The organism is Pseudomonas persica (assembly GCF_900291015.1).
Taxonomy (GTDB): Bacteria; Pseudomonadota; Gammaproteobacteria; order Pseudomonadales; family Pseudomonadaceae; genus Aquipseudomonas.
The window spans coordinates 1-112331 of the sequence record NZ_OLKL01000008.1 but is presented as its reverse complement, the minus strand read 5'-3'; the positions used below and the strand labels follow the sequence as shown (position 1 = coordinate 112331).

Sequence of the window (112331 nt, the reverse complement as noted above, 5' to 3'; positions counted from 1 at the left end):
ATCCTGTTCCTACAGGTACTGCATCAGCCGCAAAGGCAGCGCAGAAACCTGTGGGAGCGGGTTTACCCGCGAAGAAGGCCACACGGTGCATGGCACCGGCTTCGCCGGTGTTCGCGGGCACGCCCGCTCCCACAAGTACCGTACAAGGCTCAAGGGATGTAAGACATTTCCGAACCTGAGACCAAATGCTTCAGGTTGGATCATCTAGCGAATTATCCTACGAGCCTGTCGGAAGTCGCTCCATTGTCGGGGAAACACCTCAGGGATACCGTCGCAGGGTCGCCATGTTTGGTGACCGGGCGTGAGAAACCCGAAGATGTGTGATTGCGGCATTCGTCATGGCAGCCGTGCACGGGCAGGCTTAGGTCTGGCCGAGCTCACACGTCCTCGGGTTTCTCACCCCGTGCACGGTCGCCACCTTATCCCGTGAGAAAGGACGTAGTGGTGACTTTTTTCTGAACCGACGTGTGAGTTGTGATCATGAAAAAGATTGTCCCCGATCCACCGAAAACACTGACTTCCCGCCCCTTCTACACCATCAACCAGGACATGCCCTCGGTAGACGCCGTGATCCATGCTCTCCAGCTGATGACTGGCATCGAAGACACCCTGGACGAATACATCTGCGCCAATGCTGGTGAGCCAGGTATCAACATGCTGGTCAACGCGGTGCATCACGTACAGATGACCAAGGCGCTGGCCGAGTTGCTGTTGCATCGCCAGACCGGGGATATCACCTGGCATTGAGTCGAGTCGTCCGGCCTCATCGCCGGCAAGCCAGCTCCCACAGGTATTGCACAAGGCCCAAGGGGAGCACAAATCCTGTGGGAGCGGGTTTACCCGCGAAGAAGGCCACGCGGTGCATGGCACCGGCTTCGCCGGTGTTCGCGGCTAAAGCCCCCCACAGGGACCGCGCCAGTTTCAGATTCCAAGCAGCCAGTTACTCCTGCAAAAAGCTGGCGAAGCATGATTCATCTGCTTATGCCATGTCTGTCTCACCCCCCCCATTCTGCGGCATACTCGGCAGACCTATTGCCCGGTTCTCGCCATGCGTCCACTGCTCCCCATCACCCTGGTCCTGCTGCTCGCCGCCTGCGGCGACGGTGAATCGCTGCTCCCGCCGGACGCGCGCCTGCCTGATGGTGGGCGGTACCGGGGGCAGGTGGTCGATGGCCTGCTGCAAGGCGAGGGCCGCATCGACTACCCCAACGGCAGCTGGTACGCCGGCAGCTTCAAGGACGGCCAATGGCACGGCCAAGGTGAGTGGCACGGGCGCAACGGCGAGGTGTACCGCGGTCAGTTCGCCGCTGGGCTGTTCCAGGGGCTGGGTGAGCTGACCACCCCGGGCAGCCACTATGCCGGCACCTTCAGCCACGGCCGCCGCGACGGCGAAGGCACCCTCAAGCAAGCCGACCAGACCTACCGCGGCCAGTTCAAGGACGACCTGTACGAAGGCGCCGGCGAGCTGGAGCTGGCCGACGGCAGCCGTTACCAGGGCCTGTTCGCCAAGGGCAAGCCCAACGGTGCCGGGGTGCGCAGCGATGCCAGCGGCAACCAGTTCAGCGGCCGCTTCATCAACGGCCAGCTGGAAGGCAGTGGCACCTACGACAGCGTCGACGGCGAGCAGTACATCGGCGAGTTCAAGGACAATCGCCTGGAGGGCCGTGGCCGCTACGAAAACACCGAGGGTGATGTGTGGATCGGCGAATTCAAGGACGGCTCGCTGGTCGGTGAAGGCGAACTGCTGGGCAGCGACGGCAGCCACTACAAGGGCACCTTCGCCGACTGGCGCCTGTCGGGCCAGGGCAGCCTGCAACTGGCCGACGGCAGCAAGTACATCGGCGGCTTCCTCAACGACGCCTACCACGGCCAGGGCCAGCTGATCCTGGCCAACGGCAAGGTCGAAAGCGGCACCTGGAGCAACGGCGTGCGCGTACGCGACCAGAACGGCAAGCTGTTGCCCGACCCGTTGGACCTGGCTTTGCTCAATCAGGGCCGGCTGCTGGACGAGGCGCTGGCCCGGGTACCGCGCTCGGCGCCACCGGTCCAGCTCTACAGCCTGGTGGTAGCCGGCGATGGCCAGCAGAGCGTGTTCCTGCGCGAGGCCGACTACGTCAGCAACATGCTCAAGGTGCGCTTTGGCGCCCGTGGCCAGGTGACCCTGGTCAACCACCGCGACCACATGACCACCCGCCCCATGGCCACACGTGAGAACCTCACCCGCGCCGCCCGCACCCTGGCCGAGCGCAGCGGCCCCGAAGACCTGGTGTTCATCTACCTCACCAGCCATGGCAGCCATGACCACCAACTGGTGCTCGACCAGCCGCGCCTGCAACTGGCCGACCTGTCCGCCGACGAACTGGCCAGCGCCCTGGCGCCGCTGAAGGAGCGCGACAAGGTCATCGTCATATCCGCCTGCTATTCAGGGGGCTATATCGCCCCGCTCAAGGATGAGCGCACGCTGATCATGACCGCCGCCCGGGCCGACCGTGTGTCCTTCGGTTGCTCGGAAGAAGCCGATTTCACCTACTTTGGCGACGCCCTGTTCGCCGAAGCACTGAACCAGACCGACGACCTGAAACAGGCGTTTGAACTGGCGCGCGCCAGCGTTGCCGAAAGAGAACAAAGGGAAGGTTTCGAGGCCTCCGAACCGCAGCTGTGGGCGCCGCCGAGGGTGCTTGAGCACTGGCAGCACCTGCGCCGGCAGCAGGCCGAAGAAGCATTGCGTAACGCCGCACAGGCCAACGTGGGGGAACAGGCGGAAACGCCCGGCAGCCACTAAGCTTGTGTGTAACAAGGGAGAGACATCATGTATTTGACGCCTCAGCATGTCCTGCTTGCCGGTGCCACGGGTCTTACAGGTGAACACCTGCTCGACCGCCTGCTCAATGAGCCAACCATCACCCGCGTACTGGCGCCTACCCGCCGGCCACTGGCCGAGCACCCGCACCTGGAAAACCCGGTGGGCGACCCGGCGGTGTTCCTCCCACAGCTGGCCGGGCGAGTCGATATCGCCTATTGCTGCCTGGGCACCACGCTGAAGCAGGCCGGCTCCGAATCGGCCTTCCGTGCGGTGGACCTGGATATGGTAGTGGCGTTCAGCAAGCGTGCCCGGGAGTTGGGCGCGCGGCATCTGCTGGTGGTCAGTGCGTTGGGCGCCGACCCGAAATCGTCGATTTTCTACAACCGGGTCAAGGGCGAGATGGAAGAGGCACTCAAGGCCCAGGATTGGCCGCAGCTGACCATCGTGCGGCCGTCGTTGCTGCTGGGCGAGCGGGTCGAGCCGCGGCTCGGCGAACAGTTGGCTTCGCCGTTTTCCAAGCTGATACCCGGGAAGTATCGGGGGATCGAGGCTTGTACCCTGGCCCGCGCGCTGTGGCGGCTGGCCCTGGAGGAAGAAGACGGGGTGCGGATTGTGGAGTCGGATGAGTTGCGCAAGTTGGGCAAGATCTAGGCTTCACCTGCCAGGGCCTCTTCGCGGGTAAACCCGCTCCCACAGGGAACCCAGTGCATTCATGCTGGTGGTTATCCTGTTATGGCCCTATCGCCGGCAAGCCAGCTCCCACAGGCACTTCATCAGACCTGAGCACGGTGCAATCCTTGTGGGAGCGGGTTCACCCGCGAAAGGGCCCTCACAGGCCACCGGTGGCCTGAAAACCGACACCGGCCGCTGTGAGCAGCGACAACGGCAACAACAGGGTATCGAGCAGCATGCTCCCCGGCAGGTCCAGCCCCGGGTACGCCGGTGCTTCAGCCCCATACCGATCCCGCGGGCAGCACCCGCCATTGATCACATACAAATCCAGCCGGGTACCGGCATACACCACCGGCGCCCCGGGCTTGTTGGCATCCAGCGTACGCACCGTGGCACAGCCACCGAGCAGCACCAGCGCCAGCACCCCCGCCAGCACCCCCGCCAGCACTCGCTTCAATCATCCACCCCGAAATGGTGCTCACCCCAACGCGGCAACATGTCCTGGGGAATGTTCAGCAGGTTGAGAATGCGTGCGACGACAAAGTCGACCAGGTCGTCGATGGTCTGCGGCTGGTGATAAAAGCCCGGCGCTGCCGGCAGGATCACCGCGCCCATCTGCGACAGCTTGAGCATGTTCTCCAGGTGGATGGTGGAGAACGGCGCTTCGCGCGGCACCAGGATCAACTGGCGACGCTCCTTGAGGGTAACGTCGGCAGCACGCTCGATCAGGTTGTTGCAGGCACCGGTGGCAATCGCCGACAAGGTGCCAGTGGAACAAGGCACCACCACCATCGCTGCCGGCGCGCCGGAGCCCGAGGCCACCGGCGACATCCAGTCTTCCTTGCCATACACGCGGATCTGCCCGTCGGCGGCGCCGGTGTATTCGGTGAGGAAGGCCTGCATCGCCTGCGGCTTGGCTGGCAACACCACGTCGGTCTCGGTGGCCATCACCAGTTGCGCGGCCTTGGAGATCAGGAAGTGCACCTCGCGGTCCTCACGCACCAGGCAATCGAGCAGGCGCAGGCCATACTGGGCGCCCGAGGCGCCCGTCATGGCCAGGGTGATGCGTTCCGGCCCGCTCACTGCAGTGCCTCGGCCAGCTTGCCGTGCAGGCCGCCGAAGCCGCCGTTGCTCATGATCACTACATGGGTACCTGGGCGGGCCTGGCCCTTGACCCGCTCGATGATCGCTTCGAGGCTGTCGGCCACCACGCTGGGCACTTTGCATTGTGCGGCGGTGGCAGCCAGGTCCCAGCCAAGGTTGGCCGGGGCGTACCAGATCACCTGGTCGGCGTCGTTGACGCTTTCCGGCAGGCCGTCACGGTGGGCACCGAGCTTCATCGAGTTGGAGCGCGGCTCGATCACGGCGATCACCGGGGCCTCGCCAACGCGCTTGCGCAGGCCGTCGAGGGTGGTGGCGATGGCGGTCGGGTGGTGGGCGAAGTCATCGTAGATGGTCACGCCCTGTACTTCAGCAACCTTCTCCATGCGCCGCTTGACGCTCTTGAAGGCGCTCAGGCCTTCGATGCCCATGGCTGGCACCACGCCTACATGGCGCGCGGCTGCCAGGGTGGCCAAGGCATTGGCGACGTTGTGCTGGCCAGTCAGCGCCCAATCCACCACGCCCTGCACTTCGCCATCGAACAGCACTTCGAAGCGCGAGCCGTCGGGGCTGAGCAGGCGGGCTTGCCACTGGCCACCTTCGCCGGTGGTCTGCACCGGGGTCCAGCAGCCCATGCCGATCACCCGCTCCAGCGCCTGTTCGGTGGTGGGGTGGATGACCAGGCCTTCGCCGGGAATGGTGCGCACCAGGTGGTGGAACTGCCGCTCGATCGAGGCCAGGTCAGGGAAGATGTCCGCATGGTCGAACTCAAGGTTGTTGAGGATCGCCGTGCGTGGGTGGTAATGCACGAACTTCGAGCGCTTGTCGAAGAATGCACTGTCGTACTCGTCGGCCTCGACCACGAAGAACGGCGTATCGCCCAAACGGGCCGACACCGAGAAGTTCTGCGGCACACCGCCGATCAGGAAACCCGGGCTCATGCCGGCGTGTTCCAGCACCCAGGCCAGCATGCTGCTGGTGGTGGTCTTGCCGTGGGTACCGGCAACGGCCAGCACCCAGCGGCCTTGCAGCACGTGGTCGGCCAGCCACTGCGGGCCGGAAACATAGGGCAGGCCCTTGTTCAGCACGTACTCCACCGCCGGGTTACCACGCGACATGGCGTTACCGATGACCACCAGGTCTGGCGCCGGGTCCAGCTGGGCCGGGTCATAGCCTTGGGTCAGCTCGATGCCCTGGGCTTCGAGTTGGGTGCTCATCGGGGGATAGACGTTGGCGTCCGAGCCAGTGACGCGGTGGCCAAGTTCCTTGGCCAGCACCGCCAGCGAGCCCATGAAAGTACCGCAAATACCGAGAATGTGAATATGCATGGTCGACCTCGCAAAACATCGAGGCAGGGTAGCCCAGGGCGCGACAAATCGCACCAGATGTTTCGCTCAGCCAGCTCTGGTGATGCCGTGTTTGCGCAGTTTTCGATACAAGGTATTGCGGCTGATGCCCAAGTGCTCGGCGACACGCGTGAGGTGCCAGTGTTTTGCCTCCAGGATGGCTAGCAAGGTATGGCGCTCGGCATCCTCCAACAGGGCCGACCCTATCGCCGGCAAGCCAGCTCCCACAGGGATAGCGCCTGGCTTGGGGTCGATGCGGTCGAGGTGGGAGCTGGCTTGCCGGCGATTGAGGGCGAAGCCCTCGCAGATCACTGCCGGCAAGTCTGAGAACAGGATGCAGCCCTCCTCGCACAGCGCTACTAGCGTGCGCAGCACATTGCGCATCTGCCGCACATTCCCGGGCCAGGCGAAGTCGAGCAGTGCCTGGCGCGCCCTTGGCTCGATATCGATCAGCTGCCCCTGCGCCTCCTGACGCAGCAGAAAGTCCAGCAACTGCGCCTTGTCACTGCGCTCGCGCACCGCCGGCAATGCCACCTCCAGGCCATTGAGCCGGTAATACAGGTCCTCGCGGAAACTGCCCTGCGCCACCCGTTCCAGCAGGTCACGGTGGGTAGCACTGACAATACGCACGTCAACCGCCTGCGGCTCGCCACCGATCGGCACCACCTGGCGTTCCTCCAGCACACGCAGCAGGCGGGTTTGCAGGGCCAGCGGCATGTCGCCAATCTCGTCCAGCAGCAAGGTGCCGCCGTCGGCCTGCAGCAGCTTGCCGCGCATGCCTTCCTTGCGCGCACCGGTAAAGCTGCCGCCGCGGTAACCGAACAGTTCGCTCTCGATCAGGCTCTCCGGGATCGACGCGCAGTTGATGGCGACGAACGGCTTGCCGCGCCGCTCGCTGGCCTGGTGCACGGCCTGGGCGAAGGCCTCCTTGCCGCAGCCGGTCTCGCCGCGCAGCAGCAACGGCACATCGCGCTCGAACACCCGCACGCTACGGCGGAAGTCGTTCTGCAAGGCCGGGTCGAGCAGGCAGACAAGCGGCTCCACCTCCCGCGCGGGTCGTGGCTGGGCGGCTGGCACCGACCATACCGGCGCGCGCGCCTGGCCACGCAGGCTGGCAAACACCTGGCGCCCGTCCAGGGTATGCAGCGGCCAGGCCGTGCTGCCAGCGGGCGTGGCGCGGCTGAACAGTTCATCGTGGCTGCAAGCGAAAAAGCGTTCCAGCGGTTTGCCCAGCACGCCACCACGCACCGTGCCCAGCAGGTTCAGTGCGCTCTGGTTGGCGGCGCAGATGCGCCCGTCACCGTCGAAGGCCAGCAGGCCTTCGCTGAACAGGCCGACCGACTCGGCCTGCAAGTGAAAACGCAGCAGCCATTGCTGTTCGAAATGGCGCAGGAAGTAGCAGCTTTCGATCATCTTCGCCGACAGGTTGACCAGGGCCATGGTGTGGAACTGGCTCTGCCGGGAAACGTCGGGCCGTGTCGAAGACACATCCAGCACCGCCAGCAACTCGCCATGCGGGTCGAACACCGGGCTGGCCGAGCAGGTCAGGCCGGTGTGGCGACCACGGAAGTGCTCGTTCTGGTGAATAGTCAGCGCCTGGCGCTCGACCAGGCAGGTGCCGATGCCGTTGGTGCCCTCGCGCGCCTCGCTCCAGTCAGCGCCCAGCCACAGCCCGGCGCGCTCGAAGCTGCGCCGCTCGGTCGGGGCGCTGACGCAGTTGAGGATCACCCCGCGGGCGTCGGTCAGCAGTACCGCATGGCCAGCCCCGGAAAGCTGCTGGTGCAAGCTGTTCATTTCATGGTCGGCAATCTGCAGCACTTGGCGTAGGCGCTCGCGGCTTTCCAGCAGGCGCCCATGTTCGAGCACCACCGGGGCCTCGATCACCGTGGGGTCGAGGTGATAGTCCTCCAGGCAGCGCAGCCAGGAGCGGGCAATGGACGGGTCACTGCCGCCCTCCCCGGGGCCGCCATGGGCAACGCTGTGGACTTGCCGGGCATGGCGACTTAAATGATTGCTCTGCATTGTTGTAGTTCTCCGCAGATAGAGAGTCCCGCCAGCATCCTCCACCCGCGAAGGCTTTGCAATGCACGCGCCGGTGACGTGTCGCAAATGGCACAAAGTGTCACCCCTGCACGTACCGCCAGTGGCACAGCGGTAGTTGCCCAAGCCAGCAGAACTGACCCAAGTCATTGATTTTTCTGGTACTGACAACGCTGGCCCAACCTTTGCTCTACGCTTTTCAACTCCCTAACAAACACAATAGCCAGGAGACACACCATGCGTTACGCACATCCCGGTACCGAAGGCGCAAAGGTTTCCTTCAAGAGCCGCTACGGCAACTACATCGGTGGTGAGTTCGTTCCTCCGGTAAAGGGTGAGTACTTCACCAACACTTCCCCGGTGAACGGCCAGCCGATCGCCGAATTCCCCCGCTCCACTGCCGAAGACATCGAAAAAGCCCTGGATGCCGCCCATGCCGCTGCCGACGCCTGGGGCCGCACCTCGGTACAGGACCGCTCCAATGTCCTGCTGAAGATCGCCGACCGTATCGAACAGAACCTCGAACTGCTGGCCATTACCGAAACCTGGGACAACGGCAAGCCGATCCGCGAAACCCTGAATGCCGACATTCCGCTGGCGGTTGACCACTTCCGCTACTTCGCTGGCTGCATCCGCGCCCAGGAAGGCGGCGCCGCGGAAATCAACGAAGGCACCGTGGCCTACCACATCCACGAGCCACTGGGCGTGGTCGGGCAGATCATCCCGTGGAACTTCCCGATCCTGATGGCCGCCTGGAAGCTCGCCCCGGCCCTGGCCGCCGGCAACTGCGTGGTGCTCAAGCCGGCCGAACAGACCCCGCTGGGCATCACCGTGCTACTGGAAGTGATCGGTGACCTGCTGCCAAAAGGCGTGCTCAACGTGGTGCAAGGCTATGGCCGCGAAGCCGGTGAAGCACTGGCCACCAGCAAGCGCATCGCCAAGATTGCCTTCACCGGCTCCACCCCGGTTGGCTCGCACATCATGAAATGCGCGGCCGAGAACATCATCCCGTCCACCGTAGAACTGGGAGGCAAGTCGCCGAACGTATACTTCGAAGACATCATGCAAGCCGAGCCAAGCTTCATCGAGAAGGCGGCCGAAGGCATGGTGCTGGCGTTCTTCAACCAGGGCGAAGTCTGCACCTGCCCGTCGCGGGCACTGGTACAGGAGTCGATCTACCCGCAGTTCATGGAAGTGGTGATGAAGAAGGTGCTGCAGATCAAGCGCGGCGACCCACTGGACACCGACACCATGGTCGGCGCCCAGGCCTCGCAACAGCAGTTCGAGAAGATCCTGTCGTACCTCGACATCGCCCAGAAGGAAGGCGCCGAACTGCTGACCGGCGGCAAGGTGGAAAAACTGGAAGGCTCGCTGGCCACCGGTTACTACATCCAGCCGACCCTGCTCAAAGGCAACAACAAGATGCGCGTGTTCCAGGAAGAAATCTTCGGCCCGGTGGTCAGCGTCACCACCTTCAAGGACGAAGCCGAAGCGCTGGCGATCGCCAACGACACCGAGTTCGGCCTGGGTGCCGGCGTGTGGACCCGCGACATCAACCGGGCCTACCGCATGGGCCGTGGGATCAAGGCTGGCCGTGTGTGGACCAACTGCTACCACCTGTACCCGGCGCATGCCGCGTTCGGTGGCTACAAGAAGTCCGGGGTCGGGCGTGAGACGCACAAGATGATGCTCGATCACTATCAGCAGACCAAGAACCTGCTGGTGAGCTACGACATTAATCCGTTGGGCTTCTTCTAAACCGCATCCCTTCTTCGCGGGTAAACCCGCTCCCACAGGTACTGCACTGGCTTCAAGTGCTGTACACCCCCTGTGGGAGCGGGTTCACCCGCGAAGAGGCCAGACCTGTGAATACAAAACCCAAAGCGGTAACCGTGCACCAACCGCTCTGGCTCGCTTCCTGCACGACCCATCACCAGCGGCCCGGAACCGGTCCGGCCACCAAGAAAAACAACAGGTGAATCTATGCCAAGCGATCATTCCGCCGGCTCGCCGGCAGGCTCTTCCGTCGACTTCGAAAAAGTCGGCTCGGACTACTTCCAGCAACGTGAACTGAAAAAAGGCGCCGCCGGCTGGGTCCTGCTGGTCGGCCTCGGCGTAGCCTATGTCATCTCCGGCGACTACGCCGGCTGGAACTTCGGCCTGGCCCAAGGCGGCTGGGGCGGCATGTTCCTCGCCACCCTGCTGATGGCCACCATGTACCTGTGCATGTGCTTCTCGCTAGCCGAGCTGTCGTCGATGATCCCCACCGCAGGCGGCGGCTACGGCTTTGCCCGTAGCGCCTTCGGCCCCTGGGGCGGCTTCCTCACCGGCACGGCGATCCTCATCGAGTACGCCATCGCCCCCGCCGCCATCGCAGTGTTCATCGGCGCCTACTGCCAGTCGCTGTTCGGCATCGGCGGCTGGATGATCTACCTGGCGTTCTACATCGTGTTCATCGGCATCCACATCTTTGGCGTGGGTGAGGCGTTGAAGCTGATGTTCATCATCACCGCCATCGCCGCCATCGCCCTGGCCGTGTTCCTGGTGAGCATGGTGCCCCATTTTGATGCAGCCAACCTGTTCGACATCGCCAAAACGGACGCCGTGGGCGCCAGCAGTTTCCTGCCGTTCGGCTATGTCGGCGTGTGGGCGGCCATCCCCTACGCCATCTGGTTCTTCCTCGCCGTAGAGGGCGTGCCGCTGGCCGCCGAAGAAACCAAGAACCCCAAGCGCGACCTGCCACGCGGCCTGATCGGCGCCATGCTGGTGCTGCTGGCCTTCGCCCTGCTGATCCTGGTAGTCGGCCCCGGCGGCGCAGGCTCCGAAGCGCTGAAAGCATCCGGCAACCCACTGGTCGAAGCACTGTCCAAGGCCTACGGTGGTAGCACCTGGATGGGCGGCTTCGTCAACCTGGTCGGCCTGGCCGGGCTGATCGCCAGCTTCTTCTCGATCATCTACGCCTACTCCCGGCAGATCTTCGCCCTGTCGCGTGCCGGCTACCTGCCGCGCAAACTGTCGGAAACCAACAAGAGCAAGGCCCCGGTACTGGCCCTGGTCATCCCCGGGATCATCGGCTTTGCCCTGTCGCTGACTGGCCAGGGTGACCTGCTGATCCTGGTGGCGGTGTTCGGCGCGACCCTGTCGTACGTGCTGATGATGGCCGCGCACATCACCCTGCGCATCCGCCGGCCGAAGATGGAGCGCCCATACCGCACCCCCGGTGGCATCTTCACCTCGGGCGTGGCCCTGGTGCTGGCCTGCATCGCCGTGGTCGCCGGTTTCCTGGTCGACCCGCGGGTGGTGATTGGCGCCGCAGTGATCTATGCGGTATTAATTGCCTACTTTGCTTTCTACAGCCGCCACCATCTGGTCGCGGGTACACCGGAAGAGGAATTCGCCGCGATCCAGAAGGCCGAAGAGGCCCTGCACTGATCGCCGCCACCCGCCGCGGGGCAACCCGCGGCTCTGGAGAGTCTGTATGGCAAGTTTCGTACACACGGTCGGCCACCTGGTCTACCGCTTCGACAGCCTCAAGGAAGTGATGGCCAAGGCCAGCCCCGCCCGCTCGGGGGACTACCTGGCGGGCGTTGCGGCCAGCAACGACGGCGAACGGGTCGCCGCGCAGATGGCCCTGGCCAATATCCCGCTGACGCATTTCCTCAACGAAGCGCTGATCCCTTACGAAGATGATGAAGTAACACGTCTGATCATCGACACTCACGATGCCCAGGCCTTCGCCCCGGTCAGCCACCTGACCGTGGGTGGCCTGCGCGACTGGCTGCTGAGCGAAGAGGCCAACGAGGACAGCCTGCGCAGCCTGGCGCCCGGGCTGACGCCGGAAATGGCCGCAGCGGTGTCGAAGATCATGCGTGTGCAGGACCTGGTGCTGGTGGCGCAGAAGATCCGCGTGGTCACCCGGTTCCGTGGCACCATGGGCCTGCGCGGGCGCCTGTCGACCCGGCTGCAGCCCAACCACCCGACCGATGAGCCGGCCGGCATCGCCGCCAGCATTCTCGACGGCCTGCTGTACGGCAACGGCGACGCCATGATCGGCATCAACCCGGCCACCGACAGCATCGCCTCGATCTGCGCCCTGCTGGAAATGCTCGATGCCATCATCCAGCGCTACGACATCCCCACCCAGGCCTGCGTGCTGACCCACGTCACCACCTCGATCGAGGCGATCAACCGTGGCGTGCCACTGGACCTGGTATTCCAGTCCATCGCCGGCACCGAGGCGGCCAACGCCGGGTTCGGCATCAACCTGAACGTGCTGCAGGAAGGCTACGAAGCGGGCCTGTCGCTGAAACGCGGCACCCTCGGGCAGAACCTGATGTACTTCGAAACCGGCCAGGGCAGCGCGCTGTCGGCCAACGCCCACCACGGCGTCGACCAGCAAACCTGTGAAACCCGCGCCTATGCCGTGGCCCGTCACTTCAAGCCGTTCCTGGTCAACACCGTGGTCGGTTTCATCGGCCCGGAGTACCTGTACAACGGCAAGCAGATCATCCGCGCCGGCCTTGAAGACCACTTCTGCGGCAAGCTGCTGGGGGTGCCGATGGGTTGCGACATCTGCTACACCAACCACGCCGAAGCCGACCAGGACGACATGGACACCCTGCTGACCCTGCTGGGCGTGGCCGGGATCAACTTCATCATGGGCATCCCCGGCTCCGACGACATCATGCTCAACTACCAGACCACCTCGTTCCACGACGCGCTGTACGCGCGCCAGACCCTGGGCCTGAAGCCAGGGCCGGAATTCGAGGCTTGGCTGGCCCGCACCGGCATCTTCACCCAGGCCGATGGCCGGGTGCGCTTCGGTGACAACCTGCCGCCGGCCTTCCGCCAGGCCTTGGCCCAGCTTGCATAGGGATGACCATGGACCACCGCACGCCTACCCCCGACAACCCCTGGCTGGCCCTGCGCAACCTGACCCCGGCGCGCATCGCCCTGGGCCGCGCCGGCACCAGCCTGCCCACCGGGGCGCAGCTGGACTTCCAGTTCGCCCACGCCCAGGCCCGCGACGCCGTGCACCTGGCCTTCGACCATGCCGGCCTGGCTGCCCAGCTGAGTGATCGCGGGCGCGAAAGCCTGGTGCTGCACAGCGCCGCCAGCGACCGCAACCAGTACCTGCAACGCCCGGATCTGGGGCGGCGCCTGAGCGAAGATTCGGTTGCCGCGCTGCGCCAGCACGCCCAAGCCAACCCCGGCGGGGTCGACCTGGCCATCGTCGTCGCTGACGGCCTGTCGGCCCTGGCCGTGCACCGCCACACCCTGCCGTTCCTGGCGCGCTTCGAGGAGCAGGCTGCCGCCGATGGCTGGACCAGCGCCCCGGTGGTGCTGGTGCAGCAGGGCCGCGTGGCAGTGGCCGACGAGGTCGGTGAACTGCTGGGCGCACGGATGACGGTGATGCTGATCGGCGAACGCCCGGGGCTCAGCTCGCCCGACAGCCTTGGCCTGTATTTCACCTATGCCCCGAAGGTCGGCCTGACCGATGCCTACCGCAACTGCATCTCCAACATCCGCCTGGAGGGGCTGAGCTATGGCATGGCGGCACACCGCCTGCTGTACTTGATGCGCGAAGCCTGCCGGCGCCAGCTTTCCGGGGTGAATCTGAAGGACGAAGCCGAGGTCCATAGCCTGGAGAGTGAACACGGCACCAGTCAGAAAGGTAACTTCCTGCTCGGCAAAGGGTAAAAAACCTGTCACGGAAGGCGGATTGCACTTGCGCCGCGCATTGGGCAGCATGCCCTTGAAAGCTGCTGGCAATCCGCTGTTTCCCCTAATGGACTCTGAGGGCCGCACATGCGCATCATCAAGGCAACCCTGGAACACCTCGACCTGCTCACGCCGATGTTCGTCAAATACCGCGAGTTCTATGGGCAGCTACCCTACCCCGACAGCTCGCGCAGCTTCCTGGAAAAGCGCCTGAAGCGGGATGAATCGGTGATCTACCTGGCATTGCCGGATGACGACGACAGCAAACTGCTGGGTTTCTGCCAGCTGTACCCAAGCTACTCATCGCTGTCGCTGAAACGGGTATGGATTCTCAACGATATCTACGTGGCCGAGGATTCGCGGCGCATGCTGGTGGCCGACCACCTGATGCGCGAGGCGAAGAAGATGGCCAAGGAAACCAACGCCGTGCGCATGCGGGTGTCGACCAGCGCGGACAATGAGGTAGCGCACAAGACTTACGAATCCATCGGGTTTCGTGAGGATAACGAGTTCAAGAGCTATATCCTGCCGATCAGCCAGGATTGACTGGGCTGGCCTCATCGCGGGTAAACCCGCTCCCACAGGCATAGCGGCGCATCTGAAGTCGGTGCTGTACCTGTGGGAGCGGGTTTACCCGCGAAGCGGCCGGTACAGGAATACCCCCTGCCGTAACCCCCCGCTACAAACTCCCCGGGCATGATCCTGACTTAGCCGTATAATGGCCCACCTGTCATGTGTGAAAACTTACCCATCGCCAGGTAACCGAGCCTACGCCCAAGAACACAGGTGCTGTACATGGATTTCAACCCGCTGGACCTTATCCTGCATCTCGATGCCTACCTCGATCTGCTGGTTACCAACTACGGTCCCTGGATCTACGCCATCCTCTTCACCGTGATCTTCTGTGAAACCGGGCTGGTGGTCATGCCCTTCCTGCCCGGCGATTCACTGCTGTTCATCGCCGGCGCCGTGGCCGCCGGTGGCGGCATGGACCCGGTACTGCTGGCCGGCCTGCTGATGGCCGCCGCGATCCTCGGCGACAGCACCAACTATGTAATCGGCCGCACGGCCGGCGAGCGGTTGTTCAACAACCCCAACTCGAAGATCTTCCGTCGCGACTACCTGCAGCGCACCCACGACTTCTATGAACGCCACGGCGGCAAGACCGTGACCATGGCGCGCTTCCTGCCCATCCTGCGCACCTTTGCACCGTTCGTCGCCGGCATCGCCCACATGCACTACCCACGCTTCCTCGGCTTCAGCGTCGCCGGTTCGCTGCTGTGGGTCGGCGGCCTGGTGACCCTGGGCTACTTCTTCGGCAACGTGCCATTCATCAAGCAGCACCTGTCGCTGATGGTGGTGGGCATCATCATCCTGTCGCTGGTGCCGATGATCCTCGGCCTGCTGCGTGGCCGCCTGGGCCGCACGGCCAAGGCGCACTGACACCTGCCGATGTGGTCGTTCAGCGCCTGGCGGCGCAAGCGCACCCTGGCGCGCTACCCCATCGCCCCCCAGCAATGGCAGGCCGTGCGCGAGCGCCTGCCGATGCTGGACGGCATCACTGACGAAGAAGACCGCTGGCTGCGTGAAGCCTGCATCCTGTTCCTGCTCGACAAGCACCTCACCTGCCTGCCCGGCGTCGAACCGGACGACGAGCAGCGCCTGCTGCTGGCCGCCCAGGCGCAGTTGCCGCTGCTGCACCTGGGTGAGCTGAACTGGTACCAGGGTTTCCACGAAATCATCCTCTACCCCGACGACTTCAAGAGCCCCCAGCGCCACCGCGATGCCAGTGGCGTGGAGCACGTATGGGACGGCGAGCACAGCGGCGAGGCCTGGCAACAGGGCCCGATCATCCTCGCCTGGAGCGGTGTGCTGGCCAGTGGTGGCTGGGAAGCCTACAACCTGGTCATCCATGAGCTGGCGCACAAGCTGGACATGCTCAATGGCGATGCCAACGGCCTGCCGCCACTGCACAGCGGCATGCCTGTGGATGAATGGGCAACCGCCATGCAACAGGCCTATGACGACCTCAACCGCCAGCTGGACGCCAACCCCGACGCCGAAACCGCCATCGACCCGTATGCCGCGGAGAACCCGGCGGAGTTCTTTGCCGTCGCCAGCGAGTACTTCTTTAGTGCCCCCGACCTGCTGCAACAGGCTTATCCACAGGTCTACCGCCAGTTGTCGCTGTTCTACCGCCAGGACCCGCTGGCGCGCCTGTGCCAGCTGCAGGCCGAACACCCGGAATACCGCGAAAGCCACGCCTGACGGGGCCGCACATCAGGCCAGGCGTGGCATGCCCATGCAGAATGTGCCTATAATCGCCGCCACTTTTTTGGTCAAACACGGGGGCACTGCCCAATGAGCTACAGCAAGATTCCGGCGGGCAAAGACCTGCCGAACGACATCTACGTCGCCATCGAGATCCCGGCCAACCACGCGCCGATCAAATACGAGATCGACAAGGACAGCGATACCCTGTTCGTCGACCGTTTCATGGCTACCCCGATGTTCTACCCAGCCAACTACGGCTACATCCCGAACACCCTGGCCGATGACGGTGATCCACTGGATGTGCTGGTCGTTACCCCTTACCCGGTAGCCCCAGGTTCGGTTATCCGCGCCCGTCCGGTCGGCGTACTGAACATGACCGACGACGGCGGCGGCGACGCCAAGGTCATCGCTGTTCCTCACGACAAGCTGTCGCAGCTGTATGTTGACGTGAAGGAATACACCGACCTGCCAGCCCTGCTGATCCAGCAGATCGAGCACTTCTTTGCCAACTACAAAGATCTCGAGAAGGGCAAGTGGGTCAAGATCGAAGGCTGGGAAGGTGCTGACGCCGCCCGTGCCGCGATCACCAAATCGGTTGCTGCCTACAAGGGCTGATACCGGTGGCATGAAGAACCCCGCCCTGGCGGGGTTTTTTTATTGCCTGATGGGTTGCTTGCAGCCCTGGCACTGGATGACCTGCCTTTGCGGCACTTCTAAAAGCTGGCGCGATCCCTGTGGGAGCGCGCATTTGCTCGGGAGGTAAAAAATCCTACGTAGTCCTACGCCAATGCCCTACAAACAGGTAGTTTTCACACAAATTCCATCAACATCCAGTTCATATCCTTGCTGGCACCCCGTCGCTACACTCGCCGCCATGAACACATCCGGCGACCGCCTCAAAGCCCTGCTCCACGAATGTGGCCTGACCGCTTCCGATTTCGCCGCCCAACGCAGCGTCACCCCCCAGCACGTCAACAACTGGTTCAACCGCGGCGTACCCCTGGCCCGGCTGGACGAACTGGCCGACCTGTTCTGTGTGCATCGTCGCTGGTTGCGCACGGGCGAAGGCCCCAAACACCACAACCCGATCCTGCGCAACTGCCCGCCCGGGCCGGCGCCCGCCAACCCGCCCACGCCGCTGGCGGTGCAAGGCGGCCGGGCACTGAAGGTGCCTTTTTACGAACTGCACAACGGCCTGCTGTCGCCCGTGCCCAGCAAGCACCTGTGCCTACCCGCGAAAGCCCTGAAAGTGTTGGGTGTGCATGCCGACAACGCCATCTGCCTGGCCATGCCTGCCAGCAACATGACCCCGCTGATTCCGCTGCAGGCCACCCTGGCCATCGACCTGGGCATGACTCAGGTATTCGAGGGCGAAACCTATGCGCTGCTGCACAACGGCGCGCTCAGGGTGAACAACCTCAGCCTCGGCCAGCACGGCACGCTGTACCTGCACAGCCATGATCGGCGCAACTATGCGGTTGAACGCTACACCGCCGCCCAGCGCCAGGCACAAGGGCTGGAAGTCCTTGGCTGGGTGTTCCACTGGTCGCATTTCCGCCAGCACCGGCCCGGCTGAAACAACCTGTGCCATTTTTTGCTGGGCATCCCGCGCGCGCCCTTGTATGCTACGCCGCACATTAAGCCCCAGACCGGCGCGAGCCGCGGTCCAGAGGGCTCGGCGATATCCCACACGGGCATCTGCCATCTCTTTCAGGCCCTTGATGGCCACACAGTTAAGGCGATTGCGGCTTACCAAAAATTAGTCGGAAGCGTCCCCGAGAAGCCGGCCACAAGCCGGCTTTTTAATGCCAGAATAAAACCCATTCTCATCCTCTGGAGCTTTCTGCAGGTTTCCTATGGCAGGGAAATCGCAGGCGCGAGTGCGAAAATAATCTCATTCGCCATTTATCTGACACTGCGCTGACGCTCATCCGAAAATAGTCGGATAAATGACGTTTTGCATGGAGCTTTCACCCTCCTGATCTAGGCTCAAGCCATATGGGAGGAGGTGCAGGCCATGCGCAAATTATTGATTGGCTCGTCGATACTGGCTTGTCTAGTGGTGTTGGGCGGCTGGTTGAGTCGACCGCAGCCGTTGCCGGTCAAGCTCCTGGAGGTTGAGCGAGGGCCGGTGGAAACGGTGGTGGCCAACACGCGCGCGGGTACGCTGAAGTCCTGTCGACGCTCGCACCTGTCCTTCAATGTCGGCGGCCAGGTTGCCGAGTTGCTGGTCAGTGAGGGCCAGCGGGTCCAGCCGGGCCAGGTACTCATGCGCCTGCGGCAGGACGAGCAACAGGCCAGGCTGCAGGAGGCCGAGGCGCGGCTGGAGGCCCAACGCAACACCCGCGAACAGCGCTGCCAGCAAGCGCTGCTGGACCGGCGCGACCTTGATCGCCTGGGCCAGCTGGCGGACCGCAAGTTGATTGCCGCCGATCGCCTCGATCAGGCCACAACCAAGGCTAACCTGGCGAAGCTGATGTGCACTGCCAGTGCCGTGCTGATCCGCGAGGCCGACGCCAGCCTGCAATTGCAGCGCTCACTGCTGGAACAGACCACCCTGCGTGCGCCATTCGCCGGCATCGTCGCAGAAATCAACGGCGAACTCGGCGAGTTCGTCACCCCTTCACCGCCAGGTATTCCCACGCCGCCGGCAGTTGACCTGATCGACGACAGCTGCCTGTATGTCGAGGCACCGATCGATGAGGTGGACGCTGCCCGGGTTCACCCCGGAACCGCCGTGCGGATCAGCCTGGATGCCTTCCGTGGCCAGCATTTCGTCGGCCGCGTCAGCCGCATCGCACCCTATGTGCGTGAACTGGAGAAGCAGGCGCGCACCGTCGATGTCGAGGTGCGCTTCGACCAGCCACCGGCGGATCTGGCCCTGCTCACCGGCTACAGTGCCGACGTCGAGATCCTCCTGGAGCAGCACGCAGGTGCTTTGCGCATCCCCACCGAGACCTTGCTGGAGGGGCAGCGCGTACTGCGATATGACCCGAGCGCCCGGGTGTTGCGCGAGGTGCAAGTGCAAACCGGGTTGAGCAACTGGCGCTGGACCGAGGTGCTCGCCGGGCTGGACGAGGATGCGCGTATAGTCGCCAGCCTCGAGCAGGAAGGGCTCAAGGATACCGTGGCAGTGATCCCGCTGGATGCCACGGAGACTGAAAAATGATCCGCCTGCGCGGCGGTAGCCGCAGCTTCCAGCTGGGCGAACAGCAGGTGATGGGGCTGGACGGCCTGGATCTGGACATCGCCGCCGGTGACTACATGGCGGTGATGGGCCCGTCGGGCTCGGGCAAGTCGACCCTGCTGAACATCCTCGGTCTGCTCGATGCGCCGAGCGCCGGCGAATACTGGCTGCAGGGCGAGGCCACGGCGGCACTGAGCGAGGCGCGCCGCGCCCAGTTGCGCAGCCGACTGATAGGTTTCGTGTTCCAGTCCTACCACCTGATCGCACGGCTGACGGTGCTGGAAAACATCGAGCTGCCGATGGTCCTCGCCGGCATCGGTGCGGCGCAACGGCGCAAGCGCAGCAGCCAATTGGTGGCACGCCTGGGGCTGGGCGAGCGCCTTGCCCACCGCCCGGCCGAGCTGTCCGGTGGCCAGCGCCAGCGCGTCGCGATCGCCCGGGCGATGGTCATGCAACCGGCACTGTTGTTGGCCGACGAGCCTACCGGCAATCTCGATAGCCAGGCCGGCGCCGAGGTCTTCAGCCTGCTGGAGGAGCTCAATGGCGAGGGCCTGACCCTGATAGTGGTGACCCACGATGCCAGCCTGGGTGCGCGCGCACAGCGCCAGTTGCGCATGCGTGACGGGCGTATCCACAGTATTGCGCCGCAGCGGGCGCTGGCCTGATGCGCGCAGCCGATGCCCTGGGCTTCTGGCTCGGCGCCTTGCGTGGGCATCGTTCGCGCAGCCTGATGCTACTGCTGGCCATCGCTATCGGGGTGGTTGCGGTCAACCTGCTCACCGGTCTCGGCGCAGGGGCGCGGGCCTTTGTCCTGAACGAGTTCTCGCTGCTCGGACGCGACATTCTGATCGTTTTCCCGGGCCGCAAGGAAACCACGGGGCGAATGCCGCCGCTCACCGGCCTGACGCCGCACGAGTTGACCTTGCAGGATGTCCAGGCCATCAGCCGGTTGCCGGGCATCCGCCGGGTTGCGCCGCAGCAGGCCGGGCAGATGGAGGTGATAGTCGGCAACCGCAATCGTGAGGTGCTGACTCTGGGCACCACCCCGGACTTCTTCGCCATTCGCCAACTGACGGTCGTCCGGGGCCAGCCCCTGCCGGCGCTGGACCCTGAGCAGGCCGAGGCCGTCTGCGTGATCGGCGGCAAACTCCGGCGCGAGCTGTTCGGTGCACGCCCGGCCCTGGGTGAATGGTTGCGCGCCGGCGACCGGCGCTTCCGGGTGGTCGGTATCCTTGGTGAGCGGGGCGAATCCCTGGGCATGGATTTCGCCGAGATGTTGATCATCCCGGTGGCCAGTGCCCAGGCCTTGTTCAATAGCGAAGGGTTGTCGCGGGTGTTTGTCGAGGTGCATGGTCCGAGTTTTCTCGACCGTAGCCAGCGGCTGATAATCGCCGCGCTCAAGGAGCGCCACGAGGGTGAGGAAGACGTCACCCTGGTCAGCCAGGACAGCCTGCTCAGCGCCTTCGACCAGATACTCGCAGTGCTGACCCTGGCGGTGGCCGGGATTGCCGCGATCAGCCTGCTGGTGGCAGGCATCCTGATCATGAACGTGACCTGGATTGCAGTGAGCCAGCGCAGCGCCGAGATCGGCCTGCTCAAAGCCATAGGCGGGACGGCGGCGCAGCTGCGCCTGCTGTTCCTCGGCGAGGCGGCGCTGCTGGCCCTGACGGGGGCGCTGGCGGGCCTGCTGCTGGCCGAAACCCTGCTCTGGCTGGGGCGCCTGGCGTTCGATCTGCCGCTCCATGCCCCTTGGTGGGCGCGGGCTGGTGCGGTGCTGCTGGCACTCGGCACGGCGCTGCTGTTCGCCTGGCTACCGGCCGCTCGGGCCGCGGCGCTGGAGCCGGTGGCGGCGTTACGCCCGCCGGGAGCGCACTGATGCGCTGGCAAGATGGTTTCCGGTTGACCAGCTCGGCGCTGACCTGTCGCCCCTTGCGCAGCCTGCTGACCCTGCTCGGGGTAGCGATCGGGATCGCCGCCGTGGCACTGCTCACGGCCATAGGCGAAGGCGTGCGCGGCCATGTGCTGGAGAACTTCTCGCAGTTCGGTACGCGGATCATTACCGTGCGCCCAGGCAAAACCCAGACCAGCGGCCTCGGCGGCCTGCTCGGCAGTGTACGGCCACTGACCATCAGTGACACCGACGCCCTGCGGCGCTTGCCGCATGTCGAGGCGGCGGTGCCGATCATTCAGGGCAGCGGGGATATCCAGTTCGGTCAACTGAACCGGCGCAGCGACATTCTCGGTGGCGGCCATCAACTGGCACAGGCCTGGCGCATGCAACTGAGCCTGGGCGAGTTCCTGCCCGCAGCCCGTGACGGCCGTTCGCCGCCCTATGTGGTGCTCGGTCATCAGCTGCGTGCCGAGCTGTTCGGCACGCGCAATCCGCTGGGCGAGCTGATCCGCGTCGGCGGCGTGCGTTTCCGGGTGATCGGCGTGATGGCGGAGAAAGGCCAGTTGCTCGGCTTCAACCTCGACGATATCGCCTACATCCCGGTGGACTGGGCCGAAAGCCTGTTCAACCGCACCGGGGTGGTCAAAGCCCATGTGGTGTTCGGCGCAGGCACCACGTCGCGGGTGTTGAGCCGGCAGATTCGCCAGGTGCTCGGCGAACGGCACGGGGCGGAGGACTTCAGCCTGACCACCCAGGACGACATGCTGCGCAGCTTCAACCGCGTTCTCGGCACCCTGAGCCTGGCCATCGGTGCCTTGGGGGGCATTTCCCTGTTGGTCGGCGCGGTCGGCATTCTCACCATCATGACCACCACTGTGGCCGAGCGCACGGCGGAAATCGGCCTGTTGCGGGCGATTGGTGCCAGCCCGCGGCAGGTGCTCGGGCTGTTTCTCGCCGAAGCGACGCTGCTGTCCCTGGCCGGTGGCTTGCTTGGCCTGCTGTTGATGGGCATCCTGCTCGGGCTACTGCACCTGGCCATGCCGAGCCTGCCCTTGGCGCTGCATCCGCTGTTTCTGCTACTGGCGCTGCTGCTGGCGGCGGTGCTGGGGGTTCTCGCCGGCCTGGCTCCGGCACTGCGGGCCGCCCGCCTGCATCCGGTGGCGGCGCTACGCAGTGAGTAGCGGCCAGGCCAATGAGCCGTACGCTGCAGGAAGATTTCTACAGGCTTTACTGGGGAGCCCTTCGCGGGCACGCCCGCTCCCACAGGACTGCACATAACTCATTGAATTAGCAGGGGCCTTGTGGGAGCGGGTTTACCCGCGAACACCGGCATAGCCGGTGCCATATATCGCGTCGCATTCTTCGCGGGTGAACCCGCTCCCACAGGGTGCGCGGCGCGCTTACTGAATTTGACCCACCGCAAGCTGACAGAAAAGTAATCTATAGCTCAGCCAGCTGACAGCGCAGGTCCGCTAGCGTGAAGGAAGATTGTGGGGGCTTCTCGCCCCACGGGCTGGGTCATTCACCCGCCTGAATACCAGCAACTTTTCGACTGACTGGACGCAACGGCATGCAAAGCAAAACTACCAGACGCTCCTTCGTCAAAGGCCTGGCCGCTACCGGACTACTGGGTGGGTTGGGCATGTGGCGCGCGCCGGTCTGGGCCGTGACCAGCCCCGGCCAACCGAATGTGCTGAGCGGCACCGACTTCGACCTCTACATCGGTGAGCTGCCGGTCAACATTACCGGCGCTGCGCGTACAGCGATGGCCATCAACGGCTCCATACCCGGGCCCATTCTGCGCTGGCGCGAAGGCGATACTGTCACGCTGCGTGTGCGCAACCGCCTGCAGCAGGACACCTCCATCCACTGGCACGGCATCATCCTGCCGGCAAACATGGACGGCGTACCGGGCCTGAGCTTCCATGGCATCGCCCCCGACGGCATGTATGAGTACAAGTTCAAGGTCCAGCAGAACGGCACCTACTGGTACCACAGCCACTCCGGCTTCCAGGAGCAGGTCGGGGTGTACGGCGCCCTGGTCATCGATGCGAAAGAACCTGAGCCATTCACTTATGACCGCGATTATGTGGTCATGCTCAGCGACTGGACGGATGAAGACCCTCACCGGGTGCTGGCCAAGCTCAAGAAGCAGTCTGACTACTACAACTACCACAAGCGCACGGTGGGTGATTTCGTCAACGACGTGAGCGAAATGGGCTGGTCCGCTGCGGTAGCCGACCGCAAGATGTGGGCCGAGATGAAGATGAGCCCCACCGATCTCGCTGACGTGAGCGGCTACACCTACACCTACCTGATGAACGGCCAGGCCCCGGACGGTAACTGGACGGGCGTGTTCAAGCCGGGCGAGAAAATCCGCCTGCGCTTCATCAACGGCTCGGCCATGACGTATTTCGATGTGCGAATTCCCGGCCTGAAGATGACGGTTGTCGCGGCGGATGGGCAGCATGTCAAACCCGTTTCGGTCGACGAGTTCCGCATCGCCGTTGCCGAAACCTACGATGTCATCGTCGAGCCCGAAAGCGAGCAGGCGTACACCATTTTCGCTCAATCCATGGACCGTACCGGGTATTCCAGGGGCACCCTGGCTGTTCGCGAAGGCTTGCAAGCCCCTGTTCCAGCTGTCGACCCACGGCCACTCATTGCCATGAGCGATATGGGTATGGACCATGGCGGCATGCCTGGCATGGACCATGGCGACGTGGCCGACATGGACCACGGCAGCATGCCTGGTATGGATCACGGCAACATGGCCGGCATGGACCATGGCAACATGGCTGACACCAGCGCGGCCATGCAGAGCCACCCGGACTCCGAGACCAACAACCCCCTGGTCGACATGCAGACGATGACCCCAACACCCAAACTGGGCGATCCGGGCATCGGGCTGCGTGACAACGGCCGCCGTGTGCTGACGTATGCGGACCTGCGCAGCACCTTCCTTGATCCGGACGGCCGCACGCCTGGCCGCACAATCGAGCTGCACCTCACCGGCCACATGGAGAAGTTCGCCTGGTCCTTTGACGGCATCAAGTTCTCCGATGCCGAGCCGCTGCGCCTCAAGTATGGCGAGCGCCTGCGCATCACCCTGGTCAACGACACCATGATGACTCACCCCATCCACCTGCATGGCATGTGGAGTGACCTGGAGGATGAGAACGGCAACTTCATGGTGCGCAAACACACAATCGACATGCCGCCTGGCTCAAAACGAAGCTACCGCGTCACTGCAGATGCGTTAGGACGTTGGGCCTATCACTGTCACCTGCTGTTCCACATGGAAATGGGCATGTTCCGCGAAGTCCGTGTGGACGAATGAACTGGAGATCCGAGATGAGCAAGCCAATGAAACGAAGCGCGTTTTTCCTCTCTGCTGCGATGGCCGGCCTGTTTGCCGTTTATGCCCCGTCATCATGGTCCGACGGCGACAATCAGCAGCCTGCCGATGCCACAAAAGCCAAGGGCGCCCAAGGCATGGACCATGGTGCGATGAAGGGCATGGATCACGGCGCCATGAAAGGGATGGATCACGGCTCGATGAAAGGTATGGACCATGACGCCATGAAGGGTATGGACCATGGTTCGATGCAAGGCATGGACCACGGCAAGATGATGGAGTCCCATGGCAGCGACAAAGCCAAGGCAGGGAAAGATGCTCAATAGCCTGGCACGACCATCGCTGCTGGCATTGACCGTTTCGTTCGGCGTGCTGGGTGCTGCACCCAGCTTCGCCGCGGAAGAAATGGACCATTCGACGATGGACCATTCGGCCATGGACCACGGCAAGATGGATCATGGCAGCATGCAGGGCATGGACCATGGCGCCATGGATCATTCGAAAATGAACCACGGCTCGGCGGATACGCCGACGACCAGCCGTACCCCGATCCCGGTGCTGACCGATGCAGACCGCCAGGCGGCTTTCCCGCCATTGGGCGGGCATCACGTGCATGACAGCGCCATCAACAGTTTCTTCCTGCTGGATCAGTTCGAGTACCAGGATGCGGATGAAGGCAGCACGCTGGCCTGGGATGCTTCTGGCTGGATCGGCGGCGATATCAACCGGCTGTGGATCCGCTCCGAAGGTGAGCGTACCAACGGTGTCACCGAGGATGCCGAATTGCAGCTGCTGTACGGCCGCTCGATCAGCCCATGGTGGGATGTGGTTGCCGGGGTACGCCAGGATTTCAAGCCTGAATCCCCTCAGACCTGGGCGGCCTTCGGTATCCAGGGCATGGCGCTTTACGACTTTGAAGCCGAAGCCACCGCGTTCATTGGCGAGAACGGCCAGACTGCCGCGCGCCTGGAAGGCGACTACGACATTCTGCTGACCAACCGCCTGATCCTGCAGCCAACCGCTGAAGCCAATTTCTATGGCAAGAACGACCCCGGGCGCGGCATAGGTTCCGGCCTGGCCAATACCGAAGTCGGGCTACGCCTGCGCTATGAAATTGTCCGTCAGTTTGCCCCCTACATCGGCATCACCTGGAACCGCTCCTATGGCAAGACCGCCGATTTCATCCGCGACGAGGGTGGTGATGTGGATGAAGCGCGTTTCGTGGCCGGTATCCGCATGTGGTTTTGAGAAGCAGACATGAAAAGAACAATAACAACGCTTGTGGCAGCAGGCGCAGTGGCCAGCGTGGCCGTGCTGGGCGCCGCGTACTCCGGTTTGGTCAATGTCGGAGCCGATGATCCCCATTTCCCCGCCGTGCATGCCTTTCTGGCCATGGCACGGGAACGCTCGATCGCAGTACGGGCCAGGGACATCGAGGTGCCAGATCTGAAAGATGAAGCGCTGATTCGTACCGGCGCCGGTAACTACAATGCCATGTGCATCGGTTGTCACCTTGCCCCTGGCGTGGAGAACACCGAGCTCAGCCAGGCGCTGTATCCATCGCCCCCCAACCTTGTCCGGAGCGGGATCGGTGGCGACCCTGCCGCTGCGTTCTGGATCATCAAGCACGGCATCAAGGCCTCCGGCATGCCGGCCTGGGGCAAGAGCATGGGCGATGAATACATCTGGGGCATTGTCGCCTTCCTGGATCAGCTACCCCAGTTGAACGCCCAACAGTACAAGACAATGGTCACGGCCAGTGGCGGCCACCAGCATGGTGGTGGCGAAAGTGAAATGCACAACCATGAAGGCCAGCACGGCGACAACGTGCCTGACCATCATGGTGAGCAGGCCTCGGGCGCAGGCCATCATGATGAGGGGCATTCAAAGGCCCATACTCATCGCGATGGCAAGCAGCACATGCATAAAGACTGAAGGCAGCTTCGCGGGCCAACAGGTGTATACCGACAGGTTTGCAGCGCCTATGAGACCTGAAGGCAAACACTCACTGCTTCATGCCCAACTCAGCATCATCCATCAGCGCCTTGGCCATCGCACTCAGGTAGTGCGCAGCCCAGATCATCATCGGTTTCTCATCCATCAAGCCGGTGATGGTCAGTTCGCGGACATAGCCCATCAACTCTGAGGACTGCTCGCGGGCATCGCGGCACGGGATGCCGGGCTCGATGCGGAACAGTGGGTGGGTGCCGTTTTCGCCCTGGTAGAAGGTGGTTTTGCCAACGGTGAACTGGGTGTCTTCTGTGGTCATTGTTGAATCCCCCTGAAATTTCTCGAGTGCCTGGGCGGGCCTCTTCGCGGGTGAACCCGCTCCCACAGGTGCTGTGCAAGTCTTGAAGCTTGTGATGAACCTGTGGGAGCGGGTTTACCCGCGAAGAGGCCCGCCCAGACAACACATCACTCAAGCCTCAGTGCAAAGTCCGAGTCTCAATGGCCTGATGCACAACGGTCGCAGCACACAGCGCATAGTCCGTGGCCTGGATCAGGGTGTCTTCAAGGGAATGAATAACGTGGGGTGGATCGGGAACAATCTTAAGCATGGTGACACTCTCTATTAGGTTGGCTAGAGCTGCCACTCATGACTTGCAGTGTGATGGGTGGCAGCCACGTACGGGTCTGCAAGACCGGCAGAGAGCAAAATCCGGCAGGTTCGAAAACCTCCCGTACGCAGCCACCATTAAGCGCGCGCAATGGCATGCCATTGGCATCGGTGATCGGCATTTTGCTCTGGACAGGCTTGCAGGCCCGGTCGCTGATTTGGCAACGACAGGGCCACACTAGGCCGCCAGGAACACCACCGCAATGGCTCAAGGGCGCTAGGAAGCTATTTCAGAAATGGCCTACGCGCAACGGGAAAAATCTGATTATTACCGGCGCGATTGAGGGGATGTCGCGGTAAACCTATCAGCCCTTCACACACACCACCTGCCGCAAGGTGTGCACCACCTCCACCAGCTCTTGCTGAGCGCGCATCACCGCATCGATGTCCTTGTAGGCCATGGGGATCTCGTCGATCACCTCCTTGTCCTTGCGGCATTCCACATGCGCCGTGGCCCGCCGCTGGTCTTCCACGCTGAAGCGGCTCTTGGCCTTGGTCCGGCTCATCAACCGGCCGGCACCATGGCTGCAGGAACAGAACGATTCCTCGTTGCCCAGCCCTCGCACAATGAAGCTCCTGGCCCCCATCGACCCAGGAATGATGCCCAACTGCCCCTTCTGCGCCGACACCGCGCCCTTGCGCGTCACCAGTACCTCCCGGCCAAAATGTTGCTCGCGCTGCACATAGTTGTGGTGGCAGTTGACCGCTTCCAGGCTGGCCTCGAACGGTTTGCCCAGCGCCTTGCGCGCCGCACCGACCACCGCCAGCATCATCAGCTCGCGGTTTTGCCTGGCGTAGTCCTGGGCCCACGCCACCGCTTCGACGTAGTCGGCGAAATGGCGGCTGCCTTCCTCGAAATACGCCAGGTCCTTGTCCGGCAGGTTGGCCAGGTGCTGGCGCATGTCAGCCTGGGCCAGTTCGATGAACAGGTTGCCAATGGCATTGCCCACGCCCCGGGAGCCGCTGTGCAGCATGAACCAGACGCGGTCGGCCTCGTCCAGGCACACCTCGATGAAGTGATTGCCACCACCCAGCGTCCCCAGGTGATGGCGGTTATTGCTCTTCTCCAGCCGCGGATACTTGTCGGTGATGGCCTTGAAGCGCCCGGCCAGCTGCGCCCAGGCCTTGTCCGCCTTGGCCGGCACATCGGCCCAGGCGCCCTGGTCATGTTTGCCAAAGGTCTTGCCATGCGGCACGGTGTGCTCGATGGCACTGCGCAGGCCATGCAGGTTGTCCGGCAGGTCGCGGGCATGCAGCGACGTGCGCGCGGCGATCATGCCGCAGCCAATGTCCACACCTACTGCCGCGGGGATGATCGCGCCAACGGTGGGAATCACACTGCCGATGGTCGAGCCCTTGCCCAGGTGCACGTCCGGCATCACCGCCAGGTGCTTGAAGATGAACGGCATCCTGGCCGTGTTGAGCAGTTGCTTGCGGGCGTCGTCTTCCACCGGTACGCCGTCGGTCCACAACTTGACCGGCTTGCCGCCGGCGACCTGGAGAATGTCCATGGGGCTGTTCCTCGAATGCATAGCCGAATGATACCGCCAAAGGTCGTAGAGCCGTGGGTTGCCAGGGGGGTGGCAATGTGCTGTATGCTTGCCGGGTCTTCAGGGCGGGGTGAAAGTCCCCACCGGCGGTAAATCGAAAGATGAGCCCGCGAGCGCCCCGGCCATGCCGGGGGTCAGCAGATCTGGTGAGACTCCAGAGCCGACGGTCATAGTCCGGATGAAAGAAGGCGTCAGGCAGGGGCCATCCGGGCGCCCCTGCGCGCGCATTTTGTTCGCCCCGAGACGTTCATCGATCATTCACGAGGAGCGTTTCATGTCCACCATGCACCACCCGCAATTCCCCAATGTTTCCGCCGCCATCGCCGCCTTCCAGGCCGGGCGCCCTGTGCTGCTGCTCGACGACGACGACCGCGAGGACGAAGCGGATATCATCGCCGCCGCCGAGAACATCTCGCTGCAGACCATGGCCATGATGATTCGCGATTGCAGCGGCATCGTCTGCCTGTGCCTGGACGAGGCCACCGTCGACGACCTGCAGCTGGCACCCATGGTGCAGAACAACCAGGCCCGCCATGGCACCGGCTTCACCGTCACCATCGAGGCGGCGGAAGGCATCACCACCGGAGTGTCCGCCCAGGACCGCATCACCACCATTGGCGCGGCACTGCGTTCTACCGCCCAGCAGCGCCATATCGTCAGCCCGGGGCATGTGTTCCCGCTGCGCGCGCGCAATGGCGGGGTGCTGGCCCGTCGTGGCCACACCGAAGGCTCGGTGGACCTGGCGCGCCTGGCCGGCCTGCGCCCGGCGGCAGTGCTGTGCGAACTAATGAACCCCGATGGCACCATGGCTCGCGGCGAGCAGGTGGCGGTGTATGCCCGGCAGTACAATTTGCCGGTGCTGACCATCGAGGAGCTGGCGCGGTACCGCGAGGCCATGGTCGAGCTGCAAGCCGAGCCAGCCTGATCCACCGCACGGGGCCGCTTTGCGGCCCATTCGCGGGTAAACCCGCTCCCACAGGGACCGCGCCGGCTCAGAACCGGTGTAGTACCCGCGAAGAGGCCGGCAAATCCAACCTCGGGTGGCCGGAAGTTTGCTCCCCCCGCCCCGCTCTGCTAGTGTCGCGCCGTTCTGAATGCCACCGAGACAGTCGCCATGGCCCGCAAAAAAGCCTCCCTCGATTTCGAGCAATCCCTCGCAGACCTGCAAGCACTGGTCGAGCGCCTGGAGAACGGCGAGTTGTCGCTGGAAGAGTCGCTGGCCGCCTTCGAGCAAGGCATCGCCCTGACCCGTGATTGCCAGGGCGCCCTGGCCCAGGCCGAACAGAAGGTGCAGATCCTGCTGGAACGCGATGGCGAACTGGCTGCCCAGCCCTTCGACGCGGAGCCGGAAGCATGATCGGCGCCTACCAGGCCAACTGCCAGGCGCGGGTCGACGCCGCCCTCGAACCGTTGTTCGTCGCCCCGACCAAGGAACTCGAACGCCTTTACGCCGCCATGCGCTACAGCGTGATGAACGGTGGCAAACGCGTTCGCCCGCTGCTGGCCTACGCGGCCTGCGAAGCCTTGGGCGCCCCGGCCGCACAGGCCAACGGCGCAGCCTGTGCGGTGGAACTGATCCACGCCTACTCGCTGGTGCATGACGACCTGCCGGCCATGGATGACGACGACCTGCGCCGCGGCCAGCCAACCACCCACAAAGCCTTCGATGAGGCTTGCGCGATCCTCGCCGGCGACGGTTTGCAGAGCCTGGCCTTCAGCGCCCTGCTCGACCCGCGCCTGAGCCCGCAGGCCGACAGCATTCGCCTGGCCATGGTCCAGGCCCTGGCCAAGGCGGCCGGCCCGGCAGGCATGGTCGGTGGCCAGGCCATCGACCTGGGCTCGGTTGGCCTGAAGCTGGACCAGCAGGCGCTGGAGTTCATGCACCGGCACAAGACCGGTGCGCTGATCGAAGCCAGCGTGCGCCTCGGCGCCCTGGCCAGTGCCCGCGCCGAGCAGGCACAACTGGATGCCCTGCAGACCTATGCGCAGGCCATCGGCCTGGCGTTCCAGGTGCAGGACGACATCCTCGACGTGGAAAGCGACACCGCCACTCTGGGCAAACGCCAGGGGGCGGATATCGCCCGTGACAAACCGACCTACCCGGCGCTGCTGGGCCTGGAAGCGGCCAAGGCCTATGCGATCGAATTGCGTGACCAGGCGCTGGTCGCACTGGCTGGCTTCGGCGACAAGGCCGAACCGCTGCGGGCGTTGGCGCGTTACATCGTCGAACGCCGCAACTAAGCAGCGCCCCAATCCCTGTGGGAGCGGGTTTACCCGCGAATGCGATGTTGAATTTACCGCCGCATTCGCGGGTGAACTCGCCCCCACAGGGGCCGCGTAAACCCGTGGTTGAATGGGCAGTATTTCCTACAATGGGGTAAACTGCCGCGTCTTCACACACCTATAACGACTCGCCTGATGCCCACGACGTTTCAAGAGATCCCCCGCGAACGCCCGGTCACGCCGTTGCTCGACCGCGCTGACACGCCTGCCGGCCTGCGCCGGCTGGCCGAAGCCGACCTGGAGACCCTGGCCGACGAACTGCGCCAGGAACTGCTGTACACCGTGGGGCAGACCGGTGGGCATTTTGGTGCCGGCCTGGGCGTCATCGAGCTGACCATCGCCCTGCACTACGTGTTCGACACCCCCGACGACCGGCTGGTGTGGGACGTGGGCCACCAGGCCTACCCGCACAAGATCCTCACCGGGCGCCGTAAGCGCATGCTCAGCCTGCGCCAGAAGGACGGCATCGCCGCCTTCCCGCGCCGCAGCGAGAGCGAGTACGACACCTTCGGCGTCGGCCACTCCAGCACCTCGATCAGCGCCGCACTGGGCATGGCCATTGCCGCCCGCCTGCAGAACAGCGCTCGCAAGTCGATCGCGGTGATCGGTGACGGCGCGCTGACCGCCGGTATGGCCTTCGAAGCGTTGAACCACGCCCAGGAAGTCAACGCCGACATGCTGGTGATCCTCAACGACAACGACATGTCGATTTCGCGCAATGTCGGCGGCCTGTCCAACTACCTGGCCAAGATTCTTTCCAGCCGTACCTACGCAAGCATGCGCGAAGGCAGCAAGAAAGTGCTGTCACGCCTGCCGGGCGCCTGGGAAATCGCCCGCCGTACCGAGGAGTACGCCAAAGGCATGCTGGTGCCGGGCACGCTGTTCGAAGAACTGGGCTGGAACTACATCGGCCCAATCGACGGCCACGACCTGCCGACCATGATCGCCACCTTGCGCAACATGCGTGACCTCAAGGGCCCGCAGTTCCTGCACGTGGTGACCAAGAAGGGCAAGGGCTTCGCCCCGGCCGAGATCGACCCGATCGGCTACCACGCTATCACCAAGCTGGAGCCGGCTGACAAACCCGCCGCACCGAAGAAAGCCAGCGGCCCGAAATACTCCGCAGTGTTCGGCCAGTGGCTGTGCGACATGGCCGCCGCCGACAACCGCCTGGTGGGCATTACCCCGGCGATGAAGGAAGGCTCCGACCTGGTCGCTTTCAGCGAGCGCTACCCGCAGCGTTACTTCGACGTGGCGATCGCCGAGCAGCATGCCGTGACCCTGGCGGCCGGCATGGCCTGCGAGGGCAGCAAGCCGGTGGTGGCGATCTACTCCACCTTCCTGCAACGTGCCTACGACCAGCTGATCCACGACGTGGCGGTACAGAACCTCGACGTGCTGTTCGCCATCGACCGCGCCGGCCTGGTCGGCGAAGACGGCCCGACCCACGCGGGCAGCTACGACCTGTCGTACCTGCGCTGCATCCCGGGCATGCTGGTGATGACTCCAAGCGACGAGAACGAGCTGCGCAAGCTGCTCAGCACCGGCCACCTGTACAACGGCCCTGCGGCTGTGCGCTACCCGCGAGGCACCGGCCCGAACGTGCCGATCAGCGGTGACCTGGAACCGCTGGAAATCGGCAAGGGCGTAATCCGTCGCCAGGGCGAGAAAGTCGCCTTGCTGGTGTTCGGCGTGCAACTGGCAGAAGCCATGCAGGTGGCTGAGCAGATCAACGCGACCGTGGTCGACATGCGCTTCGTCAAACCGCTGGACGAGACGCTGGTGCTGGAGCTGGCCGCAAGCCATGAGCTGCTGGTGACCATCGAAGAAAACGCCATCATGGGTGGTGCGGGTGCTGCGGTGGGTGAATTCCTCGCCAGCCAGGCCGTGCTCAAGCCACTGCTGCACCTAGGCCTGCCAGATATCTATGTCGAGCATGCCAAGCCGGCGCAGATGCTGGCCGAGTGCGGGTTGGATGCGGCCGGGATCGAGGCTTCGGTGAAGGCTCGCATGGCCAAGCTCGGGTTGTAATCCCTGGGGCCGCTTTGCGGCCCAATCGCCGGCAAGCCAGCTCCCACCTCGACCGCGCCGGCCTCAGGCCATGTGCGGCCCCTGTAGGAGCCTGGCTTGCCAGCGATCGAGGGCGCAGCCCTCGCAGAAGCTCACCTGGACGCCGGCGCTTTAGCCTCGAGCAACGCGCATAACCGCGCCGTGGCTTCGATCATCTGCCCGCTGGGCCGCTCCAGGCCTTTGTCGGGCACCACCAGCAAACGATCATCGGCAACCGCTCGTAGTTGCGGCCAGGCCTTCCAGCTCGCCAGTTGCGCTTCATCACCCGCCAGAATGACCTGCGGGTTGCGCAGCAGCACAGACTCGACATTTACTTGCGGCGCCGGCTGGGTGAGGTCGGTGAAGACATTGCGCGCCCCACACACGGCCAGGGCGTCGCTCACCACCTGCCGGCCACCGAGCGTGTACAGCGGTCGGTCCCAGACCTGGTAGAACACCTGCAAGGGTTCGTCCCGTCGATACTGCTGGCGCAGCTGCCGCAGCCGCTCACGCAGGGCCTGGGCATAGCGATGGCCTTGTTCGGCACGGCCGATACGTTCGGCGATGGCTTCGATCTGCTCGATCAGCTGATCGATATCATGAGGTTCGGCGCTGAAGGTGGCGATACCCAGGCGCTTGAGCTGGTCGCGCTGGGCCGGCGGCACGCTGCCCGGCCACAGCAGCAACAGGTCGGGGCGCAGGCTGAGCAGGCGCTCGAGGTCCAGTTGCCCCTGGCGCCCCACCGAGGGCAGCTCGCGCAGCGCCGCCGGCCGTTGGCCACCGTCGAGCACACCTACCAACAGGTCATCGGCCTGCAGTTCGAGCATGATCTCGCTCATCGACGGGGCCAGGCTGACCACCCGCAGCGGTTCGCCGGCCAGTGCGGAGCAGGCGAGCAGCGCCAGCAGGCCGGGCAACAGGCGCATCAGCCGAGCTGGCGAGGAATGCGATAGAGGTACAGCACCACCACGGTGGACAACGCCAGCAGGATCTGCGGCACCACCTCAAGGCCGACCAGCACCGACAGGGCAGCGACCCAGGCCGGGATGCAGGCATACAGCATGGCCAGGCGCCGTACCCGCGCCAGCTCGATCCAGGCGGCGGGCTCTTCGCCAGTGCCGAGCACCTTGGAGCTGGCAATGAGGGCGTGCTTGTAGGCACCGAAGCGCGGCAGGCTGAGGAACATGGTCGCCGCGCCGGCAATGAACAGTGGCATGGCCAGCAGCGGGGCCAACGCATCACCACTACCGAAGGCCCAGGCCATCACTGGCAGCGGCACCAGGCCCACCGCCAGGTACTGCCACCAGGTCAGCGCCAGGCGCCGCTTGACCTCGGCGCGGGTCACGCCTGGGGCACCTCGCCCTGGTGCTCGTTACCCAGCATGTGGCCCAGCTTGCCGGCCTTGGTCGCCAGGTAGTAGCGGTTGTGCGGGTTGTGCCCGGTGTGCAGCGGTACGCGCTCGGCGACAACGATGTTCATGTCGGTCAGGGCTTTGACCTTGCGCGGGTTGTTGGTCATCAGGCGCAGCGATTTCACGCCCAGGTGCTCCAGCATCGGCAGGCATATGCCATAGTCGCGCTGGTCGGCGGCGAAGCCCAGGCGCTCGTTGGCCTCGACGGTATCGGCGCCACCATCCTGCAGCTCGTAGGCGCGAATCTTGTTCAGCAGGCCAATACCACGGCCTTCCTGGCGCAGGTACAGCAGCACGCCTCGGCCTTCACGGGCGATGGCCTGCAGCGCGGCTTCCAGCTGCGAGCCGCAATCGCAGCGCTGGCTGAACAGGGCATCGCCGGTCAGGCACTCGGAGTGCAGGCGCCCCAGCACCGGCTGGCCGTCCGCGATGTCACCCAGGCTGAGCACCACGTGCTCACGGCCAGTGGCTTCGTCGAGAAAGCCATGCATGGTGAAGGTCGCGAAGGGCGTCGGGAGTTTAGAGGCGGCAACAAAGACGACGGGCACGTTGTGCTCCTGGGATAAGTTGAAAATTTCTCGTGGGGCGATTGTATCAGCAGGTTGGGGGATGTGGGCTGGCTGAATACCGTGGCTTAAGATCGAAAAGTTCGATGCTTAGCTTGACCAGGCCCGGCCTCAATGCGGCTTGCTATCCGGGCTGAACGGATACGGCTGCTGCCAGTGCTCGAAAATCGGCTTCAGCTCGCCACTGCGCACCAGCTCGGCCATGCGCTTGTCGAACAGGTCGCACAGGGCCTTGGCCTGGTCGTTGCGGGCGAAGGCCAGGTACAGCGGCAGTTCGGCCACATGGGTGCGACGGAAACGCTCGGGCTGGGAGCTCTGGCTGAGCACGTAGTCGACCTCGTTCACCCCATCGATGTAGACGTCCACACGGCCATGTTCGAGCATCGGCACAATGCTTTCGCGGCGCTGGACCTCGCGAAAGTCATGCACATTGGGCAGGTAGCTGCCGAAATCGTAGCCACGCATCCAGGCCAGGCGGTACTGGCCCAAGGTCTCCGGGGCAGGCACAGGCTTGCTGACCAGGCCCAGGGCGTAGATGTGGTCCATGTCGAAGTGCCAGCGCGGGTACAGGTTGTCGTCGTTCTCTTCCTTGTACGAGCCTACCCAGGCGTCAACCTCGCCACGCTTCACCAATCCGATCGCACGGCTGTAGGGCGCACTCTGGGTCACCACCTTGACCCCGGCCGGCTCGAACACCTTGCGCAGCACGTCCCAGGCTACCCCGGTACCGTCGGCGTTGGTGTAGTCGAGCCACTCTGCGCTGGCCAGGTGGATCTGCTTCGGCACACCTTCGGCAGCCGCCGCCCACTGGGCAAGGCTCACCAGCATTGCCAGCAGCACCGTCCTCATGACCATTCACGCGCTCCCTGTATCAGGCAACCGCCCAAACCAGAACCTGCATGCCCAGCCAGGCAAACACGCCGGCCAGGATATCGTCGAGCATGATCCCGACGCCCCCATGCACATGGCGGTCGACCCAGCGAATCGGCCACGGTTTGAGGATGTCGAAGAAGCGGAACATCAGGAACCCCGCCAGCAGCCATTGCCAGCCTTCCGGCACCAGCCAGAGGGTTATCCACATGCCGACGATCTCGTCCCAGACAATGCCTTCGTGGTCATGCACGCGCAAGTCGTTGGCAACCTTGCCGCACAGCCAGAAGCCGAACAGCATGCTCACGCCCAGCAACAGCCAGTAGCCCCAGTCGGGCAGCATCTGCCACAGCGGGATGAACGGGATGGCCACCAGCGAGCCCCAGGTGCCCGGCGCCTTGGGCAAGGTGCCGGAACCGAAACCGAAGGCGATGAAGTGCCACGGGTTGCGCCAGACCGAAGGCGGAACGAACTCCGCAGGCACCTGGTTGGGGTGATCGGTCACGGTGTCTCCCTAAAATGTTGATAGCCGCGTTGTCGCGGGGTGATGTCCTGGCCCTGCTGGTCGCGCAGGCTGACCCCCTGCCCTTCGAGCACCCGCCCGATGACGTGGAACGCCGCCAGGCCTTGTGCCTGCAGGGATGAAAGCTCGGCTGGCGGCAAGGTGAACGCCAGCACATAGTCGTCGCCACCGGTCAGCGCGGCAAGGACGGCCGCCTCGGCGCCGAGGAAGCCCTGCAGGGCGGATGACACCGGCACCTGCTCCAGGTTCACTTCGAGCGCCACGCGGGAGGCCTTGGCGATATGCCCGCAGTCGGCCAGCAGGCCGTCGGAAATATCCAGTGCCGAGGTGGCACGCCCGCGCAGCAGTTGGCCCAGGGCGAACTGCGGCGACGGCGACCAGTAATGGTCGAGCAACGGTTGCGCCAGCGCGGCATCGGCCTGGCGCTGGCCCAGCACCAGCGGCAAGGCCCCTGCCGCGTTGCCCAGCTCGCCACCCACGCACAGCAGATCGCCTGGCCGAGCGCCGTCACGGCGCAACGCCTGCCCCGCCGGAACCCGGCCGAACACGGTCATGGTGATGCTCAGGGGGCCACGGGTGGTGTCGCCACCGATCAGGCTCAGCTGGCAGTGGCCGGCCATGCGGTTCAAGCCGCTGGCGTAGGCTTGCAGCCAGTCGGCGCTGACCTCCGGCAAGGTCAGGGCAAGGGTGAAACCGATGGGGGTGGCGCCCATGGCCGCCAGGTCGCTGGCCGCCACGGCCAGCGAGCGCTGGCCGAGCAACCACGGGTCGCACACAGCCGGAAAATGCACCCCGGCGACCAGGGTGTCGGTGGACACCGCCAGTTGCTCGCCGGCGGCCAGGCTCAGCAGGGCGCAGTCGTCGCCGATGCCCAGGGCCACGCCTTCACCGCCTTGCGCACAGGGCGCGGCGGCGAAGTAATGGCTGATCAGCTCGAACTCACCCATGGTCCGCAAGCGCCAGGATCAGCGCTTGTTCGCCTTGACTTCTGCTTCGCGCAGGTTCGGGGCCAGCTTGTCCAGCACGCCGTTGACGAACTTGTGGCCGTCGGTGGCACCGAAGACCTTGGCCAGCTCGACACCTTCGTTGATCACCACGCGGTACGGTACGTCGACGCGCTTGATGAACTCCCAGGTGGACAGACGCAGCACGGCCAGCTCGACCGGGTCGAGCTCGTCGAGTGCCAGGTCCAGGCATGGCTTCAGGGCGCTGTCGATTTCGTTCTTGATCGCCGGGACCCCGTGCAGGATCTCGCGGAAATAAGCGCCGTCGACATCGGAGAAATCGTTATCGACCCGAAACTGTGCTTCGATCTCGTTCAGCGAATGCTGCGCCATGTGCCACTGGTACAGCGCCTGGGTCGCGAGCTTGCGGGCTTCGCGGCGCTTGGCGCTTTTCGAGGGCTTGCCGGCATCCGCAGGTTTGGGATCGCGCGGGTTGAAACGATCGCTTTCGTCGCTAATCACTTGGCCTCCAACTGCGCCAGCAGGCTGACCATTTCCAGAGCGGACAGGGCAGCTTCAGCACCTTTGTTGCCGGCCTTGGTGCCGGAACGCTCGATGGCTTGCTCGATGGAGTCGACGGTCAGTACGCCGAAGGCCACCGGAACACCGAATTCCATGGACACCTGGGCCAGGCCCTTGGTGCATTCGCCCGCCACGTATTCGAAGTGCGGGGTACCGCCACGGATCACCGCGCCCAGGGCGATGATCGCGTCGTAGGCGCCTTGCTGGGCGACCTTCTGTGCCACCAGCGGGATTTCGAATGCACCCGGGGCACGGATGATGGTGATGTCGCTTTCGCTGACACCGTGGCGTACCAGGGCATCAACGGCACCGCTTACCAGGCTTTCGACGACGAAGCTGTTGAAGCGGCCAACCACCAAAGCATAGCGACCTTTGGGGGCGATGAAGGTACCTTCGATGGTCTTCAGGGTCATTCCGATATTCTCATCTTCAAGAGCGAGGCCGCATGCTGGCGGCCTCGACAGGGGTATGGACTCGAGCTGGAGGGCGTCACTGCCGCCTCAAGTCACTCGGAGGGCACGTATTCTACAACTTCCAGATCGAATCCGGATATCGCGTTGAACTTCATCGGCGAACTCATCAGGCGCATCTTGCGCACACCGAGGTCACGCAGGATCTGCGAACCGGCACCCACGGTGCTGTAGGTAGTCGGTGCCTTGGCGGGTGCATCGCCGGCGCTTTCGCGGATGTGCGCCAGCAGCACGTCGCCGTCCAGCGGGTGGCCCAGCAGCAATACCACGCCGCTGCCGGCCTCGGCCACGGCGGCCATGGCGGCACGCAGGCTCCAGCGCCCTGGTTGCTTGACCAGCAGCAGGTCGCGCAGCGGGTCCATGTTGTGCACGCGCACCAAGGTCGGCTCTTCGGCGCAGATCTTGCCCAGGGTCAGGGCCATGTGCACGTCGCCTTCCACCGCATCGCGGTAAGTGACCAGGTTGAACTCGCCCAGCTCGCTCTCCACCGGCTGCTCGGAAACGCGCTGCACGGTGCGCTCGTGGATCATGCGGTAGTGGATCAGGTCGGCGATGGTGCCGATCTTCAGGCCGTGCTCGGCGGCGAACACCTCCAGCTCGGCGCGGCGCGACATGGTGCCGTCGTCGTTCATCACTTCGCAGATCACGCCACTCGGCTCGAAACCGGCCATGCGCGCCAGGTCGCAGGCTGCCTCGGTGTGGCCGGCACGGGCCAGGGTGCCGCCAGGCTGGGCCATCAGCGGAAAGATGTGACCAGGGCTGACGATGTCTTCGGCCTTGGCATCCTTGGCGGCGGCCGCCTGCACGGTGCGCGCGCGGTCAGCGGCGGAGATGCCGGTGGTGACACCTTCGGCGGCTTCGATCGACACGGTGAACTTGGTGCCGAAGCCCGAACCGTTGCGCGGCGCCATCAGCGGCAGCTTCAGCGTTTCGCAACGCTCGCGGGTCATCGGCATGCAGATCAGGCCACGGGCGTGCTTGGCCATGAAGTTGATGTGCTCGGGCAGGCAGCACTCGGCTGCCATGATGATGTCGCCTTCGTTCTCGCGGTCTTCGTCATCCATGAGGATGACCATTTTGCCCTGGCGGATGTCTTCGACCAGTTCTTCGATGCTGTTGAGCGCCACGCGGCACCCCCTTCTCAATCAGGATTTCAAGAAGCCGTTGGCGGCCAGGAAGCTTTCGGTAATGCCACTGCCCTTGCTCGGTTCGGCGGCCTTGTCACCCAGCAGCAAACGCTCCAGGTAACGGGCCAGCAGGTCGACCTCAAGGTTCACCCGACGCCCTGCACGGTAGTCGGCCATGATGGTTTCGGACAGGGTGTGCGGGACAATGGTCAGCTCGAACTCGGCGCCATTGACCTCGTTGACCGTCAGGCTGGTGCCGTCGACGGTGATCGAACCCTTGTGGGCGATGTACTTGGCCAGCTCCTTCGGTGCACGCACGCGGAACTGGATGGCGCGGGCGTTATCGCTGCGCGAGATGATTTCGCCGACCCCGTCGACGTGGCCGCTGACCAGGTGCCCGCCCAGCCGGGTGGTGGGAGTCAGGGCTTTTTCCAGGTTGACCTTGCTGCCGCTCTTGAGGTCGATGAAGGCGGTGCGCTTGAGGGTTTCGACGCTGACGTCGGCCCAGAAGCCGTCGCCCGGCAGTTCGACGGCGGTCAGGCACACGCCGTTGACGGCGATGCTGTCGCCGAGCTTGACGTCACCCAGGTCGAGTTTGCCGGTTTCGACGTAGACGCGCACGTCGCCACCCTTGGGGGTCAGGCTGCGGATGGTGCCGATGGATTCGATGATGCCGGTGAACATGGGGTCTTCCTCAAAAACGGTTTGCGCGGGGCAAGCCCGGCATTATACGCCGGGCGCCGGCAGGGGGATGGCCGTGACCCGCCAGTCATCGCCCACTGCGCGCATTTCGATAATTTTCAGCCGCGGCGCTTCGTTCATCTTGTCCAGTGGCCAGTCCAGCAGCGGGCGGGCCTGGGAACCGAGGAAGGTGCCGGCGACGAACAACTGGTACTCGTCGATCAGGCCTTGCCGGGCCAAGGCGCCGGCCAGGCCGGCACCGGCTTCCAGCAGAACTTCGTTGACGCCACGGGCCGCCAGGACCTGCAGCAGCGCCGGCAGGTCTACCTGGCCATTGTCACCCGGCAGGCTGAGCAGTTCGTGGCCAGCAGCGGCATAGCGCGGGTCATCTGCGACAGCGGTCACCACCAGGGCCGGGCCGGCCTGGAAGAACGGTGCAGCCAGCGGCAGGCGCAGGCGACCATCGACCAGCACGCGCAGCGGTGTGCGGCTGAGTGCCAGGGCGGTGGTTTCGGCATCCAGGCCCAGCTCGGCGCCGCGCACGGTCATCCGCGCATTATCGGCCAACACGCTGGCAGCGCTGGTCAGCACCACGCTGGAACGGGCGCGCAGGCGCTGCACCGCCGAGCGGGCGGCCGGGCCGGTGATCCACTGGCTTTCGCCACTGGCCATGGCGGTGCGGCCATCCAGGCTCATGGCCAGCTTGGCGCGAACGAACGGCAGGCCGCTTTCCATGCGTTTGAGGAAACCGGGGTTGAGTGCACGGGCCTCGGCCTCGAGCACGCCGCTGGCCACTTCGATGCCAGCCTCGGCCAGGCGCCGCAGGCCCTGCCCCGCCACTTGCGGGTTGGGGTCCTGCATGGCGGCCACCACCCGCGCCACGCCGGCCTTGACCAGCGCTTCGGCGCACGGCGGCGTGCGGCCATGATGGCTACACGGCTCGAGGGTGACATAGGCGCAAGCGCCACGGGCATGCTCACCGGCCTGACGCAGGGCGTGCACTTCGGCATGCGGCTCACCCGCGCGCACATGCCAGCCTTCGCCGACCACCTTGCCATCGCGCACGATCACGCAGCCTACCCGCGGGTTCGGGTGGGTGGTGTACAGGCCCTTGCGCGCCAGCTCCAGCGCGCGGGCCATGTAGTGGGCGTCGAGGACGGCAGCTTGGCTGGGCATGTTCACTCTTTAGCCGGCTCGCGAGCCAGGCGGTCGATTTCTTCGCGGAACTCGTCAAGGTCCTGGAAGCGCCGGTAAACCGAGGCGAAACGGATATAGGCCACTTCGTCGAGCTTGCGCAGCTCGGCCATGACCATTTCACCCACCACCAGCGATTTGACTTCGCGTTCACCGGTGGCACGCAGGCGGCTCTTGATATGCGCCAGCGCCGCTTCCAGGCGCTCGACGCTGACCGGGCGTTTTTCCAGTGCCCGCTGCATGCCGGCGCGTAGCTTATCTTCGTCGAAGGGTTGGCGCGTGCCGTCCTGCTTGATCAGCCGGGGCAGCACCAGCTCGGCGGTTTCGAAGGTGGTGAAGCGCTCACCGCAGGCGACGCATTCGCGGCGGCGGCGCACCTGCTCGCCTTCGGCGACGAGGCGAGAGTCGATGACCTTGGTGTCGTTGGCACCGCAAAAGGGACAGTGCATGGTGGCAGGCAACAAAAAAAGGGAGGGCCATGGTAGCGCATCCCACTGGCAAGACAAGCCAAAGGGGTTAACATCCATGGGAAATCTGCCCGTGAAGGACTACCCAATGCACTACCGAGCGCTCGTCGTGCTGTGCTGCGCCGCCCTGCTCGCCGCCTGCGGCAGCGACAGGCCGAAGCCCGACACCCCTCCGGCCCCCACGCCAGCCCGCACGGCCAAGCCGGCCGCAGTACTGGGCCCGCTGCCGGCCTACCAGCGCGAGCTGAGCGGCACCTTGCTGGAAATCCCGGCCGGTGCCGACGTGGAGCTGGCCTTGCTGGTCATCGACGAACGCGACCGCCCCCAACGCCTGCTGGCCAGCAGCAACCTGACCGGCACTGGCCAGGCCTTGCCCTACCACTTGCGCTTCAACCCCGAAGCGTTCCCCGCCGGTGCCCGGGTCGAGCTGCGGGGCCGCGCCAGCCGCTCCGGTCAACTGATCATGCACCTGCCGCCGGTGCGCATTACCCAGGCGCAGACCCAGGCCACCGGCCCGCTGCGTTTCGAGAAGGCGCCGTAAGTGGCGCCAGTCTCCCTACAACAGCCCCTGCAACAGGCCCTCAGCGGCCTGATCGGCGAAGCACGCCTGATCGTCAGCGAGCTGCCCGGCTGCGACCTGAAGCTGTGGCTGATCGACGACCAGAACATGGACCGTGCCTTCAGCAGCGAGGAGACCCGACGCATTCTTGAAGAACCGCCCTACTGGAGCTTCTGCTGGGCCAGCGGCCTGGCCATGGCGCGTTACCTGGCCGAGCGCCCGGAGTGGGTAGCCGGCAAGCGCGTGCTGGATTTTGGCGCCGGCTCCGGTATCGCCGGCATTGCCGCCGCCCGCGCCGGTGCGCTGGAAGTGGTGGCCTGCGACCTCGACCCGCTGGCCCTCGATGCCTGCCGCGCGAATGCCGCGCTGAATGGGGTGGAACTGGGCTACAGCGGCGATTTCTTCGCCGAGGACGACCGCTTCGACCTGATCCTGGTGGCCGATGTGCTGTACGACCGCGCCAACCTGCCGCTGCTGGATGCCTTCCTCGACCGCGGGCGCCAGGCGCTGGTGGCCGACTCGCGGGTACGCGACTTCAGCCACCCGCTGTACCAGCCGCTGGGCGTGCTCGAAGCACTGACCCTGCCGGACCTGGCCGAGCCGCACGAATTCCGCCGGGTCAACCTGTACCACGCCAGCCGCAAGACCTTATAGTGGTGCCATTCACGAGTTTGCGAGAGTCGCGATGACCCAAGACACGCCTTACATTTTCGACGCCACCGATGCCACCTTCCAGCAACTGGTAATCGAGAACTCCTTCCATAAGCCGGTGCTGGTGGACTTCTGGGCCGAGTGGTGTGCGCCATGCAAGGCACTGATGCCGCTGCTGGCGAAGATCGCCGAGGGCTACCAGGGCGAGCTGCTGCTGGCCAAGATCAACTGCGACGTGGAGCAACAGGTGGTTGCCCAGTTCGGCATCCGCAGCCTGCCAACCGTGGTGCTGTTCAAGGACGGCCAGCCGGTAGACGGTTTTGCCGGTGCGCAGCCGGAGTCGGCGATTCGTGCCATGCTCGAGCCACACGTGCCGTTGCCTGCCGCACCCAGCGCATCGCCGCTGGAGCAGGCCAAGGCGCTGTTTGCCGAAAGCCGCTTTGCCGAGGCCGAAGCGCTGTTGCAGGCGCTGCTGGGTGAGGACAACAGCAATGCCGAGGCGCTGATCCTGTACGCCCGCTGCCTGGCCGAACGCGGGGAGCTGGGTGAAGCCCAGGTGGTGCTGGATGCGGTCAAGACCGACGAGCACAAGGCTGCGTTGGCCGGCGCCAAGGCCCAGCTGACCTTCCTGCGCCAGGCTGCCAGCCTGCCGGAAGTGGCCGACCTCAAGAGCCGCCTGGCGCAGAACCCGCAGGATGATGAAGCGGCTTATCAGCTGAGCATCCAGCAACTGGCGCGCCAGCAGTATGAAGCGGCGCTGGAGGGGTTGCTGAAGCTGTTCCAGCGTAACCGTGCCTATGAGAACGGCTTGCCGCAGAAGGCGTTGCTGCAGGTGTTCGAGCTGCTGGGCGGTGATCACCCGCTGGTTGGCGTGTATCGTCGCAAGTTGTCGGCGGCGATGTTCTGACCTGAGGCCGTTACGAGGGCTTCGCCCTCGTTCGCGGGTAAACCCGCTCCCACAGGTACTGCACAGGTCCCAAGTGCGGTGAAATCCTGTGGGAGCGGGTTTACCCGCGAATAGGCCAGACCAGGCAATACAGATTTATCCCACCCAGTGATAAACCGGCGCATCCACGCCACTTTCCACCTTCACCTCACTGCTATGCCGCAAGCGCACCAGCAGCCGCTTGCCCGCCGCCGTACTCCCCGCCAGCCCCTCCAGCCGATCAAGCAATTCCGGCCCGTTCATCTGCCCCGCCAGGCGCAACACCTCACGCGCCGCAGTCCATTGCCCATCATCCTGCCGAGTTGTCGCCACGGTTTCCGTTGCTGGGGTATGCGCCACCGCGGGCAATTCGATCTGCCGCCCCAGTTGCGCCCACTCTTCAGGGGCCAGCTCGATGGTCAGATCCACAGGCCAGTCACCAATCTGTCCACGAATTCTCATGCTGCATTCCTTGAACCCAAGTCAATGCCACCATGCTACCCCAACATGAAACCTGAGCCACGCAGGCTGGCAGCGTGCGCAAAAGTTGTTATAACATAACCCAATCTTCCCACCCGCTCCGGAGTCGTCCATGCGTCGCCTGTTGCTCGCCCTGCCCTTCGCCTTGCTGCCCCTGGCCGTGGCCCATGCCCACGCTGATGACCATGATCACGACCACGCCCACGGCACCCTCGGCGCCCACGAACATGGCGTGGCCAAGCTCGACGCCGTGCTCGATGGCAACACCCTGGAGCTGGAGCTGGACAGCCCGGCAATGAACCTGGTCGGCTTCGAACACGCCGCTAACAGCGACGCCGACAAGGCCAAGGTCGCAGCGGTGCGCCAACAGCTCGAGCAACCGCTGACGCTGTTCGGCCTGCCCGCTGCCGCCGGTTGCAAGGAAGACCAGCAGGAACTGGAAAGCCCGCTGTTCGGTGACGCCCCGAAAGCCGACGACGATGGTGACGAGCACGAGCACGACCACCCGCACAGCGACATCGGCGCCCACTACCAGCTGACCTGCGCCAACCCAGACAAACTGGCACAGCTGGACCTCGCGCCACTGTTCAAGGCCTTCCCGGCCACTCAGAAAATCAACGTGCAACTGATCGGCCCCAACGGCCAGAAAGGCCTGGTAACCACGCCGGCCAAGGCCGCGGTCGCGTTCTGAATGCGCCGGCCGTTGATCGAACTGAATGACCTGGTGTTCGCCTGGCCGGGCCAGCCTGCGCTGCTGGACATTCCGGCATTCCGCCTGGAAGCTGGCGAGGCTCTGTTTCTCAAGGGCCCCAGCGGCAGTGGCAAGACCACATTGCTGGGCCTGCTGGGCGGGGTGAACGTGCCAGGCCAAGGCCGTATCCAGTTGCTCGGCCAGGACCTCGGCAGTCTGGGCCAAGGCGCTCGTGACCGCTTCAGGGTCGACCACACCGGTTACATCTTCCAGCAGTTCAACCTGCTGCCGTTCCTCTCGGTACGCGAAAACGTCGAGCTGCCCTGCCGCTTCTCGCGCGGCCGCAAGGCCCGCGCCGAACAGCGTCATGGCAGTGTCGACCAGGCGGCCAGTACGCTACTGGCCCACCTGGGCCTGGACGACCCCGCCCTGCTCGCCCGCCGCGCCGACAGCCTGTCGATCGGGCAGCAGCAACGGGTTGCCGCCGCCCGCGCACTGATCGGCCAGCCCGAGTTGGTGATCGCCGACGAACCGACCTCGGCGCTGGATGCCGACACCCGCGAAGCGTTCATCCGCCTGCTGTTTGATGAATGCCGCACCGCTGGCGCCAGCCTGCTGTTCGTCAGCCACGACCAGAGCCTGGCGCCGCTGTTCGACCGCCACCTGTCGCTGGCCGAACTCAACCGTGCCGCCAAGCCCCGGGAGGCCTGATGTACCTGATCCGCCTTGCCCTGGCCAGCCTGGCCAACCGCCGTTTCACTGCATTCCTCACCGCCTTTGCCATCGCCCTGTCGGTGTGCCTGCTGCTGGCCGTGGAGCGGGTTCGCACCGAGGCCAGGGCCAGCTTCGCCAGCACCATAAGCGGTACCGACCTGATCGTCGGTGCCCGCTCCGGCTCGGTGAACCTGCTGCTGTACTCGGTGTTCCGCATCGGCAACGCCACCAACAACATCCGCTGGGACAGCTACCAGCACTACGCCAACGACCCACGGGTGAAATGGGCCATCCCCATCTCGCTGGGCGACTCGCACCGCGGTTATCGGGTGATGGGCACTACCGACGACTACTTCAGCCATTACCAGTACGGTCGCCGCCAGCACCTGCAATTGAGCCAGGGCCGCGCGTTTGCCGATGATCCGTTCGAGGTGGTGCTCGGCGCCGAAGTGGCCGAGGCACTGCACTACAAACTGGGCGACAAACTGGTGCTGGCACATGGTGTCGCAGCGATCAGCCTGGTCAAGCACGACGACAAGCCGTTCACCGTGGTCGGCGTACTCAAGCGCACCGGCACACCGGTCGACCGCACGCTGCATATCAGCCTGGGCGGCATGGAAGCCATCCACATCGATTGGCACAACGGCGTGCCGGCCCGCGGCGCCGGGCGTATCAGCGCCGAGCAGGCACGGACCATGGACCTGCAGCCTGCCGCCATCACTGCATTCATGCTCGGCCTGAACAGCAAGATCGCGACCTTCAGCCTGCAGCGGGAGATCAATGAATACCGCAGCGAACCGTTGCTGGCGATCCTGCCCGGGGTAGCCCTGCAGGAGCTGTGGAACCTGATGGGCACTGCGGAGCAGGCGTTGTTCGTGGTTTCGCTGTTCGTGGTGCTGACCGGCCTGATCGGCATGCTCACGGCGATTCTCACCAGCCTCAACGAACGCCGCCGGGAGATGGCGATATTGCGCTCGGTTGGCGCACGGCCATGGCATATCGCGGGGCTGCTGGTGCTGGAGGCGCTGTCGCTGGCGGCGGTCGGGATCGTCGCCGGGCTTGGCTTGCTGTATGCGGGGATCGCCCTGGCCCAGGGGTATGTGCAGGCCAACTATGGTTTGTATTTGCCGCTGGCCATGCCGAGCGCTCATGAATGGACGTTGCTGGCTATCATCCTGGGGGCCGCGCTGCTGATGGGCAGCGTGCCGGCGTGGCGGGCCTATCGGCAGTCGCTGGCCGATGGCCTGTCCATACATCTCTGAGAGCCGGTAATGATCAGAAACCTCACTGCCTTTTTCGCGGGTAAACCCGCTCCCACAGGGTTCAGCACAAAATTCCAGGCCTGTGCAGCACCTGTGGGAGCGGGTTTACCCGCGAAGAGGCCAGCACTGCAGACGCTGCTGATCCTGCTGCTGACACTAGCAATGCCTCTTTGGGCCGCCGAACCGCGCGAACTGGACTGGCCCGCCCTTATTCCCGAAGGCGCCCCGGTCATCCCGCCACAACTCGCGCCGCTGCACGACATGTCGCAGCTCAGCAATGCCCTGTCCGCCGAGTCCGCCCCACCGGCGCGCCAGCAGACCCCCACCGCCCCGGTGGTAAAAAGCCTCGACGGCCAGCAGATCAGACTGCCCGGCTACATCGTGCCGCTGGAAGTGAGCGAAGAAGGCCGCACCACCGAATTCCTGCTGGTCCCTTACTACGGCGCGTGCATCCACGTGCCACCACCGCCCTCGAACCAGATCGTGCACATTTTCAGCGAAATGGGCGTGCGCATCGAAGACCTCTACCAACCCTACTGGATCGAGGGAAAGCTGCAGGTTAGAGCCTCCAGCAGCGAACTTGCCGACGCCGGATACCAGATGGAAGCCGAGAAAATATATGCTTACGAGCTGAAGTGAGATCTGTTTCGAATTCGTGAAGACGCTTCTTTGAGCTGGGTCAAACTTTCTGTTCAAGCGCATCCGTACCATTGGACCACTCGATTACTCACGTCCTCTGGGAGCTTCCATGAACAAGTCCTTGCTCAGCGCCGCCCTCGCGGCCCTGGCGCTCGCGGCCCCTGCCGCCCACGCCCACCAGGCAGGCGATATCATCGTCCGCGCCGGCGCCATCACCACCGCGCCCAACGAAAGCAGCGGCGACCTGAAGTTCGATGGCAACAAGGTCTCGGGCACCAAGGCGACCCTGGACAGCGACACCCAGCTGGGCCTGACCTTTGCCTACATGCTCACCGACCATGTCGGCCTGGAACTGCTGGCCGCCACCCCGTTCAAGCACACCGTCGGCGTCAAGGGCCTGGGCGGCGGTCTGGACGGCAAGCTGGCCGACATCAAGCAACTGCCACCGACCCTGTCGCTGCAGTACTACCCGATGGAACCGACTTCCAGGTTCCAGCCGTATGCCGGCGTGGGCATCAACTACACCCTGTTCTTCGATGAAGACCTCAGCGGCACCCGCAAGCAGCAGGGCTTCAGCAATCTGAAGCTGCAGGACTCGGTCGGTTTCGCCGGCCAGCTGGGCATGGACTACATGCTCACCGACAACCTGCTGGTCAACGCCTCGATCTGGTACATCGACATCGACACCAAGGCCAGCGTCGACGGCCCGTCCGCACTGGGCTACAGCAAGACCAAGGTCGACGTCGATGTCGACCCGTGGGTGTACATGGTCGGCCTTGGCTACAAGTTCTGACCTGAACACTGCAGGGCGGCTTCGGCCGCCCTCGCTCGTTGCAACCCTAGCCAGTACCCCAACGCGACCGCGCTGATGCCCATCCCGAGCCCACACACTGCTGCCCAACCCCAATGGGCATACACCCAGCTCGCCAGCACCGCCCCAAGCCCACTGCCAAGCGAATAGCAGCACATGTAGGCGCCGATCAACCGACTGGCCATTGCACCACGCCCGGCCAGCAACAGGCTCTGGTTGGTGACATGCACCGCCTGCACGGCAAAGTCCAGCATCAGCACACCCAGCCCGAAGGCCAGCAGTGAATGCCCGACGAAGGCCGTAGGCAGCCATGACAGCACCAGCAGAACCAGCGCCAACCCGGTGGTGCGCTCCCCCGCCCCCTGGTCGGCCAGGCGACCGGCGCGCGCTGCCGCCAATGTGCCGGCAACACCCGCCAGGCCGAACAGACCGACCTCGGTATGGCTCAGCGCCAATGGCACGGCACTCAGGGGCATGACCATGGCACTCCACAGCACGCTGAACGCCGCGAAGATCAATACGCCGAACAGCCCACGCTGACGCAGCAACCGATCGTGCTGGTACAGCCTGAACTGGGCAACGATGAGCGCCCGGTAGCCAGACCGCAGCGTCACCGGCAGCCCCGTGGGCAGGCTGCGCCACAGCACCAGGGCCAACAGCATCAGCAGCCCTGCGGCAAACAGGTACACGCTGCGCCAGCCAGCCAGGTCGGCAAGCCCGCCCGAGACCAGCCGCGCCAGCAGAATGCCCAGTACCACACCGCTGGTGACGCTGCCCACGGCCTGCCCTTGCTGGCCGGCGGTGGCAAGGCTCGCTGCATGCGCCACCATCACCTGCACCATGACCGCCATCAGCCCAGTGATGGCCAGGGCCAGCAGCAGTAGCGCCCAGTTCGGCGCCATACCTACACCAACCAGCGCCAGGCTCGAGCACAGCAACTGCCCGAGCAACAGGCGCTTGCGGTCGATCAAGTCCCCCAGCGGCACGATCAGCAACAACCCCAGGGCATAGCCCGCCTGGGTCGCGCCAACTACCCAACCGATCTGCTGCTGCGCCACGCCCAGGTCGGCGGCCATCGATTCGAGCAAAGGCTGGGCGAAATACACTGTCGCCACGGCCATGGCGCTGGTGGTGGCCAGCAGCAGGGTTATCCAGCGTGTCAGCGCAGGGTTCATCGGGCTGGCCTCGTCAACCTGGTTTCGAATTGAAACCACATACTGGCTATTTAGCAAATGTGGTTTTAATCTGCAACCAGATGATCACGAAAGGCCCCGCCCATGCTCGATGAAAACAATGCGCAATGCCCCGTAGCCCGGGCCCTGGAGGTGCTGGGAGACCGGTGGGCGCTAATGATCCTGCGCGATGCCTTCGATGGCCTGCGGCGCTTCAGTGAATTCCAGAAAAACCTGGGGCTGGCGAAGAATATCCTTGCCTCTCGGCTCAAGTGGCTGGTAGAGAGCGGGCTGCTGACGCTGCAGCCGGCGTCGGATGGCAGTGCCTACAAGGAGTATGTACTGACCGAGAAAGGGCGATCGGTGTTTCCGGTGGTGGTTGGCTTGAGGCAGTGGGGGGAGCGGTTTCTGTTCGAGGCGGGTGAGGTGCGTTCGGAGTTGGTGGATGGTGCCAAAGGTCTGGCCATTGAGACACTGCAAGTGCGGGCGCAAGATGGACGGGTACTGACGGCTGAGGATTGCCTGCGCAGAGTTGTGCGGCATGGGTGATTTCGGGGCTGCTGCGCAGCCCATCGCCGGCAAGCCAGCTCTCATAGAACTGCACATAACTGGTTGAATTAGCAGGGCCCCTGTGGGAGCGGCTTTAGCCGCGAACACCGGCGCAGCCGGTGCCATGCACCGCGTTGGATTCTTCGCGGCTAAAGCCGCTCCCACAGGATGCACGGACCGCTTGCGAATTCAGTTTTCTATGCGACAGCGCAGCCCAAAGGGCTGGGCCAGCTCCCACAGGGACCGCGTCCTCGCTCTGGGAGCTGGCTTGCCGGCGATAGGGGCGCAAAGCGCCCCCAGGGATTTCAGCCCTTACCCAAAAGCCGCGCCAGCCCCTCGACAATCGGTGTCGCCTGCGGAAAATCGAACCGCGCCAGCAAGCGCTGGTTATCCGCCCGCGAATGGCGAATGTCACCCGCACGTGCTGCAACATAGCTGATCGCCGGCAAGCTACCCACCACCTTCTCCAGCGCCGTCAGCAACTGGTTCAACGAAGTGGCCTGGTTGAGGCCGATATTCACCGCCCCTTCCTCGACCTGCGGCTGCTCCAGCGCCTGCACCATCACCTGCACCAGGTCGCCCACGTAGAGGAAGTCCCGGGTCTGCTCACCATCACCGAACACTGTAATCGGCAAACCCTGCACAGCACGCTCGGAGAAGATGCTGATCACCCCGGAATACGGCGAGGACGGATCCTGGCGCGGCCCGAAGATATTGAAGAAGCGGAACACCACCGGCTCCAGGCCATGCTGGCGACGGTAGAAGTCCAGGTACTGCTCACTGGCCAGCTTGTCCACGGCATAGGGGGTCAGTGGCGCCTTGGGGGTGTCTTCGGCAATCGACTCGCCTTCGCCATTGTTGCCATACACCGCCGCACTGGAGGCGAACAACACCCGGCGCAGGCCATGCACGCGCATGGCCTCGCACACGTTGAGGGTGCCAATGAAATTGCTCTGGTGGGTCCGTACCGGGTCGTCGACCGAGGCCTGCACCGAGGCCACCGCTGCCAGGTGCACCACGGCACTGCAGCCAGCCGCAACCTGCGTGACCAGCCCGGCATCGGCGACATCGCCTTCAACCAGTTCCAGCCGTGGGTGGCCGACCTGCAGGTTGCCCCGCTGGCCAGTGGAGAAGTCGTCGAGAATGCGTACGGCGTAGCCTTTGTCCAACAACGCATCGCACAGGTGGGAGCCAATGAAGCCGGCACCGCCGGTGATCAGGATGGGGGCGTCAGCCATGGCGGTAGAACCGGTCCAGTAGGGGCGGCAGGCCGGCGCGCCAGGCACGCGGCTTGATGCCGAAGGTGTTAAGGATTTTCTTGCAGGCCAGTACTGCGTGCTGCGGCTCTTCGCTGGCATCCGGCCGTGCGGCATGGGCCTGTGGCGTCGGCGCCTGCACGGCCAGCTGGCGATACTGGCCTGCTTCGGTAAGGATCGCCTGGCCCAGCGCCAGCGGCGTGGTCGCCTCGTTGCCGGCGTAATGGTAGGTGCCCCACAACGGCGCACTGCAATCGAGTTGCTTGAGCACCGACAGGATCACCCGGGCGGCGTCGTCGACCGGGGTCGGGTTGCCGCGCCGGTCATCGGCCAGCAGCAGCTCCTGGGGTTGCTCGGCGCGGGTCAGGAAGCGGCCCAGCGCCCCGTCGATGCTTTCGTCGAGCAGCCAGCCAAAGCGCAACAGCACGTGTTGCGGGCAAGCCGCACGCACGCTCTGCTCGATGCGCCACAGGGCCTGGCCACGCAGGCCCAGTGGCACCGGCTCGTCCTTTTCGCTGTAGGCCGTGGCCCGCGAGCCATCGAACACCCGGTAGCTGGAAGGCTGCACCAGGGTGATCTGGTGGTGCTGGCACAGCTCCGCCAACCGCTCCACCGCCCGCTCCTGTTGAGCCAGGCGTTGCTCGCTGACCGACTCGGCCTGGAACCAGTCGAAGTAATAGGCCAGGTTGACCAGGGCATCGGGGCGATGCTCATCGAGCAGCTGGGTGAGGCTGGCTGGCGTCCAGCCGTTCTCGGGCGGGCGCGGCGCCAGGAATGCGATGTCCTCCTCGGCCCCAAGACGAATCAGCGCTTGCCCGAGGGCATTGCCACCACCCAACAGCATTAGGCGCATACGCATAGAGTCAGCAGATCCGGAGAGGTTGATTGAAGGAAAGGGGTCATTTTGCGGTTTCTGGGCGGGGAAGTCCAACGTGGGCCATAGCCATTGCAAGCCAAGCCATTGCAGACTTGGGCGGCCCGGAAGCAAAGGACTAGCCTGTTCTGTATGGCGGTTGCTCCAGGCATCGGGTTTTATGATGACATCTTCGGCCCTGGAGTCGGCTCGTTCTTCATGCTGGCCTGCGCTGTGCCGTTCGTTCCGGCGCTCGTCTCATAAAGCCGCTGCTGGTCAGTGTCTGCATCATCATGGCTATCAAACCGCTACTCGATACGGGAAATCCACTCGGCGAATGGCTCAAGCAATTCCTCTAGAGGCCCCATGCACTTGCAAACGGAATCTTCTCAGCGCCTGAAATGGCAGTTTGACGAACTCGCCCCAGGCAAAGAACTGTTCATCGACGAAGTATTTGGAAACTACCAGCAACAAGCCCGATTGCTGGTCCCCGATATCGAACGCGCAGCGCCGGCATTCGTCCTGGGGGGCGCGCGCTCTGACTTTACCCGGCTCAATCCCCTGCTCTATCGCCTGCAAGCCGCTGGCATTGGTTCACTCACTGCCAATCTGTCAGGTCATAGCCTCGCCAGTGAGCCAGGCGCAGTGTCGCCCTCACTGGCTACGAACCTTGATGAAGCACGGCGTTTCCACGCGCATATCGCGCTTCGCTGTCGGACGATAATAGGCCACAGCCTGGGCGCGGCTATAACGCTGAAACTTGCAGCACAGTTGCCGCAAGTGGACAGCATCGTTCTGATCTGCCCGGCGGTCTATCCAGACCGTGCTCACCAGGTACCGTTCGGCCCGGCATTCACGGCCGCGATCAGAGAACCCTATGGTTTTCTCGATTGCGACAGTTACGCCTTCCTCAAGCGGTTCCAAGGCAGAGTTCTAATGGTGATTGGCGAGTATGACGGGCTGAACTCACAACGATTTGGCAAAGATCCGGGCACTGGCGCAGGTAACCTGTGGCTGGCAGGCGCCGAGCGCTACAGCCCGATTCCTGAAGAAGTTACCCAGGCCCTGATGCAATCAGTTTCAACGTCGCGTTTGCAATGCCTGTTTCTTACAGACTGCGACCATGGCATCGCCGCCCACTTACGCAGTGCACCAGCGATTGCCGATCAGGTTGCGAGCGCCGTGGAAGCTTTCATCCTCGAAGACGCCTGACGTGTTGGCCATTACTTGATTTCAAACAACCCGTTAGTAAGCGGTCTCGCACTCAAACGCTCACGTATGTCGTCATCTATACGTGGATCATCCGGCTGGTACAGTTTTACCTGGCGGTAGGCGTTGATGCGATTGATCTCCACTCCCAGGTAATCCCACACCACCCGGGTGCAGGCCGGGTAGCGCTGGTCGCCGCTGGATACGCCGGCCTTCAGGCCGTTAAGGCGGGTGATGCGGCTTTTGAAGCTAGGGATGAGGATAGTCTGGCTCATCTCGTTGAAAGTCAGCGACTCGTAGTCGACCAGGAACATCCGGTCCTGCAACTGGAACGCCGCCCCCAGGTAGCGGCAACGCACTTCGGCATGGGGGTCGGTGGCGCTGGAGCGTTCCTGGCGTTCCTGGCGTTCGAAAAGGAACTGCCCGCGCTCTTCCCACAGGTGCACCAGTGACACCAGGACCGTGCCCGGGACCGACATGCAGTTGGAATACTCCAGGTAATAGCCGCAATAGCGCGACAGGTTCCCCGCATGGGCGTGCAATGGGCGGAACAGATCGCTGATCGGGTCGCCGGGCTGCTCGGCCGGGGTCGACGCACGTGCACCGATCAGGCGGCTGAACTGCTCGGGTGGCAGATTCAGTTCGTAATCTTCGACACCGAAGAAATCGCCGATGCGCTTGAGGTTATAAGCCGTCGGGCGGCTCTGCCCGCTCAGATACTTGTTGAATTGTGCACGGTTGATCGCAACCTGGCGGCAAACTTCGGAGATAGAGCGGTAATGGCTGCAAGCCAGTTTGAGGTTGGTAGCGAAATGATCGCTCATGACAGCGGACTCAGGTGACGCGAATGGCGCCATTGTAGCATCAAGTTGCACCAAAACGGAGCAAGCCGCGAAATTGTAACCGTCCTTGTCATAGCCAACCATGCGCCCCCATGAATAGCGGTGCGCCTGCCGTCCGCTGGTCTTTCCACACGAACAATAAGAATCGAGGTCATTTCCAATGCTCGAAGTAATCAACGATTTCCTCTCGGGGAAACTTCTCATCGTGCTGATCGTGGGGTTGGGTAGCTACTTCACCATCCGATCCCGGTTCGTCCAGTTCCGCCACTTCGGTCACATGTTCGGTGTGTTCAAGGAATCGCTGCGGGGTCAGGCAGGCCAGTTGAGCTCCTTCCAGGCCCTGATGCTGAGCCTGGCCGGCCGCGTGGGCGCCGGTAACATCGCCGGTGTCGGCATTGCCGTGACCCTGGGTGGCCCAGGCGCCGTGTTCTGGATGTGGGTCACCGCACTGGTGGGCATGTCCAGCAGCTTCTTCGAATGCACCCTGGCCCAGGTCTACAAGCGCGCCGACGGCGACGGCCTGTACCGTGGCGGCCCGGCCTACTACATCCAGCACGGCCTGAAGCTGAAAAGCATGGCCATCGTGTTCTCGATCCTGCTGCTGGTCACCTACGGCTTCGCCTTCATCGGCCTGCAGTCGTACACCGTGACCCACTCGCTGCAGAACGCCTTCGACTTCGACCCCAAGCACACCGGCATCGTCCTCGCCGTGCTGCTGGCCATCACCTTCATCGGCGGCATCAAGCGCATCGCCGCAGTGTCGGACCTGCTGGTACCGGTCAAGACCCTGGCCTACATCGGTGTGACCCTGTACGTGATCGGCACCCAGATCGAACACGTGCCAGCCATGCTGGAAACCATCTTCAAGAGCGCCTTCGGCCTCGACCCGGCGTTTGCCGGCCTGCTCGGCAGCGCCATCGTCATGGGCGTGAAGCGTGGCGTGTTCGCCAACGAAGCAGGCCTGGGTAGTGCGCCGAACGTCGCCGCCGTGGCCGCCGTGAAGCACCCGGGTGCCCAGGGCGTGGTCCAGGCCTTCAGCGTGTTCCTCGACACCTTCCTGATCTGCACCTGCACCGCGCTGCTGATTCTGCTGTCGGGCTTCTACACCCCAGGCTTCGAAGGTGACGGCATTGTCCTGACCCAGAACTCGCTGGCCGCCGTGGTCGGTGACTGGGGCCGCATATTCGTCAGCGTGGCACTGTCGCTGTTCGTGTTCACCTGCATCCTCTACAACTACTATCTGGGCGAGAACAGCCTGCAGTTCCTCAGCCGCAATCGCGTGGTACTGATGGTGTTCCGTGGCCTGGTGCTGGCGCTGGTGGTATGGGGTTCGCTGCAGGACCTGTCGACCGTGTTCGCTTTCGCCGATATCACCATGACCTGCCTGGCCTTCGTCAACCTGATTGCCCTGGCCCTGCTGTTCAAGGTCGGCCTGCGGGTAATGCGCGACTACGACGACCAGCGCAAGGCAGGTGTCAATCAGCCGGTGTTCGACTCGGCCAAGTTCGCCGACCTGGACCTGGACCGCAATGCCTGGCCTGCCAATCCGCAGGCGGAAACCGCCACTGACAAAGCAGTCGGCGAAGTCCAGACGCAGCGCTGATATTCTCCCTTCCAGCCGCCCCGTCCGTGGGCGGCTTACCTTTTCTCCGCTCACCGCTACGGATACTTCCCATGCGCGCAGTAAACAATCTCCTCGTTCTCTATACCGGGGGCACCATCGGCATGCTCGAAACCCCCGAAGGCCTGGCGCCGGCCGGCGGTTTCGAAGCACGCATGCGCGAACACTTCGCCCACATGGCCGATGCGCCCCAGGTGCAGTGGACACTGCAGGAACTGAACCCGCTGCTGGACAGCGCCAACATGCAACAGCACAACTGGCTGGCGATGCGCGATGCCATCGTTGCGGCCGTTGAAGCTGGCCATGACGGGGTGCTGGTGCTGCACGGTACCGACAGCCTGGCCTACAGCGCTGCGGCGTTGTCGTTCCTGCTGCTGGGCCTGCCGGTGCCGGTGCTGCTGACCGGCTCGATGCTGCCGGCGGGTGCCGCAGACAGCGATGCCTGGGGCAACCTGTGCGGCGCGCTGCGCCAGTTCGAACAAGGGCTGGAAGATGGCGTACAGCTGTACTTCCATGGCCAACTGCTGCATGGCTGCCGGGCGACCAAACTGCGCAGCGAGGCGTTCGATGCCTTTGTCGCGCTGCCACGTCATCGTGACAGTGAGCGCGCCACGGCGATCCCTGCCGAGCTTGGCTACAAGCACCCGCGCCAACCGGTCAACCTGGCGGTAGTGCCGGTGTTCCCGGGCCTGCAGGCCAGCCATTTGCAGGCGCTACTGGGTAGCGGCGTGCAAGGGTTGTTGCTGGAGTGCTATGGCAGCGGTACCGGGCCTTCGGATGACCAGGCATTGCTGGACGTGCTGAGCTCGGCGCGCCAGCGAGGCGTGATGCTGGCGGCTATCAGCCAGTGCTCTGAAGGGTCGGTGGTGTTCGATACCTACGCGGCAGGTAACCGCTTGCGCACGGCCGGGCTGGTCAGTGGTGGCGGCATGACCCGAGAGGCGGCGTTGGCCAAGATGGTTGCGCTGCTGGGGGCTGGGCTGGATGTCGACACAGCAGAGCGGTGGTTTGCTCTGGATCTGTGCGGGGAGCGGGCCTGAGTGCAGCCTGATCTGGCCCTGGCTTGCCGGCGACAGGGCCAGATCAGGCAAAAGAAAATGGCGGAAGGCAGCGGGAGTCGAACCTGCCCGGGAACGGCTGCCGTCCCCAACCGGGTTTGAAGCCCGGCCGCGCCACCGGGCGCGATTGCCTTCCTTGAACTCAGTGCCTGGCCTGCTGCTGGGCCAGGGCGCTGTCGGCGCGAATGTGACGCTGATCGGCCACCCTCCGGGTCAGGCCGATGCGGTCGAAGTACTCCAGAATCTGCACACTGCGCTTGCGACCGATGCCCAACATATCGCGAAACGCGGCAACCTGCACTATCGGCGTTTCACTGGCCTGCCCCAGCAGCAGCTCTGCCATGCGCTGTAACGTCGCCTCGGGGTAGAACAGGTCGCGCACCACCTGGTGCACCAGGCCAAGCCGGGCCAGCTTGCGCAGCAACAGGCGCACATCGGCTTCGGCACAGTTTTCCTCACTCGCCAGCGTCCTGACCCAAGGCGGGTCGTATTGCCCCGCCAGCAACTTCGGTTGCAGACTCGCCCATAACGCACTGTCGGCTTCGCTCAACTGCACCTTGTGATCGGGCAGGTGCAGCCAAGGCCCACTGTTGGCAATGGCGCCATCATCGAGCAACTCGTCCAGCAGGCTGACAAAAGCGGGTCGCTCCAGCGGCAAGGCAGCAAAGCGGCGCAGGCGGTCGCGGTCCGGGCCGAGCTGGTCGGGCTCCTGTTCATGGAACCGCGCCAGCTGCTCCAGCACTTGGCGCTTGAGCGCCTGCCAGCGGGCACTGGCAAACAACAGTTGGCCCTGCCGCGTGGCCACCACCAGCACATCTTCCGGTAACTGCCAGGTTTCGCGCAGGCGATTGAACTGCCGCTCCAGGCGCTGCGGGTCGATACCACCTGGTGCGCTGGCGAGCAGCGCCGGCAGGGCCTGTTCCAGGTCCTCGGCATCACGCAGCACCTGCAATTGGCGCAGGCGCTCATCGCTGCGACGCTGACGGCTTGGTGCGAACGGGTCGAGCACCTTGCCGCCGCCCAGGGTGCGCTGGGCTCGCTGGTCGCGCAGCACCAGGCGGTCGCCGTGGACCGTCTGCAGCGGCGCGTTGAGCAGCAATTGGGCAAACATACGCTGGCCCGCCGCCAGGTTTTCACCTTCGAGCAAGGCCACCCGGGCCGTTACGTCCTGGGTGCCGAGGTGCACATGCACAGCGCTGAAATGTTCGAAGGTACGGGTCTCGCCCGGCAACAGCTTCAGCTCGATATCCACCCGCGTACTGGGCGCATGCAGCCACTCGGGCACCAGCCAGTCACCCCGGCGCACCTGCTCCACCGCCAGGCGTTCGGCAGCAATGTTCAGCGCCACCCGCTGGCCCGCCTCGGCCACCAGCGCGGCCTGGTTCTGCGCATGCAGGCCACGCACCCGCACCGGTCTGCCCGCCTTGCCCAGCAACAAGGTGTCGCCGGCACTGACCCGCCCGGCCAACGCCGTGCCCGTGACTACCACACCCGCACCGGTAACGGCGAAGGCGCGGTCGACAGCCAGGCGGAAACCGCCGCGCACGCTGCGCTGGTACATACGCTGTTGCGCCGTCAGCAAGGCCTGGCGCAGGGCATCGATACCCTCGCCGGTCACACTCGACAACGGAAACTGCCGTGCACCAGCATAAGGGCCAGGCGCCAGCAGTTCGCTGATCTGCGCCTGCACTTCGGCCAAGCGGGCCGGCTCTACCCGGTCGCATTTGCTGATCGCCACCAGGGCCTGGGGAATGCCCAGCAGCTCGATGATCGCCAGGTGCTCGCGGGTTTGTGGCATCACCCCGTCGTCGGCGGCCACCACCAACAGCACCAGATCGATGCCGTGGGCGCCGGCCAGCATGTTGTGGATAAAGCGCTCATGGCCCGGTACGTCGATGAAGCCGGTCAGCGCTGCCCCGTCGGCCAACGCCGCATAGCGGTAGCCAAGGTCGATGGTCATGCCACGGGCGCGCTCCTCCTGGCGCTGGTCGCCGGCCTGGCCGGTCAGGGCCTGGAGCAGTGCGGTCTTGCCGTGGTCGATGTGGCCGGCGGTACCAACGATCACTGTACCGGCCCCAACTGCAGGGCGGGCAACTGCGCCAGCCACTGGGCCTCGTCATCCAGCTGGCGCAGGTCCAGCCACAGGGCGTCGTCGGCGATGCGGCCGAGCACCGGCACCGGCAAGTCACGCAAGGCCCGCTCCAGCACATGCAGGCTGCGCCCGCGCAACTTCTTCGACACCTGCGGGCGCAGGCACAACGCCGCGCTCGGCAGGCGGGCCACCGGTTGGCTGCCACTGCCGATCATGCCCAACGCCGGCTCCACGCTGACCGCCCATTGCTCGCCAAGGCGGGCCTTGAGCTCAGGGGCCAGGCGCTCGGCCTGGGCCCGGATTTCGGCCTGGCTGCGGGTCAGCAGGCGCAGGCTGGGCAGGCGCTCGGCCAGGCGGTCGGGGTTGCGGTACAGCGCCAACACCGCTTCGAGTGCAGCGAGGGTGATCTTGTCGACGCGCAGCGCGCGCTTTAGCGGGTTCTTCTTGATCCTGGCGATCAGTTCCTTGCGCCCGACGATGATCCCGGCTTGCGGCCCGCCCAGCAGTTTGTCGCCACTGAAGGTGACGATATCGGCGCCGTCAGCCAGGGCCTGGCGTACGGTTGGCTCGGCAGGCAGGCCCCAACGGGTGAGGTCAAGCAGGCTACCGCTGCCAAGGTCTTCAAGCAGCGGCAGGTCATGTTGGTGGGCGATGCGCGCCAGCTCGGCGGTGGGCACCTGGGTAGTGAAGCCCTGGATACTGTAGTTGCTGCAATGCACGCGCATCAGCAGGCCGGTGCGTGGGCTGATGGCTGCCTCGTAGTCGCGGGCATGGGTGCGGTTGGTGGTGCCGACTTCGTGCAACTTCACGGCGGCGCGGGCCATGATATCGGGGATGCGGAAGGCGCCACCGATCTCGATCAGTTCACCGCGGGAGATGATGCCCTCCTTGCGCGCGCCCAGGCTGTTGAGCGCCAGCAGCACGGCGGCGGCGTTGTTGTTGACCACGGTGACGGCTTCGGCGCCTGTCAGCTCGCGGATCAGGCCTTCGATGAGGTCGTCACGGTCGCCACGCTTGCCGGTGGCCAGGTCGAATTCCAGGTTGAGCGGGTAGCGGGCGGCGGTCTGCATGGCCTCGATGGCCTCCTCTGGCAACAGGGCGCGGCCGAGGTTGGTGTGCAACACGGTGCCAGTGAGGTTGAACACACGGCGGACCTGGCTGCGTTGCTGGGTGGCCAGGCGTTCGCCGGCGCGGCCCAGCAGGACTTCAGCGGCCAGTTCGGCGGCGCCGAGCTGGCCGCTGCGGGCGGGGTCGCGCAGGTCGTCGAGCAATTGGCGCAGAGTGGCCAGCACGGCATCGCGGCCGTGGCGCTCGATCAGCGGCAGGCCGGCCGGGTGGCGCAGGAGGGTGTCGATGGAAGGAAGGCGTGGGATGTCGCTGGCTAGGCTGGAGGACATGCGGTACTACCTTGGACTGATCCGTTGTCTGTGCAGGCCTCTTCGCGGGTGAACCCGCTCCCACAGGGTCCGCGCAGCTTTTGCGGCTTGCGCTGTACCTGTGGGAGCGGGTTCACCCGCGAAGAAGGCGACTCGGTCTTACAGTGTAGACACTCAGCCACTATCCGGGCGCGAGCATCAGGTTCGGAGCCAACCGATGGAAGCCCTCCTCGTCCAGGCGAATGTCCAGTGCCAGGCTGGCCAGGTCATCGGCCAGCGGCTCGGCCGCCGCATCGTTTTCCAGGTAGTTCTGCTTCAGGTAGCTCGCGCACGCCGGGCAGCATTCGGCCCGCAGCGGCGCCTTGCCCGGCGCATGGCAGTCATCGTCGAGGCTGGTGTAACGCAGGTCCTTGCTCGACTCGCAGTACACGCATTTGACCCGCACCACATGCCATTCACAGGCACACAGCGAACAGGCCAGGTAGCGCAGGCCGTTGTGCTTGCCACGGTTGCGCACCACCCCGGCCATCGCCGGCGAACCGCAGGCCGGGCACTGGGCCAGGCTGTCGGCGGGCTTGAGCTCAGGCGCGGGCAGCGCCAGCAACCAGCTGGACCAGGCCGCCTGCAAGGCCGCCCCAATGAACGGCACCAGCGCCGCGGGTACTGCGTCGTACTGGCCGGCGAGCAAGGCAATGCCCCAGCCCTTGCGCTGATGGTCGTCACTGCCACGCAGGGCTTGCAGCGCCTCACCCAACGGACCGCTGTTTTCCGCGCTGAAGTGCTTGAGCAAGCTCTGCAACCAGACCAGCCACGGCCCTTCACGCACCAGGCTGTCCGCCGCCAGCGGCGGTAAACCATGGCTTATGCACAGGCGCTGACGCTCCTCGGCCACCGGCATGCCAGCGGGCGGGTTATCCACAAGCTGCTGCTGGATATGGCACAAACGAGCCACCAGCTTCAGGTACTCGCCAAGGGCATTGCCCTCGGCCAGCTGCTCCAGGCGCGCGGCGCGCAGTTCGAACAGGTTGGCGGGTGGCAGGTGCAGGAACGGCGGCATCACCGCCGACGCTTCGATCTGCCCGGGTTCGAGTATCGTGCTCAAGCGCTCATCCTTCTTTTCGTCCGTGATTGCCCGGCGTCTTGTCGCCGGTCATTTCGCGGTACCACAACTCATGGTGCTTGCGCGCCCAGGCGCGACTGACCCAGCCATGCAGCATGGCGCCGATCGAGCCCTTGATCCAGATACCGGCATAGATGTGCACGATAATGCCGAGGATCAGCACGAACGCCGCCAGGGCGTGGAGCAGCGCGGACAGGCGAATGACCTCGATGCCGAACCAATGGCTGAAGTATGCGCGCCAGATCACCACGCCGCTGACCAGCAGCACCAGCATGCACACCAGCAAGGTCCAGAACAACAGCTTCTGCCCGGCGTTGTACTTGCCGATCGGCGGCACCCCCTCCTCCTTGTTGAGCATTACCCGGTCCACCCGGCGCAACCACAGGCGGTCGTTGGCGGTGATGAAGTTGGCGCGCCAGAAACGCAGCACCAGGCCGAGGAAGAACACGAACATCGCCACCCCGATGAAGGGGTGCAGGATGCGTGTCCACGGCCCACCACCGAACAGGTTGCTGAGCCAGAACAGCGCCGGATGGAACAGCGCCAGCCCCGACAGGCCAGCCAGGATGAACAGGATCGCGACGACCCAGTGGTTGCTGCGCTCGTTGGCGTTGTAGCGCAGGATGGGTTTGTTGTCGTTCATGGTCGCGGCTCCCCTTGCCCACCGGGCCTGGTCGGATCATAGACATGGACCGACGGGTCCACCTGGTGCACGCTTTCATCCGCTGGTGTCGGGTGTTCGTCCTCCTCCACCCGCTGTGGCCCGACCCGCACATAGTGGAAGAACCCGGCCAGCACCGCCGCGCCCATGGCCAGCAGCGCCAGCGGTTTGCTGAAGCCCTTCCACAGCCCCACCAGTGGGCTGATCACCGGCTGGTCCGGCAGGCCGGCGTACAACTTCGGCGTGTCGGCATGGTGCAGCACATACATCACGTGGGTGCCACCGACGCCGTCCGGGTCGTACAGCCCGGCCTTGTCATAGCCCCGTGACTTGAGGTCGACGATGCGCTCGGCGGCATGCACCTTCATCTCGTCCTTGCTGCCGAACACGATCGCCCCGGTGGGGCAGGTTTTCACGCAGGCCGGCTCCAGGCCCACGGACACGCGGTCGGAGCACAGGGTGCACTTGTACGCCTTGTGGTCCTTCTGCGAAATACGCGGGATGTTGAACGGGCAGCCGGTGATGCAGTAGCCACAACCGATGCAGTGGTCCTGGTTGAAGTCGACGATGCCGTTGGCGTGCTTGATGATCGCCCCCGGACTCGGGCAGGCCTTCAGGCAACCTGGCTCGGCGCAGTGCATGCAGCCGTCCTTGCGAATCAGCCACTCCAGGTTGCCGTCGTCGCGCTCGTGCTCGGTGAAGCGCATAAGGGTCCAGGTCTCGGCGGTGAGATCCTGGGGATTGTCGTAGGTGCCGTGGTTGTGGCCGACCTCGTCACGCAGTTCGTTCCACTCCGAACACGCCACCTGGCAGGCCTTGCAGCCGATGCACTTGGTGGTGTCGATCAGCTTGGCGACTTCCTGCTGCTGGCGTACCGAAGGCGGTACGGTGGTGGTGGCCGAGCGGGCGATGATGTCTTGGCTGGCCATCAGAGTTTCTCCACTTTGACGAGGAACGACTTGGACTCTGGCGTCTGGGTATTACCGTCACCCAGGAAAGGCACCAGGGTGTTGGTCAGGTAGCCATGCCGCGTAGCCCCGGTGAAGCCCCAGTGCAGCGGGATGCCGATCTGGTGCACGGTCTGGTTGTTGACCTTGAGCGGGCGAATCCGCTTGGTCACCACCGCCACTGCCTCGATATGCCCGCGCTTGCTCGACACCCGCACCCGGTCGCCGGCCTTGATACCCTTCTCGTTGGCCAGCACCTCGCCGATTTCGACGAACTGCTCGGGCTGGACAATGGCGTTGAGCGGGCAATGCTTGCTCCAGAAGTGGAAGTGCTCGGTCAGCCGGTAGGTGGTCGCCGCGTACGGGAACTCGTCGTGCTTGCCGAGGGTGTCCCACACCGAGTCGAAGACCCGCCCGGCCGGGTTGCTGGTGGCCTTCTTGTTCTGCGGGTGCAGCGGGTTGACGCCAATCGGCGTCTCGAACGGTTCGTAGTGCTCGGGGAACGGGCCTTCGGCCATCTTGTCGATGGCGAAGAACCGCGCCACGCCTTCAGGGTTCATGATGAACGGGTTCATCCCCGCCTCTGGCGGCGAGTCGACCTTGAAGTCGGGCACGTCGGTGCCGGTCCAGGCCTTGCCGTTCCACCACACCAGGCGCTTCTTCTCCGGGTCCCACGGCTTGCCTTGTGGATCGCTGGAAGCACGGTTGTAGAGGATGCGGCGGTTGGCCGGCCAGGCCCAGGCCCAGTTCTGCACCTGGTGCATGCCGTACGGGTCGCTGTTGTCACGGCGGGCCATCTGGTTACCCTGCTCGGTCCAGCTGCCGGCGAAGATCCAGCAGCCGGACGCGGTGCTGCCGTCATCCTTGAGCTGGCCAAAGCCTGCCAGTTGCTGACCGGCCTTGATCAGTGCACCCGTCGGGTCGGTGACGTCGGCCACCGCCCAGCCGTTCATTTCCTTGGCCAGTTCCTCCGGGGATGGCTCTTCAGGGATCTTGTATGGCCAGTTGATGTTCATCAGCGCGTCAGGGTAGGCGCCGCCCTCCGCCTGGTAACGTTGGCGCAGGCGCAGGAACAGCTCGCTCATGATGTGCACGTCGGTGCGGGTCTCGCCCGGGCCGTCGGCGCCCTTCCAGTGCCACTGCAGCCAGCGGCTGCTGTTGACCAGCGAGCCGTCTTCCTCGGCGAAGCAGGTGGTGGGCAGACGGATCACTTCGGTCTGGATGTTGGCCGTGTCGACATCGTTGAACGGCCCGACGTTGCGCCAGAACTCCGAAGTCTCGGTGGCCAGCGGGTCCATGATCACCAGCCACTTGAGCTTGCCCAGGGCCGCGGTGACGCGGTTCTTGTCCGGCAGCGCGGCAATCGGGTTGAAACCCTGGCACATGTAGCCGTTGACCTTGCCCTGGCCCATCATCTCGAACATGCGCAGCACATCGTAGGCCGGCACATCGAGCTTGGGCAGCCAGTCGTAGCCCCAGTTGTTCTCCGCCGTGGCGTTGGCGCCATACCAGGCCTTCATCAGGCTGACGTGGAACTTGCCGTAGTTCTGCCAGTACGACAGTTGCCCCGGGCGCAGTGGTTTGGAGGCGCGCTTGTCGATGTAGGCCGCGTAGTCCTGCTCGGCATCGCCGGCCAAGGTCAGGTAACCCGGCAACGAGTTGGACAGCAGGCCGAGGTCGGTCAGGCCCTGGATATTGGAGTGCCCGCGCAAGGCGTTGACCCCGCCACCCGGCATGCCGACGTTGCCCAGCAGCAACTGGACCATGGCCGCACTGCGGATGATCTGCGCGCCGATCGAGTGTTGCGTCCAGCCCAGCGCGTAGAGGATCGTCATGGTCTTGCCCGGTACCGAGCAGGTGGCGATCTCTTCCCAGATCTTCAGCATGGCGTCCTGCGGCATGCCACAGGTCATGCTCGCCAGCTCTGGGGTATAGCGGCTGTAGTGCTGCTTCATCAACTGGAACACGCAGCGCGGGTGCTGCAGGGTCGGGTCGACCTTGGCAAAACCGTCCTCACCCAGCTCGTAACCCCAGCCGGACTTGTCGGCATACACACGCTTGGCCTCGTCGTAGCCGCTGAACAGGCCATCCTCGAAACCATAATTCTCTTTGACGATGAACGACACGTCGGTGTAGTTGCGCACGTACTCGTGCTGGATCTTGTCGTTGCTCAGCAGGTAATTGATCAGCCCGCCCATGAAGGCGATGTCGGTACCGGTACGGATCGGTGCGTAGTAGTCTGCCACCGAAGCGGTACGGGTAAACCGCGGGTCGACCACGATCAGCCGCGCCTTGTTGTGCGCCTTGGCCTCGGTCACCCACTTGAAGCCGCACGGATGCGCTTCTGCTGCGTTGCCACCCATCACCAGGACCAGATTCGCGTTGGCGATATCGGACCAGTGGTTGGTCATGGCGCCACGGCCGTACGTCGGGGCAAGACTTGCCACCGTCGGGCCATGTCAGACACGAGCCTGGTTATCGAACCCCAGCATGCCGGTTGCGCGGACGACCTTGTGGGTCAGGTAGCCGGCCTCGCTGGAGGCGGCAGAAGCAGCGAGAAAACCGGTGGTGAGCCAGCGGTTGACCGTTTGCCCCTGGGCGTTCTTTTCGATGAAATTGGCGTCGCGGTCCTGCTTCATCAGGTCGGCGACGCGATCGAGCGCCTCGTCCCAGCTGACCCGCACCCACTCGCTGCTGCCCGGCTTGCGTACCTCGGGGTACTGCAGCCGGCTCGGGCTGTGGATGAAGTCCAGCAGGCCGGCGCCTTTCGGGCAGAGGGTGCCACGGTTGACCGGGTGGTCGGCGTCACCTTCGATATGGATGATGTTCTGTTTGACGTTCTTGCCCGCATCGCCCTGGCTGTACATGATCAGGCCGCAGCCGACCGAGCAGTAGGGGCAGGTGTTACGGGTTTCTTTGGTATGCGCCAGCTTGAAGTGACGCACCTGCTCGGCAAATGCGGGTGTCGGGGCCATGCCCAACGCCGCAAGGCTCGAGCCTCCAAGGCCGACGGCGGCGACCTTGAAGAACTGCCGACGGTTCAGGTCCATCGTGCACTCCTGATCAGGTGGTGGACGCACGGAACATGGCCGGCGCCTCTTGGTAGTCACGGTAGCGGCCAATTGATGGCTGCCAACAGACAAGACTAGCCAAGATTCGGGAAGGTGCGATGACATGGGTCAGCTGAAGGCGCTGTGTTGCCTGATTCGCGGGTGAACCCGCTCCCACAGGTATTACACATACCCAAGCTGTCGCGCTATTGCTGTGGGAGCGGGTTCACCCGCGAACACCGGCAACGCCGGTGCCATCCACCACTGGCCGATCAGCAAAGCGGCAGGTTGCGCACCACGTTCAGCGCCGCGCTGCTCTGGGCCACCGGCATGATCTCGATGGTATTGATGTTCACATGCGCCGGCTGCTCGGCAATCCAGGCCACCGTGGCCGCGATGTCCTCGGGCAGGATGGCCTGCACATCCCGGTACAGGGCCTGCACGGCATCCAGGTCGCCGTTCAGGCGCACCACCGAGAAATCGGTGCCCGAGCACAGCCCCGGCTCGATGTTGCTCACCCGCACGCGGGTGCCCGCGAGGTCGGCGCGCAGGTTGAGGCTGAACTGGCGGACGAAGGCCTTGCTGGCGCCATACACGTTACCGCCCGGGTAGGGGTAGGTGCCGGCGATCGAGCCGATGTTGATGATCATGCCGCTGTCGGCTTCCACCATCTGCGGCAGGATCTTGTGGGTGACCATGGCCAGGCCGGTGATGTTGGTGTCGATCATCCGCTGCCAGTTTTCCGCACTGCTGGCCTGGGCACGGTCCACACCCAGCGCCAGCCCGGCATTGTTGACCAGCAGGTCGATCTGCAGCGAAGCATCACGAATCTGCTCGACCGCCGTCTCGAGCGACAGCGGGTCGGTGACATCCAGCGCCAACGGAATGAAGTTGACACCCAGTTCGGTTGCCAGCGCTTGCAGCTTATCCATGCGCCGGGCGCCACCGATCACGCGGTAGCCTTTACCGATCAAGGTACGGCAGATGGCGCGGCCAAAGCCCGAGGAGGCGCCGGTTACGAATGCGGTTTTCATCAGTTGTCTCCTATGGATGGGGGTCAGGCCAGGTATTTCATGCCCAGGCTGGTAAACAGGCAGAGCATCGAGAACACCAATGCCTTGCGTACCACTTCGTTGCCCTTGCGCAGGGCCAGTGCGCTGCCCAGGTGGTTACCGAGGATGTTGCAGGCCACCAGCGGCAACGCCAGCAGGTAGACGACCTTGCCAGCAATGACGAAGGCCACCAGGGCGCCGATGTTGGAGGCGAAGTTGAAGGTTTTGGAGTTGGCCGAGCTGGAGACCAGGTCCATGCGCAGCAGGTAATGGAAGGCGATGATGAACATGCTGCCGGTACCGGGGCCGAAGAAGCCGTCATAGAAGCCGATGACCAGGCAGGTCAGCGGGACCACGGTGAACAGCACGCGCGATGACAGTTCGCGCTCCTCGACCGGGCGGTCCTTGGGGGTGAGGAAGATGAGGATGCCGAAGGGGATCAGCGCCAGGATGATCTTGCCCACGGTTTCCTGGGAGATCGACACGATCAGGTGCGCCCCCAGGTAGGCACCGAACAGCGAGAACGGCACGCCGACCAGCGCCACCTGCCAGACCATCTTGCTATTGGCCAGAAAGTTGCGGATCGCCGCCAGGGTGCCGAGGGTACTGACCAGTTTTTCCTGGCCGAGCGCTACTTGCGGTGGCATGCCGACCAGCAGAAAGCCCGGCACCAGGAACAACCCGCCGCCACCGGCAATGCTGTCGACGAAGCCGGCAACGAAGGCGATAGCTCCGAGCATGAGGACCGCCAGCAACCAGTGTTCCGCCCAGAAAGCGCCCAGAACTTCCATATTAAAGTCCATCCAGTGGAGTGTCCTGCCAAGCACAACGCAAGTGTGCATGTCCCAATCAGCGCGGTGATTGTAATTACAAAGATTGAATCGATGCAATATAAAATTAAATCGACTCAATGGCGATGATTGTCATCATTACCCGCATCTTGGCTTTCATGTTAGGCTTGCGCGCAATTGCAGAATCTGGTGCCATTTCCATGTGGGTCCCTCAATACGGCGATCAAACCCAGCCGGTTTACCTGATGATCGCTAATGCCCTTGAACAGGACATCGAAAGTGGTCGGCTTGCAGCAGGCGATCGTTTGCCCACCCTCAAAGACCTTGCCGAGGCACTCAATGTAACCCCCGGCACCGTTGGAAGAGCCTACGACGAAGCCGCCAAGCGCGGCCTGGTGGTTGGAGAGGTGGGCCGTGGCACATTTGTCAGGCAGTTGCGACAGCGGTTATCCACCCCATCGGTGCCTGCCCCCGTTACTGGCGAAAGCAGCCAGATCGATCTCTCGATCATCAAACCCAACGACGCCCACATGAGTGAGTGGTTGGGTGCGGCGATCAGCGAGCTGGCCACTTCTCCGGACCTGGGGCAGGTACTCGACTATGTGACTGAGGGGGGTCACACCTCCCACAAACAAGCAGGGGCAGCCTGGATTCAGCGCTGGCTGCCTGATGCTCGCTGGCAACAGGTTGTACTGACCTCTGGCGCCCAGCATGGACTATTGGTGGCCATCAGCAGCCTGTCGAAGAGCGACGATGTGGTGCTGTGCGAATCGTTCTGCTACCCGGGCATCATCTCCCTGGCCCACAGCATGGGCCGCCGCCTGCGCGGCGTGGCCATGGACGAGCACGGCCTGATTCCCGAGGCATTGCGCGCGGCCTGCCTGGAGCACCGCCCTTCCCTGCTGGTGTGCGTCACCACCCACCAGAACCCGACCAACTCGATCATGCCCCACGCACGGCGCCAGGCCATCGCCGAGATAGCCCGCGAGTTCGACCTGTTTATCGTCGATGACGATATCTACGGTTTTCTCGAACCCGCAGCGGATTACCAGCCACTGGCCGCGTATGCGCCTGAACGCTCGGTGTACCTCACCAGCCTGTCCAAAAGTGTGCTGCCGGCGCTGCGCATCGGTTACCTGTACGCGCCACCGCAAACCCTCTCGCGGTTATCGTCGATGGTACGCAGCAGCGTCTGGATGCCATCGCCGTTGATGGCGCAACTGGCCAGCAACCTGATCAACAGCGGCATGGCCGACCAGTTGGTGCGGGTACAGCAGGACGAGGCAGCCGCGCGCCAGCAAATGGCCCGGGAGATCCTTGGCAGGTACAAGATCCGCAGCCAGCCCAACAGCTTCCACATCTGGCTGGAGTTACCGGAGCCGTGGACCAGCGACGAATTCGCCAACCTGGCGCGCGACAATGGCGTCACGGTGGTCAGTGGCAGCCAGTTCCTGCCGGAACGCAGCCACGCCAACTGCGGCGTGCGAATTGCCCTGATGGCCCCCAAGCGCGAGGAACTGGGCTTTGCCCTGACCAAGCTGGTCAGCCTGCTGGATTCGCCGGAGCCGCGGTTGTTCTATTGAACTGACCTGGTACTGGTGTTGCAGTACCACTTTTTGGGGCGCTTTGCGCCCCTTTCGCGACGCAAGGCCGCACACAGCTAATCCGCTGCAGGTGAGGGTCCGCGCACCCCAAACCTACAAGTAAGAGAAAAATTCTTCGCGCCTCTGACCCGACTGCTCGTCAGCCGACTTCGATATTGAAATCATCGCCACCCAGATACCGGATGTGAACTGTTCCAGTCACAATCTGCCCATTTGGCGCGATGAGTTTGCAGATCGTCAGCAGGAACGCCTCTCGCCCCATCGGTTTCTTTGAATACAGATAACCACCCAAAGTAAACAGCGCACCACCAGCGGTCATTATCGGCCCTGCGTACATCTGGACATACTGAAACCAGGAGGGGCCGGCAGAACGATAGTAGGTGATCGTCGACGAGCCGAAAACCAGAGCACCGATGGCCAGCGCAGCGATGGAAAAACCCAACAGGAGTAGGAGCGCTCCCGTGTAGCCTGCACCCTTGTCGCAACCATTGAGGTACACAGCGTAACCTTCGCTGAACCCCGGGATACGATAGTCGCCCACTGAAGAATTCAGTTTGATTTCTATTTGATCTTCACTTTCTGATTGCATGATCCACTCCTTAGAAAGCATGGATACTAAGCAATCAGGGCAGCACATAGTTGGCGCTGGAGCAACTTCAGAAACCCCCTACAAAAAAGAAAGATACTTCATTGAAATAGTTTAAGCACCAGCCAATACGCTCACATCGTTTCCTTGCTCCAGACATAAAAAAACCCGGAGCAATTGCCCCGGGCTTTTTGGTCTGACGCGATGCCTAACCGTTCGAATCAGAACGGAATATCGTCATCGAAGCTGTCGAAGTCAGCCGCCGGCTGCGGGGCTGGCTGCTGCGGTGCCGGGCGCTGAGGAGCCTGTTGCGGACGCGGGGCCTGCTGGCGCGGCGCCTGGTTGTACTGTTGCTGCTGACCGCCACCGTAGTTGCCGCCACCCTGGTTGTACGGGTCACCGCCCTGCTGCTGGCCTTGCGGACGGCCGCCGAGCAGCTGCATGGTGCCGTTGATGTCGACGATGATCTCGGTGGTGTAGCGCTTGATGCCGTCTTTTTCCCACTCGCGGGTCTGCAGCTTGCCTTCGATATAGCACTGCGAACCCTTGCGCAGGTATTCGCCAGCGATCTCGGCAACCTTGCCGAACAGCGACACACGGTGCCACTCGGTACGCTCGACCTTCTGGCCCGACTGCTTGTCGGTCCACTGCTCGCTGGTAGCCAGGCTCAGGTTGGTCACGGCGTTACCGTTGGGCAGGTAGCGGACTTCGGGATCCTGGCCACAGGTGCCGACCAGAATGACTTTGTTAACCCCACGGGCCATAACGTTCTCCTAGGCTTCGCACGCCGAAGAGGCCGGGTTCACCAGGCGCTCGAGGGTCGTACGGTCCAAAATTTTCGTATCCAGTTTGATATAGATGGCGGCTTCTTCCGCCACCACGACGGCGTCGGTCACACCCGGCACGGCCATCAGGCGCTCGGTCAGGCCGGCTTCGCGGACTGCCTCTGGCGTCAGCGGCATGCGCAGGCTGGTCACATAGGGCGGCTCGTTCATGCGCAAGGCGACGACCAACCAGATGGCACACAGTACCGCACAACCGAGGAACACCATGCTCAGCCCGCCGTGCTGGAACAACCAGCCACCGAGGATTCCTCCCAAGGCAGCGCCGAGGAACTGGCTGGTGGAGTAAACCCCCATTGCCGTCCCCTTGCCACCCGCAGGCGACACCTTGCTCACCAGCGAAGGCAGCGATGCCTCCAGCAGGTTGAATGCAGTAAAGAATACCACGGTGCCGATCACCAGTCCGCGCAAACCGTCAGCCCACTGCCAGAAGAACACCTCCACCAGCAGCAACACACTGACCGCCCCGGCCAGTACGCGTTTCATCCTGCGCTTTTTTTCGCCGTAGATGATGAACGGAACCATTGCAAAAAATGAGATGAACAACGCGGTAAGGTACACCCACCAGTGCTGCTCCTTCGGCAGGCCACCACGTTCGACGAAGGCCAGTGGCAGTGCCACGAAGCTGGCCATGAGGATGGCGTGGAGGATGAAGATACCCACGTCCAAACGCAGAAGGTCCGGATGGCGCAGGGTCGGGCCGATCGCCTGGCGCGCCACGCCCGATTCACGGTGCTGCAGAATGCTGTGGGTATTGGGCACGACAAAAGCGATCAGCAAGATACCGACCAGGGCAAGTCCTGCCGTGGTGAGGAACAATCCTGACAAACCAAAGGCACGGGTCAGCAACGGGCCGACGACCATGGCGACGGCAAACGACAGGCCGATGCTCATGCCGATCATGGCCATGGCCTTGGTCCGGTGCTGTTCGCGGGTGAGGTCGGACAGCAGCGCCATTACCGCAGCGGAAATCGCCCCGGCCCCCTGCAGGATACGCCCGGCGATCACCCCCCAGATGGAGTCGGCCTGGGCCGCCAATACACTGCCCAGGGCAAAGATCACCAATCCCAGGTAAATCACTGGCCGGCGGCCGATGCGATCGGAAATCATCCCGAACGGGATCTGCAATACGGCCTGGGTCAGGCCATAGGCACCAATGGCCAGGCCGATCAGCGCGGGCGTGGCACCGGCCAGGTCCATGCCGTAGGTGGCCAGCACCGGCAAGACCATGAACATGCCCAGCATACGAAAGGCAAAGACCAGGGCCAGGCCGCCAGCGGCGCGGGTTTCGCCGCCACTCATGCGCTCGTTGTGGGTGTCGTGCATGGATTAACCTCGTGTGAACCGGCGGCGATTCTATCAGTCCGACAGCGTGACGGCATCTACGCGACGCTTTGCCGCGTACTGGCAGGGCGCCGTATACTTCCTTGTTTATGCCCGCCGAGCGAGGCCGCAGTGGACAAGATCCTGATTCGTGGGGCACGCACCCACAACCTGAAGAACATCGACCTGACCCTGCCCCGGGACAAGCTGATCGTGATCACCGGCCTGTCCGGTTCCGGCAAGTCGTCCCTGGCGTTCGACACCCTGTACGCCGAAGGCCAGCGCCGCTATGTGGAATCGCTGTCGGCCTATGCCCGGCAGTTCCTGTCGATGATGGAAAAGCCTGACGTCGACACCATCGAGGGCCTGTCGCCGGCCATTTCCATCGAGCAGAAGTCGACCTCGCACAACCCCCGCTCCACGGTCGGCACCATCACCGAAATCTACGACTACCTGCGCCTGCTGTACGCCCGCGTCGGTACCCCTCGCTGCCCGGACCACGATATCCCGCTGGAGGCGCAAACGATCAGCCAGATGGTCGACCTGGTGCTGGAGCGCCCGGAAGGCAGCAAGCTGATGCTGCTGGCGCCAGTGGTGCGCGAGCGCAAGGGCGAGCACCTGGCAGTGTTCGACGAACTGCGCGCCCAGGGTTTTGTGCGCGCCCGGGTCAACGGCAAGCTCTACGAGCTGGACGAACTGCCCAAACTGGACAAGCAGAAAAAGCACAGCATCGATGTGGTAGTCGACCGTTTCAAGGTCCGCGCCGACCTCCAGCAGCGTCTGGCCGAGTCGTTCGAGACCGCGCTGAAGCTGGCCGACGGCATCGCCCTGGTGGCACCGATGGACGACGAGCAAGGCGAAGAGATGATCTTCTCCGCACGCTTCGCCTGCCCGGTCTGTGGCCATGCGATCAGTGAGCTGGAACCGAAGTTGTTCTCCTTCAACAACCCGGCTGGCGCCTGCCCGACCTGCGATGGCCTGGGAGTGAAGCAGTTCTTCGACACCAAGCGCCTGGTCAATGCCGAGCTCACCTTGGCCGAAGGTGCGATCCGCGGCTGGGACCGCCGTAACGTGTACTACTTCCAGATGCTCGGCTCACTTGCCGCGCATTATGGCTTCAGCCTGGAGGAGCCGTTCGGCGAGCTGTCAGCCGAACACCAGAAGGTAATCCTGCAGGGTAGCGGCAAGCAGAGTGTCGACTTCAAGTACCTCAACGACCGCGGCGATATCGTCAAGCGCTCGCACCCGTTCGAAGGCATCGTGCCGAACCTGGAGCGCCGCTACCGCGAGACCGAGTCGGCCACCGTGCGCGAGGAGCTGGCCAAGTTCCTCGGCACCCAGCCCTGCCCGGATTGCCGCGGTACCCGCCTGCGCCGTGAAGCGCGCCATGTTTGGGTAGGCGAAAAGACCTTGCCGGCGGTGACCAACCTGCCGATTGGCGAAGCCAGCAACTACTTCGGCGAACTGACCCTGACCGGCCGCCGCGGCGAAATTGCGGCAAAGATCCTCAAGGAAATCTGCGAGCGCCTGCAGTTCCTGGTCAACGTCGGTCTCGACTATCTCACCCTCGACCGCAGCGCCGATACCCTGTCCGGTGGCGAAGCGCAGCGTATCCGCCTGGCCAGCCAGATCGGCGCTGGCCTGGTGGGGGTGATGTACATCCTCGATGAACCATCCATCGGCCTTCATCAGCGTGACAACGACCGCCTGCTGGCCACCCTCAACCACCTGCGCGACCTGGGCAACACGGTGATCGTGGTGGAACACGACGAGGACGCCATTCGCCTGGCCGACTACGTGGTCGACATCGGCCCGGGGGCCGGCGTGCACGGCGGGCAGATCGTCGCTGAGGGCTCGCCGCAGGAGGTCATGAATCACCCTGATTCACTGACCGGCAAGTACCTGTCCGGGCGCAAGAAGATTGTCGTGCCGGCCAAGCGCACGCCGCGCAACAAGAAGCTGCAACTCAAGCTCAAGGGCGCACGCGGCAACAACTTGCAGAACGTCGACCTGGAAGTGCCAATCGGCCTGCTGACCTGCGTGACCGGGGTGTCCGGCTCGGGCAAGTCGACGCTGATCAACAACACCCTGTTCCCCCTGGCCGCCACCGCCCTGAATGGTGCAAGCAGCCTGGAAGCGGCGCCGCATGCCAGCATGGATGGCTTGCAGCATCTGGACAAGGTAGTGGATATCGACCAGAGCCCGATCGGCCGCACCCCGCGCTCCAACCCGGCGACCTACACCGGCATCTTCACGCCGATCCGCGAGCTGTTCTCCGGCGTGCCGGAGTCGCGCTCGCGCGGTTATGGCCCCGGGCGCTTCTCGTTCAACGTCAAGGGTGGCCGTTGCGAGGCCTGCCAGGGCGATGGCCTGATCAAGGTGGAAATGCACTTCCTGCCGGATATCTACGTGCCATGCGATGTGTGCAAGAGCAAGCGCTACAACCGCGAAACCCTGGAGATCAAGTACAAGGGCAAAAACATCCACGAGGTGCTGGAAATGACCATCGAGGATGCCCGCGAGTTCTTCGATGCGGTGCCGGCGCTGGCGCGCAAGCTGCAGACGCTGATGGATGTGGGCCTGTCGTACATCAAGCTGGGGCAGTCGGCGACCACGCTGTCTGGCGGTGAGGCGCAGCGGGTGAAGCTGTCGCGCGAGCTATCCAAGCGCGATACCGGCAAGACCCTGTACATCCTCGACGAGCCGACCACAGGCCTGCACTTTGCCGATATCCAGCAACTGCTGGACGTGCTGCATCGCCTGCGCGACCACGGCAATACCGTGGTGGTGATCGAACACAATCTGGATGTGATCAAGACCGCCGACTGGCTGGTGGACCTGGGGCCGGAGGGTGGCTCAAAGGGTGGACAAATCATTGCCTGCGGTACGCCGGAAGAGCTGAGCGAAATGCAGCAGTCGTATACCGGGCACTACCTGAAACCGCTGCTGGAGCGGGACCGAGCCTGAGTGCTGACGGCGCAATGAAAAAGCCCCGGGTACCGTTGGTGCCAGGGGCTTTTTCTTGAGTCTGTGGATAACTTACATCTGCGATTGCAGGTAGTTTTCCAGGCCAATGGCCTTGATCAGGCCCTGCTGCTTCTCCAGCCAGTAGGTATGATCTTCTTCGGTATCGGCCAGCTGCGCACGCAGGATGTCACGGCTGACGTAGTCCTTGTGCAGCTCGCACAGTTCGATGCCTTTGCACAGCGCGCCGCGCACCTTGTACTCAAGCTTGAGGTCAGCCGCGATCATTTCCGGCACGGTGCTGCCCACTTCCAGGTCGTCCGCGCGCATGTCAGGGGTGCCTTCGAGCATGAGGATGCGACGCATCAGGGCATCGGCGTGCTGCGTCTCTTCTTCCATTTCGTGGTTGATGCGCTCGTAGAGCTTGGACAGGCCCCAGTCTTCGTACATGCGCGAATGAATGAAGTACTGGTCGCGTGCCGCCAGTTCGCCCTTCAGCAGCGTGACGAGATAGTTGATTACGTCCGGATGGCCTTGCATCGCCCTGATTCTCCATATGAAAACGTCTATGCCACATAGTGTGAACCAGCTTTTGCCTACGGTCACTGAAAAACGCGCAATTAGAAGCAAAAAATCGGTTAAACAGTAGTGATATTCATTGAAAAACCGCCCAAATGAGGGCGGTTCTTCTTATCACTTCGACTTAAGCGAGACTGATCTCCAAAGCCTTGGCAATCCCCTCGCCATAGGCCGGATCGGCCTTGAAGAAGTACTGCAGCTGGCGCTGGACCACATCTTCGCTGACGCCTGCCATGGTGCCAGCAATGTTGTTGATCAGCAGGGCTTTCTGCTCATCGTTCATCAGGCGAAACAGCGCCCCGGCGTGGCTGTAGTAGTCGGTGTCCTCGCGGTGGTCGTAGCGATCAGCCGAACCATTCAGGGCCAGTGCAGGCTCGGCATGGCGCGGCGACTGCTTCGGTGCATGACTGTAGCTGTTGGGCTCATAGTTCGGCGCGCTGCCGTAACTGCCGGTGGCCATGGAACCGTCACGCTGATAGCTGTTAACCGGACAGCGTGGCGCGTTCACCGGGAGTTGCTGGTGGTTGGTGCCTACCCGGTAGCGGTGGGCGTCAGCGTAGGCGAATACCCTCCCCTGCAGCATGCGATCCGGCGACAAGCCGACACCCGGCACCATGTTGCTCGGGCCAAAGGCAGCCTGCTCGACCTCGGCAAAGTAGTTGAGCGGGTTACGGTTAAGCTCCAGCACGCCCACCTCGATCAACGGGTAGACCTTTTGCGACCAGGTCTTGGTCACGTCGAAGGGGTTTTCGTCGCGGCTGGCAGCCTCGGTTTCGCTCATCACCTGAATGCAAACTGTCCAACGTGGATAGTCGCCACGCTCAATGGCCTCGAACAAGTCGCGCTGGGCGTAATCAGGGTCCGTGCCGGCCAGGCGTGCAGCATCTGCCGGGGCGAGGTTCTTGATGCCTTGCTGAGTCTTGAAGTGCCATTTCACCCAAGTGCGCTCACCCTTGCCATTGATCAGGCTGTAGGTGTGGCTACCGAAGCCGTGCATGTGACGATAGCCGTCCGGAATGCCACGGTCAGAGAACAGGATGGTGATCTGGTGCAACGCCTCGGGCGAGTGCGACCAGAAGTCCCACATCATCTGAGCATTCTTCAGGTTGGACTGCGGGTGGCGTTTCTGGGTATGGATAAAATCGGGGAACTTCAGCGGGTCGCGAATGAAGAACACCGGCGTGTTGTTGCCAACAATGTCCCAGTTGCCTTCCTCGGTGTAGAACTTGACGGCGAAGCCACGTGGGTCGCGCTCGGTGTCTGCCGAGCCACGCTCGCCGCCGACGGTGGAGAAACGCAGGAAGGTTTCAGTTTGCTTGCCGATTTGCTCGAACAGCTTGGCACTGGTGTAGCCAGTGATATCACGGGTAACGGTGAAAGTGCCGTAGGCACCCGAGCCTTTAGCGTGAACACGGCGCTCAGGAATGTTTTCGCGGTTGAAATGAGCGAGCTTCTCGATCAGGTGGAAATCATCGAGCAGCAACGGGCCACGTGGGCCGGCGGAGCGGGAATTCTGGTTATCGGCTACAGGTGCACCGCTGGCGGTGGTGAGAATCTTGCTCATGGGCTCTCCTTATCGGTCACGAAACGCCGGCTGATCGGCTGTGACGAGAGTATCGACGAGCAAGGTTACAGGGACAAATTCATTACATGACTTGAATCAATAGAAATAAACAATGCATACAGAAACAAAAAACCGGGCACTAGGCCCGGTTCTTTGTAGCAGACAGAACGTCTTACTCAGCAGCTTCTACAGCACCGCCGACCGGACGATCAACCAGCTCGACGTACGCCATAGGCGCGTTGTCGCCAGCGCGGAAACCGCACTTCAGGATGCGCAGGTAGCCGCCCTGACGGGTGGCGTAACGCTTGCCCAGGTCGTTGAACAGTTTGCCAACGGCGGACTTCGAACGGGTACGGTCGAAGGCCAGACGACGGTTAGCAACGCTGTCTTCCTTGGCCAGGGTGATCAGCGGCTCGGCAACGCGGCGCAGTTCCTTGGCTTTCGGCAGGGTGGTTTTGATCAGCTCGTGCTCGATCAGCGACACTGCCATGTTCTGGAACATAGCCTTGCGGTGAGAGCTGGTACGGCTCAGGTGACGTCCACTTTTACGATGACGCATGATTCATTCCTTACCAAACACTACGTTCGGTGATTACGACGATCAGGCGGTCGCCTTGTCGTCTTTCTTAAGACTTGCAGGCGGCCAGTTGTCGAGGCGCATGCCGAGAGACAGACCACGAGAGGCCAGGACGTCCTTGATTTCAGTCAGGGACTTCTTGCCCAGGTTAGGAGTCTTCAACAGCTCTACTTCGGTACGCTGAATCAGGTCGCCGATGTAGTAGATGTTCTCCGCCTTGAGGCAGTTGGCCGAACGTACAGTCAGTTCCAGGTCGTCAACCGGACGCAGCAGGATCGGATCGATCTCGTCTTCCTGCTCGACTACGACAGGCTCGCTGTCACCTTTGAGGTCGACGAACGCGGCCAGCTGCTGTTGCAGGATGGTCGCAGCGCGGCGAATAGCCTCTTCAGGATCCAGGGTGCCGTTGGTTTCCAGATCAATGACCAGCTTGTCCAGGTTGGTACGCTGTTCAACACGGGCGTTCTCGACCACATAGGCGATACGACGCACCGGGCTGAACGAAGCGTCCAGCTGCAAACGGCCAATGCTACGGCTTTCGTCTTCGTCGGTTTGACGGGAGTCGGCCGGCTCGTAACCACGACCACGAGCTACAGTGAGCTTCATGTTCAGGGCGCCGTTCGACGCCAGGTTCGCGATTACGTGATCGGGGTTGACGATCTCGACATCGTGATCCAGCTGAATATCGGCAGCGGTAACCACCCCCGAACCCTTTTTCGACAAGGTCAGCGTAACTTCGTCACGACCGTGCAGTTTGATAGCCAGGCCTTTCAGGTTCAACAGGATTTCAATTACGTCTTCCTGAACACCTTCGATCGCGGAGTACTCGTGGAGTACGCCGTCGATCTCGGCCTCGACTACTGCACAGCCAGGCATGGAGGACAACAGGATGCGGCGCAGCGCGTTGCCCAGGGTATGGCCGAAGCCACGCTCGAGAGGCTCGAGCGTGATCTTGGCGCGGGTCGGACTGACTACCTGCACATCAATGTGGCGGGGAGTCAGGAACTCATTTACCGAAATCTGCATGGATGCACCTATTTTCTAGCCCTTACTTGGAGTAGAGCTCGACAATCAGGTTCTCGTTGATGTCGGCAGACAGGTCGCTGCGAGCAGGAACGTTCTTGAAAACGCCCGACTTTTTAGCAGCATCCACGTCAACCCACTCAACGCGGCCACGCTGGGCGCACAGTTCAAGGGCTTGAACAATGCGCAGCTGGTTCAGCGACTTCTCGCGAACCGCGACCACGTCACCCGGACGAACTTGGTAGGATGGAATGTTTACAGTCTTACCGTTGACGCTGATCGCTTTGTGCGAAACCAGCTGACGGGACTCGGAACGAGTCGAGCCGAAGCCCATACGGTAGACGACGTTATCCAGACGGCACTCGAGCAGTTGCAGCAGGTTTTCACCGGTTGCGCCTTTTTTCGAGGCTGCAGCCTGGTAGTAACCGCGGAACTGACGCTCCAGAACACCGTAGATACGACGAACTTTTTGTTTCTCGCGCAGCTGGGTACCGTAGTCGGACTGACGGCCACGGCGCTGGCCGTGAATACCTGGGGCTGCTTCGATGTTGCACTTCGATTCCAGAGCGCGAACGCCGCTCTTCAGGAACAGGTCAGTGCCTTCACGACGAGACAGTTTGCATTTTGGACCAATGTAACGTGCCATTCTTCTGTCTCCTGATTACACGCGACGCTTCTTCGGCGGACGGCACCCGTTGTGCGGGATAGGCGTCACGTCGGTGATGCTGGCGATCTTGTAGCCGCAGCTGTTCAGTGCACGAACGGCGGACTCACGACCTGGACCTGGACCCTTGACGTTAACGTCGAGGTTCTTCAGACCGTATTCCAGCGCAGCTTGACCAGCACGCTCAGCAGCGATCTGGGCTGCGAACGGGGTGGATTTGCGCGAACCACGGAAACCCGAACCACCGGAGGTCGCCCAGGACAAAGCGTTGCCCTGACGGTCGGTGATGGTCACGATGGTGTTGTTGAAAGAGGCATGGATGTGGGCGATGCCATCAACCACTGTCTTTTTGACTTTCTTACGAGGACGAGCAGCAGGTTTTGCCATGTCTATATTCCTGGGCGATTACTTGCGGATCGGCTTACGCGGGCCCTTACGGGTGCGTGCGTTGGTCTTGGTGCGCTGACCGCGAACCGGCAGACCTTTACGATGACGCAGGCCGCGGTAGCAACCCAGGTCCATCAAGCGCTTGATCTTCATGTTGATGTCACGACGCAGGTCACCTTCGGTGGTGAACTTCGCGACTTCGCCACGCAGGGTTTCGATTTGCTCGTCGCTCAGATCCTTGATCTTAGCGGCTGGGTTTACACCAGCGTCTGCACAGATCTTCTGTGCAGTAGTGCGACCGACACCATAGATGTAGGTCAGCGAGATAACAGCATGCTTGTTATCTGGAATGTTGACGCCTGCAATACGGGCCATTCAGTGGGACTCCAATTGACAGCTACCTACGCCCCGGAAGCCAAGAAATAGGGCGCGAGATAATATCGCTGTAGAAACGAATAATCAACCCAGCAGCACACTAGCTGCTGGGTTTGAAGCGCAGATCACACTCAGCCTTGGCGCTGTTTGTGACGCGGTTCCGCGCTGCAGATCACTCGTACGACGCCTTCGCGACGGATGATCTTGCAGTTACGGCACAGCTTTTTCACCGATGCACGAACTTTCATTACCGACTCCTCGAACCTTAGGGGCGTATCAGCGCAGCAGACCGCTGCCACCGTAGCCTTTCAGGTTGGCTTTCTTCATCAGGGATTCGTACTGGTGCGAAACGAGGTGCGATTGTACTTGGGACATGAAGTCCATCACAACCACTACCACAATCAGCAACGAGGTCCCGCCAAGGTAGAACGGCACATTTGCTGCCACCACCAGGAACTGGGGCAGAAGGCAGACGGCCATCATGTAAAGAGCACCGAACATGGTCAGACGGGTCAGAACGCCATCAATGTAGCGTGCCGACTGCTCACCAGGACGGATACCCGGAATAAAGGCACCGGACTTCTTCAGGTTTTCCGCTACGTCTTTCGGGTTGAACATCAGCGCTGTGTAGAAGAAGCAGAAGAAAATGATCCCTGCACTAAACAGCAGAATGTTCAACGGCTGACCAGGAGCGATCGACTGCGAGATGTCCTGCAGCCAGCCCATACCTTCGGACTGACCGAACCAGGCACCCAGCGAAGCCGGGAACAGCAGAATGCTGCTCGCGAAAATGGCCGGGATAACCCCCGCCATGTTCACCTTCAGCGGCAAGTGGCTAGTCTGCGCAGCGAAGACCTTGCGGCCCTGCTGACGCTTGGCGTAGTGAACGGCGATACGACGCTGACCACGCTCGATGAACACCACGAAACCGATAATCGCTACTGCCAGCAAACCGATAGCGACCAGGGCGAAAATGTTGATATCGCCTGTGCGCGCAGACTCGAAAGACTGCCCGATTGCTCTCGGAAGACCGGCAACGATACCTGCGAAGATCAACATCGAGATACCGTTGCCCACACCGCGCTCGGTGATCTGCTCACCCAGCCACATCATGAACATCGCGCCTGCCACGAAGGTGGAGACGGCGACGACATGGAAGCCCAGGCCTGCAGAAAACGCCACGCCCTGGTTGGCCAGGCCAATGGACATGCCAATGGCTTGAACCAGTGCCAGGATAACGGTGCCGTAGCGGGTGTACTGGCTGATCTTGCGACGGCCAGCTTCACCTTCCTTCTTCAACTGCTCCAGTTGCGGGCTGACCGCCGTCATCAGCTGCATGATGATCGATGCCGAGATGTACGGCATGATCCCCAGTGCAAAGATGCTCATGCGCTCGAGCGCGCCACCGGAAAACATGTTGAACAAGCTAAGAATGGTCCCCTCATTCTGCCGAAACAGATCCGCCAGACGGTCTGGATTGATGCCAGGAACCGGGATATGCGCACCTATCCGATAGACGATGATCGCCATGAACAGAAAGCGCAGACGAGCCCAGAGTTCCGACATCCCGCCCTTACCGAGCGAAGAGAGAGCACCTTGCTTAGCCATTTATTCCTCGAACTTGCCGCCAGCTGCTTCGATAGCCGCACGCGCACCCTTGGTGGCTGCGATACCCTTGATGGTGACTGCGCGAGTGACTTCGCCAGACAGCATGATTTTCACGCGCTGTACGTTCTGGCCAATCACGTTGGCATCCTTCAGGGATTGCACGGAGATCACGTCGCCTTCCACCTTGGCCAGCTCGGACAGACGCACTTCGGCGCGGTCCATGGCTTTCAGCGAAACGAAGCCGAACTTCGGCAGACGACGGTGCAGCGGCTGTTGACCGCCTTCGAAGCCAGGAGCGATCGAACCACCCGAACGGGAAGTCTGACCTTTGTGGCCACGGCCGCCGGTCTTACCCAGACCGCTACCGATACCACGACCTGGACGATGCTTCTCGCGACGGGAACCCGGCGCTGGACTCAGATCATTGAGTTTCATCGATTAACCCTCGACCTTCAGCATGTAGTAAGCCTTGTTGATCATCCCGCGGTTCTCGGGAGTATCCTGGACTTCTACAGTGTGACCGATGCGACGCAGACCCAGACCCTTAACGCACAGCTTGTGGTTAGGCAGACGGCCCGAGACGCTCTTGATCAGCGTTACTTTTACGGTTGCCATGATCAGAAGATCTCCTCGACGCTCTTGCCGCGCTTGGCAGCAATGGATTCAGGAGATTGCATGGCTTTCAGACCCTTGAAGGTGGCGTAAACCACGTTCACAGGGTTGGTCGAACCGTAGCACTTGGCCAGAACGTTCTGAACACCAGCAACTTCCAGGACAGCACGCATTGCGCCACCGGCGATGATACCGGTACCTTCCGAAGCAGGCTGCATGTAAACCTTCGAGGCGCCGTGGGCAGCCTTGGTGGCGTACTGCAGGGTGGTGCCCTTCAGGTCAACCTGGATCATGTTGCGGCGAGCAGCTTCCATGGCTTTCTGGATCGCGGCAGGTACTTCGCGCGACTTGCCACGGCCGAAGCCAACACGACCTTTACCATCACCTACCACGGTCAGCGCGGTGAAGGTGAAGATACGGCCGCCTTTTACGGTTTTGGCAACGCGGTTAACTTGAACCAGTTTCTCGATGTAGCCTTCGTCGCGCTTTTGATCGTTATTTGCCATAACTTAGAACTCCAGCCCGCCTTCACGAGCAGCATCAGCCAGCGCTTTGACGCGGCCATGGTACTTGAAGCCGGAACGGTCAAAGGCAACTTGAGATACACCGGCGGCTTTCGCACGCTCAGCTACCAGCTTGCCAACCTTAGTGGCCGCGTCGATGTTGCCAGTGGCGCCATCACGCAGGTCTTTGTCCAAGGTCGAGGCGCTTGCCAGAACCTTGCTGCCGTCGGCCGAAATGACCTGGGCGTAGATGTGCTGCGAGGAGCGGAACACGCACAGGCGCACGACTTCGAGTTCGTGCATCTTGAGACGTGCTTTGCGAGCGCGACGCAGTCGAATAACTTTTTTGTCGGTCATTTACTAGGCCCTACTTCTTCTTGGCTTCTTTACGACGGACTACTTCGTCCGCGTAACGCACACCTTTACCTTTGTAAGGCTCTGGCGGACGGAAGTCGCGGATTTCAGCGGCCACCTGACCTACCAGCTGCTTGTCGATACCCTTGATCAGGATGTCGGTCTGGCTAGGCGTTTCAGCGGTGATACCGGCTGGCAGTTCGTAGTCCACTGGGTGAGAGAAGCCCAGGGCCAGGTTCAGGACGGTGCCTTTGGCCTGTGCCTTGTAACCAACACCGACCAGCTGGAGCTTGCGCTCGAAGCCTTGGCTTACGCCTTGGACCATGTTGTTGACCAGAGCACGGGTAGTACCGGCCATGGCACGAGCTTGCTGGTCACCATTGCGAGCGACGAAACGCAGCTCACCAGACTCTTCGGTAACTTCAACAGACGAGTGAACGTTCAGTTCGAGAGTGCCTTTGGCACCCTTCACCGAAAGCTGCTGGCCGGCGAATTTGACTTCGACACCGGATGGCAGCTTAACGGGGTTCTTAGCGACGCGAGACATGTCTATCTCCCCTTAGAACACTGTGCACAGAACTTCGCCGCCGACACCGGCAGCGCGCGCAGCGCGATCAGTCATCACACCTTTGTTGGTGGAGACGATAGACACGCCCAGGCCGCCACGTACTTTCGGCAGCTCTGTGACGGACTTGTACTGGCGCAGGCCTGGACGGCTGGAGCGCTTCAGTTCCTCGATGACCGGACGGCCTTCGAAGTACTTCAGTTCGATCGACAGGGAAGGCTTGGCCTCACCAGTTACCTGGTAGCCAGCGATGTAACCTTCGTCCTTCAGAACTTTGGCAACCGCAACCTTCAGGGTAGAGGAAGGCATGCTTACGACGGACTTTTCAGCCATCTGGGCATTACGGATGCGAGTTAGCATGTCCGCTAACGGGTCCTGCATACTCATGGGCTAGATGCTCCTGATACAAGAATTATTAGCCTTGCGGCTATGACAACCACCCGAGCGGATTGGGCAAAAAACCCAGGCTCAGGTGAGCCGGTCATTCTAGACACAAGACAGAAACGAAACAAGCCCCATATAGGGGCTTGTTTGTTGGCGAGGTCACCGACGGTCGGAAGATTGCTCCCCTTCCGTCGGGAATCTGCCTACAGCGATTACCAGGAGGCCTTGACCAGACCTGGTACGTCGCCGCGCATTGCAGCTTGACGCAGCATGTTACGGCCCAGGCCGAACTTACGGTATACACCGTGAGGACGACCGGTCAGGCGGCAACGGTTGCGCAGACGCGCAGCGCTGGCATCACGTGGCTGCTTCTGCAGAGCGACAACGGCAGCGAAACGCTCTTCTGGAGAGGCGTTCAGGTTGACGATGGTCGCTTTCAGCTCAGCACGCTTCTTAGCGAACTTGGCTACCGTGAGCTGACGCTTCAGCTCGCGGTTTTTCATGCTCTTCTTGGCCATTTTCCTACTCCAATCAGTTGCGGAACGGGAACTTGAAAGCACGCAGCAGAGCGCGGCCTTCGTCGTCCGAACGAGCAGTGGTGGTCAGGGTGATGTCCAAACCGCGCAGAGCATCGATCTTGTCGTAGTCGATTTCCGGGAAGATGATCTGCTCTTTCACGCCCATGCTGTAGTTGCCACGACCATCGAAGGACTTGGCATTCAGGCCGCGGAAGTCGCGAACCCGAGGCAGGGAGATCGCCAGCAGGCGGTCCAGGAATTCGTACATCTTGTCGCTACGCAGGGTCACCTTGACGCCGATCGGCCAGCCTTCGCGGACTTTGAAGCCAGCGATGGATTTGCGAGCGAAAGTCACGACCGGCTTTTGACCGGTGATCTTTTCCAGGTCGGCAACAGCGTGCTCGATGACTTTCTTGTCGCCGATCGCTTCGCCCAGACCCATGTTCAGGGTGATCTTGGTAACGCGCGGAACTTCCATCACGTTCGACAGCTTAAGTTCTTCCTTAAGCTTAGGAGCGATTTCGTTCCGGTAAATCTCTTTCAGTCGTGCCATGGTCTTCTACCTAGCAGTGTTCAAGCATCAACCGCTTTTTGGGTCGACTTGAAGACACGAATTTTTTTACCGTCTTCTACTTTGAAACCAACGCGGTCAGCCTTGTTGGTCTCGCCGTTGAAGATGGCAACGTTGGAAGCGTGCAGAGGCGCTTCTTTCTCGACGATACCGCCCTGTACGCCCGCCATCGGGTTAGGCTTGGTATGACGCTTGACCAGGTTCACGCCACCGATGACCAGACGGTCATCAGCCAGAACCTTCAGCACCTTACCGCGCTTACCTTTGTCTTTGCCGGCGATCACGATGATCTCGTCGTCACGACGAATCTTTTGCATGTCGGATCTCCTTACAGCACTTCAGGGGCGAGCGAGACGATCTTCATGAACTTCTCAGTACGAAGTTCACGGGTCACTGGCCCGAAGATGCGAGTGCCGATCGGCTCTTGCTTGTTGTTCAGCAGAACAGCAGCGTTGCCGTCGAAACGAATGATGGAACCGTCAGCGCGACGTACACCGTGACGGGTACGGACGACAACAGCAGTCATCACCTGGCCTTTTTTGACCTTACCGCGCGGAATCGCTTCCTTGACGGTCACTTTGATGATGTCACCGATGCCGGCGTAACGACGGTGCGAACCGCCGAGTACCTTGATGCACATGACGCGACGAGCGCCGCTGTTATCGGCCACATCGAGCATGGATTGAGTCTGAATCATAAAATTTCTCCGACCCCTAGCCCTTAGACTTCAACAGCGCGTTCGAGGACTTCAACCAGTGCCCAGGACTTGGTCTTGGCCAGCGGACGGGTTTCGCGAATGGAAACCTTGTCGCCGATCTTGCACTGGTTGGCTTCGTCGTGCGCGTGCAGCTTAGTCGAACGCTTAACGTATTTACCGTAGATCGGGTGCTTGACGCGACGCTCGATCAGAACGGTGATGGTCTTGTCCATTTTGTCGCTGACGACACGGCCAGTCAGCGTACGGACGGTTTTTTCAGCTTCAGCCATGATCACTTACCTGCCTGCTGGTTGAGCACAGTTTTCACGCGAGCGATGTCACGCTTAACTTGCGAGAGCAGGTGCGACTGCCCCAACTGGCCAGTTGCTTTCTGCATGCGCAGATTGAACTGGTCGCGCAGCAAGCCGAGCAGTTGCTCGTTCAGTTGCTGTGCCGATTTTTCACGAAGTTCATTCGCTTTCATCACATCACCGTCCGCTTAACAAAGGAGGTGGCGAGAGGCAGCTTTGCAGCAGCCAGGGCGAAAGCTTCGCGCGCCAGCTCTTCAGAAACACCCTCGATCTCGTACAGGACTTTGCCTGGCTGGATCTGGGCAACCCAGTATTCCACGGAGCCTTTACCTTTACCCATACGAACCTCGAGAGGCTTCTTGGAGATCGGCTTGTCCGGGAACACACGGATCCAGATCTTACCGCCACGCTTAACGTGACGGGTCAGCGCACGACGTGCGGACTCGATCTGGCGAGCGGTGAGGCGACCGCGAGCAACAGCTTTCAGGGCGAATTCGCCGAAGCTGACTTTGCTACCGCGCAGTGCCAGACCACGGTTGTGGCCAGTCATCTGCTTGCGGAATTTTGTACGCTTTGGTTGCAACATTTGGCGTACCCCTTACTTAGCAGCTTTTTTACGAGGCGCTGGTGCTTGTGGTTTCAGTTCTTCTTGGCGACCACCAATAACTTCGCCTTTGAAGATCCAAACCTTCACACCGATCACACCGTAAGTGGTGTGAGCTTCGTAGGTGTTGTAGTCGATATCGGCACGCAGGGTGTGCAGAGGCACACGACCTTCGCGATACCACTCGGTACGAGCAATCTCAGCACCGCCGAGACGACCGCTCACCTGGATCTTGATGCCCTTGGCACCAATACGCATGGCGTTCTGTACGGCGCGCTTCATGGCGCGACGGAACATTACGCGGCGCTCCAGCTGCTGAGCTACGCTCTGCGCAACCAGCATAGCGTCGAGTTCCGGCTTGCGGATCTCTTCGATGTTGATGTGCACAGGCACACCCATCTGCTTGGTCAGGTCCTGACGCAGCTTCTCGACATCTTCACCTTTCTTCCCGATAACGATACCTGGACGAGCGGTGTGGATGGTGATGCGTGCAGTTTGAGCCGGACGATGAATATCGATACGGCTTACGGACGCGCTTTTTAGTTTGTCTTGGAGGTACTCACGCGTTTTCAGATCCTTCAACAGGTAATCTGCGTAAGTAGCACCGTCTGCGTACCAGACGGAGGTGTGCTCCTTGACGATTCCCAGGCGAATGCCAGTGGGATGTACTTTCTGACCCATCTGATCGACTCCGTTACTTGTCCGCAACCTTGACAGTGATATGGCAAGACCGCTTGACGATGCGATCAGCACGGCCTTTGGCACGTGGCATGATGCGCTTCAGCGAACGCCCTTCGTTGACGAAGACGGTGGAGACCTTCAGGTCATCAACGTCTGCGCCTTCGTTGTGTTCGGCGTTGGCTACGGCCGACTCGAGGACTTTCTTCATGATTTCAGCGGCTTTTTTGCTGCTGAAGGCCAACAGGTTGAGCGCTTCGCCCACCTTCTTCCCGCGGATCTGGTCGGCGACCAAGCGGGCTTTCTGGGCGGAGATGCGAGCGCCCGACAACTTAGCGGCTACTTCCATTTCCTTACCCCTTAACGCTTGGCTTTCTTGTCAGCCACGTGCCCGCGATAGGTGCGGGTACCGGCGAACTCGCCCAGTTTGTGGCCGACCATGTCTTCGTTCACGAGAACTGGAACATGCTGGCGACCGTTGTGAACCGCGATGGTCAGACCGACCATTTGTGGCAGGATCATCGAGCGACGCGACCAGGTTTTAACTGGCTTGCGATCGTTCTTCTCCACCGCCACTTCGACCTTCTTCAGCAGGTGAAGATCGATAAAAGGACCTTTTTTCAGAGAACGTGGCACTGTCGTATCCCTCTAGTTACTTGCGACGACGGACGATCATGTTGTCGGTACGCTTATTACCACGGGTTTTAGCACCCTTGGTTGGGAAGCCCCATGGCGATACCGGATGACGACCACCGGAGGTACGACCTTCACCACCACCGTGTGGGTGGTCAACCGGGTTCATGGCAACACCACGAACGGTTGGGCGAACGCCGCGCCAGCGTTTGGCACCAGCTTTACCCAGCGAACGCAGGCTGTGCTCGGAGTTCGAGACTTCACCCAGGGTCGCACGGCACTCAGCCAGGACTTTACGCATTTCACCAGAGCGCAGACGCAGGGTCACGTAGACACCTTCGCGAGCGATCAGCTGAGCCGAAGCACCAGCGGAACGTGCGATCTGAGCACCTTTACCCGGCTTCAGTTCGATGCCGTGAATGGTGCTACCCACTGGAATGTTACGCAGCTGCAGGGAGTTACCGGCCTTGATTGGGGCCAGGGCACCTGCGATCAGCTGGTCGCCAGCGCTCACGCCTTTAGGGGCGATGATGTAGCGACGCTCACCGTCTGCATAGCACAGCAGGGCGATGTGAGCAGTACGGTTCGGGTCGTATTCGATACGCTCGACAGTGGCTGGAATGCCATCTTTGTCGTTGCGACGGAAGTCGACCAGACGGTAATGCTGCTTATGACCACCACCAACGTGACGAGTGGTAATACGGCCATTGTTGTTACGACCACCAGACTTCGATTTTTTCTCGATCAGCGGTGCGTGAGGAGCGCCTTTGTGCAGCTCCTTGTTGACCACCTTGACCACGAAACGGCGGCCAGGGGAAGTCGGTTTGCATTTAACGATTGCCATGATGCACCCCTTCCTTACTCAGCACTGCTGCTGAAATCGAGATCTTGGCCTGGCTGAAGGGAGACGATCGCCTTCTTCCAGTCATTACGCTTGCCCAGACCACGTGCGGTACGCTTGGTTTTACCCAGAACGTTAACAGTCGACACGTTTTCAACTTTTACGTTGAACAGGCCTTCGACAGCTTTCTTGATTTCCAGCTTGGTTGCATCGGTAGCAACCTTGAATACGAACTGGCCTTTTTTCTCAGCCAGAACGGTAGCCTTCTCGGAAACGTGCGGGCCAAGGAGGACTTTGAATACGCGTTCCTGGTTCATCCCAGCAGCTCCTCGAATTTCTTCACGGCCGAGACAGTGATCAACACTTTCTCGTATGCGATCAGACTGACCGGGTCGGAACCTTGTACGTCACGTACGTCGACGTGCGGCAGGTTGCGAGCAGCCAGGTACAGGTTCTGATCAACAGCGTCGGAAACGATCAGTACGTCGTTCAGACCCATGCCGTTCAGCTTGTTCAGCAGATCTTTGGTTTTCGGTGCTTCAACAGCGAAGTCCTGAACCACGACCAGACGGTCGCTACGCACCAGCTCAGCGAGGATGGAGCGCAGGGCTGCGCGATACATCTTCTTGTTGAGCTTCTGCGAGTGATCTTGAGGGCGAGCTGCGAAGGTTACACCACCGCCACGCCAGATCGGACCACGAGTGGTACCAGCACGAGCACGGCCAGTACCCTTCTGACGCCATGGGCGCTTACCGCCACCAGCCACGTCGGAACGGGTCTTCTGCTGCTTGGTGCCCTGACGGCCGCCGGCCATGTAGGCCACGACTGCTTGGTGTACCAGCGTCTCGTTGAATTCGCCACCGAAAGTCAGTTCGGAAACTTCGATCGCCTGAGCGTCATTTACATTAAGTTGCATGTCAGTTTCCCCTTAACCGCGAGCCTTGACAGCTGGACGAACAACCACGTCGCCGCCAGTAGCGCCAGGTACGGCACCCTTGATCAGCAGCAGGTTGCGTTCAGCGTCTACGCGAACTACTTCCAGGGACTGAACAGTCACGCGCTCGGCGCCCATGTGACCGGACATTTTCTTGCCCTTGAACACACGACCAGGAGTCTGGCACTGGCCGATGGAACCAGGAACACGGTGCGACACGGAGTTACCGTGGGTGTTGTCCTGACCACGGAAGTTCCAGCGCTTGATGGTACCGGCGAAGCCTTTACCTTTGGACTGACCAGTAACGTCAACCAGCTGGCCTGCAGTGAAGAGTTCAGCTTTGATCAGATCGCCAGCCTGGAAATCGCCTTCTTCAAGACGGAACTCCCAGACACCGCGACCAGCGGCAACGTTGGCCTTGGCGAAGTGGCCTGCCTGAGCGGCAGTCACACGCGAAGCACGACGCTCGCCGACAGTGACTTGCACTGCACGGTAGCCATCGGTTTCTTCAGTTTTGAACTGGGTGACGCGATTCGGTTCGATCTCAATGACCGTGACCGGAATGGAGACACCTTCTTCGGTGAAAATGCGGGTCATACCGCACTTGCGACCGATTACACCAATAGTCATGTTGTAAACCTCATGAGTGTACGGGGCTTTCACCCGCTATGGCCGCCCATTTCAGAGCGTTACACGACTAGACCGAAGTCTTAGCCGAGGCTGATCTGTACTTCCACACCTGCCGCCAGATCAAGCTTCATCAGCGCGTCAACGGTTTTATCCGTTGGCTGGACGATGTCCAGAACACGCTTATGAGTGCGAATCTCGTACTGGTCACGCGCGTCTTTGTTGACGTGCGGGGAGACCAGAACGGTGAAACGCTCTTTGCGGGTAGGCAGTGGAATTGGACCACGCACTTGTGCACCAGTACGTTTCGCGGTTTCCACGATTTCCTGGGTGGATTGGTCGATCAGGCGATGGTCGAAAGCCTTCAACCTGATACGGATTTGCTGATTTTGCATTGGATTTCAGACTCCAGGCTGTTCCCAACGGACGCACTACGCCCGCTAAAAGGAGGCGTGATTCTATAGACGCCCCCATTTAGTGTCAACCCAATAAAAAAAACCCCCGCTGAGCGGGGGTTTTTTCAATCGGTCGAGTGATTACTCGATGATTTTGGCTACGACGCCGGCGCCGACGGTACGACCGCCTTCACGGATAGCGAAGCGCAGACCGTCTTCCATTGCGATGGTCTTGATCAGGGTAACAGTCATCTGAATGTTGTCACCTGGCATTACCATTTCAACGCCTTCCGGCAGTTCGCAGTTACCGGTCACGTCAGTGGTACGGAAGTAGAACTGAGGACGGTAGCCTTTGAAGAACGGAGTGTGACGACCGCCTTCTTCCTTCGACAGAACGTAGACTTCTGCGGTGAACTTGGTGTGCGGCTTGACCGAACCCGGCTTGACCAGAACCTGGCCACGCTCAACGTCGTCACGCTTGGTACCACGCAGCAGAACGCCGCAGTTCTCACCAGCACGGCCTTCGTCCAGCAGCTTGCGGAACATCTCAACACCGGTGCAGGTGGTGGTGGTGGTGTCACGCAGACCAACGATTTCCAGCGGATCCTGAACGCGGACGATACCACGCTCGATACGACCGGTAACAACGGTACCACGACCCGAGATCGAGAATACGTCTTCGATCGGCATCAGGAACGGCTGGTCAACGGCACGAACTGGCTCAGGGATGTAGGCATCCAGAGTTTCTACCAGCTTCTTGACAGCGGTAGTACCCATTTCGTTGTCGTCTTTGCCTTCCAGCGCCATACGAGCCGAACCGATGATGATCGGGGTGTCGTCGCCTGGGAAGTCATAGGTGGACAGCAGGTCGCGAACTTCCATCTCGACCAGTTCCAGCAGCTCAGCATCGTCTACCAGGTCAGCCTTGTTCAGGAAGACCACGATGTACGGAACGCCTACCTGACGGGACAGCAGGATGTGCTCACGGGTTTGTGGCATCGGACCATCGGCGGCCGAGCAAACCAGGATCGCGCCGTCCATCTGGGCAGCACCGGTGATCATGTTCTTCACGTAGTCAGCGTGACCTGGGCAGTCAACGTGAGCGTAGTGACGAATGTTCGAGTTGTACTCGACGTGAGCGGTGTTGATGGTGATACCGCGCGCTTTTTCTTCCGGAGCCGAGTCGATCTTGTCGAACTCAACGACTGCCGAACCGAATACTTCGGAGCAGACGCGAGTCAGAGCTGCGGTCAGAGTGGTCTTACCGTGGTCAACGTGGCCGATGGTGCCGACGTTAACGTGGGGAAGGGAACGATCAAATTTTTCTTTAGCCACGACAGTGAACCTCTTGCCTAAAGGGGATTAGCCTTGTTTTTTAACGAGTGCTTCGACGATGTTCGACGGAGCTTCGGCGTATTTGGAGAATTCCATGGAGTAGCTTGCGCGACCCTGAGACATGGAACGAACGTCGGTTGCGTAACCGAACATCTCTCCGAGCGGAACTTCAGCGCGGACGACACGGCCAGAGACCGACTCATCCATACCCTGGACCAGACCACGACGACGGTTCAGGTCACCCATCACGTCACCCAGGTAGTCTTCCGGGGTTACAACTTCGACCTTCATGATCGGCTCGAGAACCACGCCACCGCCCTTCTGGGCCAGTTGCTTGGTTGCCATCGAAGCAGCGATCTTGAACGCCATTTCGTTGGAGTCGACGTCGTGGTACGAACCGTCGAATACCGCGGCCTTCAGGCCAATCAGAGGATAGCCGGCTACAACGCCGTTCTTCATCTGCTCTTCGATACCCTTCTGGATCGCAGGGATGTATTCCTTAGGAATTACACCACCAACGACTTCGTTGGCGAACACCAGACCTTCGGTGATGTTGCCCTTTTCGTCCTGATCCGGCTCCGAGAAACGGATCCAGCAGTGACCGAACTGACCACGGCCGCCCGACTGACGAACGAATTTGCCTTCGATCTCGACGTTGGACTTGGTGATCTTCTCGCGGTACGAAACCTGCGGCTTGCCGATGTTGGCCTCGACGTTGAATTCGCGCTTCATGCGGTCAACGAGGATGTCCAGGTGCAGCTCACCCATACCGGAGATGATGGTCTGACCGGTTTCTTCATCGGTCTTGACGCGGAACGACGGGTCTTCCTGGGCCAGCTTGCCCAGTGCGATACCCATCTTTTCCTGGTCAGCCTTGGTTTTCGGCTCTACGGAGAGCGAAATCACAGGCTCCGGGAAGTCCATACGCTCGAGGATGATCGGCTTGTCGGCGTTGCACAGGGTGTCACCGGTGGTGACGTCCTTCATGCCGATCAGAGCAGCGATGTCGCCTGCACGTACTTCCTTGATTTCTTCACGCTGGTTGGCGTGCATCTGCACCATACGACCAACGCGCTCTTTCTTGCCCTTGACCGAGTTGATGACGGAGTCACCGGAGGTCAGGAAGCCCGAGTAAACGCGGACGAAGGTCAGAGTACCAACGAACGGGTCGGTAGCGATCTTGAACGCCAAGGCCGAGAACGGCTCAGCGTCGTCTGCGTGACGCTCGTCGTACTGCTCAGGCTTGACTTCATCCTTCGGCACTTCGGCCAGATCAGGGTGGATACCCTTGATCGCAGGAATTTCGGTCGGAGCAGGCAGGAAGTCGATAACGGCGTCGAGAACCAGGGGAACGCCCTTGTTCTTGAACGACGAACCGCAGACAGCCGGAACGATCTCGCTGGCCAGGGTGCGCGCGCGCAGGCCTGCCTTGATTTCTTCGACGGTCAGCTCACCTTCTTCAAGGTACTTGTTCATCAGCTCTTCGTTGGCTTCGGCGGCGGCTTCAACCATGTTGTTGCGCCATTCGTTAGCCAGCTCGACCATATCCGCAGGAATTTCTTCTTCGCGGTAGGTAGTGCCTTTGTCGTCTTCGTTCCAGTAGATGGCTTTCATCTTGATCAGGTCGACCTGACCCTGGAAGTCATCTTCTGCACCGATAGCCAGCTGGACCGGAACCGGGGTGTGACCCAGGCGGTTCTTGATCTGGCCGACAACGCGCAGGAAGTTGGCACCAGCACGGTCCATCTTGTTCACGTAGACAACACGTGGAACGCCGTACTTGTTGGCCTGACGCCATACGGTTTCGGACTGCGGCTCAACGCCGGAGGTACCGCAGAACACAACGACCGCGCCGTCGAGTACACGCAGCGAACGCTCTACTTCAATGGTGAAGTCAACGTGGCCGGGGGTATCGATGACGTTTACGCGGTAGTTGTCGTACTGACCACGGGAACCTTTCCAGAAGGTGGTAACGGCAGCGGAGGTAATGGTGATACCGCGCTCCTGCTCCTGCACCATCCAGTCGGTAGTCGCGGCGCCGTCGTGCACCTCGCCCATCTTGTGGCTCAGACCTGTGTAGAACAGGATCCGCTCGGTAGTGGTAGTCTTGCCCGCGTCAACGTGGGCACAGATACCGATGTTACGGTAGCGGTTAATTGCTGTAGTACGAGCCATAAAGCCCTCGCAAAATGATTGATGCTTGAATTAGAAGCGGTAGTGCGAGAACGCTTTGTTGGCTTCGGCCATACGGTGCACGTCTTCACGCTTCTTGACTGCAGCACCCTTGCCTTCAGCAGCATCCAGCAGTTCGCCGGCCAGGCGCAGGGCCATCGACTTCTCGCCACGCTTGCGGGCGTAGTCTACGAGCCAGCGCATTGCCAGAGCGTTACGACGGGATGGACGAACTTCAACCGGAACCTGGTAAGTGGCACCGCCGACACGGCGGGACTTAACTTCGACCAGCGGAGCGATGGCGTCGAGAGCTTTCTCGAAGATTTCCAGGGGGTCGCTGTTCTTGCGTGCTTTGACGGTATCCAGGGCACCGTAAACGATGCGCTCGGCTACGGCCTTCTTGCCGCTTTCCATCACGTGGTTCATGAACTTGGCGAGGATCTGGGATCCGTACTTCGGATCGTCAAGGATCTCACGTTTTGCTGCTACACGACGTCTTGGCATGATAAGCCCTCAAACGGTCTTCAGGTTAGCCCGGGACGCGGGTCTTCGACCCCTGCCCGACCTTACTCTTATCGACTCAAAAAAATGGATATGTGCAAACGACCGATTACTTCGGACGCTTGGTACCGTACTTCGAACGACCCTGGTTACGGCCTTTAACGCCCGAAGTATCCAGAGAGCCGCGAACGGTGTGGTAACGAACACCTGGCAAGTCTTTTACACGGCCGCCACGGATCAGGACGACGCTGTGCTCTTGCAGGTTGTGGCCTTCACCGCCGATGTACGAGGAAACCTCGAAACCGTTGGTCAGACGCACACGGCATACTTTACGCAGTGCCGAGTTAGGTTTTTTCGGCGTGGTGGTGTACACACGGGTGCACACGCCACGACGCTGCGGGCAGTTCTGCAGCGCAGGAACGTCGGACTTCTCGACCGAACGCTTACGCGGCTGACGTACCAGCTGGTTGATAGTTGCCATCTACTAGCTCCACTGATTGTCTTGCGACTCTATTGTCTTGCAAGAAAGCCAAAAATTGGCGAGACGGAGCCTCACCAAATTTAAGGGTACAAAAGTCTAAAGAGGATCTTGCACCCAGTCAAGACGAGGCCCCGGCTCTCCCCGCCCGATCATCGGCAACATTTCATGTCACCGATGCCCGTTCGAGGCTAGCCGGGGCCCTGCCCTGTACTTAGTTACCGCTGGAATTCAGCGCTTCGGTCAGTGCGGCTTCCACCTCACTGGCGCTTACACGCAGCGGTTTGTCGGCATCACGGCGACGCTTGCGCTCGCTGTGGTAGGCCAGACCGGTACCAGCCGGGATCAGACGACCCACGACCACGTTCTCTTTCAGGCCGCGCAGGTAGTCGCGCTTGCCGGTTACCGCCGCTTCGGTCAGTACGCGGGTGGTTTCCTGGAAGGAAGCCGCGGAGATGAACGATTCGGTCGACAGCGAGGCCTTGGTGATACCCAGCAGCACACGGGTGAACTTGGAGACGAACTTGTCCTCGGCGGCGAGACGCTCGTTCTCTACCAGTACCTGGGTCAGTTCCATCTGGTCGCCCTTGATGAAGCTGGAATCTCCCGACTCGGAGATCTCGACCTTGCGCAGCATCTGACGCAGGATGGTCTCGATGTGCTTGTCGTTGATCTTAACGCCTTGCAGACGGTAAACGTCCTGGATCTCGTTGACGATGTACTTCGCCAGCGCGCTCACACCCAGCAGACGCAGGATGTCGTGCGGATCGCTCGGGCCGTCGGAGATAACTTCGCCGCGGTTTACCTGTTCGCCTTCGAAGACGTTCAGGTGGCGCCACTTCGGAATCAGCTCTTCGTACGGATCGCTACCGTCGGTCGGGGTGATGACCAGACGACGCTTGCCCTTGGTCTCCTTACCGAACGCGATGGTGCCGCTGACTTCAGCCAGAATCGAGGCTTCTTTCGGACGGCGCGCTTCGAACAGGTCGGCAACGCGCGGCAGACCACCGGTGATGTCACGGGTCTTCGACGTTTCCTGCGGGATACGCGCGATAACGTCACCAACACCGATCTGGGCACCGTCAGCCACGCCGACGAGGGCGTTGGCTGGCAGGAAGTACTGGGCAGGTACGTCGGTACCTGGCAGGTACAGGTCCTTGCCAGAAGCGTCGACCATCTTGATCGCCGGACGGATTTCCTTACCAGCGGCAGGGCGATCCTTGACGTCCAGGACTTCAATGTTGGTCAAACCGGTCAATTCGTCGGTCTGACGCTTGATGGTGATGTTTTCTTCCATGCCCACGAAGGTCACGGTACCTTTCAGCTCGGTAACGATCGGGTGGGTGTGCGGGTCCCACTTGGCGACGATGGCGCCAGCTTCAACCTTGTCACCTTCCTTGACCGAAATCACCGCACCGTAAGGCAGCTTGTAGCGCTCACGCTCACGACCGAATTCGTCGGCAATGGCCAGCTCGCCCGAACGCGATACGGCAACCAGGTTGCCATCGGCACGCTCGACCTGCTTCAGGTTGTGCAGACGCACCATACCGCCGTTCTTCACCTGGACGCTGTCGGCAGCCGAGGTACGGCTTGCAGCACCACCGATGTGGAACGTACGCATGGTCAGCTGGGTACCTGGCTCACCGATCGACTGTGCAGCGATAACGCCGACAGCTTCACCGATGTTCACCTGGTGACCGCGAGCCAGGTCGCGACCGTAGCACTTGGCGCAGATGCCGTAGCGGGTTTCGCAGTTGATCGGCGAACGCACGACCACTTCGTCGATGCTGTTCAGCTCGATGAACTCGACCCACTTTTCGTCCACCAGGGTACCGGCCGGAACGATGACGTCCTCGGTGCCTGGCTTGAACACGTCACGGGCGATGACACGACCCAGTACACGCTCACCCAGCGGCTCTACAACGTCGCCACCTTCGATGTGCGGAGTCATCAGCAGGCCGTGGTCGGTGCCGCAGTCGATCTCGGTAACCACCAGATCCTGGGCAACGTCTACCAGACGACGAGTCAGGTAACCGGAGTTAGCAGTCTTCAGTGCGGTATCCGCCAGACCCTTACGAGCACCGTGGGTCGAAATGAAGTACTGCAGAACGCTCAGACCTTCACGGAAGTTCGCAGTGATCGGCGTCTCGATGATGGAGCCGTCCGGCTTGGCCATCAGGCCACGCATACCGGCCAGCTGACGGATCTGGGCTGCGGAACCCCGTGCACCGGAGTCAGCCATCATGTACATCGAGTTGAAGGACTCTTGCTCGACTTCCTTGCCTTCGCGGTCGATGACCTTCTCTTTCGAGAGGTTGGCCATCATCGCCTTGGACACTTCGTCGTTCGCCTTCGACCACAAGTCGATGACCTTGTTGTACTTCTCGCCCTGGGTTACCAGGCCGGAGGCGTACTGGCTCTCGATTTCCTTCACTTCGTCGGTAGCGGTACCGATGATGCGGGCTTTCTCGTCCGGGATAACGAAGTCGTTAACACCGATGGAAACGCCGGAAATGGTCGAGTAAGCGAAACCGGTGTACATCAGCTGGTCAGCGAAGATAACGGTCTCTTTCAGACCAACCACGCGGTAGCACTGGTTGATCAGCTTGGAGATCGCCTTCTTCTTCATCGGCTGGTTGACCACGTCGTATGGCAGGCCTGCCGGTACAACCTGGAACAGCAGCGCACGGCCGACGGTGGTGTCGACGATGCGGGTGTTCTTGACCACGGAACCGTCACGCTCTTTCACGGTTTCGTTGATACGAACCTTGATTTTCGCGTGCAGGGCAGCCTCGCCGGCGCGGAATACGCGGTCGACTTCCTGCAGGTCGGCGAACACGCGACCTTCGCCCTTGGCGTTGATGGCTTCTCGGGTCATGTAGTACAGACCCAGGACCACGTCCTGCGACGGAACGATGATTGGCTCACCGTTGGCTGGCGACAGGATGTTGTTGGTCGACATCATCAGCGCGCGCGCTTCGAGCTGGGCTTCCAGGGTCAGCGGCACGTGAACGGCCATCTGGTCACCGTCGAAGTCGGCGTTGTACGCGGCACAGACCAGCGGGTGCAGCTGGATAGCCTTACCTTCGATCAGAACCGGTTCAAAGGCTTGGATACCCAGACGGTGCAGGGTCGGTGCGCGGTTGAGCAGCACGGGGTGTTCGCGGATCACCTCGGCGAGCACGTCCCACACCTCTGGCAGCTCACGCTCGACCATCTTTTTGGCAGCCTTGATGGTGGTCGCCAGACCACGCATTTCCAGCTTGCCGAAAATGAACGGCTTGAACAGCTCGAGGGCCATCTTCTTCGGCAGACCGCACTGGTGCAGACGCAGAGTCGGGCCTACGGTAATTACCGAACGGCCGGAGTAGTCCACGCGCTTACCGAGCAGGTTCTGACGGAAGCGACCTTGCTTACCCTTGATCATGTCGGCCAGGGACTTCAGCGGACGCTTGTTCGAGCCGGTGATGGCGCGACCGCGACGGCCGTTATCCAGCAGGGCGTCGACCGCTTCCTGCAGCATGCGCTTTTCGTTGCGCACGATGATGTCCGGCGCCGACAGATCCAGCAGGCGCTTCAGACGGTTGTTACGGTTGATCACCCGACGGTACAGATCGTTCAGGTCGGAGGTCGCGAAGCGGCCACCATCCAGCGGAACCAGCGGACGCAGGTCCGGCGGCAGCACTGGCAGGACAGTCAGGACCATCCACTCAGGCAGGTTGCCCGAGCCCTGGAACGCTTCCATCAGTTTCAGACGCTTGGACAGCTTCTTGATCTTGGTTTCCGAGTTGGTCTGCGGAATCTCTTCGCGCAGGCGACCGATCTCGTGCTCCAGGTCGATAGCGTGCAGCAGTTCGCGGACAGCCTCGGCACCCATGCGGGCGTCGAAGTCGTCACCGAACTCTTCCAGCGCTTCGAAGTACTGCTCGTCGTTCAGCAGCTGGCCCTTTTCCAGGGTGGTCATGCCCGGATCGATAACAACGTAGCTCTCGAAGTAGAGCACGCGCTCGATGTCACGCAGGGTCATGTCCATCAGCAGGCCGATACGGGACGGCAGCGATTTCAGGAACCAGATGTGGGCAACCGGCGAGGCCAGTTCGATGTGCGCCATGCGCTCACGACGAACTTTTGCCAGGGCAACTTCAACGCCGCACTTCTCGCAGATCACGCCACGGTGCTTGAGGCGCTTGTACTTGCCGCACAGGCACTCGTAGTCCTTGACTGGGCCAAAGATCTTGGCGCAGAACAGGCCGTCACGCTCAGGCTTGAACGTACGGTAGTTGATGGTTTCCGGCTTCTTAACTTCACCGAACGACCACGAACGGATCATTTCAGGCGACGCCAGACCGATGCGGATGGCGTCGAACTCTTCGACTTGACCCTGGTTTTTCAGCAAATTCAGTAGGTCTTTCAAGGCCTTTCCTCCTGGCGGAGCAGGGAGCGGGCATTACCTGCCCCACTCCCCTTCGCGTCACGTGTTATTCGGTTTCCAGATCGATATCGATACCGAGCGAACGGATCTCTTTGATCAACACGTTGAAGGACTCGGGCATGCCCGGCTCCATACGGTGATCGCCATCCACGATGTTCTTGTACATCTTGGTACGGCCGTTCACGTCGTCCGACTTCACTGTGAGCATTTCTTGCAGGGTGTATGCCGCGCCGTATGCTTCCAGCGCCCACACTTCCATCTCCCCGAAACGCTGACCACCGAACTGCGCCTTACCACCCAACGGCTGCTGGGTAACCAGGCTATAGGAACCAGTGGAACGCGCGTGCATCTTGTCGTCCACCAAGTGGTTCAGCTTGAGCATGTACATGTAACCAACGGTCACAGGACGCTCGAACTTGTTGCCGGTACGGCCATCGAACAGCACCATCTGGCCGCTCTCTGGCAGGTCGGCCAGCTTCAGCATGGCCTTGATCTCGCGCTCCTTGGCACCGTCGAAGACCGGGGTAGCCATTGGCACGCCCTTCTTCAGGTTGTGGGCCAGGGCCAGGATCTCTTCGTCGGTGAACTCGTCGAGGTTTTCCTGACGACCGCCGATCTCGTTATAGACCTCGGTCAGGAACACCCGCAGTTCAGCGGCCTTGCGCTGCTCTTCGATCATGCGGTCGATCTTCTCGCCCAGACCCTTGGCCGCCAGGCCCAGGTGGGTTTCGAGGATCTGACCGACGTTCATACGCGAAGGTACACCCAGCGGGTTCAGTACGACATCGACCGGAGTACCGTTGGCGTCGTGTGGCATGTCTTCGACCGGCATGATTACCGAGACAACACCCTTGTTACCGTGACGACCGGCCATCTTGTCACCCGGCTGGATGCGACGGCGGATTGCCAGGTAAACCTTGACGATCTTCAGTACGCCCGGTGCCAGGTCATCGCCCTGCTGCAGCTTGCGCTTCTTGTCTTCGAACTTGTCGTCCAGCAGACGGCGACGGTCAACGATGTACTGCTGAGCCTTTTCCAGCTGCTCGTTCAGTGCATCTTCAGCCATGCGCAGTTTGAACCACTGGCCGTGCTCCAGACCGTCCAGCACTTCGTCAGTGATCACGGTGCCTTTCTTCAGGCCCGCGCCACCGTCGACCACCTGGCCGTTCAGGGCAGAACGCAGACGCTCGAAGGTTGCACCTTCGACGATGCGGAACTCTTCGTTGAGGTCCTTGCGGATCTCGTCCAGCTGCATCTTCTCGATGGCCAGGGCGCGGCTGTCGCGCTCGACGCCATCACGGGTGAAGACCTGTACATCGATGACGGTACCCTTGGTGCCGGTTGGCACGCGCAGGGAGGTGTCCTTAACGTCGCTGGCCTTCTCACCGAAGATTGCGCGCAGCAGTTTTTCTTCCGGAGTCAGCTGGGTTTCGCCTTTTGGCGTTACCTTGCCGACCAGGATGTCGCCAGCGCCGACTTCGGCACCCACGTAGACGATACCGGCTTCGTCCAGCTTGTTCAGTGCGGCCTCACCCACGTTCGGGATGTCCGCAGTGATTTCCTCTGGGCCAAGCTTGGTGTCACGCGCCACACAGGTCAGTTCCTGGATGTGGATGGTGGTGAAGCGGTCTTCCTGGACCACACGCTCGGACAGGCAGATGGAGTCTTCGAAGTTGAAACCGTTCCAGGCCATGAACGCGATGCGCATGTTCTGACCCAGAGCCAGTTCACCCATGTCGGTGGACGGGCCGTCGGCCATGATGTCGCCACGCTGAACCTTGTCACCCTTGCTCACCAGCGGACGCTGGTTGATGCAGGTGTTCTGGTTCGAACGGGTGTACTTGGTCAGGTTGTAGATATCCACACCTGCTTCGCCGGTTTCCACTTCGTCGTCGGCAACGCGAACAACGATACGGCTGGCGTCGACCGAATCGATCACACCACCGCGGCGAGCAACCACGCAAACACCGGAGTCGCGGGCAACGTTGCGCTCCATGCCGGTACCTACCAGCGGCTTGTCGGCGCGCAGGGTCGGTACAGCCTGACGCTGCATGTTCGAACCCATCAATGCTCGGTTGGCGTCGTCGTGCTCGAGGAACGGAATCAGCGACGCAGCGACGGAAACAACCTGCTTCGGCGAAACGTCCATCAGGGTGACGTCTTCCGGCGCCTTGACGGTGAATTCGTTCAGGTGACGAACAGCTACCAGCTCATCGATCAGCTGCTTCTTCTCGTTCATCGCGGCCGAAGCCTGGGCGATAACGTGATCCGCTTCTTCAATGGCCGACAGGAACACGATGTCGTCGCTGACCACGCCTTCCTTCACCACGCGGTACGGGCTTTCCAGGAAGCCGTACTGGTTGGTGCGGGCATAGGCTGCCAAGGAGTTGATCAGACCGATGTTCGGACCTTCAGGGGTCTCGATCGGGCACACACGGCCGTAGTGGGTCGGGTGTACGTCACGGACTTCGAAGCCGGCACGCTCACGGGTCAGACCGCCCGGGCCGAGTGCAGAGACGCGGCGCTTGTGGGTGATCTCGGAGAGCGGGTTGTTCTGGTCCATGAACTGGGACAGCTGGCTGGAACCGAAGAACTCTTTCACCGCCGCCGCAACCGGCTTGGCGTTGATCAGGTCCTGCGGCATCAGGCCTTCGCTTTCCGCCATCGACAGGCGTTCCTTGACCGCACGCTCAACACGCACCAGGCCAACACGGAACTGGTTTTCGGCCATCTCGCCGACGCAACGTACGCGACGGTTACCCAGGTGGTCGATGTCGTCGACGATGCCTTTGCCGTTACGGATATCGACCAGGGTCTTCAGAACCTCGACGATGTCTTCCTTGCTCAGCACGCCCGAACCTTCGATCTCGGTACGACCGATACGACGGTTGAACTTCATGCGCCCTACAGCGGACAGGTCGTAACGCTCGGCGCTGAAGAACAGGTTGTTGAACAGGGTCTCGGCAGCGTCCTTGGTTGGCGGCTCGCCAGGACGCATCATGCGGTAGATCTCGACCAGGGCTTCCAGCTGGTTGCTGGTGGTGTCGATCTTCAGCGTGTCGGAGATGAACGGACCGCAATCGATGTCGTTGGTGTACAGGGTCTCGATACGGACAACCTGAGCCTTGGCGATCTTGATCAGCAGATCGGTGGTCAGCTCGGTGTTGCACTCGGCCAGGATCTCGCCAGTCGCCGGGTGCACGATCGCCTTGGCGGTAGTGCGGCCCAGGACGTACTCCATCGGAACGTCCAACTGCTTGACGCCAGCTTTCTCGATCTGGTTGATGTGGCGCGCGGTGATACGGCGGCCTTGCTCAACGATGACCTTGCCGGTTTCGTCATGGATGTCCATGACTGCAACTTCACCACGCAGACGCTGCGGCACCAGTTCCAGGCTGAGTTTTTCGCCGGAAATGTGGAAGACGTTGGTGGTGTAGAAGGTATTCAGCACTTCTTCAGTGCTATAACCCAAGGCGCGCAGCAGCACCGAGGCCGGCAGTTTGCGGCGACGGTCGATACGCACGAACACGCAGTCCTTCGGGTCGAACTCGAAGTCCAGCCAGGAACCGCGGTAAGGGATGATGCGAGCGGAGTACAGCAGCTTGCCGGAGCTGTGGGTCTTGCCACGATCGTGGTCGAAGAACACACCAGGCGAACGGTGCAGCTGGGAAACGATAACACGCTCGGTACCGTTGATAACGAAGGTACCGTTCTCAGTCATCAGGGGGATTTCACCCATGTAGACTTCTTGCTCTTTGATGTCCTTGATCGCTTTGTTCGACGATTCCTTGTCGAAGATGATCAGGCGCACCTTTACCCGCAGTGGGACCGCGAAGGTCACGCCACGCAGGACACATTCCTTCACATCGAAGGCGGGCTCGCCCAGGCGATAGCCTACGTACTCCAGGGCAGCATTGCCGGAGTAGCTGATGATCGGGAATACCGATTTGAAGGCCGCGTGCAGGCCGACGTCGCGGAAGTGATCCTTGGATGCTCCCGCTTGCAGGAATTCGCGATACGAATCCAGCTGGATGGCCAGGAGGTAAGGCACATCCATGACGTCCGGCAACTTGCTAAAGTCCTTGCGGATACGTTTTTTCTCAGTGTATGAGTAAGCCATCAGCGTTCCCCAGCTTGGTCACCTGCTTGTTTGGCTTCTCCCGGCGGGAGCAGCCAGAAAATCGTGCAAACCCCTTGGTTTGCGCCACCCACATGGGTGTCTTGCAGCTTGTTATCGGGGCCGGCCTGACCGGCCACCAATAACGGAAAAAGGCCGGTGGCATAAGCCACCAGCCATCAGCCTTTTGCTCAACGCTCAGGCTGGCATCGCAAGGTCGAGATTACTTCAGCTCGACTTTAGCGCCTGCTTCTTCCAGCTTCTTCTTAGCGTCTTCAGCGGCTTCTTTCGAAACGCCTTCAGCTACAACCTGAGGAGCGCCATCGACTTTCTCTTTGGCTTCTTTCAGGCCCAGACCGGTCAGTTCGCGAACGGCTTTGATCACGTTCACTTTCTTGTCGCCGGCTTCAACCAGAACAACGTTGAACTCGGTCTGCTCTTCAACAACGGCAGCAGCAGCAGCTGGGCCAGCAGCGGCAACAGCAGCGGTAACGCCGAAGGTTTCTTCCATAGCTTTGATCAGCTCAACAACTTCCAGAACGGTTTTCTGGCCGATTGCTTCGATGATTTGTTCGTTAGTCAGAGACATGACTTAAATCCTGTATTGGGGTGACAGCCTACGCAGCCATCAAATTAAACGTATGATTTTGAAAGAGTTCGCGCGCCTTAGGCGGCGGTAGCTTCTTTCTGGTCGCGAATGGCTGCCAGAGTACGAGCCAGCTTGCTGGTGGCGCCTTGGATAACGCTCATCAGTTTTGCGATAGCTTCGTCGCGGGTCGGCAGGGTAGCCAACACGTCGATCTGGTTCGCTGCAATGAAATTGCCGTCAAACGCAGCTGCCTTGATCTCGAACTTGTCCTGACCCTTGGCGAACTCCTTGAACAGACGAGCAGCAGCGCCCGGGTGTTCGTTGGAGAAAGCAATCAGGGTCGGGCCTTTGAACGCGTCGTTGAGGATCGAAAATTCGGTGCCTTCAACAGCGCGCTTGAGCAGGGTGTTACGCACTACACGTACGTATACGCCAGCTTCGCGGGCCTCTTTACGGAGTCCGGTCATTGCGCTTACAGTCACACCACGGGCATCAGCCACGACAGCGGACAGAGCGACTTTGGCAGCCTCGTTGACTTCAGCGACGATGGCCTTCTTGTCTTCGAGTTTAATTGCCACGGGTTTACTCCTGGTTTTTACCGTTTCATCTGGCCGAAGCCTGATGTCGTTTTGGTGTCTGATTCGGTAACGAATCGGGAGCACCATCTGCGTGGGCTGGAGTTTTAAGGCTTGCGCCGCCTACGGTCTTGGATAGCCCCCGCCAGGCAGGGACCCCAATTTTTGCTGGTGGCGCGACAGGTCGCGCCACCAAGTTCTTACACGTTCAGCGAGCTCTGATCGATGACCAGACCTGGGCCCATGGTGGTGCTCAGGGTAACGCGCTTGACGTAGATACCTTTCGAAGAAGCTGGCTTGATACGCTTCAGGTCAGCGATCAGGGCTTCAACGTTTTCCTTCAGCTTGCCGGCTTCAAAGCCGATCTTGCCAACGGAGGTGTGGATAATACCGTTCTTGTCGGTACGGTAGCGAACCTGACCAGCCTTGGCGTTCTTGACGGCGCCGGCTACGTCTGGGGTCACGGTACCAACTTTCGGGTTAGGCATCAGGCCACGAGGACCCAGAACCTGACCCAGCTGACCTACAACGCGCATGGCATCAGGCGATGCGATGACGACGTCATAGTTCAGGTCGCCGCCTTTCATTTCGGCAGCCAGATCGTCCATACCTACGCGGTCAGCGCCGGCAGCCAGAGCGGCTTCAGCAGCTGGGCCCTGGGTGAAGACGGCAACGCGAACGGTCTTGCCAGTGCCGTGTGGCAGCACAGTAGCGCTACGTACGACCTGGTCGGATTTACGCGGGTCAACACCGAGGTTAACGGCGATGTCGTAGGACTCGACGAACTTGGCAGCCGGCAGCGAGGCCAGCAGAGTGGCCGCTTCTTCGAAGTTGTAGGCCTTGCCTGCTTCGATTTTCTCGGCGATTGCCTTTTGGCGTTTGGTCAGCTTAGCCATTACACACCCTCCACGTTCAGGCCCATGCTGCGGGCAGAGCCAGCGATGGTGCGTACAGCAGCGTCCAGGTCAGCGGCAGTCAGGTCAGCCTGTTTGGCTTTCGCGATGTCTTCCAGCTGAGCACGGGTAACGGTACCGACTTTAACGGTGTTCGGACGAGCCGAACCACTGGCCAGGCCAGCAGCTTTCTTCAGCAGAACCGAGGCAGGGGTGCTCTTGGTCTCGAAGGTGAAGCTACGGTCGCTGTAGACAGTGATGATCACAGGAGTCGGCAGACCGGCTTCTTGACCCTGGGTACGGGCGTTGAAGGCCTTGCAGAACTCCATGATGTTCACACCGTGTTGACCCAGTGCTGGACCAACGGGTGGGCTTGGGTTGGCCTGGCCGGCCTTAACTTGCAGCTTGATGTAAGCCTGAATCTTCTTAGCCATGAGCTACTCCAAAATCGGGTACGAACGCCTGATGGCTCCCCGGATGACTTGCGTTTTATCCCAGTGACGACAAAACCCCGCGGCACACAGGGCTGCGGGGTATGGGATGCTTCGTCCGCCTAGACCTTTTCGACCTGGCTGAACTCGAGCTCCACCGGAGTAGAGCGACCGAAAATGAGTACTGCGACCTGCAAGCGACTCTTTTCGTAGTTAACTTCTTCGACACTACCATTGAAGTCAGCGAACGGACCATCAATGACTCGAACCACTTCACCCGGCTCGAACAGCGTCTTCGGCTTAGGCTTGTCGCTACCGTCGGCAACGCGACGCAGGATGGCCTCAGCCTCTTTATCGGTGATCGGCGCAGGCTTGTCTGCAGTGCCACCAATAAAGCCCATCACACGAGGGGTGTCCTTGACCAAGTGCCAAGTCCCTTCGTTCATCTCCATCTGGACCAGTACATAGCCAGGGAAGAACTTACGCTCACTCTTGCGCTTCTGGCCATTGCGCATTTCGACGACTTCTTCGGTCGGGACCAGGATCTCGCCGAAACCGTCTTCCATGCCAGCCAGCTTGACGCGCTCAATCAGGGAGCGCATTACATGCTTCTCGTAACCCGAGTAAGCATGCACAACATACCAACGCTTAGCCACGGGACACCTTTAGCCAACGATCAAGGAGACCGCCCAGCCGAGCAGGGAATCAAGACCCCACAGCAGCAGTGCCATAACCAGCACGACAGCCACGACAATCAGCGTGGTCTGGGTGGTTTCCTGGCGGGTCGGCCACACGACTTTACGAATTTCGGTACGAGCTTCCTTCGCCAGCGCAAAGAACGACTTGCCCTTCGCAGTCTGCAGGGCTACAAAGCCTGCAACAGCAGCCAGGACGAGAAGTGCGAGGACGCGATACAGGATCGGGGAGGCGGAGTAATACTGGTTACCCACTACACCAACAACCACCAAAGCCACTACAGCCAGCCACTTGAACAGATCAAAACGCGATTCTTGGGCTTCAGTTTTGGGAGTCATCGAGGAGGATCCTGTGAGAAGAAAGCCATCACACCGAAGTGAAATGGCAGGTCAGGAGGGAATCGAACCCCCAACCTACGGTTTTGGAGACCGTCGCTCTGCCAATTGAGCTACTGACCTGTAACGCTGTATCAGGCCGGCCATTATACCGGCCTGATCAAGTAAATCAACTACTTATTCAATAATTTTTGCTACGACGCCGGCGCCGACGGTACGACCGCCTTCACGGATAGCGAAGCGCAGACCGTCTTCCATTGCGATGGTCTTGATCAGGGTAACAGTCATCTGAATGTTGTCACCTGGCATTACCATTTCAACGCCTTCCGGCAGCTCGCAGTTACCGGTCACGTCAGTGGTACGGAAGTAGAACTGAGGACGATAGCCTTTGAAGAACGGAGTGTGACGACCGCCTTCTTCCTTCGACAGAACGTAGACTTCTGCGGTGAACTTGGTGTGCGGCTTGACCGAACCCGGCTTGACCAGAACCTGGCCACGCTCAACGTCGTCACGCTTGGTACCACGCAGCAGAACGCCGCAGTTCTCGCCAGCACGGCCTTCGTCCAGCAGCTTGCGGAACATCTCAACACCGGTGCAGGTGGTGGTGGTGGTGTCACGCAGACCAACGATTTCCAGCGGATCCTGAACGCGGACGATACCACGCTCGATACGACCGGTAACAACGGTACCACGACCCGAGATCGAGAATACGTCTTCGATCGGCATCAGGAACGGCTGGTCAACGGCACGAACTGGCTCAGGGATGTAGGCATCCAGAGTTTCTACCAGCTTCTTGACAGCGGTAGTACCCATTTCGTTGTCGTCTTTGCCTTCCAGCGCCATACGAGCCGAACCGATGATGATCGGGGTGTCGTCGCCTGGGAAGTCATAGGTGGACAGCAGGTCGCGAACTTCCATCTCGACCAGTTCCAGCAGCTCAGCGTCGTCTACCAGGTCAGCCTTGTTCAGGAAGACCACGATGTACGGAACGCCTACCTGACGGGACAGCAGGATGTGCTCACGGGTTTGTGGCATCGGACCATCGGCGGCCGAGCAAACCAGGATCGCGCCGTCCATCTGGGCAGCACCGGTGATCATGTTCTTCACGTAGTCAGCGTGACCTGGGCAGTCAACGTGAGCGTAGTGACGAATGTTCGAGTTGTACTCGACGTGAGCGGTGTTGATGGTGATACCGCGCGCTTTTTCTTCCGGAGCCGAGTCGATCTTGTCGAACTCAACGACTGCCGAACCGAATACTTCGGAGCAGACGCGAGTCAGAGCTGCGGTCAGAGTGGTCTTACCGTGGTCAACGTGGCCGATAGTGCCGACGTTAACGTGGGGAAGGGAACGATCAAACTTTTCCTTAGCCATCGATACAATCCTCCGCAGAAGAAATAGTCTTGCGCTGATAAAACAAAGGCAGATATTTTCATATCTGCCTTGTTTATATGGAGCTCTTGAGCGGACTTGAACCGCTGACCTCACCCTTACCAAGGGTGTGCTCTACCAACTGAGCTACAAGAGCGAAACACTTTGTGCAAAATCCAGCAAACTTGGAGCGGGTAGCGGGAATCGAACCCGCATCATCAGCTTGGAAGGCTGAGGTTCTACCACTAAACTATACCCGCGGAGCTTGCGGCTCTCGCTAAAACTGGTGGAGGGAGAAGGATTCGAACCTTCGAAGCTCTCGCAACGGATTTACAGTCCGTCCCCTTTGACCGCTCGGGAATCCCTCCAGATGTGGCCGGCATTCTATTTGTCTGCCGTCCTAGTGTCAAGCGTTTTTTTCAAATTTTTTCAATCAAATCTGAAACTTAGCTGCTTTGACACCGCTTCCAGTTCCGCCACCTGAGTGGTGTTCCCTGTGAAGCGGGCGCCATTCTATCAAGCTATTCACCAGTTGCAATACCCTGGCAGAAAATAATTTTGTGTTTTAAGTCTTTGAAATCGTTGGAAAGAGTCGCCAGGACGGTCTGGTCCAGCAAACGCTCGCTTTCCGGGGCAACCTTGAGCCAACGACCATCAGCCCCAGGCAGCTGCCCCGCCACCGGCAGCGTGGCAATATCCAGGCTCAACAGGCGCTGACGCAATGCATCGAGCTGGCCCTGGCCCATTACACCGCCGACTACCAGGCACTCATCCCGGCGCTTGGGTGGCGTCGACACACCCGTTTCACGCAACAGGCGGATTTCTTGCTGATTCCCCTTGTACAGCGACAGGGGCGCGACTTCCTTGACCTTCAGCGGGGCTTCCTGCTGGTGCCACACGTAATAGAAGACATTGAGCACCAGTAACAGCAGAAACAACCAACGCATAGGCACCTCAATCCAATGGGCAGGCCATGGCCAGGCCTACGAAAACCAGGTCCGGCACGACACGCGCCTGCGGCACGGACTCCCTTACCAGCGGCGCATCGCCACCAGTGAGGAATACCGTGAAATCGTCTCCCCACAAGGCACGCGCCTGCTCGAGCTGAGTACGCGCAAAACCCTGGAGCATCAACACACAACCACGCTCGACCGCCTCGACAGTCGAGCGGCCTGGTGCCAGGCTGGCCAATGCCCGCTCGGCGGAGGCATCGTCATAACGGATACGCCGAGTGTGCGTACGCAACTGACTACGCATCAATGGCATACCCGGGCAGATGTAGCCTCCCAGGTGCTCGCCGTCCGCCGCAACGAAATCCGCTTTTGCAGCGGTCCCCAGATCGATGACCAGGCAAGCACCCTTGGCCAGGTGAAATGCTCCCAGCGCCGCCAACCAACGGTCCATGCCCAGACGCTGGTAATCGTCATAGCCATTACGCACACCCGCCATCTCCTGGGCCGGGTGCGCCACGCGCGCCTGCACGGCAAACGCCTGGGCAATCATCGCGCAAAGCGCAGCGGTCTCCTCCTCGCTGCGCACACTGACAATGCGGCAGCCGGTAAGACGCACCGAAGCCAGTGTTGCCACTTCGGCCACCAGCGCCTGATCGGAGTCGACGATACCGCCACTTTCAATCGCTGCATCAGCGACATGGATTACCCGCCACTTGATGAAGCTGTTACCGCAATCGAGCTCAAGAATCATCACGCAACCTCAAACTGAGCTCACCACCACTGAAGCTCTTCTCTACCCCGTCCACCTCAAGGCGCAAGCCGCCCTGCCCGTCGACGCCAAGAACCACGCCATCAATGCGCGTACTACCTGCAACCAGAGTAACCTTGCGCCCCTGCCAGAGGTGCGCCTGCTCCCATTCTTCCTGGAATGCCGCAAACCCGTAGCGACGATGCCGCGCCAATTCGTGCTGCAACTGCTGACTGAGCAACGCTACCAGCCGGTTACGGTCGATTGCCGCCCCCACTTCACGCCGCATCGAGGTCCACATCTGGTCGACCTGATCGTTGGCCTGCATGTTCACATTGATGCCGATACCCAGCACCACATGACAGACATCTGCCGGGTCGCCAACCAACTCCAGGAGAATGCCGGTGATCTTCTGCCCCCGAACGAGGACATCGTTGGGCCATTTGAGCCCCACATCCTTTACCCCAAACGCCTGCAGGGTACGCATTACTGCCAACCCCACCACCAGGCTCAAGCCCTCGAGCTGGCGCATGCCACCATCCACACGGAGTACCAGGCTGTAATAGAGGTTTTCGGCAAACGGACTGACCCACTGCCGACCGCGCCGACCACGGCCAGCGCTTTGGCGCTCGGCCAGAACCAGAAATGGAGCGGCCTGCCCTTCCCCAGCGAGCCGCAGGCCTTCGGCATTGGTCGAGTCGATGGTTTCATGGATGAAAACGGGCCATTGCTCGCCCTCGGCAAACCCGGCAATCGCCTGTGCATCGAGCAAAGCCAGTGGTGCCGCCAGCTGATAACCGCGACCACGCACCTTGTGAATGGTAAGGTTCAGTTCGCTCTCCAGGTGCTGCAGCTGCTTCCAGACGGCGCTGCGACTCACCCCGAGGGCTGCCCCCAGAGCTTCTCCGGAATGGAACCGGCCATCCTTGAGGAGATTCAACAACTTCAGCATGCCAGTCTCGACTTGAAATAAGGCAGGCATGATAGCTATGGGCTGTTGGCTTGCATAGGAAAAGGGCCCGCCAACGGGGGCGAATACCCTTGCGTCGGGATCCCCGTGGGAGCGGCTTTAGCCGCGAAGCAGGCGACGCGGTGGATGGCACCGGCTGCGCCGATGTTCGCGGGTGAACCCGCTCCCACAGGGGGGGCTGGTGAGGCGGGAAATTTTTCGCCACAAAGACAAAACCCCTATCTGCCTGCGCAGATAGGGGTTTTGCGAAATGAATCTTGACGATGACCTACTCTCACATGGGGAAACCCCACACTACCATCGGCGA

118 protein-coding genes, 5 tRNA genes, 1 pseudogene and 1 riboswitch are annotated in these 112331 nt (G+C 61.9%); of the genes and pseudogenes, 39 read left to right on the top strand and 85 right to left on the bottom strand.

Annotated features, from left to right (window positions below; genetic code table 11):
• Positions 1-480 precede the first annotated feature (480 nt).
• The 3 genes from FQ664_RS03265 to FQ664_RS03250 all read left to right on the top strand — a co-directional run bounded on the left by FQ664_RS03265 (position 481) and on the right by FQ664_RS03250 (position 3454).
• Positions 481-747 carry a hypothetical protein gene (locus tag FQ664_RS03265; RefSeq protein WP_144170382.1) on the top strand — a complete coding sequence of 89 codons (267 nt, stop codon included), beginning with the start codon at positions 481-483 and terminating at the stop codon, positions 745-747.
• 301 nt (positions 748-1048) lie between these two features.
• Positions 1049-2782 carry a C13 family peptidase gene (locus FQ664_RS03255; protein WP_144170381.1) on the top strand — a complete coding sequence of 578 codons (1734 nt, stop codon included), beginning with the start codon at positions 1049-1051 and terminating at the stop codon, positions 2780-2782.
• A gap of 27 nt (positions 2783-2809) precedes the next feature.
• Positions 2810-3454 carry an oxidoreductase gene (locus tag FQ664_RS03250; RefSeq protein WP_144170380.1) on the top strand — a complete coding sequence of 215 codons (645 nt, stop codon included), beginning with the start codon at positions 2810-2812 and terminating at the stop codon, positions 3452-3454.
• A 178-nt stretch (positions 3455-3632) separates the two neighbouring features.
• On the opposite strand, the gene FQ664_RS03245 is transcribed toward FQ664_RS03250, so the two are convergent.
• From FQ664_RS03245 to FQ664_RS03230, 4 genes are all read right to left on the bottom strand, one after another.
• A complete protein-coding gene (locus tag FQ664_RS03245; protein ID WP_144170426.1) occupies positions 3633-3920 on the bottom strand; it encodes a YceK/YidQ family lipoprotein in 288 nt (95 codons plus the stop codon).
• A gap of 8 nt (positions 3921-3928) precedes the next feature.
• A complete protein-coding gene (gene ubiX / locus FQ664_RS03240; protein WP_013970698.1) occupies positions 3929-4558 on the bottom strand; it encodes a flavin prenyltransferase UbiX in 630 nt (209 codons plus the stop codon).
• On the bottom strand, positions 4555-5904 hold the full coding sequence (gene mpl, locus FQ664_RS03235; RefSeq protein ID WP_144170379.1) for a UDP-N-acetylmuramate:L-alanyl-gamma-D-glutamyl-meso-diaminopimelate ligase: 1350 nt from the start codon (positions 5902-5904) through the stop codon (positions 4555-4557). The genes ubiX and mpl overlap by 4 nt, the downstream gene beginning before the upstream one ends.
• Positions 5905-5970: 66 nt before the next feature.
• The gene (locus FQ664_RS03230) at positions 5971-7944 is read right to left on the bottom strand and encodes a sigma-54-dependent Fis family transcriptional regulator (RefSeq protein ID WP_144170378.1); all 1974 of its coding nucleotides are present in this window, start codon (positions 7942-7944) and stop codon (positions 5971-5973) included.
• A gap of 255 nt (positions 7945-8199) precedes the next feature.
• Between FQ664_RS03230 and exaC the strand changes: the two genes are divergently transcribed.
• The 17 genes from exaC (at position 8200) to FQ664_RS03135 (ending at position 26328) form a co-directional block, all read left to right on the top strand.
• Complete coding sequence (gene exaC, locus FQ664_RS03225; protein WP_144170377.1) at positions 8200-9720, top strand: acetaldehyde dehydrogenase ExaC; 1521 nt, start codon at positions 8200-8202, stop codon at positions 9718-9720.
• A gap of 225 nt (positions 9721-9945) precedes the next feature.
• The gene (gene eat / locus FQ664_RS03220; protein WP_133970084.1) at positions 9946-11394 is read left to right on the top strand and encodes an ethanolamine permease; all 1449 of its coding nucleotides are present in this window, start codon (positions 9946-9948) and stop codon (positions 11392-11394) included.
• A gap of 46 nt (positions 11395-11440) precedes the next feature.
• Positions 11441-12835, top strand: coding sequence for an ethanolamine ammonia-lyase subunit EutB (locus tag FQ664_RS03215; RefSeq protein ID WP_013970694.1), 1395 nt, complete (start codon positions 11441-11443; stop codon positions 12833-12835).
• 8 nt (positions 12836-12843) lie between these two features.
• A complete protein-coding gene (gene eutC, locus FQ664_RS03210) occupies positions 12844-13662 on the top strand; it encodes an ethanolamine ammonia-lyase subunit EutC (RefSeq protein ID WP_144170376.1) in 819 nt (272 codons plus the stop codon).
• Between the two features lie 108 nt (positions 13663-13770).
• Positions 13771-14229: a GNAT family N-acetyltransferase gene (locus FQ664_RS03205; RefSeq protein WP_144170375.1), complete on the top strand. Its 459-nt coding sequence runs from the start codon at positions 13771-13773 to the stop codon at positions 14227-14229.
• A gap of 249 nt (positions 14230-14478) precedes the next feature.
• On the top strand, positions 14479-15126 hold the full coding sequence (locus FQ664_RS03195; protein WP_003255361.1) for a DedA family protein: 648 nt from the start codon (positions 14479-14481) through the stop codon (positions 15124-15126).
• 9 nt (positions 15127-15135) lie between these two features.
• The gene (locus FQ664_RS03190) at positions 15136-15951 is read left to right on the top strand and encodes a M90 family metallopeptidase (protein ID WP_144170374.1); all 816 of its coding nucleotides are present in this window, start codon (positions 15136-15138) and stop codon (positions 15949-15951) included.
• 93 nt (positions 15952-16044) lie between these two features.
• Positions 16045-16572 (top strand): inorganic diphosphatase, encoded by a 528-nt coding sequence (gene ppa / locus FQ664_RS03185; RefSeq protein ID WP_087503109.1) that lies wholly within the window; start codon positions 16045-16047, stop codon positions 16570-16572.
• A gap of 259 nt (positions 16573-16831) precedes the next feature.
• A complete protein-coding gene (locus FQ664_RS03180; RefSeq protein ID WP_144170373.1) occupies positions 16832-17533 on the top strand; it encodes a LexA family transcriptional regulator in 702 nt (233 codons plus the stop codon).
• 441 nt (positions 17534-17974) lie between these two features.
• Complete coding sequence (locus FQ664_RS03175; protein ID WP_144170372.1) at positions 17975-19126, top strand: efflux RND transporter periplasmic adaptor subunit; 1152 nt, start codon at positions 17975-17977, stop codon at positions 19124-19126.
• On the top strand, positions 19123-19809 hold the full coding sequence (locus tag FQ664_RS03170; protein ID WP_144170371.1) for an ABC transporter ATP-binding protein: 687 nt from the start codon (positions 19123-19125) through the stop codon (positions 19807-19809). The genes FQ664_RS03175 and FQ664_RS03170 overlap by 4 nt, the downstream gene beginning before the upstream one ends.
• Positions 19809-21020 carry an ABC transporter permease gene (locus tag FQ664_RS03165; protein WP_144170370.1) on the top strand — a complete coding sequence of 404 codons (1212 nt, stop codon included), beginning with the start codon at positions 19809-19811 and terminating at the stop codon, positions 21018-21020. The genes FQ664_RS03170 and FQ664_RS03165 overlap by 1 nt, the downstream gene beginning before the upstream one ends.
• On the top strand, positions 21020-22216 hold the full coding sequence (locus tag FQ664_RS03160; RefSeq protein WP_144170369.1) for an ABC transporter permease: 1197 nt from the start codon (positions 21020-21022) through the stop codon (positions 22214-22216). Before FQ664_RS03165 ends, FQ664_RS03160 begins: the two co-directional genes overlap by 1 nt.
• A gap of 389 nt (positions 22217-22605) precedes the next feature.
• Positions 22606-24375 carry a copper resistance system multicopper oxidase gene (locus FQ664_RS03150; protein ID WP_144170367.1) on the top strand — a complete coding sequence of 590 codons (1770 nt, stop codon included), beginning with the start codon at positions 22606-22608 and terminating at the stop codon, positions 24373-24375.
• Positions 24372-24719, top strand: a complete 348-nt coding sequence (locus FQ664_RS03145) for a hypothetical protein (RefSeq protein ID WP_144170366.1) — start codon at positions 24372-24374, stop codon at positions 24717-24719. Before FQ664_RS03150 ends, FQ664_RS03145 begins: the two co-directional genes overlap by 4 nt.
• On the top strand, positions 24709-25641 hold the full coding sequence (locus FQ664_RS03140) for a copper resistance protein B (protein WP_144170365.1): 933 nt from the start codon (positions 24709-24711) through the stop codon (positions 25639-25641). Before FQ664_RS03145 ends, FQ664_RS03140 begins: the two co-directional genes overlap by 11 nt.
• 9 nt (positions 25642-25650) lie before the next feature.
• Positions 25651-26328, top strand: coding sequence for a c-type cytochrome (locus tag FQ664_RS03135; RefSeq protein ID WP_144170364.1), 678 nt, complete (start codon positions 25651-25653; stop codon positions 26326-26328).
• Between the two features lie 70 nt (positions 26329-26398).
• Here FQ664_RS03135 and FQ664_RS03130 read toward each other — a convergent pair whose 3' ends face one another.
• Positions 26399-26662, bottom strand: a complete 264-nt coding sequence (locus FQ664_RS03130; RefSeq protein ID WP_019473937.1) for a DUF3077 domain-containing protein — start codon at positions 26660-26662, stop codon at positions 26399-26401.
• Between the two features lie 653 nt (positions 26663-27315).
• The gene (locus tag FQ664_RS03125; RefSeq protein WP_144170363.1) at positions 27316-28521 is read right to left on the bottom strand and encodes an RtcB family protein; all 1206 of its coding nucleotides are present in this window, start codon (positions 28519-28521) and stop codon (positions 27316-27318) included.
• 91 nt (positions 28522-28612) lie between these two features.
• A riboswitch (FMN riboswitch) is annotated at positions 28613-28754 on the top strand.
• Positions 28755-28834: 80 nt separating this feature from the next.
• On the opposite strand from FQ664_RS03125, the gene ribB reads away from it, so the two are divergent.
• The 4 genes from ribB to dxs all read left to right on the top strand — a co-directional run bounded on the left by ribB (position 28835) and on the right by dxs (position 32874).
• Positions 28835-29485, top strand: coding sequence for a 3,4-dihydroxy-2-butanone-4-phosphate synthase (ribB, locus tag FQ664_RS03120; RefSeq protein WP_144170362.1), 651 nt, complete (start codon positions 28835-28837; stop codon positions 29483-29485).
• Between the two features lie 189 nt (positions 29486-29674).
• Positions 29675-29917 carry an exodeoxyribonuclease VII small subunit gene (locus FQ664_RS03115; protein WP_003255380.1) on the top strand — a complete coding sequence of 81 codons (243 nt, stop codon included), beginning with the start codon at positions 29675-29677 and terminating at the stop codon, positions 29915-29917.
• Positions 29914-30801: a (2E,6E)-farnesyl diphosphate synthase gene (ispA, locus tag FQ664_RS03110; RefSeq protein ID WP_144170361.1), complete on the top strand. Its 888-nt coding sequence runs from the start codon at positions 29914-29916 to the stop codon at positions 30799-30801. The genes FQ664_RS03115 and ispA overlap by 4 nt, the downstream gene beginning before the upstream one ends.
• A gap of 177 nt (positions 30802-30978) precedes the next feature.
• Complete coding sequence (gene dxs / locus FQ664_RS03105) at positions 30979-32874, top strand: 1-deoxy-D-xylulose-5-phosphate synthase (RefSeq protein WP_144170360.1); 1896 nt, start codon at positions 30979-30981, stop codon at positions 32872-32874.
• Between the two features lie 131 nt (positions 32875-33005).
• Here the strand turns inward: dxs and FQ664_RS03100 are convergent, their stop codons facing one another.
• From FQ664_RS03100 to nrdR, 12 genes are all read right to left on the bottom strand, one after another.
• Entirely contained in the window at positions 33006-33818 is an 813-nt protein-coding gene (locus FQ664_RS03100) for a cobalamin-binding protein (protein WP_144170359.1), read from the bottom strand.
• Complete coding sequence (locus tag FQ664_RS03095; protein WP_144170358.1) at positions 33818-34237, bottom strand: MFS transporter; 420 nt, start codon at positions 34235-34237, stop codon at positions 33818-33820. The genes FQ664_RS03100 and FQ664_RS03095 overlap by 1 nt, the downstream gene beginning before the upstream one ends.
• Positions 34234-34851, bottom strand: a complete 618-nt coding sequence (ribA, locus tag FQ664_RS03090) for a GTP cyclohydrolase II (protein ID WP_144170357.1) — start codon at positions 34849-34851, stop codon at positions 34234-34236. Before ribA ends, FQ664_RS03095 begins: the two co-directional genes overlap by 4 nt.
• 129 nt (positions 34852-34980) lie before the next feature.
• Positions 34981-35724 (bottom strand): substrate-binding periplasmic protein, encoded by a 744-nt coding sequence (locus FQ664_RS03085; protein WP_144170356.1) that lies wholly within the window; start codon positions 35722-35724, stop codon positions 34981-34983.
• 16 nt (positions 35725-35740) lie between these two features.
• A complete protein-coding gene (locus FQ664_RS03080; RefSeq protein WP_004376077.1) occupies positions 35741-36244 on the bottom strand; it encodes a phosphatidylglycerophosphatase A family protein in 504 nt (167 codons plus the stop codon).
• The gene (gene thiL / locus FQ664_RS03075) at positions 36241-37209 is read right to left on the bottom strand and encodes a thiamine-phosphate kinase (protein ID WP_144170355.1); all 969 of its coding nucleotides are present in this window, start codon (positions 37207-37209) and stop codon (positions 36241-36243) included. Before thiL ends, FQ664_RS03080 begins: the two co-directional genes overlap by 4 nt.
• A gap of 18 nt (positions 37210-37227) precedes the next feature.
• A complete protein-coding gene (nusB, locus tag FQ664_RS03070) occupies positions 37228-37728 on the bottom strand; it encodes a transcription antitermination factor NusB (protein ID WP_144170354.1) in 501 nt (166 codons plus the stop codon).
• Positions 37725-38201, bottom strand: a complete 477-nt coding sequence (gene ribH, locus FQ664_RS03065; RefSeq protein WP_003255395.1) for a 6,7-dimethyl-8-ribityllumazine synthase — start codon at positions 38199-38201, stop codon at positions 37725-37727. The genes nusB and ribH overlap by 4 nt, the downstream gene beginning before the upstream one ends.
• A 92-nt stretch (positions 38202-38293) precedes the next feature.
• Complete coding sequence (ribBA, locus tag FQ664_RS03060) at positions 38294-39385, bottom strand: bifunctional 3,4-dihydroxy-2-butanone-4-phosphate synthase/GTP cyclohydrolase II (protein ID WP_016484697.1); 1092 nt, start codon at positions 39383-39385, stop codon at positions 38294-38296.
• A gap of 18 nt (positions 39386-39403) precedes the next feature.
• Positions 39404-40069 carry a riboflavin synthase gene (locus FQ664_RS03055; RefSeq protein ID WP_003255399.1) on the bottom strand — a complete coding sequence of 222 codons (666 nt, stop codon included), beginning with the start codon at positions 40067-40069 and terminating at the stop codon, positions 39404-39406.
• 42 nt (positions 40070-40111) lie between these two features.
• Positions 40112-41242, bottom strand: coding sequence for a bifunctional diaminohydroxyphosphoribosylaminopyrimidine deaminase/5-amino-6-(5-phosphoribosylamino)uracil reductase RibD (gene ribD / locus FQ664_RS03050; RefSeq protein ID WP_144170353.1), 1131 nt, complete (start codon positions 41240-41242; stop codon positions 40112-40114).
• A 2-nt stretch (positions 41243-41244) separates the two neighbouring features.
• Positions 41245-41709, bottom strand: coding sequence for a transcriptional regulator NrdR (nrdR, locus tag FQ664_RS03045; RefSeq protein WP_009685710.1), 465 nt, complete (start codon positions 41707-41709; stop codon positions 41245-41247).
• Positions 41710-41815: 106 nt separating this feature from the next.
• Between nrdR and FQ664_RS03040 the strand changes: the two genes are divergently transcribed.
• Genes FQ664_RS03040 through trxA form a run of 3 tightly spaced genes read left to right on the top strand, consistent with a single transcriptional unit; the run spans position 41816 to position 43844 of the window.
• Positions 41816-42268: a YbaY family lipoprotein gene (locus tag FQ664_RS03040; protein ID WP_144170352.1), complete on the top strand. Its 453-nt coding sequence runs from the start codon at positions 41816-41818 to the stop codon at positions 42266-42268.
• Positions 42269-42940 carry a class I SAM-dependent methyltransferase gene (locus FQ664_RS03035; protein ID WP_144170351.1) on the top strand — a complete coding sequence of 224 codons (672 nt, stop codon included), beginning with the start codon at positions 42269-42271 and terminating at the stop codon, positions 42938-42940.
• Positions 42941-42971: 31 nt separating this feature from the next.
• Positions 42972-43844, top strand: a complete 873-nt coding sequence (gene trxA / locus FQ664_RS03030; RefSeq protein WP_144170350.1) for a thioredoxin — start codon at positions 42972-42974, stop codon at positions 43842-43844.
• Positions 43845-43979: 135 nt separating this feature from the next.
• Here trxA and FQ664_RS03025 read toward each other — a convergent pair whose 3' ends face one another.
• On the bottom strand, positions 43980-44324 hold the full coding sequence (locus tag FQ664_RS03025) for a hypothetical protein (protein ID WP_144170349.1): 345 nt from the start codon (positions 44322-44324) through the stop codon (positions 43980-43982).
• Between the two features lie 130 nt (positions 44325-44454).
• On the opposite strand from FQ664_RS03025, the gene FQ664_RS03020 reads away from it, so the two are divergent.
• From FQ664_RS03020 to FQ664_RS03000, 5 genes are all read left to right on the top strand, one after another.
• On the top strand, positions 44455-45033 hold the full coding sequence (locus FQ664_RS03020; protein WP_144170348.1) for a DUF2796 domain-containing protein: 579 nt from the start codon (positions 44455-44457) through the stop codon (positions 45031-45033).
• Complete coding sequence (locus tag FQ664_RS03015; protein WP_144170347.1) at positions 45034-45744, top strand: ABC transporter ATP-binding protein; 711 nt, start codon at positions 45034-45036, stop codon at positions 45742-45744.
• Positions 45744-47009 carry an ABC transporter permease gene (locus tag FQ664_RS03010; protein ID WP_144170346.1) on the top strand — a complete coding sequence of 422 codons (1266 nt, stop codon included), beginning with the start codon at positions 45744-45746 and terminating at the stop codon, positions 47007-47009. Before FQ664_RS03015 ends, FQ664_RS03010 begins: the two co-directional genes overlap by 1 nt.
• A 126-nt stretch (positions 47010-47135) precedes the next feature.
• Positions 47136-47648: a DUF3299 domain-containing protein gene (locus tag FQ664_RS03005; protein WP_144170425.1), complete on the top strand. Its 513-nt coding sequence runs from the start codon at positions 47136-47138 to the stop codon at positions 47646-47648.
• 109 nt (positions 47649-47757) lie between these two features.
• Positions 47758-48441, top strand: coding sequence for an OmpW/AlkL family protein (locus FQ664_RS03000; RefSeq protein WP_144170345.1), 684 nt, complete (start codon positions 47758-47760; stop codon positions 48439-48441).
• On the opposite strand, the gene FQ664_RS02995 is transcribed toward FQ664_RS03000, so the two are convergent.
• The gene (locus FQ664_RS02995) at positions 48429-49634 is read right to left on the bottom strand and encodes an MFS transporter (protein WP_144170344.1); all 1206 of its coding nucleotides are present in this window, start codon (positions 49632-49634) and stop codon (positions 48429-48431) included. The two genes, FQ664_RS03000 and FQ664_RS02995, sit on opposite strands and share 13 nt — an antisense overlap.
• A gap of 102 nt (positions 49635-49736) precedes the next feature.
• Here FQ664_RS02995 and FQ664_RS02990 point away from each other — a divergent pair, with 102 nt between their 5' ends.
• On the top strand, positions 49737-50180 hold the full coding sequence (locus tag FQ664_RS02990; RefSeq protein WP_144170343.1) for a winged helix-turn-helix transcriptional regulator: 444 nt from the start codon (positions 49737-49739) through the stop codon (positions 50178-50180).
• A 305-nt stretch (positions 50181-50485) separates the two neighbouring features.
• Here the strand turns inward: FQ664_RS02990 and FQ664_RS02985 are convergent, their stop codons facing one another.
• Together FQ664_RS02985 and FQ664_RS02980 are read right to left on the bottom strand one after the other, a co-directional pair.
• A complete protein-coding gene (locus FQ664_RS02985) occupies positions 50486-51418 on the bottom strand; it encodes an NAD-dependent epimerase/dehydratase family protein (RefSeq protein ID WP_144170342.1) in 933 nt (310 codons plus the stop codon).
• Positions 51411-52295, bottom strand: coding sequence for a sugar nucleotide-binding protein (locus tag FQ664_RS02980; protein ID WP_144170341.1), 885 nt, complete (start codon positions 52293-52295; stop codon positions 51411-51413). Before FQ664_RS02980 ends, FQ664_RS02985 begins: the two co-directional genes overlap by 8 nt.
• Before the next feature lie 96 nt (positions 52296-52391).
• Here FQ664_RS02980 and FQ664_RS27710 point away from each other — a divergent pair.
• Both FQ664_RS27710 and FQ664_RS02970 read left to right on the top strand, forming a co-directional pair.
• Positions 52392-52648 (top strand): annotated as a pseudogene (locus FQ664_RS27710) (TSUP family transporter); the annotation flags it as partial.
• A 7-nt stretch (positions 52649-52655) separates the two neighbouring features.
• On the top strand, positions 52656-53501 hold the full coding sequence (locus FQ664_RS02970) for an alpha/beta hydrolase (protein ID WP_144170340.1): 846 nt from the start codon (positions 52656-52658) through the stop codon (positions 53499-53501).
• Between the two features lie 11 nt (positions 53502-53512).
• On the opposite strand, the gene FQ664_RS02965 is transcribed toward FQ664_RS02970, so the two are convergent.
• Positions 53513-54322 (bottom strand): helix-turn-helix domain-containing protein, encoded by an 810-nt coding sequence (locus FQ664_RS02965; RefSeq protein ID WP_144170339.1) that lies wholly within the window; start codon positions 54320-54322, stop codon positions 53513-53515.
• A gap of 178 nt (positions 54323-54500) precedes the next feature.
• On the opposite strand from FQ664_RS02965, the gene FQ664_RS02960 reads away from it, so the two are divergent.
• Positions 54501-55943, top strand: a complete 1443-nt coding sequence (locus FQ664_RS02960; RefSeq protein ID WP_144170338.1) for an alanine/glycine:cation symporter family protein — start codon at positions 54501-54503, stop codon at positions 55941-55943.
• A gap of 71 nt (positions 55944-56014) precedes the next feature.
• Entirely contained in the window at positions 56015-57001 is a 987-nt protein-coding gene (locus FQ664_RS02955) for an asparaginase (RefSeq protein ID WP_144170337.1), read from the top strand.
• A 58-nt stretch (positions 57002-57059) separates the two neighbouring features.
• On the opposite strand, the gene FQ664_RS02950 is transcribed toward FQ664_RS02955, so the two are convergent.
• From FQ664_RS02950 to FQ664_RS02910, 9 genes are all read right to left on the bottom strand, one after another.
• Positions 57060-57155: transfer RNA gene (locus tag FQ664_RS02950), tRNA-Sec, on the bottom strand.
• A 6-nt stretch (positions 57156-57161) separates the two neighbouring features.
• The gene (gene selB / locus FQ664_RS02945) at positions 57162-59084 is read right to left on the bottom strand and encodes a selenocysteine-specific translation elongation factor (protein ID WP_144170336.1); all 1923 of its coding nucleotides are present in this window, start codon (positions 59082-59084) and stop codon (positions 57162-57164) included.
• Positions 59081-60508: an L-seryl-tRNA(Sec) selenium transferase gene (gene selA / locus FQ664_RS02940; RefSeq protein WP_144170335.1), complete on the bottom strand. Its 1428-nt coding sequence runs from the start codon at positions 60506-60508 to the stop codon at positions 59081-59083. The genes selB and selA overlap by 4 nt, the downstream gene beginning before the upstream one ends.
• A 160-nt stretch (positions 60509-60668) precedes the next feature.
• Positions 60669-61589 carry a formate dehydrogenase accessory protein FdhE gene (gene fdhE / locus FQ664_RS02935; protein ID WP_144170334.1) on the bottom strand — a complete coding sequence of 307 codons (921 nt, stop codon included), beginning with the start codon at positions 61587-61589 and terminating at the stop codon, positions 60669-60671.
• Positions 61590-61593: 4 nt separating this feature from the next.
• Complete coding sequence (locus tag FQ664_RS02930; RefSeq protein ID WP_144170333.1) at positions 61594-62250, bottom strand: formate dehydrogenase subunit gamma; 657 nt, start codon at positions 62248-62250, stop codon at positions 61594-61596.
• Complete coding sequence (gene fdxH / locus FQ664_RS02925) at positions 62247-63197, bottom strand: formate dehydrogenase subunit beta (protein WP_144170332.1); 951 nt, start codon at positions 63195-63197, stop codon at positions 62247-62249. Before fdxH ends, FQ664_RS02930 begins: the two co-directional genes overlap by 4 nt.
• Positions 63197-66265 (bottom strand): formate dehydrogenase-N subunit alpha, encoded by a 3069-nt coding sequence (gene fdnG / locus FQ664_RS02920; RefSeq protein ID WP_144170331.1) that lies wholly within the window; start codon positions 66263-66265, stop codon positions 63197-63199. Before fdnG ends, fdxH begins: the two co-directional genes overlap by 1 nt.
• Before the next feature lie 272 nt (positions 66266-66537).
• Positions 66538-67299, bottom strand: a complete 762-nt coding sequence (locus FQ664_RS02915) for an SDR family NAD(P)-dependent oxidoreductase (RefSeq protein WP_144170330.1) — start codon at positions 67297-67299, stop codon at positions 66538-66540.
• 23 nt (positions 67300-67322) lie between these two features.
• Positions 67323-68108, bottom strand: a complete 786-nt coding sequence (locus FQ664_RS02910) for a sulfite exporter TauE/SafE family protein (RefSeq protein WP_144170329.1) — start codon at positions 68106-68108, stop codon at positions 67323-67325.
• 200 nt (positions 68109-68308) lie between these two features.
• Here FQ664_RS02910 and FQ664_RS02905 point away from each other — a divergent pair, with 200 nt between their 5' ends.
• Positions 68309-69691, top strand: coding sequence for an aminotransferase-like domain-containing protein (locus FQ664_RS02905; protein WP_144170328.1), 1383 nt, complete (start codon positions 68309-68311; stop codon positions 69689-69691).
• A gap of 160 nt (positions 69692-69851) precedes the next feature.
• On the opposite strand, the gene FQ664_RS02900 is transcribed toward FQ664_RS02905, so the two are convergent.
• From FQ664_RS02900 to FQ664_RS02890, 3 genes are all read right to left on the bottom strand, one after another.
• Positions 69852-70301 (bottom strand): hypothetical protein, encoded by a 450-nt coding sequence (locus FQ664_RS02900; protein WP_144170327.1) that lies wholly within the window; start codon positions 70299-70301, stop codon positions 69852-69854.
• Positions 70302-70519: 218 nt separating this feature from the next.
• Positions 70520-71062 (bottom strand): single-stranded DNA-binding protein, encoded by a 543-nt coding sequence (locus FQ664_RS02895; protein ID WP_114167939.1) that lies wholly within the window; start codon positions 71060-71062, stop codon positions 70520-70522.
• Positions 71063-71071: 9 nt separating this feature from the next.
• Positions 71072-72466, bottom strand: coding sequence for an MFS transporter (locus tag FQ664_RS02890; protein ID WP_144170326.1), 1395 nt, complete (start codon positions 72464-72466; stop codon positions 71072-71074).
• 129 nt (positions 72467-72595) lie between these two features.
• Between FQ664_RS02890 and uvrA the strand changes: the two genes are divergently transcribed.
• A complete protein-coding gene (gene uvrA, locus FQ664_RS02885) occupies positions 72596-75430 on the top strand; it encodes an excinuclease ABC subunit UvrA (RefSeq protein WP_178090943.1) in 2835 nt (944 codons plus the stop codon).
• 72 nt (positions 75431-75502) lie between these two features.
• On the opposite strand, the gene bfr is transcribed toward uvrA, so the two are convergent.
• The 50 genes from bfr to birA all read right to left on the bottom strand — a co-directional run bounded on the left by bfr (position 75503) and on the right by birA (position 112006).
• A complete protein-coding gene (gene bfr, locus FQ664_RS02880) occupies positions 75503-75967 on the bottom strand; it encodes a bacterioferritin (protein ID WP_144170325.1) in 465 nt (154 codons plus the stop codon).
• Between the two features lie 163 nt (positions 75968-76130).
• Positions 76131-77570: a catalase gene (locus FQ664_RS02875; protein WP_144170324.1), complete on the bottom strand. Its 1440-nt coding sequence runs from the start codon at positions 77568-77570 to the stop codon at positions 76131-76133.
• Positions 77571-77742: 172 nt separating this feature from the next.
• Entirely contained in the window at positions 77743-78129 is a 387-nt protein-coding gene (gene rplQ / locus FQ664_RS02870; RefSeq protein WP_003255451.1) for a 50S ribosomal protein L17, read from the bottom strand.
• A gap of 42 nt (positions 78130-78171) precedes the next feature.
• Positions 78172-79173 carry a DNA-directed RNA polymerase subunit alpha gene (locus tag FQ664_RS02865; protein ID WP_003255452.1) on the bottom strand — a complete coding sequence of 334 codons (1002 nt, stop codon included), beginning with the start codon at positions 79171-79173 and terminating at the stop codon, positions 78172-78174.
• A 22-nt stretch (positions 79174-79195) separates the two neighbouring features.
• Complete coding sequence (gene rpsD / locus FQ664_RS02860) at positions 79196-79816, bottom strand: 30S ribosomal protein S4 (RefSeq protein ID WP_003257114.1); 621 nt, start codon at positions 79814-79816, stop codon at positions 79196-79198.
• A gap of 15 nt (positions 79817-79831) precedes the next feature.
• Positions 79832-80221 (bottom strand): 30S ribosomal protein S11, encoded by a 390-nt coding sequence (gene rpsK / locus FQ664_RS02855; RefSeq protein WP_003255454.1) that lies wholly within the window; start codon positions 80219-80221, stop codon positions 79832-79834.
• A gap of 18 nt (positions 80222-80239) precedes the next feature.
• Positions 80240-80596, bottom strand: a complete 357-nt coding sequence (rpsM, locus tag FQ664_RS02850; protein WP_003257112.1) for a 30S ribosomal protein S13 — start codon at positions 80594-80596, stop codon at positions 80240-80242.
• Between the two features lie 131 nt (positions 80597-80727).
• Entirely contained in the window at positions 80728-80844 is a 117-nt protein-coding gene (gene rpmJ, locus FQ664_RS02845) for a 50S ribosomal protein L36 (RefSeq protein ID WP_002555468.1), read from the bottom strand.
• 28 nt (positions 80845-80872) lie between these two features.
• Positions 80873-82204, bottom strand: coding sequence for a preprotein translocase subunit SecY (gene secY / locus FQ664_RS02840; protein ID WP_003255459.1), 1332 nt, complete (start codon positions 82202-82204; stop codon positions 80873-80875).
• Positions 82205-82639: a 50S ribosomal protein L15 gene (rplO, locus tag FQ664_RS02835; RefSeq protein ID WP_003257107.1), complete on the bottom strand. Its 435-nt coding sequence runs from the start codon at positions 82637-82639 to the stop codon at positions 82205-82207. It abuts the gene before it with no gap.
• A 3-nt stretch (positions 82640-82642) separates the two neighbouring features.
• On the bottom strand, positions 82643-82819 hold the full coding sequence (rpmD, locus tag FQ664_RS02830) for a 50S ribosomal protein L30 (RefSeq protein WP_003255463.1): 177 nt from the start codon (positions 82817-82819) through the stop codon (positions 82643-82645).
• 2 nt (positions 82820-82821) lie between these two features.
• A complete protein-coding gene (gene rpsE / locus FQ664_RS02825; protein WP_003255465.1) occupies positions 82822-83322 on the bottom strand; it encodes a 30S ribosomal protein S5 in 501 nt (166 codons plus the stop codon).
• 3 nt (positions 83323-83325) lie between these two features.
• On the bottom strand, positions 83326-83676 hold the full coding sequence (gene rplR / locus FQ664_RS02820) for a 50S ribosomal protein L18 (protein WP_003255467.1): 351 nt from the start codon (positions 83674-83676) through the stop codon (positions 83326-83328).
• 10 nt (positions 83677-83686) lie between these two features.
• Entirely contained in the window at positions 83687-84220 is a 534-nt protein-coding gene (rplF, locus tag FQ664_RS02815; protein WP_003255469.1) for a 50S ribosomal protein L6, read from the bottom strand.
• Between the two features lie 12 nt (positions 84221-84232).
• Complete coding sequence (gene rpsH, locus FQ664_RS02810) at positions 84233-84625, bottom strand: 30S ribosomal protein S8 (RefSeq protein ID WP_019097628.1); 393 nt, start codon at positions 84623-84625, stop codon at positions 84233-84235.
• A 209-nt stretch (positions 84626-84834) separates the two neighbouring features.
• Positions 84835-85140 carry a 30S ribosomal protein S14 gene (gene rpsN / locus FQ664_RS02805; protein WP_012316516.1) on the bottom strand — a complete coding sequence of 102 codons (306 nt, stop codon included), beginning with the start codon at positions 85138-85140 and terminating at the stop codon, positions 84835-84837.
• A gap of 13 nt (positions 85141-85153) precedes the next feature.
• Positions 85154-85693, bottom strand: a complete 540-nt coding sequence (rplE, locus tag FQ664_RS02800) for a 50S ribosomal protein L5 (protein ID WP_003255474.1) — start codon at positions 85691-85693, stop codon at positions 85154-85156.
• Positions 85694-85713: 20 nt separating this feature from the next.
• Positions 85714-86028: a 50S ribosomal protein L24 gene (gene rplX / locus FQ664_RS02795; protein WP_003255476.1), complete on the bottom strand. Its 315-nt coding sequence runs from the start codon at positions 86026-86028 to the stop codon at positions 85714-85716.
• An 11-nt stretch (positions 86029-86039) separates the two neighbouring features.
• The gene (gene rplN / locus FQ664_RS02790) at positions 86040-86408 is read right to left on the bottom strand and encodes a 50S ribosomal protein L14 (RefSeq protein ID WP_002555479.1); all 369 of its coding nucleotides are present in this window, start codon (positions 86406-86408) and stop codon (positions 86040-86042) included.
• 23 nt (positions 86409-86431) lie between these two features.
• Positions 86432-86698 carry a 30S ribosomal protein S17 gene (rpsQ, locus tag FQ664_RS02785; RefSeq protein WP_003255478.1) on the bottom strand — a complete coding sequence of 89 codons (267 nt, stop codon included), beginning with the start codon at positions 86696-86698 and terminating at the stop codon, positions 86432-86434.
• A 2-nt stretch (positions 86699-86700) separates the two neighbouring features.
• The gene (gene rpmC / locus FQ664_RS02780; RefSeq protein WP_002555481.1) at positions 86701-86892 is read right to left on the bottom strand and encodes a 50S ribosomal protein L29; all 192 of its coding nucleotides are present in this window, start codon (positions 86890-86892) and stop codon (positions 86701-86703) included.
• Complete coding sequence (rplP, locus tag FQ664_RS02775) at positions 86892-87305, bottom strand: 50S ribosomal protein L16 (protein WP_003255479.1); 414 nt, start codon at positions 87303-87305, stop codon at positions 86892-86894. Before rplP ends, rpmC begins: the two co-directional genes overlap by 1 nt.
• Positions 87306-87317: 12 nt before the next feature.
• Positions 87318-88004, bottom strand: a complete 687-nt coding sequence (gene rpsC, locus FQ664_RS02770) for a 30S ribosomal protein S3 (RefSeq protein ID WP_003255481.1) — start codon at positions 88002-88004, stop codon at positions 87318-87320.
• A gap of 13 nt (positions 88005-88017) precedes the next feature.
• Positions 88018-88350 (bottom strand): 50S ribosomal protein L22, encoded by a 333-nt coding sequence (rplV, locus tag FQ664_RS02765; RefSeq protein WP_003103908.1) that lies wholly within the window; start codon positions 88348-88350, stop codon positions 88018-88020.
• A gap of 11 nt (positions 88351-88361) precedes the next feature.
• On the bottom strand, positions 88362-88637 hold the full coding sequence (gene rpsS, locus FQ664_RS02760; RefSeq protein WP_003255482.1) for a 30S ribosomal protein S19: 276 nt from the start codon (positions 88635-88637) through the stop codon (positions 88362-88364).
• 16 nt (positions 88638-88653) lie between these two features.
• On the bottom strand, positions 88654-89478 hold the full coding sequence (rplB, locus tag FQ664_RS02755) for a 50S ribosomal protein L2 (protein WP_003255483.1): 825 nt from the start codon (positions 89476-89478) through the stop codon (positions 88654-88656).
• Positions 89479-89492: 14 nt separating this feature from the next.
• Positions 89493-89792 (bottom strand): 50S ribosomal protein L23, encoded by a 300-nt coding sequence (gene rplW / locus FQ664_RS02750; RefSeq protein ID WP_003255484.1) that lies wholly within the window; start codon positions 89790-89792, stop codon positions 89493-89495.
• A complete protein-coding gene (gene rplD, locus FQ664_RS02745) occupies positions 89789-90391 on the bottom strand; it encodes a 50S ribosomal protein L4 (RefSeq protein ID WP_008089819.1) in 603 nt (200 codons plus the stop codon). The genes rplW and rplD overlap by 4 nt, the downstream gene beginning before the upstream one ends.
• 12 nt (positions 90392-90403) lie before the next feature.
• The gene (gene rplC, locus FQ664_RS02740) at positions 90404-91039 is read right to left on the bottom strand and encodes a 50S ribosomal protein L3 (protein WP_003255486.1); all 636 of its coding nucleotides are present in this window, start codon (positions 91037-91039) and stop codon (positions 90404-90406) included.
• An 80-nt stretch (positions 91040-91119) separates the two neighbouring features.
• Positions 91120-91431: a 30S ribosomal protein S10 gene (rpsJ, locus tag FQ664_RS02735; RefSeq protein WP_003186070.1), complete on the bottom strand. Its 312-nt coding sequence runs from the start codon at positions 91429-91431 to the stop codon at positions 91120-91122.
• A gap of 141 nt (positions 91432-91572) precedes the next feature.
• Positions 91573-92766, bottom strand: coding sequence for an elongation factor Tu (gene tuf / locus FQ664_RS02730; protein WP_013970626.1), 1194 nt, complete (start codon positions 92764-92766; stop codon positions 91573-91575).
• A 27-nt stretch (positions 92767-92793) separates the two neighbouring features.
• Positions 92794-94941 carry an elongation factor G gene (fusA, locus tag FQ664_RS02725; RefSeq protein WP_144170323.1) on the bottom strand — a complete coding sequence of 716 codons (2148 nt, stop codon included), beginning with the start codon at positions 94939-94941 and terminating at the stop codon, positions 92794-92796.
• A gap of 30 nt (positions 94942-94971) precedes the next feature.
• Positions 94972-95442 carry a 30S ribosomal protein S7 gene (gene rpsG / locus FQ664_RS02720; protein WP_003246741.1) on the bottom strand — a complete coding sequence of 157 codons (471 nt, stop codon included), beginning with the start codon at positions 95440-95442 and terminating at the stop codon, positions 94972-94974.
• A 106-nt stretch (positions 95443-95548) separates the two neighbouring features.
• Positions 95549-95920 carry a 30S ribosomal protein S12 gene (rpsL, locus tag FQ664_RS02715; protein WP_003255492.1) on the bottom strand — a complete coding sequence of 124 codons (372 nt, stop codon included), beginning with the start codon at positions 95918-95920 and terminating at the stop codon, positions 95549-95551.
• Positions 95921-96131: 211 nt separating this feature from the next.
• Positions 96132-100331 (bottom strand): DNA-directed RNA polymerase subunit beta', encoded by a 4200-nt coding sequence (gene rpoC, locus FQ664_RS02710; RefSeq protein WP_144170322.1) that lies wholly within the window; start codon positions 100329-100331, stop codon positions 96132-96134.
• A gap of 64 nt (positions 100332-100395) precedes the next feature.
• Positions 100396-104469, bottom strand: coding sequence for a DNA-directed RNA polymerase subunit beta (gene rpoB / locus FQ664_RS02705; protein WP_144170321.1), 4074 nt, complete (start codon positions 104467-104469; stop codon positions 100396-100398).
• Positions 104470-104689: 220 nt separating this feature from the next.
• Positions 104690-105055 carry a 50S ribosomal protein L7/L12 gene (gene rplL, locus FQ664_RS02700; RefSeq protein ID WP_003255496.1) on the bottom strand — a complete coding sequence of 122 codons (366 nt, stop codon included), beginning with the start codon at positions 105053-105055 and terminating at the stop codon, positions 104690-104692.
• A 77-nt stretch (positions 105056-105132) separates the two neighbouring features.
• Positions 105133-105633, bottom strand: a complete 501-nt coding sequence (gene rplJ, locus FQ664_RS02695; protein ID WP_016715872.1) for a 50S ribosomal protein L10 — start codon at positions 105631-105633, stop codon at positions 105133-105135.
• A 197-nt stretch (positions 105634-105830) separates the two neighbouring features.
• Entirely contained in the window at positions 105831-106526 is a 696-nt protein-coding gene (rplA, locus tag FQ664_RS02690) for a 50S ribosomal protein L1 (RefSeq protein ID WP_085626170.1), read from the bottom strand.
• The gene (rplK, locus tag FQ664_RS02685; protein WP_144170320.1) at positions 106526-106957 is read right to left on the bottom strand and encodes a 50S ribosomal protein L11; all 432 of its coding nucleotides are present in this window, start codon (positions 106955-106957) and stop codon (positions 106526-106528) included. Before rplK ends, rplA begins: the two co-directional genes overlap by 1 nt.
• Positions 106958-107076: 119 nt before the next feature.
• Positions 107077-107610, bottom strand: a complete 534-nt coding sequence (nusG, locus tag FQ664_RS02680) for a transcription termination/antitermination protein NusG (protein ID WP_003255501.1) — start codon at positions 107608-107610, stop codon at positions 107077-107079.
• Between the two features lie 9 nt (positions 107611-107619).
• On the bottom strand, positions 107620-107988 hold the full coding sequence (secE, locus tag FQ664_RS02675) for a preprotein translocase subunit SecE (protein WP_003257081.1): 369 nt from the start codon (positions 107986-107988) through the stop codon (positions 107620-107622).
• A 44-nt stretch (positions 107989-108032) separates the two neighbouring features.
• Positions 108033-108108, bottom strand: a tRNA-Trp gene (locus FQ664_RS02670).
• A gap of 54 nt (positions 108109-108162) precedes the next feature.
• Positions 108163-109356: an elongation factor Tu gene (gene tuf / locus FQ664_RS02665; RefSeq protein WP_013970626.1), complete on the bottom strand. Its 1194-nt coding sequence runs from the start codon at positions 109354-109356 to the stop codon at positions 108163-108165.
• A gap of 78 nt (positions 109357-109434) precedes the next feature.
• Positions 109435-109510: transfer RNA gene (locus FQ664_RS02660), tRNA-Thr, on the bottom strand.
• Between the two features lie 29 nt (positions 109511-109539).
• A tRNA-Gly gene (locus FQ664_RS02655) sits at positions 109540-109613 on the bottom strand.
• A gap of 24 nt (positions 109614-109637) precedes the next feature.
• Positions 109638-109721: transfer RNA gene (locus FQ664_RS02650), tRNA-Tyr, on the bottom strand.
• Positions 109722-109874: 153 nt separating this feature from the next.
• Positions 109875-110300 carry a hypothetical protein gene (locus FQ664_RS02645; protein WP_144170319.1) on the bottom strand — a complete coding sequence of 142 codons (426 nt, stop codon included), beginning with the start codon at positions 110298-110300 and terminating at the stop codon, positions 109875-109877.
• A gap of 7 nt (positions 110301-110307) precedes the next feature.
• Positions 110308-111057, bottom strand: a complete 750-nt coding sequence (locus FQ664_RS02640; RefSeq protein WP_144170318.1) for a pantothenate kinase — start codon at positions 111055-111057, stop codon at positions 110308-110310.
• Complete coding sequence (birA, locus tag FQ664_RS02635) at positions 111047-112006, bottom strand: bifunctional biotin--[acetyl-CoA-carboxylase] ligase/biotin operon repressor BirA (protein WP_144170317.1); 960 nt, start codon at positions 112004-112006, stop codon at positions 111047-111049. Before birA ends, FQ664_RS02640 begins: the two co-directional genes overlap by 11 nt.
• Positions 112007-112331 lie beyond the last annotated feature (325 nt).

Bases quoted from the DNA above. Each gene is read 5' to 3' on its own strand.
- rpmC (WP_002555481.1), bottom strand. From the start codon at position 86,892: ATGAAAGCGAATGAACTTCGTGAAAAATCGGCACAGCAACTGAACGAG.
- FQ664_RS03100 (WP_144170359.1), bottom strand. From the start codon at position 33,818: ATGCGCCTGTTGCCCGGCCTGCTGGCGCTGCTCGCCTGCTCCGCACTG.
- rplV (WP_003103908.1), bottom strand. From the start codon at position 88,350: ATGGAAGTAGCCGCTAAGTTGTCGGGCGCTCGCATCTCCGCCCAGAAA.
- rplO (WP_003257107.1), bottom strand. From the start codon at position 82,639: ATGAAACTCAATGATCTGAGTCCAGCGCCGGGTTCCCGTCGCGAGAAG.
- FQ664_RS03205 (WP_144170375.1), top strand. From the start codon at position 13,771: ATGCGCATCATCAAGGCAACCCTGGAACACCTCGACCTGCTCACGCCG.
- FQ664_RS02930 (WP_144170333.1), bottom strand. From the start codon at position 62,250: ATGAACGACAACAAACCCATCCTGCGCTACAACGCCAACGAGCGCAGC.
- FQ664_RS02865 (WP_003255452.1), bottom strand. From the start codon at position 79,173: ATGCAGATTTCGGTAAATGAGTTCCTGACTCCCCGCCACATTGATGTG.
- eutC (WP_144170376.1), top strand. From the start codon at position 12,844: ATGGACCACCGCACGCCTACCCCCGACAACCCCTGGCTGGCCCTGCGC.
- rpmJ (WP_002555468.1), bottom strand. From the start codon at position 80,844: ATGAAAGTTCGTGCATCGGTGAAAAAGCTGTGCCGTAACTGCAAGATC.
- FQ664_RS03140 (WP_144170365.1), top strand. From the start codon at position 24,709: ATGCTCAATAGCCTGGCACGACCATCGCTGCTGGCATTGACCGTTTCG.
- birA (WP_144170317.1), bottom strand. From the start codon at position 112,006: ATGCTGAAGTTGTTGAATCTCCTCAAGGATGGCCGGTTCCATTCCGGA.
- ppa (WP_087503109.1), top strand. From the start codon at position 16,045: ATGAGCTACAGCAAGATTCCGGCGGGCAAAGACCTGCCGAACGACATC.
- rpsG (WP_003246741.1), bottom strand. From the start codon at position 95,442: ATGCCAAGACGTCGTGTAGCAGCAAAACGTGAGATCCTTGACGATCCG.
- FQ664_RS02955 (WP_144170337.1), top strand. From the start codon at position 56,015: ATGCGCGCAGTAAACAATCTCCTCGTTCTCTATACCGGGGGCACCATC.
- rplC (WP_003255486.1), bottom strand. From the start codon at position 91,039: ATGACTATTGGTGTAATCGGTCGCAAGTGCGGTATGACCCGCATTTTC.
- rplK (WP_144170320.1), bottom strand. From the start codon at position 106,957: ATGGCTAAGAAGATTCAGGCTTACATCAAGCTGCAAGTTAAGGCCGGC.
- FQ664_RS03040 (WP_144170352.1), top strand. From the start codon at position 41,816: ATGCACTACCGAGCGCTCGTCGTGCTGTGCTGCGCCGCCCTGCTCGCC.
- rplD (WP_008089819.1), bottom strand. From the start codon at position 90,391: ATGCAACTTAATGTAAATGACGCTCAGGCGATCGAAGTTTCCGAACTG.
- FQ664_RS02890 (WP_144170326.1), bottom strand. From the start codon at position 72,466: ATGCACGACACCCACAACGAGCGCATGAGTGGCGGCGAAACCCGCGCC.
- rpsE (WP_003255465.1), bottom strand. From the start codon at position 83,322: ATGGCAAATAACGATCAAAAGCGCGACGAAGGCTACATCGAGAAACTG.
- secE (WP_003257081.1), bottom strand. From the start codon at position 107,988: ATGACTCCCAAAACTGAAGCCCAAGAATCGCGTTTTGATCTGTTCAAG.
- FQ664_RS03190 (WP_144170374.1), top strand. From the start codon at position 15,136: ATGTGGTCGTTCAGCGCCTGGCGGCGCAAGCGCACCCTGGCGCGCTAC.
- FQ664_RS03000 (WP_144170345.1), top strand. From the start codon at position 47,758: ATGAACAAGTCCTTGCTCAGCGCCGCCCTCGCGGCCCTGGCGCTCGCG.
- tuf (WP_013970626.1), bottom strand. From the start codon at position 109,356: ATGGCTAAGGAAAAGTTTGATCGTTCCCTTCCCCACGTTAACGTCGGC.
- rplN (WP_002555479.1), bottom strand. From the start codon at position 86,408: ATGATTCAGACTCAATCCATGCTCGATGTGGCCGATAACAGCGGCGCT.
- bfr (WP_144170325.1), bottom strand. From the start codon at position 75,967: ATGCAAGGCCATCCGGACGTAATCAACTATCTCGTCACGCTGCTGAAG.
- rplL (WP_003255496.1), bottom strand. From the start codon at position 105,055: ATGTCTCTGACTAACGAACAAATCATCGAAGCAATCGGCCAGAAAACC.
- FQ664_RS02645 (WP_144170319.1), bottom strand. From the start codon at position 110,300: ATGCGTTGGTTGTTTCTGCTGTTACTGGTGCTCAATGTCTTCTATTAC.
- FQ664_RS03255 (WP_144170381.1), top strand. From the start codon at position 1,049: ATGCGTCCACTGCTCCCCATCACCCTGGTCCTGCTGCTCGCCGCCTGC.
- FQ664_RS02640 (WP_144170318.1), bottom strand. From the start codon at position 111,057: ATGATTCTTGAGCTCGATTGCGGTAACAGCTTCATCAAGTGGCGGGTA.
- rpsH (WP_019097628.1), bottom strand. From the start codon at position 84,625: ATGAGTATGCAGGACCCGTTAGCGGACATGCTAACTCGCATCCGTAAT.
- rpsM (WP_003257112.1), bottom strand. From the start codon at position 80,596: ATGGCCCGTATTGCAGGCGTCAACATTCCAGATAACAAGCATGCTGTT.
- FQ664_RS03025 (WP_144170349.1), bottom strand. From the start codon at position 44,324: ATGAGAATTCGTGGACAGATTGGTGACTGGCCTGTGGATCTGACCATC.
- rplR (WP_003255467.1), bottom strand. From the start codon at position 83,676: ATGACCGACAAAAAAGTTATTCGACTGCGTCGCGCTCGCAAAGCACGT.
- FQ664_RS02990 (WP_144170343.1), top strand. From the start codon at position 49,737: ATGCTCGATGAAAACAATGCGCAATGCCCCGTAGCCCGGGCCCTGGAG.
- FQ664_RS03180 (WP_144170373.1), top strand. From the start codon at position 16,832: ATGAACACATCCGGCGACCGCCTCAAAGCCCTGCTCCACGAATGTGGC.
- ribB (WP_144170362.1), top strand. From the start codon at position 28,835: ATGTCCACCATGCACCACCCGCAATTCCCCAATGTTTCCGCCGCCATC.
- rpoB (WP_144170321.1), bottom strand. From the start codon at position 104,469: ATGGCTTACTCATACACTGAGAAAAAACGTATCCGCAAGGACTTTAGC.
- trxA (WP_144170350.1), top strand. From the start codon at position 42,972: ATGACCCAAGACACGCCTTACATTTTCGACGCCACCGATGCCACCTTC.
- FQ664_RS03145 (WP_144170366.1), top strand. From the start codon at position 24,372: ATGAACTGGAGATCCGAGATGAGCAAGCCAATGAAACGAAGCGCGTTT.
- rpsJ (WP_003186070.1), bottom strand. From the start codon at position 91,431: ATGCAAAATCAGCAAATCCGTATCAGGTTGAAGGCTTTCGACCATCGC.
- FQ664_RS03125 (WP_144170363.1), bottom strand. From the start codon at position 28,521: ATGGACATTCTCCAGGTCGCCGGCGGCAAGCCGGTCAAGTTGTGGACC.
- rplQ (WP_003255451.1), bottom strand. From the start codon at position 78,129: ATGCGTCATCGTAAAAGTGGACGTCACCTGAGCCGTACCAGCTCTCAC.
- FQ664_RS03265 (WP_144170382.1), top strand. From the start codon at position 481: ATGAAAAAGATTGTCCCCGATCCACCGAAAACACTGACTTCCCGCCCC.
- FQ664_RS02965 (WP_144170339.1), bottom strand. From the start codon at position 54,322: ATGAGCGATCATTTCGCTACCAACCTCAAACTGGCTTGCAGCCATTAC.
- FQ664_RS02900 (WP_144170327.1), bottom strand. From the start codon at position 70,301: ATGCAATCAGAAAGTGAAGATCAAATAGAAATCAAACTGAATTCTTCA.
- FQ664_RS03160 (WP_144170369.1), top strand. From the start codon at position 21,020: ATGCGCTGGCAAGATGGTTTCCGGTTGACCAGCTCGGCGCTGACCTGT.
- ribH (WP_003255395.1), bottom strand. From the start codon at position 38,201: ATGACCCTGAAGACCATCGAAGGTACCTTCATCGCCCCCAAAGGTCGC.
- rplF (WP_003255469.1), bottom strand. From the start codon at position 84,220: ATGTCTCGCGTCGCTAAGAACCCCGTTAAGCTGCCATCCGGTGTCGAA.
- FQ664_RS03130 (WP_019473937.1), bottom strand. From the start codon at position 26,662: ATGACCACAGAAGACACCCAGTTCACCGTTGGCAAAACCACCTTCTAC.
- FQ664_RS03250 (WP_144170380.1), top strand. From the start codon at position 2,810: ATGTATTTGACGCCTCAGCATGTCCTGCTTGCCGGTGCCACGGGTCTT.
- selA (WP_144170335.1), bottom strand. From the start codon at position 60,508: ATGTCCTCCAGCCTAGCCAGCGACATCCCACGCCTTCCTTCCATCGAC.
- FQ664_RS03015 (WP_144170347.1), top strand. From the start codon at position 45,034: ATGCGCCGGCCGTTGATCGAACTGAATGACCTGGTGTTCGCCTGGCCG.
- rplE (WP_003255474.1), bottom strand. From the start codon at position 85,693: ATGGCACGACTGAAAGAGATTTACCGGAACGAAATCGCTCCTAAGCTT.
- FQ664_RS03085 (WP_144170356.1), bottom strand. From the start codon at position 35,724: ATGGTCATGAGGACGGTGCTGCTGGCAATGCTGGTGAGCCTTGCCCAG.
- thiL (WP_144170355.1), bottom strand. From the start codon at position 37,209: ATGGGTGAGTTCGAGCTGATCAGCCATTACTTCGCCGCCGCGCCCTGT.
- exaC (WP_144170377.1), top strand. From the start codon at position 8,200: ATGCGTTACGCACATCCCGGTACCGAAGGCGCAAAGGTTTCCTTCAAG.
- FQ664_RS03150 (WP_144170367.1), top strand. From the start codon at position 22,606: ATGCAAAGCAAAACTACCAGACGCTCCTTCGTCAAAGGCCTGGCCGCT.
- fdxH (WP_144170332.1), bottom strand. From the start codon at position 63,197: ATGGCCAGCCAAGACATCATCGCCCGCTCGGCCACCACCACCGTACCG.
- FQ664_RS02970 (WP_144170340.1), top strand. From the start codon at position 52,656: ATGCACTTGCAAACGGAATCTTCTCAGCGCCTGAAATGGCAGTTTGAC.
- FQ664_RS02875 (WP_144170324.1), bottom strand. From the start codon at position 77,570: ATGAGCAAGATTCTCACCACCGCCAGCGGTGCACCTGTAGCCGATAAC.
- dxs (WP_144170360.1), top strand. From the start codon at position 30,979: ATGCCCACGACGTTTCAAGAGATCCCCCGCGAACGCCCGGTCACGCCG.
- eat (WP_133970084.1), top strand. From the start codon at position 9,946: ATGCCAAGCGATCATTCCGCCGGCTCGCCGGCAGGCTCTTCCGTCGAC.
- FQ664_RS02915 (WP_144170330.1), bottom strand. From the start codon at position 67,299: ATGAAAACCGCATTCGTAACCGGCGCCTCCTCGGGCTTTGGCCGCGCC.
- rpsL (WP_003255492.1), bottom strand. From the start codon at position 95,920: ATGGCAACTATCAACCAGCTGGTACGTCAGCCGCGTAAGCGTTCGGTC.
- FQ664_RS03175 (WP_144170372.1), top strand. From the start codon at position 17,975: ATGCGCAAATTATTGATTGGCTCGTCGATACTGGCTTGTCTAGTGGTG.
- mpl (WP_144170379.1), bottom strand. From the start codon at position 5,904: ATGCATATTCACATTCTCGGTATTTGCGGTACTTTCATGGGCTCGCTG.
- rplW (WP_003255484.1), bottom strand. From the start codon at position 89,792: ATGAACCAGGAACGCGTATTCAAAGTCCTCCTTGGCCCGCACGTTTCC.
- rpsN (WP_012316516.1), bottom strand. From the start codon at position 85,140: ATGGCCAAGAAGAGCATGAAAAACCGCGAGCTGAAGCGTCAGCTCACG.
- FQ664_RS03170 (WP_144170371.1), top strand. From the start codon at position 19,123: ATGATCCGCCTGCGCGGCGGTAGCCGCAGCTTCCAGCTGGGCGAACAG.
- FQ664_RS02985 (WP_144170342.1), bottom strand. From the start codon at position 51,418: ATGGCTGACGCCCCCATCCTGATCACCGGCGGTGCCGGCTTCATTGGC.
- FQ664_RS02905 (WP_144170328.1), top strand. From the start codon at position 68,309: ATGTGGGTCCCTCAATACGGCGATCAAACCCAGCCGGTTTACCTGATG.
- FQ664_RS03135 (WP_144170364.1), top strand. From the start codon at position 25,651: ATGAAAAGAACAATAACAACGCTTGTGGCAGCAGGCGCAGTGGCCAGC.
- ispA (WP_144170361.1), top strand. From the start codon at position 29,914: ATGATCGGCGCCTACCAGGCCAACTGCCAGGCGCGGGTCGACGCCGCC.
- rplB (WP_003255483.1), bottom strand. From the start codon at position 89,478: ATGGCAATCGTTAAATGCAAACCGACTTCCCCTGGCCGCCGTTTCGTG.
- FQ664_RS02980 (WP_144170341.1), bottom strand. From the start codon at position 52,295: ATGCGTATGCGCCTAATGCTGTTGGGTGGTGGCAATGCCCTCGGGCAA.
- rpsQ (WP_003255478.1), bottom strand. From the start codon at position 86,698: ATGGCTGAAGCTGAAAAAACCGTCCGTACGCTGACTGGCCGTGTCGTC.
- rplX (WP_003255476.1), bottom strand. From the start codon at position 86,028: ATGCAAAAGATTCGTCGTGACGACGAGATCATCGTGATCGCCGGCAAA.
- FQ664_RS03055 (WP_003255399.1), bottom strand. From the start codon at position 40,069: ATGTTCACCGGCATCATCGAATCCATCGGCACCATCCGCAGCCTGACC.
- FQ664_RS02910 (WP_144170329.1), bottom strand. From the start codon at position 68,108: ATGGAAGTTCTGGGCGCTTTCTGGGCGGAACACTGGTTGCTGGCGGTC.
- rpsK (WP_003255454.1), bottom strand. From the start codon at position 80,221: ATGGCAAAACCTGCTGCTCGTCCTCGTAAGAAAGTCAAAAAGACAGTG.
- ribD (WP_144170353.1), bottom strand. From the start codon at position 41,242: ATGCCCAGCCAAGCTGCCGTCCTCGACGCCCACTACATGGCCCGCGCG.
- FQ664_RS03020 (WP_144170348.1), top strand. From the start codon at position 44,455: ATGCGTCGCCTGTTGCTCGCCCTGCCCTTCGCCTTGCTGCCCCTGGCC.
- FQ664_RS03010 (WP_144170346.1), top strand. From the start codon at position 45,744: ATGTACCTGATCCGCCTTGCCCTGGCCAGCCTGGCCAACCGCCGTTTC.
- fusA (WP_144170323.1), bottom strand. From the start codon at position 94,941: ATGGCTCGTACTACAGCAATTAACCGCTACCGTAACATCGGTATCTGT.
- secY (WP_003255459.1), bottom strand. From the start codon at position 82,204: ATGGCTAAGCAAGGTGCTCTCTCTTCGCTCGGTAAGGGCGGGATGTCG.
- FQ664_RS02960 (WP_144170338.1), top strand. From the start codon at position 54,501: ATGCTCGAAGTAATCAACGATTTCCTCTCGGGGAAACTTCTCATCGTG.
- rpmD (WP_003255463.1), bottom strand. From the start codon at position 82,819: ATGGCAACCGTAAAAGTAACGCTGATCAAGAGCGTCTCGGGCCGTCTG.
- FQ664_RS03230 (WP_144170378.1), bottom strand. From the start codon at position 7,944: ATGCAGAGCAATCATTTAAGTCGCCATGCCCGGCAAGTCCACAGCGTT.
- FQ664_RS03115 (WP_003255380.1), top strand. From the start codon at position 29,675: ATGGCCCGCAAAAAAGCCTCCCTCGATTTCGAGCAATCCCTCGCAGAC.
- FQ664_RS03195 (WP_003255361.1), top strand. From the start codon at position 14,479: ATGGATTTCAACCCGCTGGACCTTATCCTGCATCTCGATGCCTACCTC.
- rplA (WP_085626170.1), bottom strand. From the start codon at position 106,526: ATGGCTAAGCTGACCAAACGCCAAAAGGCAATCGCCGAGAAAATCGAA.
- rplP (WP_003255479.1), bottom strand. From the start codon at position 87,305: ATGTTGCAACCAAAGCGTACAAAATTCCGCAAGCAGATGACTGGCCAC.
- FQ664_RS03165 (WP_144170370.1), top strand. From the start codon at position 19,809: ATGCGCGCAGCCGATGCCCTGGGCTTCTGGCTCGGCGCCTTGCGTGGG.
- rpsC (WP_003255481.1), bottom strand. From the start codon at position 88,004: ATGGGTCAGAAAGTACATCCCACTGGCATTCGCCTGGGAATCGTCAAG.
- FQ664_RS03215 (WP_013970694.1), top strand. From the start codon at position 11,441: ATGGCAAGTTTCGTACACACGGTCGGCCACCTGGTCTACCGCTTCGAC.
- nrdR (WP_009685710.1), bottom strand. From the start codon at position 41,709: ATGCACTGTCCCTTTTGCGGTGCCAACGACACCAAGGTCATCGACTCT.
- FQ664_RS02995 (WP_144170344.1), bottom strand. From the start codon at position 49,634: ATGAACCCTGCGCTGACACGCTGGATAACCCTGCTGCTGGCCACCACC.
- rpsD (WP_003257114.1), bottom strand. From the start codon at position 79,816: ATGGCACGTTACATTGGTCCAAAATGCAAACTGTCTCGTCGTGAAGGC.
- FQ664_RS02895 (WP_114167939.1), bottom strand. From the start codon at position 71,062: ATGGCCCGTGGGGTTAACAAAGTCATTCTGGTCGGCACCTGTGGCCAG.